We start from the raw sequence: 107,629 nt of genomic DNA, 5'->3' as shown, positions 1-107,629 counted from the left end.
AACGTTGTAATCCACAACGCGCTTGATGCAGACGAGTATCTTCATGGACCTTGGTCTTCTCCCTTCCATCCTGCCCCGCAAGGCGCGCTAGAGGCATAAGCGCAATTTACGTTTACGTCAAAGATCGAACCGTTCCAGGTTCAGGCCCGCGTGCCGCCAGGCACCCACAGCACATCGGCCCTGCCATCGTCGTTGGCGATGCGCGCCGCGACGAAGAGCCAGTCCGACAGGCGGTTGACATATTGCAGCGCGGGCTCCGAAACCGTTTCGCCACCCACTCTCGACAGGCCGACCATCAACCGCTCGGCGCGCCGTGCGACGGTCCGCGCATGGTGCAGATGGGCGGATGCCGGTGTGCCTGCCGGCAGCACGAAGGAGTTCAGCGGCGCAAGCCGCGCATTCATGGCGTCGATCTCCCGCTCCAGCCTTCCGACCTGCCCCTGCGTGATCGCGAGGCGTTCATATGGCAGGGGCTTGCCGGTATCGGGCGTCGCGAGATCGGCACCGAGATCGAACAGATCGTTCTGGACACGCGCCAGCGCCCCGTCCGAGGCCGCCTCCGTATGCAGCCTCGCCACGCCGATGACGGCATTCAGCTCGTCGACGGTGCCATAGGCTTCGATGCGCAGATCGTCTTTCGGGCGGCGTTCGCCGGTGCCCAGCGCGGTCGTGCCCTTGTCTCCCGTGCGGGTGTAGATGCGCGTCAGGCGTACCATCTCTCTCCTGTCCGGTCAGCGTGCGAATACAAGGAAGATGACGATGATCAGAACGGCGATCGCCTGCAACATCACCCGAAGCCGCATCAGTTTCTGCGACCGGTTGCCCGGCCCGCCCACCAGCATGTTGCGCAGGCCCGCCACCAGCACGGCGACGACGGCCAGCATCACGGCCAGGGCAAGATAGGTCAGAAAGGAGGACATGCCGGCATTCCAGTTGCTTTCCCTCGATATAGTCGGAAAGGCCGTCGCTTCAAACCGGCTTGCGGCCGGGGCGCATGGCCGCATGGACGCCGGCTCCGGCGATGACGAGGCCCAGCAGTTGCACCGCCGTCAGGCTTTCGCCGAACAGCAGGAACGCCATCACCGCCGTGACGCCGGGCGTCAGGTACATCAGGGACGCCACCCTGGAGACGGCCCCCTCGCGGATCATGAAGAGCAGCAACAGGATGGCCCCGATGGACAGGACGACCGTCAGCCAGACCAGCGCGAAGACGAGTTCTCCCGTCCAGTCGACGGCCATCGTTTCCGTCGCCAGCGCCATCAGGGCGACCGGCAGCAGGGCTCCCACATATTGCAGCGCCGTGCCGGTGCGCAGGTCGACCCCGCCGACGAAGCGTTTCTGCCAGACCGTCCCGGCCGAGATGGCTATGGCCGCCAGGATGACGGGCAGCAGCGTCTGCCACCGGTAGTCCCCATCGGGCGACAGGTTCGGCACCACGACCAGGCCGACGCCGACAAGGCCGAGCAGCAGGCCCATCCAATGGCGTGGGGTGATGCGCTCGCCAAGGAAGGACGCCGCCATCAGCGCGGTCACGATCGGCTGCAGCCCGACGATCAGCGCCGCGATCCCGGCAGGCAGGCCGTGCCTCACCGCATAGAAGACACCGCCCAGATAAAGGCCGTGGATCAGGCTTCCGGCGATGCAGGCATGGAGCGCAGGCCTGCCGCGCGGCCAGGGTGCGCGCGCCAGCGCGATCCAGGGCAGCAACAGACAAAGCGCCAGGGCGAAGCGCATGGCCAGGAAGGTGAAGGGCTCGGCATGCGGCATGGCATAGCGCGCACCGATGAAGCCGGTGGACCAGATGAGCACGAAGAGAGCGGGAAACAGTGGAACGAGCCGGATCATGGTCGACGCCGGCGGGACCGGCCTGGGGATGGAATTACAGGTTCCAATCCCGTATCAGGCAATGCGGGTGGTTGAAAGCACCGAACGGTTGCCGCCCGATCCGTTTACGCGTTCCAGCCGCCGGTTCCATGGCCCTTATCCTTTCGATCATCGTCCCCGTCTTCGGCCTGATCGCGCTTGGCTACGGCGCCGGCCGCGCCCGCCTTCTGCCGAACTCCGCACCCGAGGCGCTTTCGGCATTCGTCTTCGTCATAGCGATGCCGACGGTGCTGTTTCGAACCCTAGCCACCGCGCGCTTCGACGCCGGCAATCCGCTGGCGTTGTGGATTTCCTATTTCGCGGGTGTCGTCGTGGCCTTCGCTCTAGGCATGCTCGTCGCACGCCGGCTTGGACGCAGCGATCGTCGCGCCGCCGTCATCGCCGGTGTCGGGGCGAGCTTCTCCAACCTCGTCTTCGTCGGCGTTCCCATCGCCACGCTGGCCTTCGGCCAGGCGGGGCTCAGCGTCCTCGCCATGCTGCTGGCCGTCCATCTGCCGCTGATGATGATGGGCTCCACGCTGCTCATCGAGCGCGCCGCGCTTCTGGATGCGCGCGACGGCCAGACCGGGGCCGGACCGCGGCTGCCCGTCGCGGATATCGCGCTGCGGGTCGGGCGCAACCTCATCAGGAGCCCCCTCATTCTCGGCATCTTCGCAGGACTGGCCTTCCGCCTGACCGGCCTGCCGCTGTCCGGCCCGCTCGGCGAGATCGTGACGCTGATGGCGGGCGCGGCCGGGCCCGTGGCGCTGTTCTCGCTCGGCCTAACGATGACGCGGTTTCGGATCCGGGGCGACATGCCGGTGGCGCTGGCAATCTCGGCGCTGGCGCTCGTCGTCCAACCGGTTGCGGTCCTTGCCGTCGGTGCGCTGCTGCTGCCGCGCGAATGGCTGGCGCTGACGGTCGCGATGGCCGCCTGCCCCTCGGGCGTCAACGCCTATCTCTTCGCCACCTACTTCCGCAGCGGCGAAGGCATCGCCGCCACGACGATCATAATGACGACCGCCCTGTCCGCCGTCAGCCTGACGATCTGGTTGCTCGTTCTGGCTTAGAACGTTGCCCGTCCAAAGGGAATCCAGGCCCTAGCCCGACCATCCGGCGGATGTCGGCAGGCGTCATGCCGGCCTGGCGAAACGTCGACAGCGCCACGGATCGAATGCTTTTGGACAGCTTGCGACCGTCGGCATCGAGGATGAGATCGTGATGATGATAGATGGGGGCCGGCAGGCCCAGAAGCGCCTGCAGCACTCTGTGCACCGAAGTGGAGGGCGCCAGATCGCGCCCACGCACCACATGCGTTATCCCCTGCAGCGCATCGTCGACGACAACCGACAGGTGATAACTGGTCGGAACGTCCTTGCGCGCCAGCACCACGTCGCCCCAGAGGGCCGGCTCCGCCACGATTTCGGCTTCGCCGTCTTCTCCGCCGGTTTCCACGAAGGACACGATACCGACGCGCCGGATCGCTTCCGCCATGTCGAGCCGCCAGGCATAGGGCAGCCCATCGGCGATGGCCTTCATTCGCTCGTCCTCGCCCATATGGCGGTCCAGGCGCGGATAGAGCGGCGCTCCGTCCGGATCTCTCGGATAAGGCGAGCCGGTCTCGTCTTCAGAGCGCGCGGCAAAGGCCCGGATATCGCCGCGCGTCATGAAGGCGGGATAGGCGAGGCCGTCATCGGCCAGCGCCGTGAGGGCGGCCGCGTAGTCGGCGAAATGCTCGGATTGCCGGCGGTAGGGCGGCGGCGGCAGCACGCCGAGCCAGGCGAGGTCGTCGACCAGCGCTGCCTCCAGCGCCTGCGTGCACCGGGCCGTATCGATATCCTCCAGCCGCAACAGGAACGTGCCGCCTGCCTGCGCCGCCATGTCGGCGTTGATCAGCGCCGAATAGGCATGGCCGAGGTGCAGCGCGCCGTTCGGGCTGGGAGCGAAGCGAAATATCGGTGCCGCGTTGGACTGGACCATGACTCCTCTTATCTTCACCTGCATGATTCGGAGTCCGGATGATATCAGGACAGGGCTCGACGCCCTTGCCCGCATGGACGGGCGCCTTGCACCCGTGATCGAGCGGGCCGGCGCGCTGCCCCTGCGCGCCGGAGATCCGGGCCTGCCGGGCCTTGCCGCAACCCTGATGGGCCAGCAGGTTTCGCGCGCCAGCGCGATGGCGATCACCGGCCGCCTCGCCGGCATGGTGGATTTGAACGACGCGCCGTCCATCCTGGCGCTGGACGACGCCGTCTTCCGGGCCGCAGGCCTTTCGCGGGCCAAGGAGCGCGCGCTTCTGGCCATCGCCTCCGCCGTCATCACCGGCACGCTCGACTTCGATCGCGTCGCAGCAGCCGACAGCGCCACCGCAATCGCCGAGCTGACGTCCGTTCCCGGCATCGGTCCGTGGACGGCCGAGTGCTATCTGCTCTTCTGCCTGGGCCGCGACGACGTCTTCCCAGCGGGCGACCTCGCCCTCCAGGTGGCGGTGGCGCACGCTTTCGGGATGGAAGAACGCCCGCGCGACAAGCCCTTGCGGGCGATGGCCGAGTTCTGGTCGCCGCACCGCTCTGTGGCTGCGCGCCTGTTCTGGGGATATTACGCGGCCGTTACCCGCAGGGACGCCACCCCGGTTGCACTGCAACAAGCCCGAACCCGCCTGTGAATCCGTCCGCAAGCCTTGCTTGCGCGGCTTCACAAAGCCGACATGATGCGCCACGATAGTGCCACAGCGAATTCTTCGGGCATGAGCATCGTATCATCGCAGGACCGGATTCGATTTTGCGAGATGCTGCTTCGGTAGAGGAGACCATCCTTGACGATCGCGGTGCATCCCGGTCTGACTCCGGCTCTCGTATTGAACGCCGATTTCAGACCGCTCAGTTACTACCCACTCTCGCTCTGGTCCTGGCAGGACACGATCAAGGCGGTCTTCCTGGACCGCGTCAACATCCTGGCCGAATACGATGTCGCAGTGCATTCGCCATCCTTCTCGATGCGCCTGCCGTCCGTCGTCTGCCTCAAGACCTACGTCAAGCCGGCGCGGCACCCTGCCTTCACCCGGTTCAACGTCTTCCTGCGGGATCGTTTCCAGTGCCAGTACTGCGGCTCGCCGCACGACCTGACCTTCGATCATGTCGTTCCGCGCTCGCGCGGGGGGCTGACCACCTGGGACAACGTCGTTGCCGCATGCTCTCCGTGCAACCTGCGCAAGGGCGGCGCCATGCCGCAGGATGCGGGCATGTTCCCGGCGCAGAAGCCCTTCCAGCCGACCGTGCACGAATTGCACAACAACGGACGGATGTTCCCGCCCAACTTCCTGCACGATAGCTGGCTCGACTATCTCTACTGGGATACGGAGCTGGAGCCCGAATAAGCCCTCAGCCGCGTCGCATCGCCGTCCGGAAAGCAGCAAAGGCAAGGGCCGCCGCCGCGAGCACGTTCCATCCGGCCATGGAAAGCCCGAGGACGCGCAAGGCAGCCTCGCTGCAGGAGGGTGGGCGTATTGCATCCATGCTGGACAGGAGATCGCCCGTCAGGTCCACGGCGCCGCCGGCGGCGCAATCCGCCGGCCCCGCCCAGAACCCCCATTCGACCCCGGCATGGTAGGCGCCCAGCACCAGCGTCCAGAGCATCATGAGGCCGATAAGTGCGAAAAGCCCGCGCACCACGGCCTGCGGCAGGCGCACCGACACCGCCGCGATGGCGGCGATGCCGACGCCGATCCCGATATAGTAAGGTGTCCGCTGTTCGAGGCAGAGGGCGCACGGCATGTAGCCACCCACATGCTGGAACAGGAGGGCGCCGCCGACCACGGCCCCCATTGCGAGGGTCAGGCCGACTGCGGCGACGCCCTGCCCGGCTTGCGACTGTGCCATGCTGCACTCCACGATATGCTGCGGAGCGCGATAGCATGGCTGCCGCTTGCCGGCAAAGGGTCAGTTGGCGGTTGCCAGCGCGGCGTCGTAACGTTGCGAGACCACGTCCCAGTTGACCACGTCCCACCAGGCCGACAGGTATTCCGGGCGCCGGTTGTTGTATTTCAGGTAATAGGCGTGCTCCCACACATCGTTGCCGATGATGGGTGTGCCCTTGTCCTCCGCCACGTCCATCAGCGGATTGTCCTGATTGGGCGTCGAGGTGATCTCGAGTTCGTTCTCGTCGTTGACGATCAGCCACACCCAGCCGGAACCGAAGCGTCCGGCCCCCGCTTCGTTGAAGGCGGTCTTGAACGCGTCCATATCGCCATAGACGGCCTCGATCGCCGCCGCGAGTTCCTCGGACGGTTCCCCGGCCGCATCGGGCGCCACCATGCTTTCCCAGAAGAAGGTATGGTTCCAGTGACCGCCGGCATTGTTGCGGACCGCTGCCGGATAGGTGCCGGCATTGGCCACGAAATCCTCCAACGTCACGCCTTGGAGCGCTTCGTCCGCGGCGACGGCCTTGTTGAGATTGTCCACATAGGCGCGGTGATGCTTATCGTGATGAAGCGTCATCGTCTCGGCGTCGATGACCGGGTCCAGGGCGTCGGCGGCGTAGGGCAGTTCGCCGAGCGTGAATGGCCCTTCGGCCGTGGCGGCCTCCTGCGCCAGGGCAGGACCGGCCATCAGGCCGGCGACGATCAGGGTGGGCAGGCCTGCGAGTTTCAGCATGTCGGTATCCCTTTTGCTGCGCGTCTCCGCTTTGGAGCGTGGACCTAGCGCACCGCGCCGATCTGCAACCGGGCATCGCGCCGCAGGGCGAACACACTTGCTTGAATGGCCGAATGCCCACCCGCGACCGGGACCGCTTGGCAAACTCGTGCGTTGCACTTAGAGAGTGCGGCGGAAAGGATGCCACCCATGGTTGAAAATGCCGAAGCTGGTGGCGTGCAGGGCAGGACGGCGTCCTTTGCCGATCGATGTGCCCGCGAACCGATCCATATCCCCGGAAGCATACAGCCGCACGGGTTTCTGCTGGTCGTCGACGGCACGTCGCATGCCATCGTCGCAGCCAGCGCCAATGCCGGCATGCATCTGCAGCGGCCAGACGGGGTCGTCGGCGCGCAGCTTGCTGACATCCTGCCGCAGGCACAACCCGTACTGGACGCCGGCGAGCCTGCGGACGGACCGGCTGGCTTCGGCCGTGTGGAACTCTTCGGGCAGCATTTCGAGATGCTGGCGCATTCGAGCGGCCCGTTCATCATCGTCGAACTGGAGGAAGCGGATGCCGAGGCGGCCGGCTCGCTCGATACGCTGTATCCGCAGATTCGCCGTTTCGTATCGGAAAGCCGCACCCACGCGACGCTGGAGGGATTGAACGCCGCCGCGGCGCGCATCGTCCGCGCCCTCACCGGCTTCGACCGCGTCCTGGTGTATCGCTTCGACGAGCACTGGAACGGCACCGTCATCGCCGAGGACGGCAACGACAGGCTTCCGTCGTATCTGGACCTGCGCTTTCCGGCCGCCGACATCCCGGCACAGGCACGGGAGCTGTATCGCCTGAACCGGTTGCGCATCATCCCGGACGCCGCCTATCGGCCGGTGCCGCTCGTGCCGGCGGAAGCCGGGCCGATAGACCTCAGCTACTCGGCGCTGCGCAGCGTCTCGCCGGTCCATGTCGAATACATGCGCAACATGGGTACGCCCGCATCCATGTCCATCTCGCTCGTCGAGGACAACCGTCTGTGGGGCCTGATCTCGTGCCATAACGCCACGCCGCGGCGGGTGCCCGCCCATGTGCGCACGGCTTGCGACTTTCTCGGGCAGGTCGTCGCGCTGCAGATCGGGGCGCGCCTGCGCAGCGAGGAAACCGCCCAGCGCGTGGCCCGTCACGCCATCGAGGCGCGGCTTCTGTCCGCAATGGCGTTGAGCAGCCACTATTCGGAAGGGTTGTCGGGCAGTCCCGAGGACCTTCTCGCACTGACCGACGCGGCCGGCGCCGCGGTGGTGACGAGCGACCTTCTGGAAACCGTCGGGCAAACCCCCGCCGAGGAGGACATCCGCGATCTCGTCGCCTGGCTGTTCCGCACCCAGTCGCATGACGAGGTGTTCGCGACGGATGCGCTCGCCGAGACCACGCCCCGCGCGCAGGCCTATGCCGGCACCGGCTCCGGCGTGGTGGCCATCTCCATTTCGCAGCTTCATCCGAGCTACGTCCTGTGGTTCCGGCCCGAGCAGATCCATACGGTGCGCTGGGGCGGCGACCCGCGCAAGACCACCGATCCGCGTCAGGAGCGTCTGAATCCGCGCACCTCCTTCGAGATGTGGAAGGAAACGGTGCACCTGCGGTCCGCCCCGTGGACGCCGGCGCAACTGGCCGCCGCCGCCAGCCTGCGCAACGCCATCGTGGGCATCGTGATGCGCAAGGCGGAGGAGATGGCCGGCCTGACGGAAGAGCTGCGCCGCAGCAACCGCGAGTTGGAAGCCTTCTCCTATTCGATCAGCCACGATCTGCGCGCGCCGTTCCGGCATATCGTCGGCTTTGCGGAACTCCTGAAGGAGAGTTCCGCCGTCGGCGAAGACAAGCGCGCCGGCCGTTATGTCGACACCATCATCGACTCGGCCTTGTCGGCCGGACGCCTGGTGGACGATCTCCTGGGTTTCTCGCAGATGGGTCGATCGAAGCTCGTGCCGATCCGCGTGGACATGAACCGGCTGGTCGGCGAGGTGCTGCGCATGCAGAAAAGCGAGACCGGCGGCCGCAGCGTCGAATTTACCGTCGCGGACCTGCCCGCCGTCGACGGCGACCCGACCTTCCTCAGGGCGGTCTGGCAGAACCTCGTCGGCAACGCCGTGAAGTACACACGCGGCACGGACCCCAGCCACGTCACCATCGGCGCGGAAGCCGGCGAGGACGAGGATGTCTTCTTCATCCGGGATGACGGCGTCGGCTTCGACATGGACTATGTCGACAAGCTGTTCGGCGTCTTCCAGCGCCTGCATCGGATCGAAGACTACGAAGGCAGCGGCATCGGCCTCGCCAACGTCCGCCGCATCGTCGACAGGCATGGCGGCCGCACCTGGGCCGAGGGCGCGCCCGGCAAGGGCGCGACATTCTATTTCTCACTTCCCCGCCTGACGGAGGGCGATTGATGCCGGATATCAAACCGATCCTGCTGGTCGAGGACAATCCGAACGATCTGGAACTCACCCTGCACGCTCTGGAACGCAGCCTTCTGGCAAACGAGGTCGTCATCGCGCGCGATGGCGCCGAAGCGGTGGACTGGTTGAAAGCGGATGGCGCGCACCAGGGCCGCGAGACCGGCGATCCGGCGGTGGTGCTGCTGGATCTGAAACTTCCGAAGCTGGACGGGCTCCAGGTCCTGGAACGCATCAAGACCGATGACGACCTGAAGCATATTCCGGTCGTGATGCTGACCGCCTCCAAGGAAGAAAGCGATCTGGTGCGCAGCTACTCGCTCGGCGTCAACGCCTTCGTCGTCAAGCCGGTCGACTTCAAGGAATTCTTCAAGGCGATCCAGGATGTCGGCGTGTTCTGGGCGATCCTGAACGAGCCGCACCCGCCCCGGCGGCGCGAGCGGCCGATGAAGGTCACCGAGGTATGACGCCACCCCTCGGCGCGACACGCATCCTCAATCTGGAGGACAGCGATCTCGATGCGGCGCTGATCGAGGAGCACCTGCGCCTTGCCGGCATCCGCCACGAGACGGAACGCGTCTGGGACAAGCCGGCCTTCCTGGAGGCGCTCGAAGCCGGCGGGTTCGACCTGATCCTCGCCGATTACCGGTTGCCGGCCTTCGATGGCCTGTCGGCCCTGGAGCTGGCGCGTATCCATGCACCGGACATCCCCTTCATCTTCGTGTCCGCGACGCTGGGCGAGGAAGTGGCGATCGAGGCGCTCAAGAAGGGGGCCACGGACTACGTCATCAAGTCCCGGCTGGGCCGGCTCGGCTCCAGCGTGGCGCGGGCCCTCAGGGAAGGCGAGGAGCGTCGCGCCCGCGAATTCGCCGAAGAAGAATCCGTCAATACGCGCAGGCGCCTCAGCGCCGCGCTCAGCGTGGCGGAGATCGGCACCTTCGAATGGACGATCGCCGACGACACGGTGATCCTCGACGAACGCTCGCTCGAAATCCTCGGCCTCGACGGCGCAGCCGTGCGCATGGTGGAGGAGTTCAAGGGCATCATCGCGCCGGACGATCTCGCGCGCGTGCGGGAAGCGGCCTATGCCGCGCGCGGCACGCGCGAGCGCTTCGCGGTGGAGTTCCGGGTGGAGCACAGGCACGGCCTGGTGCGCGACGTGGCGGCGGTCGGCGACTGGTTCGGGACCGAGGGCGACCGGAACGAGCGGGGCATCGGTGTCCTGCAGGACGTGACCGACCAGAAGGCCACGCGCGAGCGGCAGGCCATCGTGGTGCGCGAGTTGCATCACAGGGTCAAGAACAGCCTGTCCACCGTGCAGTCCGTCATCAACTTCACGCTCAAGACCTCTCCGGACATGGCGGCGTTCCGCGACGGAATTTCCGCCCGCATCGCATCCCTTGCCCGAAGCCACGCGCTGCTGACCAACGATCAGTGGCGCGGCATTCTGCTGCGGGAGGTCATATCGTCGGAACTGGCGGCCTATGACGATGGTTCACGGGTGAGGTTATCGGGACCATCGGTGTACCTGCCATCCGAACTGGCTGTCTCCTTTTCCATGGCGATGCATGAATTGACGACGAACGCCGCCAAGCATGGGGCATTGTCCACGCGGGACGGAGCGTTGGCGATCGATTGGTCCATCGACCGGGAGGGCGAGGTGGATATGCTGGAAATCGTCTGGCAGGAGAGCGGTGGCCCGCCCATCCTCGGCGAGCCGACACGCAAGGGCTTCGGCACGACGCTGCTGCAGCGCCTCCTGACGATGCAGATCGGCGGAACCGTCGTGTCGACCCTTCCGCGCGACGGGGCGCGGGTCGTCATCCGGGCGCCGCTGATGGATATCGCCCCCTCGCCGATGGGCGATGCGCGGGCAGGCGTCTGACATGAAGGATCTGTGGGCGGGCAAGCGCGTTCTCGTCGCGGAAGACAATCCGCTGGTGGCGATGGATATCGAGGATACGCTCCTTTCGGTCGGGGCGCAGGTGGTCGGCCCGGTGGCTGCGGCGGCCGATGCCGTCAGCCGTTGCCTGAACGGGCCCGTGGACGCCGCCATCCTGGATTTCAACCTGCACGGAGGACCGGTGACGCCCGTGCTCGAAATCCTGTGGGAGCGCTCGGTCCCCATGGTCATCTGCACCGGGGCGGGCCTGCCCCAGGAGGTCAGTTCACGCTTTCCCGGCCTGTCCGTCTGCCTGAAGCCTGTGGTTCCGGAAACGCTTCTGACGCGGTTGAGCGAAGCGCATGAAGCGGTGCTGGCGGCGCGCTGACATTAGAGCGTTTCCGACTCATATGGAATCACTCTAGATGTCGAGTGTCACGACGATGGGAACGTGGTCCGAAGGCCGGTCCCATCCGCGGGCGGCGCGCAGGATATCGACAGCAAGGAGATGCGGTGCGAGATCGGGCGAGGACCATACATGGTCGAGCCGGCGCCCCCTGTCGGCCGCCGTCCAGTCCTTCGCGCGGTAGCTCCACCAGGTATAGACCTTTTCCGGCAGTGGAACCGCCTGCCGCACGAGATCGCTCCAGCCGCCTTCGGCGATGACGCGCAAGAGGCCATCCGTCTCCACCGGGGTGTGCGACACGACCTTGAGGAGCTGCCTGTGAGACCAGACATCCTCGGCGAAGGGCGCGATGTTGAGGTCGCCGACGAGGATGGACGAGACGCCCGGCTCTCCCGAGGCGCGCATGGATCGCATTTCGTCCACGAAATCCAGCTTGTGCCGGAACTTCGGGTTGATAGCCGGGTCCGGCTCGTCGCCGCCGGCCGGGACATAAAGGTTATGGACCCGTATGGCACGGTCGCCGACCTCGATCCGGGCGGACAGGTGCCTCGCATCGCCGACGGCGCAGTAATCCTGCTTGACGACGTCGTCGAAGGGCATCTTCGAAAGCGTGGCCACCCCGTGATAGCCCTTCTGTCCGTTCAGCGCGATGTGCCGATAGCCCAGTTCCTCGAACCGCTCCCGAGGGAACAGATCGTTCGGGCATTTCGTCTCCTGCAGGCACAGCACGTCGGGGGCCGTCTCGGCGATCAGCCGTTCGACGATCGGCATGCGCAGGCGCACCGAGTTGATATTCCATGTCGCGATCTTGAAGGGCACGGGCGGTAGCACACTTTCCGGGTTCGGGCAGGACAGGCCCCTTATGGACAAGGCGTCCTGTCGCATCAACCCGCTGGAGGCGTGATGTTCGAAGGCTTTGAAACGCGAAAGATCGCCGGGGCGGGCGCCGAGATCCACATGCGCATCGGCGGCGACGGGCCGCCTTTGCTGCTGTTGCACGGCTTTCCGCAGACGGGCGCGATGTGGGCCGGGATCGTGCCGGCCCTGGCGCAGCGCTTTCGGCTCTTCGTTCCCGACATGCGGGGTTACGGCCAATCATCGACCCCGGACAGCAAGGGCGGCTCGGCCTATACCAAGCGCGTCATGGCGCAGGACATGATCGCCGTCATGCAGGCGCTGGGCCACGAGCGCTTCGCCGTCGCCGGCCATGACAGGGGCGCACGCGTGGCGTACCGGATGGCCCTCGACCACCCTGCGGCCATCAGCCGGCTGGCGGTTCTCGATATCCTGCCGACTGCCGAGATGTGGCGGCACATGAACGCCGAAGAGGCGCTCGGCACCTACCATTGGATGTTCCTTGCCCAGCCGAACCCCATGCCGGAGCGGCTGATCGGCAACGACGCCGTCTTCTACCTGGACCACACGATCGCCAGCTGGACGAAGTCGCATGCGCTGGCGCCCTTCTCGTCCGAGGCGCTCGCCGAATACCGGCGCAGCTTCGCGCGGGGCGATTACATCCATGCGGCTTGCGAGGATTACCGCGCCGGCGCCACGGAAGACCGGAGGCTCGACGAGGAAGACATGGCGTCCGGCCGCCGGATCGCCGCCCCGACGCTGGCCTTGTGGGGCGGCCACGGCATCGCGGCGTCGGTGGGGGACGTTCTCGGCGTCTGGCGCGGCTGGTGCGAAAGCGTCGAGGGCGAAGCGCTGGACTGCGGACATTTCGTCGTGGAGGAAGCGCCCGAGCCGGTGACGCGGGCGCTTATCGGGTTCTTCTCGCAGCGCGGCTGATATCAGCCCCGCGTCTGCCCCATGGCGATGGAGTTGTAGGGGATCACGAAGACGGAAGGGTCGATGCGCACGCCTTCCTGAACGTCGTAGATCATCACCGTGGTGTCCTTGCCCTGCGCATCGCGAATCGTCCACTGGCGCAGATCGTTGGTGTTCGGATCGAACATCATGGTGATGCGCGAATTGCCGAAGACGGACTTGTCCCCCATGACGATGGTCGTCAGGTCCGGCCCTTCCTGGACATTCTGGATGTTGGCGGCCGACAGGTCGATGCGCCTGTCGAGCAGCAATTTCATCGGGGTCTTCGACAGCGGATACAGATCCCACGTGTTCATGCGGCGATTGTTGACCGCCACCTGGCTGCCGTCCGCGATGATCCGGAGCGGCTGGCCGCTATAGTCGAAGCGGATCTTGCCCGGACGCTCGATATAGAACTTGCCCTCGGTCTGGTTGCCGGCGGCGTCGAACTGCACGAAGCTGCCGGCCATGGACTGCACGGACGAGAAGTGGTCGGCCACACGCTGCGCCACGGCGCCGGCGGACTGCGCATAGGCAGGCACGGCCATGGGCAGCGCCAGGGCTGCGGCCAGGGCGAGCGCCCGGATGGAAGTACGATTTCGCGGCCTTTTCGACACAAGTCGATTCCACATGGGGCTTACGGTCCTTTTGTCTCTGGCGTCCCTGCCTTGTACGGGCCCCAGGGATAATCCGGGCCTCGGGCAGTTTTGGGGCGCTACTTTCCCCTCTTCATCACAAGATGGGGACGGCGAGCCTCCATGCCAGTGCACCGTCCGGAAATCCCGGATCAGGCATTGTCGGTCGGTACGAGGATCTCGCGTTTTCCGGCATGGTTTGCCGGCCCGACCACGCCCTCCTGTTCCATCCGCTCGATGATCGAGGCTGCCCGGTTGTAGCCGATCTGCAGCCGCCGCTGGACGTAGGAGGTAGAGGCCTTGCCGTCGCGCAGCACGATGGCGACCGCCTGGTCGTAGAGATCGGCCGATTCATCCATGCCGCCGGCCGAGCCCGAGCCGCCGGACCCCATATCCTCCTCGTCCTCCTCCTCGAGGATCGAGTCGAGGTAATCGGGCACGCCCTGCGATTTCAGATGCGAGACTATCGCCTCGACTTCGGAATCGTCGACGAACGGGCCGTGCACGCGCTGGATACGCCCGCCACCTGCCATGAACAGCATGTCGCCCATGCCCAGGAGCTGCTCTGCCCCCTGCTCCTGCAGGATGGTGCGGCTGTCGATCTTGGAGGTCACCTGGAAGGAGATGCGTGTCGGGAAATTGGCCTTGATCGTGCCGGTGATGACATCCACCGACGGGCGCTGCGTGGCCATGATGACGTGGATGCCTGCGGCGCGTGCCATCTGCGCCAGACGCTGGACCGTGCCCTCGATCTCCTTGCCGGCCACCATCATCAGGTCCGCCATCTCGTCGATGATGACGACGATATACGGCAGCGGCTGCAGGTCGAACTCCTCGGACTCGAAGATCGGCTCCCCGGTTTCACGGTCGAATCCGGTCTGTACCGTGCGCGAGATGGTTTCGCCCCTGTCGATCGCCTGCGCCACGCGGGTGTTGAAGCCGTCGATGTTGCGCACCCCGACCTTCGACATCTTGCGGTAGCGGTCTTCCATCTCCCGCACCGTCCATTTCAGCGCCACGACGGCCTTCTTCGGATCGGTCACGACCGGCGACAGGAGGTGCGGGATGCCATCGTAGATCGAAAGCTCCAGCATCTTCGGGTCGATCATGATCATGCGGCACTGCGACGGCGACAGCCGGTACAGAAGCGACAGGATCATCGTGTTGATGGACACGGACTTGCCGGAACCCGTCGTACCGGCAACCAGAAGATGCGGCATCTTGGCAAGGTCGGCGATGACCGGCTCTCCGCCGATGGTCTTGCCCAGCGTCAGCGGCAACTTGCCCTTGTTCTGGCTGAAGCTCTCGGCCGCCAGCATCTCGCGGAGATAGACGGTTTCACGCTTGCGGTTGGGCAGCTCGATGCCGATGGCGTTCTTGCCGGGAATGACGGCGACGCGCGCCGCGATGGCGCTCATGGACCGGGCGATGTCGTCGGCAAGCCCGATGACGCGCGACGATTTGATGCCGGGCGCCGGCTCGAGCTCGTAGAGGGTCACGACCGGGCCGGGACGCACCTCGATGATCTCGCCCTTGACGCCGAAATCGTCCAGGACGCCTTCCAGCAGACGCGCGTTTTCCTGCAGCATCTCCGGCGTCAGGGAATCGTCGCGCGCCAGCGCCCGGGGCGGCGACAGGAGATTGATGGAAGGCAGCTCGAAGAACTCGGGCTGGTACGCATGGGCGGGCTCGCCCTGATAGACGCGTGCCGGCGCCGTGTTGCGCGACGGGGCCGAGGGCGCGGAGGCCGGAACCACCCGAACCGGCTTTTCCAGCGAGGGCATGGGTGCGGCCGAGGGCCGCGATGGCGCGAAGCCCGGCTCCTGGCGCTCGACGCCCGTGTCGTTGCCGGGCGTCCTGTTACGCCCGAGTGTCGGGAAGGCCACCACATTGGCCGGAATGAAGTCGCGCCAGCCGCCGCTCTTCTCGCGCGGGGGGCGCTCGTCGGCGTGCAGGGGCCGGGGTGCGTCGTCCAGATCGAAGGGCGGCGCATCGCCGTAATTGGCCGGTGCGTCGAACATCAGTTCCTCGACCGAAGGCTCGTCGGGCGAAAGGTCTTCGAACTGCTCGAACGCCTCCTGGTCCCGATCGTCGAGGCCGTCCGGCGCCGCGAAGCCGAGCTCGCCCGTTTCCGGATCGAACGGTTCGTCGTCGCGCTCCCATCGCTTCTTGCCGAGGCGCGAAGCGGCATAGGAGCCGTTCCAGTCGCTGCGGCCATGCCGCACCGTGGCGCGGCTGGTATCCACGAAACGGCGCGCGGCGGCGTCCGCGTCGGAGGCCGGCTCGGCAAAGACATCGACGTCATAGGCCTCGTCGAAGGCAGGGGCCTGTGGCGGCTCCGGCCGCTGCGCCGGGCGCGCCTGCGGCTGCTGCGCGGCCGGCTGATAGCCGTAGTCGTCGAAGCCATCCATGTCGACGGCATCGAAGTGCGGCTGCTGCGGCCGCGTGTCCACCACGCGGATTTCGCGCTGCGGGCGGCCGGCGGCGGCGGGGGACGCCGCAACCGGCGCGCCTGCCGCCATGGACGGCTCTTCGCGCCAGGCCGGGCCGGAGCCCGGCTCGCGGCGCTGGACGGGGCGGGTATCCGCATTCGGCCGGCGGATGCCCGACCATGCGGAATAGGCCAGATGGGTGGCCGCACCCGCCAGAAGCTGCCAGCGGCTCTCGCCGGCTTCCTCGTCTTCGATTTCGTCCGCCACTGTCGGCGCGCGCGGAGCGGCAGCCGCCATCGACGCCGCCGGCACCGTGCGCCGCGCGCGGCCGACGAAACCCAGGCCGGTGAGGTACAGCCACGCCGCCGGCACGGCGAGGACGATGCCGAGGATGCTTCCGGCCAGACCCGAGGGATAGGCCCCCGTCACGAGGGCCGGAAACTTCAGGACGATGTCGCCGGCGATGCCGCCGAGGCCGATCGGCAGCGGCCAGCCGGCCGGCGCGCCGATGCAACCCAGCGCCGTCGCGGCAAGCAGGGTGCCGCCGAGGGCAAACCAGCCGCGGCGCCCGGCGCCGTCGATCCGCCGTCCGCCGACCAGCCTGAGCCCCCAGACGAACGGCAGGACGATCGTCAGCACCGAGGCGAGCCCGAAGACCTGCATCGCAAGGTCGGCGATGATGGCGCCGGATGCGCCCGCAAGATTGCCCACCGGGTTGGAATTGGACTGGCTCAGCGACGGATCGCCCACGTTCCAGGTGGCGAGTGCGGCGGCAAGGTAGACCGAAAGGCCGATGAGGGCGACGCCGCCCACGATCGACAATCCGCTCCGCTGCCTGCCCTCGAATTCGTCTTTTGCGTCGATCGTAGCCATGGTCATTCGCGCTTTGTCCTGTTGCCCGCCGACGACCAGCCGGCATGCGTTCAACGAGACCCGAGCCGCTTTTGGGCAGGTTCGGTGTGGTGGGCATGGCCGCGGAACGGCAGCCGGAGGCCCGTCATCCCCGACTTTAGGCAAACGAGGTTAAAGGCCGTTTAACCCTGTTCGTAAAGTCGTGAAGAGTATTTGCCGAACGCCGATCCAGCCCCAGATGATGGACGAGATCATCGCAACCGGGAAGAACGGGCATGGATATCAGGCATGAGGACAGGGGCCGTGGCGGCCTTTTCGTGACGGGAGACGGCGAGGACAGGGCGGAGTTGACCTATTCGCCCGCAGGCATCCAGGACGCCTGGGTGTTCGACCACACCTACGTTCCGGAGAAGCTGCGCGGCCAGGGCATCGCCGGAAAGTTGCTGGATTTCGCCGTGGGCTTCGCCCGGGACAAGGGCATGAAGGTGGTTCCCGCCTGCTCCTACGTGCGCGCCGAGTTCGAGCGGCATCCCGAGCGTTACGCGGACCTGGCCACCGAAGAGAAGAAGCCCTTCGGCCGCGTCTGAACGAGAATAAGGGGCGGGCGCCGGGCGCCCGCCCCTGTTTTCCTTAAGTCTGACCGCGGCGCGATCAGCTATGATAGGCGGATTCGCCGTGCGACGTCAGGTCCAGCCCTTCGCGCTCGGCTTCCAGCGTCGGGCGAAGGCCGATCACCAGGTCCACGATCTTGTACAGGATCGCCGAAACAATACCGCAATAGACGATGGTGATCACCACGGCGACGATCTGCGAATAGACCTGGCCGCCCATGCTGACGCCGTCGGCATAGCCGATGCCGCCCAGCGACGAAGAGACGAAGATGCCGGTGCCGATGGCGCCGACGATGCCGCCGATGCCGTGGATGCCGAACACGTCGAGGCTGTCGTCATAGCCCGCGGCCGGCTTCACGACCGCCACGAAGAAGTAGCAGGCGGCGGAAGCGATGGCGCCCAGCACGATGGCGCCGATCGGGCCGATCAGGCCGGCGGCCGGCGTGACGGCGACGAGGCCGGCGATGATGCCCGAGACAGCGCCCAGCATGGACGCCTTGCCGCGCGCGACCGCCTCGATCAGGATCCACGCCACCGTGGCGCCGGCCGTGGCCGTGAAGGTGTTGATCATGGCAAGGGCCGCGCCGCTTGTGGCCTCCAGGTTGGAGCCGGCGTTGAAGCCGAACCAGCCGACCCACAGGATGGAGGCGCCCACCATGGTGAGCGTCATCGAGTGCGGAGCCATCATGTCCTTGCCGAGGCCGGTGCGCTTGCCCACCAGCAATGCGCCGACGAGGCCGGCGATACCGGCGTTGATGTGCACCACGGTGCCGCCCGCGAAGTCCAGCGCCGCGACGCCCCCGGCATGCAGGCCGTTGAAGATCAGGCCGTTCGCGTCCCACACCATATGGGCGATCGGGAAGTAGACGAGCGTCACCCACAGGATGGTGAACAGCACCACCGCGCCGAACTTGATGCGTTCGGCGAAGGCGCCCACGATCAGCGCCGGCGTGATGCAGGCGAAGGTCATCTGGAAGGCGATGAAGACGTATTCCGGAAGTTCCACGCCATCGGTGAAGGTGGCGACGGTGCTGTCGACGGTCACGCCGGCCAGGAACAGCTTGGCGAGGCCGCCCCAATAGGGGCTGGTCGACCCGCCGAAGGCGAGCGAGTATCCGTAGACGACGTAGATGATCATCACGACGGCGCAGATCGTCACGCACTGCATGAGGACCGACAGCATGTTCTTGGCGCGCACCAGGCCGCCATAGAACAGGCCGAGGCCGGGCAGCACCATGAACAGCACCAGCACGGTCGATATGAGCATCCAGGCGACATCGCCCTTGTCGATGATGGCCGCGGCCGTCTCCACGGGAGCCGGACCGATGCCGGTATCCTGTGCGAGCGCCATGCCGGCGGTGGCGAGGACGCCCCCGAGCCCGCCGGCGACAACTGATTTCAAGTGTTTCATCTGAACTGTCCCCTTACAGCGCGTTGGCGTCAGTCTCGCCCGTGCGGATCCGCAGGGCGCTGTCGATGCCATAGACAAAAATCTTCCCGTCACCGATCTGGCCGGTCTTGGCCGATGCCGCGATGGCATCGACGGCCGATGCCACCGCGTCGGACGGCAGGACCACCTCGATCTTCAGTTTCGGCAGGAAGCTCACGGCATATTCGTTGCCGCGATAGATTTCGGTATGGCCTTTCTGCCGGCCATAGCCCTTCACCTCGGTGACGGTGAGCCCTTCGATGCCGAGGGCGATGAGCGACTCCCGCACCTCGTCGAGCTTGAATGGTTTGATGATCGCCACGACGATCTTCATCTGTCTTGACCTTGAGCGGGGAAACGCGGCTCCCCGAAACGCCGACGCCGCTGCAGCGGACCTTTGGGTTCGTTTCGTGGGTAGGCCGCGCCGTCGAACGGCACGGCCTACCCGGTTTCAGGGTCGGATCGCTGGCGCGCTCCGACGGCTCCGGCCGCGCGTCAGACGCGCGCGGCCGAGAATTCCGGATAGGCCTCCACGCCGACTTCGGCGCGATCCAGGCCAAGGGCTTCTTCCTCTTCGCTGGGGCGCACGCCGATGGTGGCCTTGATGGCGAACCAGACGATGGCGGAGGCGACGGCGGCGAAGATGCCGACGGCCAGGATGCCGATGATCTGCGCCGAGAAGCTCGTGTCCGGATTGGTGAAGGGAACGGCGAGCGTGCCCCAGATACCGGCCACGAGATGCACCGGGACGGCGCCGACGACGTCGTCGATCTTCAGCTTGTCGAGCAGCGGAACGGTGACGACCACCAGCGCCGCGCCGATGCCGCCGATCACGGCCGCCGACAGGAAGGTCGGGGTCAGCGGCTCGGCCGTGATGGCCACCAGCCCGCCAAGAGCGCCGTTGAGCGCCATGGTGACGTCGACCTTCTTGTAGACGAGCTGCATGATGACCATCGACACGATCACGCCGGCCGCGGCCGCCGTATTGGTGTTGACGACCACGCGGCCAACGGAGGCGGCATCCTCGAGCGTGCCCAGCGCGAGCTGCGACGCACCGTTGAAGCCGAACCAGCCGAACCACAGGATGAAGGCGCCCAGCGTCGCCAGCGGGATCGACGATCCCGGCATCGCCACGACGCGGCCGTCGGCGCCGTAACGCCCCTTGCGCGCGCCGATGATGAGGGCGCCGGTCAATGCGGCCCAGCCGCCCACCGAGTGGACGAGGGTCGAGCCCGCGAAGTCCGAGAAGCCGATTTCCGACAGCCAGCCGCCGCCCCACTGCCACGCGCCCGTCACCGGGTAGATCGCGCCGCACAGGATGACGACGAACAGAAGGAAGGGCCAAAGGCGGATGCGCTCCGCTACCGTGCCCGAGACGATCGAGGCGGCGGTGGCGCAGAACATCGACTGGTAGAAGAAGTCCGTGGCCAGCGAATAGTCGCCCGTATCGGCGGACGGCGCGGGGAAGGTCATCGGTGAGATCTGGCCGAACCAGCCGCCATCGACCCCCGAATACATGAGGTTGTAACCGACCAGCCAGTAGACGAGCACCCCGGTGGAGTAGAGCGAGATGTTCTTCAGGCACTGCATCGACACGTTCTTCGACCGGACGAGACCGGCCTCGAGCATGCAGAAGCCGGCCGCCATCCACATGACGAGGATGCCGCCAAGGAAGAACAGAAGCGTGTTGAAGACGTAGAAATAGGGGTCCGCCGCCGCGACCGCGGCGTCGGGGACGGCGTCCTGCGCATGGGCGGCGCCGGAGGACAGGGCGCCGAGAATGGCGGCGGACAGTACTATCCTTGGTATCTGCATCGTTTGGACGTTCCTTGAAGCGTTCCGAAGATCAGGCGCCGTCGGCGCCCGGCGGGCTCTAGAGGGCGTTGGCATCCGTCTCGCCCGTGCGGATGCGCACGGCCTGCTCGATGCCGAAGACGAAGATTTTCCCGTCGCCGATCTGGCCGGTCTTGGCGGCGGCGGCGATGGCGTCGACCGCTGCGGGCACCATGTCGGTTGCCACCGCGATCTCGACCTTCAGTTTCGGCAGGAAGCTCACGGCATACTCGGTGCCGCGATAGATTTCCGTGTGGCCCTTCTGGCGCCCGTAGCCCTTGACCTCGGTAACGGTCAGGCCCTGGATGCCCACCGCGGTCAAAGCCTCCCGGACTTCGTCCAGCTTGAATGGCTTGATGATCGCCATCACGATTTTCATGTTCACCTCGACGTATCTGGCGAAAGCCCCGCAACAAGGCGACGCCCGCGCTTGCGTTCAGTCCCCCGACACTCGCCGGTTCATGACGCAGAAGGTGAAACAAGACTCGTGCCAACTGCCTCAGCCTTGTGCGAAACGGCGATTTTACCGCGATTTCGCCATATTCAGGCCACTGGTCGCCTGATTTGGCGGCAATCCGGTCAACCGCGCCTGCCGCCATGCTGGACAGTCTGTGCATCTATTGTGCAGGTTGCTGCTTTCTTGGCCGGATGAGGCCTTCCTGGGCTACCGACGCCACCAGCACGCCGTCCGGCGTGAACAGCGAGCCGCGCGTCAGGCCGCGACCACCGGAGGATGATGGGGAATCCTGCGTATAGAGCATCCATTCCGACACGCGGACAGGCCGGTGGAACCACATCGCGTGATCGAGGCTGGCAGCCTGTATGCGCCGGTCGAAGACGGACAGCCCGTGGGCGAACAGCGAGGTGTCGAGAAGCGTCATGTCCGACAGGTAGGCGAGGACGGCCGCGTTGAGGGCCGGGTCGTCGCCGATCTCGTCCACCAGCCGCACCCAGATGTTCTGATGCGGCGGGAGCTTGTTTTCGGTCAGATAGTGGTCGAGCGAGACGGGCCGGAATTCCACCGGGCGCGGACGCTGCCAGTAACGCTTTACCGATTCGGGCGCATCGGAAAGGATGAGCCGGTTCAACTCCCGGTAAGGAACGTCTTCCGGCCCCGGCACGGTCGGCATCGATACCTGGTGCGACAGCCCCTCCTCTTCCCGCTGAAAGGACGCGGAAAGGGTAAAGATCGCTTCGCCATGCTGGACGGCGGTCACCACGCGGGTCGAGAAGGAGCCGCCATCGCGCAGGCGCGACACCTCGTAGATGATCGGGCGCTTCGGATCGCCGGGGCGGATGAAGTATCCGTGCAGCGAGTGGACCGGACGCCCGGCATCGACGCTGCGCTGCGCCGCCACCAGCGCCTGCGCCACGACCTGCCCGCCGAATACCCTCTGCCAACCGATGTCGGGACTGCGGCCCCTGAACAGATTTTCCTCGAGCGGCTCGAGGTCGAGCGTCGAAAGCAGGGTCGCAACCGAATCGTGCATCATTCCATCCCGTACCGCGATGCTCTACATGGACTGTCCGGAAGGTAAGGTGAATCGCCCATGCAGGATACGCAAGCTTTCGACATCGTCGTCGCCGGCGGCAATTATGTCGGCCTGACGACAGCGCTCGCCATCCGCACTTATGCGCCGGGCCTGTCCATCCTTCTCGTCGATGCCGCACCGGAGGCCGCCGGACTGGGCAACGGGCGCGCCTCGGCCGTGGCGGCCGCCGCCTCCCGCATGCTCGATCGTCTCGGTGTCTGGCAGGAGATGGCGCCGCAGGCCCAGCCGATCAACGACATGATCGTCACCGATTCCCGTCTGTCCGACCCGGTGAGACCGGTGTTCCTGACATTCGACGGCGCCATCGGCGATGGCGAGCCCTTTGCCCATATGGTGCCCAATCCCGCCATGACGGGGCCGCTGCGCGCCAGGGCGGCGGCGCTGGGCGTGGACCTTCGCTACGGCGTCGGCGTTACCGGCATGGTCGAGGCCGGAGGCGTGCGCCAGGTCGAGCTGTCGGACGGTTCGCTCGTCACGGCAAGGCTCGTCATCGCCGCCGACGGCGTCAATTCGCGCTTGCGCGGCATGGCCGGCATCCGCACGGTATTCCACGATTATCGCCAATCCGGCATCGTGGCGACCATCCGGCACGAGAGGCCCCACAACGGACGCGCGGAAGAACACTTTCTGCCGTCCGGGCCATTTGCCATCCTGCCTCTGCCGGACAACCGGTCGTCCCTGGTCTGGACCGAGCCCACCCGCGAGGCGGAGCGCCTTCTTGCCGCCAACCCGCTCGTCTTCGAAGCGGAGCTGGAGCGCCGCTTCGGCCTGAAGCTGGGCGCCCTCACCGTCGAGGGCAAGCCCCGGGCCTTTCCGCTGGGGCTGCGCCTTGCCCGCGACTACGTCAGGCCGCGATTCGCCCTGGTCGGCGACTCGGCCCATGGCTTGCATCCCATCGCCGGACAGGGCCTCAATTACGGCTACAAGGATGCCGCAGCGCTTGCGGAGACGGTGGTGGACGCCTCGCGCCTCGGCCTCGACATCGGCAGTATCGACGTGCTCGAGCGCTATCAGGTCTGGCGGCGCTTCGACACGCTGCGGATGGGCGTCACTACAGATATCCTCAACCGCCTGTTCTCGAACGACAGTGCGCTGCTGCGCCCGATCCGCGACTTCGGGCTATCGCTGGTCGACCGGGCCCCCGCCCTGAAACGCTACTTCATCGCGCAGGCGGCCGGCATCGGCGAGCCGGGAAGCCCCAGGCTGTTGCGCGGCGAGGCGCTCTGACTGGTCCAACCCGAACCAGATTGCGGCGCAGCGCCGATCGGCGACAAATTCATTCTCCACGGCGGCGGTGATTGGAACACCCATCGGCGAAGCCATGCACCGCATGGCTTAATTAGAACGGAACCAGAAGACGAGGTTCCGCACGATGGCCGACAAGAAGACAGACGGAAAGTTCAACGGCGTGAAGCTGCCGGTCGTCCTGTCTGCCAACGACCTGCTCGACGGCGAAGTCGTCTTCCTGACCGATACGGGATGGACCTTCGATCCGGCAAAGGCGCTGGTGGCCGACGACGCGGACGCCGCCGAGTCCCTGCTGCGACGGGGAGCCGAGGCGGCCAGGGCCAATCTGGTTGTCGATCCCTATCTCGTGGCCGTCGAGCGTGACGCGGACGGGTTTCCGGCCGCCAGCCATTTCCGCGAGGCGATCCGTCAGAAGGGACCGTCCATCCATCCCGAAATCGGCAAGCAGGCCGAGTTTCCTTCAGCGCAGCAGAGGTAGGGCCCATGTACCGCTACGACGAATTCGACGCCGAGTTTGTACGCCAGCGCGTCGCGGAGTTTTCCGAGCAGGTCGGCCGCCGCCTGGACGGGTCGCTGACGGAAGACGAGTTCAAGCCGCTGCGCCTGAAGAACGGACTTTATCTGCAGTTGCATGCCTACATGCTTCGCGTCGCGGTGCCCTACGGCACGCTCAACGGCGCACAGTTGCGGCAGCTTGCCCTCATCGCCGAGCGGTTCGACAAGGGCTATGCGCATTTCACCACGCGGCAGAACCTGCAGTTCAACTGGCCCAAGCTGAAGGATGTGCCCGAAATCCTCGGCCTGCTGGCGGATGTGGAAATGCACTGCATCCAGACCAGCGGCAACTGCATCCGCAACGTCACCTCCGACCAGTTCGCCGGCGTCGCCGCCGACGAGGTCGAGGATCCTCGCGTCACGGCCGAGCTCATCCGCCAGTGGTCGAGCCTGCACCCGGAATTTTCCTGGCTGCCGCGCAAGTTCAAGGTGGCCGTCACCGGGGCGGAGCATGACCGCGCCGCCATCAAGGTGCACGATCTCGGCATCCGCATCCTGCGCCATCCGCAAAGCGGCGAGACGGGCTACGAGATCGTCGTGGGCGGCGGGCTCGGCCGTACGCCGATGATCGGCAAGGTGATCCGCGAATTCCTGCCCAGGGACGAATTGCTCGCCTATCTGGAAGCGGTCATGCGCGTCTACAACGCGGAGGGCCGGCGCGACAACAAGTACAAGGCGCGGGTGAAGATCCTGGTGCACGAGATCGGCACGGACGAGTTCCGCGCCCGCGTCGAGGCCGAGTACGCCGAGCTCGACGGACCGACCGTCAACGCCCCGCGCGAGGAGCTGGAGCGGATCGGCGCCTATTTCGCCCCCCCCGCCTACGAGGCCCTGCCCGAACGCTCCGAGCGGCTTGAGGCGGCGCGCCGCGCAGACGCGGGGCTGGACCTGTTCGTCCGGCAGAACGGCTTTCCCCATCGCCAGCCAGGCTACATTGTGCTGACCGTATCGCTGAAGCCGATCGCCGGCGTGCCGGGCGACATGAGCGATGCGCAGATGCGTGCCTTCGCCGACATCGCCGAGCGCTATTCCTTCGACGAACTGCGCGTCAGCCACGCGCAGAACCTCGTGCTGCCGCATGTGCGGCAGGACGAGGTGCCCGAAGTGTACGCCGCGCTGAAAAAGGCGGGCCTCGCCACGGCCAACGCCGGGCTGGTCACCGACATCATCGCCTGCCCCGGCCTCGATTATTGCGCCCTTGCGACGGCGCGCTCCATTCCCATCGCCCAGGAAATCTCGAAAAGCTTCGCCGCACCCGAGCGCCAGCAGGCCATCGGCCCGCTGCAGATCAAGATTTCCGGCTGCATCAACGCCTGCGGCCACCACCATGTCGGGCATATCGGCATTCTCGGACTGGAGAAGTCGGGCAAGGAAAACTACCAGATCACCCTGGGCGGGGACGCCACCGAGAACGCCGCGCTCGGCGAGCGGCTGGGCCCCGGCATCGACGCGGACCAGGTGCCCGGCGCCATCGAGGCCATCGTGGATGCCTATTTTGACGAGCGTCGCGAGGGCGAGGAGTTCATCGCCACCGTGAAGCGCACGGGGCTGGACCCGTTCAAGCGTCGTTTCCAGGCCTATGTCGCCGGCGGCGCCGGCGTCGGAGAGGCGGCATGAGCGTGCTGATCGATACGAATGGCCGGCGCGACGACCGTTTCACCTCCGTCGACACGGTGGAGGGGCTTTCGCTGGCGGACGGACCGGTGCTCGTGCCCCTGACGGTGATCGATGCAGCGCTGGCCGATGGCCGCAACGCCGACATCGGCCTCCTGGTGGAAAATCACATCGGCATCCAGGCGATCCGGCCCTATCTGGATCGGGTCGCGTTGGTCGCCATCGCCTTTCCGAGCTTTTCGGACGGGCGCGGCCTGTCCATCGCCATGCGCCTGCGCCGGGCCGGCTTCACCGGTACGTTGCGGGCCCGCGGGCCGGTGATCGCCGACCAGTTCCGGGACGTTCTGGCTTGCGGCTTCGACGAGGTGGAACTGCCGGACGAGTTGGCCGCACGCCAGCCGCTGGACCAGTGGCAGGAGGCGCGCGAAGTCGTGACGCTGCATTACCAGCAGAGCTATGGCCACGATACCAGCATCCTGCAAAAGCGGCTTGCCGCAAGGACGCGAGGTTGAGCGATGACCATGACGGCCAACCAGCTCGCGGCGGATCTCGATGCCGGCTTTGCCGGAAAGACGCCGCTTGAGCGCCTTGCGCTTCTGGCCGGGTCGGTCGACGGTCGACGCGTCTTCACCACCAGCCTCGGCATCGAAGACCAGATGCTGACGCATCTGATCTTCGAGAACGCCCTTCCCTTCGAGGTGGTGACGCTGGATACGGGGCGCCTGTTTCCGGAAACCTACGCACTCTGGCAGAAGACCGAAGAGCGTTACGGCCGCCGCATCAAGGCAAAGTATCCGCAGGCCGACGCACTGGAGGCCCTGGTGGACGACCAGGGGATCGACGGGTTCTATTTCGGTACCGACATGCGCAAGGCCTGCTGCGGCGTGCGCAAGGTGGAGCCGCTGGGCCGCGCCCTGAACGGCGCGAATGCCTGGGTCACCGGCCTGAGGCGGGACCAGTCCCCCAATCGGGAGCGGCTGGACTTCGTATCCTTCGACGCAGCGCGCGGCCTCGTGAAGGCAAACCCGCTGTTCGACTGGACGCGCGAGGATATCCGTCTCTTTACCGAACGGCACGATGTTCCCGTCAACGCGCTGCATGCGCAGGGCTTCCTGTCCATCGGCTGCGCGCCCTGCACCCGGGCCTTGCGGCCCGGCGAGCCGGAACGCGCCGGCCGCTGGTGGTGGGAAGACGAGACCCGCAAGGAATGCGGCCTGCATGTCGACGATGCAGGCACCCCGCAGCGGCGGCCGGGCGCCGTCGGCGACGCGGCCTTCGAACGCGCCTGAAAAGGCAAGAGAGACAGATGACGGCACCCCTGACCCATTTGCAGAAGCTGGAAGCGGAATCGATCTTCATCATCCGCGAGACGGTCGCCACGACCGAGAATCCGGTGATGCTGTATTCCATCGGCAAGGATTCGGCGGTGATGCTGCATCTGGCCCTGAAAGCCTTCGCGCCCGGCAAGCTGCCCTTCCCGCTGCTGCATGTCGACACGACCTGGAAGTTCCGGGAGATGATCGAGTTTCGCGACCGGCGTGCGGCGGAACTGGGCGTCGACCTGATCGTGCACATCAACCAGGATGGCGTCGCGGCCGGCGTCAATCCGTTCGACAGCGGCTCGCGCGTGCATACGGACGTGATGAAGACGGAGGGGCTCAAGCAGGCCCTTGCGAAATACCGGTTCGACGCGGCCTTCGGCGGCGCGCGCCGCGACGAGGAAAAGAGCCGCGCCAAGGAGCGCGTCTTCTCGCTCCGGTCGGCCGAGCACCGCTGGGACGCCAAGAACCAGCGCCCGGAGCCCTGGCGGCTCTACAACACGCGCAAGCGGCAGGGCGAGAGCTTCCGCGTCTTCCCCTTGTCCAACTGGACCGAAAGCGACGTGTGGGACTACATCGCGCTCGAGAACATTCCCGTGGTGCCGCTGTACTTCGCGGCGAAGCGGCCCATCGTACGGCGCGACGGGGCGCTCATCATGCGCGACGACGACCGCATGGCGCTGCAGCCCGGCGAAACCGTCGAGGAGCTCTCCGTCCGCTTCCGCACGCTCGGCTGCTACCCGCTGACCGGGGCGGTGGAGTCGGAAGCCGGCTCGCTTGACGCCATCATCGCCGAAATGCGCGGATCCCGCGCATCGGAGCGGCAGGGCCGCATCATCGACCGCGACGGCGGAGCCTCGATGGAGGAAAAGAAACAGGAAGGTTATTTTTGATGAGTGCCGTGCGTAGCCTTCCCGTGGCCGAAGTCGATTTCGAAGAATCCCCGTCTGCCCCGGCGCCCGCGGTCGCGCCGGCCGCCTCGCTGCTGCGGTTCATCACCTGCGGGTCGGTGGACGACGGCAAGTCGACGCTGATCGGCCGCCTGCTCTACGATACCAATTCGGTCTTCGACGACCAGCTTGAGGCGCTGGAGCGCGATTCGCGCAAATTCGGCACGACCGGCGAGACGCTGGACTTCGCCCTTCTGGTGGACGGCCTCACCGCCGAGCGCGAGCAGGGCATCACCATCGACGTGGCCTACCGCTACTTCTCCACGGCCCGGCGCGCCTTCATCATCGCCGATACGCCGGGTCATGAGCAGTACACACGCAACATGGCGACGGGCGCCAGCCAGGCGGACCTCGCAATCATCCTGGTGGATGCGCGCAAGGGGATATTGCCTCAGACGCGCCGGCATTCCTTCATCACCTCGATGGTCGGCATCCGCTCCGTCATCGTTGCCGTCAACAAGATGGATCTGGTCGATTTCGACGAGGCGACCTTCCGCAGGATCGAGGCCGACTATCGCGCCCTGCTGCCGGCCTTCGACTTCGTCGATATCAGCTTCATCCCGCTGTCGGCGAAAAACGGCGACAACCTCATCGCACCATCGGCCAACACACCCTGGTACAAGGGGCCAACCCTTCTCGAACGGCTGGAAACGGTCGAGGCCGAGCGGCTGGCGGAAGGCGAGGCATTTCGCCTGCCGGTGCAATACGTCAATCGCCCCAACCTGGACTTCCGTGGCTTCTGTGGCCAGGTCACGAGCGGCGGCGTGCGGCCCGGCGAGCGTCTCGTGGCCCTGCCCAGCGGCCGCGAGGCGACGGTGGATACCGTCTACGGCGCAAACGGACCGATCGAGCATGCATCCGCCGGCGAGGCCGTGACGCTGACCCTGGATCGCGAGATCGACATATCGCGCGGCGACGTCCTGGTGCGCCCGGGCGATACGATCGCCGCCCGCAATGCGTTCTCGGCGCAGATCCTGTCCTTGACCGACCGGCCCCTGGTGGGCGGCACCCGGCTGGTGGCGCGGCTGGGTACCGCTCAGTCGCCGGCGGCGATCCGCCGCCTGGAAGCGGCGGTCGATATCCATACCTTCCAGGCGCGGCCGGCAAATGCCCTGTCGATGAACGAGATCGGAAAGGTCGTCATCGGGCTCGACAAGGCGCTGGTGGCGACGTTGTACAGCGAAAGCCGCGATCTCGGCTCTTTCATCCTGATCGACCCTTTGACCAACGAGACGGTGGCGCTCGGCATCGTCACCGCCCTGCCGGACGAGCACGCCCCAGCGCCTGCGCCGCAGGCGGCACCGACGAGCTGGTGGAGCGACAGGGTCACGATCTACCGCGCGGTCGCGGCGGCGCTGATCGGCATTCTGGCGCTCGTGCTCGGCCTGCCGCTCTGGGCGGCGATCATCCTCGGTGCGGTCGACTTCGCCATCCGGCCGCTGCTGCGCCAGCTCATGGCGCCGGAAGGCCCGCTGGAGAAGCCGGTGGACCCGTCCGATGTCGGCGATGGCGCTGGAATCTAAGCGATTCCGGCTCAGCGACCTTTCAGCGATCGAGGATACGAGCCTCCGACGGCAGCATGATGGGGATGCCGTCGCGGATGGGATAGGCCAGCCCGGCCTTGCGCGAAACGAGCTCGTTGCGCTCGCCGTCATATGTCAGCTGGCCCTTCGTCAGTGGACAGACGAGAAGCTCCAGAAGCTTGGGATCGGGGCGCATCGACGCCTCGTCGTTCATTGGAGGATGCCTCCGCCATCTTCCCCGCCGCCACGCGCCAGCGCGATTTCGGTGATGGCGATCAGCGTCTCCGCGCGTGTGCGAAGATCGGGCGCTTCCAGAAGAGCCTGCTTCTCGGCCGCCCCGTAGGGCGACATCATGGACAGGGCGTTGACGAGGGTTTCGTTGGATGCCCGGGTGACGCTTTCCCAATCCGCCTCGAGCTGGTTGGCTTCCAGATAATCGCGGAACGATTTCAACAGGCCGTCACGGTTGACCTCGTCGGCCCCCGCACTGAGGTCGAGATCGGCGACGAAAATGGAAACATCGCAGATGCGATACGGCTTGGTCGTCCGCTTCTCGTGCACGATACGGAAACGGCAGATCCCCTGGAGGGTGATGAGATAGCGCCCGTCGCCCGTCTCCGTAAGGGAGGTGAGACGGCCGAGGCATCCGATGGCCGACAGTTCCGAATCGCCGCTGGAACTGCGGCTGCCGTCAAGCCGGGGCTGGATCATGCCGATCACGCGGTCCGTGGCCATCACATCGTCGATCATGGCCAGGTAACGCGGCTCGAAGATGTTCAGCGGCATCTGACCGCCGGGAAGCAGCAGGGCGCCCTCCAGCGGAAACACGGGAACCGTCTCCGGCACCATGTCGCCATTCGTGTAGTTCACGTTACCTGCCTGTCCCAAGCCCTTGCCTTTCGCTTTCCCTGCAGTGAGGCCGCCGGAGCACGGATATGGCGCGGGCGGCCCGCTGCTCAAGAGAACAGGAGCGACGACAGGCGACGGCGCGCATCGCGCGTCGCCGGATCCTTGCCGCCCCATACGTCGAAGAATTCGAGCAGCTTGCGGCGCGCGCCATCGTCGTCGAAGGTGCGGTCGCGCTTGATGATGTCCAGCAGCAGCGACGCCGCCGTCTGGCGGTCGCCTTTGGCATTGGCGATCAGCGCCAGGTCGAAGCGCGCCTGGTGATCGTCGGGATCGGCGTCCAGCCGCGCCTGCAGCGCCGCCGCATCGCCGAGTTCGGCGATCTCGTCGGCCAGTTTCAGCCGCGTCCGCACCGTGGCGAAGGCCGGATCGTCCAGCGCCTCCGGGGGTAGCTGGTCGAGGATGGCGCGGGCGTGCTCGAAATCGTCGGCAGCCAGATAGCATTCGGCCAATCCGGCGGCGGCCTTCAGGTTGTCGGGGTCGTGCTGCAGTACCGCGCCGAACAGCTGGGCTGCGGCCGAAGCGTCGCCGGAGGCGAGAAGCTCGCCGGCCTTGGCGAGCGCATCGGCCACGGGATCCTGCGGCTCGCCGCCGAGCCTGTCGATGAAGGCCTTGATCTCGCCTTCCGGCAGAGCGCCCATGAAACCGTCGACGGGTTGCCCGTTGACGAAGGCGAAAACCGCCGGAATGGACTGGATGCCGAGCTGGCCGGCAATGGACGGATGCTCGTCGATATTCATCTTGACCAGCTTGACCCGGCCGCCGGCGGCGGTGACGGCACGCTCCAGAACCGGCGTCAGCTGCTTGCAGGGCCCGCACCAGGGGGCCCAGAAATCCACCAGGACGGGCTGGTTGCGCGATTCGCGCACGACGTCGGCGGCGAAGGACGCGGTGGTTGTATCCTTGATCAGGTCGCCGCCCGCGGCACCCGCCACGGAGCCGGCGGCCGGCTGTGCGGGCGTTGCCGCCGGCGACGTCGTCTGCGCGCCATAGCCGAAGGACGTCTCGTACGGATTGTTGCTCATGGGTTGGACCCTTCCTCGCTGTCGCCTGCATCGCCCGCGCTGAGATCCACGATCAGGGGATCATGTCCCGTCGCGGCAAAGAAGCGCATCAAATCGCCCCGGGAAATGCTGGTCGTTCCGGTATTCGTCAAGGGATGTGCGTTGATGATTTCATGATCCTGCAGGGCTGCGTCGACCACCAGCCGCACGTCGCCTTCGACGTCGTTCATGACGCCGAAGGCGGTGACGGCGCCGGGATAGACGCCCAGCAGCCGTTCCATCCGCTCCGCGTCGGCGAAGGACAGGCGGCCCTGCCCGCCGATTCGCTGATGCAGGCTCTTCAGCGCGACCTCGGTTTCCTGCAAAGCGACGACCAGGAAGATGCGTCCCTTCTTGTCTTTCAGGAAGAGGTTCTTGGTGTGCGCGCCGGGGATGGACCCGGTGACGCCGCTGCTGGCCTCGACGGTGAAGACCGCCGGATGCCAGGTCGTCCGCGTTTCGATGCCCAGCGAATCGAGGAAACGGAACAAGGGATCGGCGCGGTTCCGCTCGGCCGATTCGTCCGACGGATTCGAGGTTTGCGCGGCGTCCACCTGGGCTTCCTTTCGCGACACGGCCAATGGTCGCCATGACTTAGAACCTTTGCAGCCACTCCGAAAGGGCTGTGGCGGCCGGGGATGCCGAAAGCCTTCCAGCCTTTCGTGCTCCGCCTGTAATTTCCCTGTTGCAATCGCATGAAGCTTCGGCCATATAGCGCCCATCCGAGGCGCCGGCGGCGCCGCACGGAGGAGCGGGCGGGTGTAGCTCAGGGGTAGAGCACAACCTTGCCAAGGTTGGGGTCGAGGGTTCGAATCCCTTCGCCCGCTCCAGTTTCTACTTTTTATATTCCGAATAGACAGGTCATACGATCGTTACGTTCGAGGTCGTCGCAGACTGACGAGCGAGCCGGGCTCCGGTATCGATTCCCTCTTATTGAAATCTATGAGTTTCTTCTTTCGCTCAACATGAGCGAGACCTCGAGTGTGGAAGACCACTGGCAGTTTAGTCTGCATCCCCGGACACGCGGGGAACGTGGTCCCCATTGTAATATGGAATGGGTCGGCCCTGATCCGACCGGCTTCCGCTACGCCGCGCCTTATTCAAAGCTTCCCCGCCCTGCACGATGATTGTGACCAGTTGTGAGACCAGTGCATCCCCGCTCGTGCGGGGAACAGATTGGTTGTGCCGCACCATCCCTCGGTGCGCTCGGTTCATCCCCGCGTATGCGGGGAACAGTGGTTGATGGAGGCGGTCACCACTCGGTCCTCCGGTTCATCCCCGCGTATGCGGGGAACAGTCTTCCTGGAAGTCATTGATTTCAAAAAATATTTACTGCTCTAGCAGACCTACCGATTTTTCCCGGTTGTTCTGAAGTACCAAAATGAGGCAGAAATGTCCTGAACTTCCAGCGCGAAAGCCGGCTAATTTTCACGTCCCGATCGGCAATCGCCCGGGCGTTCGAGCCGGCTATCGCGTGTCGCGCCAGCCGCGCCCCAGCACGAAGCGCGCCATGACGGGCACCAGCACGAGCATCAGCAGGAAGCGGCCAAGCTGGTGCACCGCTACATAGGCGGGGTCCAGATCCATCATGAAGGCCAGCATCACCATGGCCTCGATGCCACCCGGTGCGAAGGCGATGATCGTCTGCCCGAGCGGAATGGACAGGAGCTTCGAGGCCAGCACCGCCGTTGCGCCGGCCACGGCCAGCGCCACGACGAACGCACCAAGCGACGCCTTGAGGTTGCGCGCAACCTCGCGCGGATGAATGCCCTGGAAACGCAGGGCGATGTAGGTGCCGAGGATGATGAAGCCGGCTTCCATCATCCAGCGTGGCGGACGTCCGTGCACGATATCCGCGCCGTGCAGCGCGGCACTAGCGAGAAAGGCCCCTACCAGTGCGCCGGCCGGCAATTTCAGCCGGACCCCGGCGAAGGCGCCGACCATGCCGGCCAGGAACATGAGCGACAGCTCGCCCATCGGCGGCTCTTGCACCTGCGGCACTGCCGGGTGGCCGTGCCCGACCAGCACGACGATGCTGGGCAGGATGGCGATCAGGAGAAAGACGCGCAGGCTCTGCGATTGGGCAACACGGGCGACATCCCCGCGCACGTCATGCATGATCGCGAGGACATAGGAGAGAGCGCCCGGTATGGCCGAGAAATACGCCGATTTCCGCTCCCACTTCATGGCATGGACGAGATAGGCGTAGACAGCCAGCGTCACGGCGACGGTGCCCAGCGCCATCAGAGCCAGGCTCAGAGGCCATGTATAGGCCTTGGACAGCGCATCGGGCGTCACGCCGGCTCCCATGGACACGCCGAGGAAGGTGAACAGCAAGGTAACGGCCGGCGTCGGAATGCGGGCGCCGAGGCCACCGAAAAGGACAACCAGCCCGGCACCCGCCATCGCTCCGGACAGGGAGGCCGCCGGAATGCCGGCCAGATGCGCGACGCCCGCCCCGGACACCGACGCCAAGGCGATCAGGATGGTTGCCTGCCAGCCCTCGCGTGGCATCGTCGCCTTTTCCGATAGGCTCTCCTTGATGGACAATCCTGTCTCGCTTCCGCTGTGCCGCCGCCGCAACCGGCGGGATTGTTGCCTGTGGAACAGGCTATATAACGGTTCCAGAACCACGGGACTTCTCGTCTGGAGAAGACCCCATCGCAAGGAAACAGGCCACGCATGAACCAGGGCTTCGATGCGGTGACGGCACGCCTGGTGCTTGCGCTGGCGCGCGATGGCTCCATCGGGCGCACGGCAGCGCGCGAGAACATCGCGCCCTCCGCCGTCAGCCGACGCATCTCGGAGCTGGAGGCGCGTCTGGGCATCGCCCTGTTCGACCGGCTGCCGCAAGGCATGGTGCCGACCGCAGCGGGCCGCATCTATGCCGCCGGCTGCCGCCGCATCATGCGTCGGATCCTGGATCTCGACGCCGAGATGCAGGCCATATCGCAGGGGCGCTCCGGCCTTTTGCGTATCGCCGCGACCACCTCGGCACTGTCGGGCCGGGCGCCCGAAGTGCTGGCGGAGTTTGCCCGGCTGCATCCGGACATCCGGCTGGAACTGGAAGAGATGCCGGCCGTCACCAACCTGGCCGCGCTGGAAGACGCCCGCGTCGATATCGCCATACTGCCCGACAACCACGACATGTCCGCTTTCGATACGGAGCCGTTCGACGACGACCGCGTCTATGTCATCGCGCCATCGGACCATGCCCTCGCTTCGAGCCTCAAAGCCAGCCGGCCGGTGGCCTTCTCCGACATGCCGCTGGAGGAGATGGTGGGCTTCCATGAAAACGGCGCCCTCGACAGGCTCCTGACGGAGGCCGCGCGCAAACTCGGACGACAGCTCGGTACGCGCATTCGCGCCGAAAGCTTTTCGGCGCTGGTACGGCTGGTCGAGGCGGGTTTCGGAATCGGTTTCGTACGGGCGACGGCCTTGCATCTCCTCGCCGGAACCGATGTCGCTTCCGCACCGCTGTCGGACGCATGGGCCGGGCGCTTCCAGCTTATCGCCTGCCGCCGCACCAGCCAGCCCAACCCGTCGGTCGAGGCATTCCGGGCACTGGCGCGCCATGGCGCACCGGTGCCCGCCAGGCCTTAGAATTCGGCCGTCATCGGGTCCGGCCCGATCCGCCCGCCGCTATCATCGAGGCTCGCGATAAGCGCCATGTCCGCTTCCGTCAGCTCGAAGGAGAAGAGATCGAAATTCTCCCGGATACGGCTTGCCGTCACGGATTTCGGTATGACGACGAAGCCGTTCTGGACATGCCAACGCAGGATCACCTGCGCCGGCGTTCGACCGAGGCGGCTGGCGATTTCCCCGATGGTCTCGTCGTCCAGCATGGCGCCACGTCCGAGCGGGCTCCAGCTTTCAGTCAGGACACCGCGCTCCGCGTCGGCCCTGGCCAGGGGCTTCTGCTGGAAGCGCGGATGGAGCTCGATCTGGTTCAGCACCGGCGCTATGCCGGTTTCGGCGATGATCCTGTCCAGATGCTCCGCCGTGAAGTTGGAGACACCGATGGACTTCACCCTGCCTTCCTCTCGCAGGCGGATCAGGGCGCGCCACGTATCGACATAGAGGTCGCGCTTCGGCGCCGGCCAATGGATGAGGTACAGGTCCACATACTCCAGCCCGAGGCGGGACAGGCTTTCCTCGGCCGCCTTCAACGTGGAGTCGAAACCCTGGGCGTCGTTCCAGACCTTGGTCGTGATGAAGATCTCGTCGCGGGCGATGCCGCTGTCGCGCACGCCATTGCCGACCCCGGCCTCGTTTCCATAGATCGCCGCGGTATCGACATGTCGGTAGCCGGCCTCGATGGCGGTGCGCACGGCCGTGGCCGCCGCGTCGTCCTCGGCCTTGAACACGCCGAGGCCGACCTGCGGAATGCGTCGGCCGTCATTGAGTTCGAGATAGGTCTGGGATGTCATGCGAAGTTCCGTTTCATGTCCCGGCCGGGCGGGATGCCCCGGCTCCTGCCCCATAGTTGGGCGGCATGACGGCGATTCCAACCGCCTTGGAACGCGTCGGCCGCGATACCCGTTTCCCGGCAAGTCGCAACATTCGGGGAAACGCCGTGTCGCCGCGCGCCAATTGGAAGGGATATCTCAAGATCGACGAGGTGACCTGCCCCGTCGCCCTGTACACGGCGGCGTCCACGTCGGACCGCATCGCCTTCCATACGATCAACCGCTCCACGGGCAATCGCGTCCGCCGCATCTTCGTGGACAGCGAGACCGAGAAGCCGGTCGACCGCGACGATCAGGTCAAGGGGTACGAGACGGGGCCCGACGATTACATCGTCCTGACGCCCGAGGAAGTGGCCACCGCCGTGCCCGAAAGCGACAAGACGCTTGCCGTCTCGGCCTTCGTGCCCTGCGGCAGCATAGACGACGTCTACCTGGACAAGCCGTATTACATCGCGCCTTCCGAGCCGCATGCCGCCGAGAGCTTCGTTCTGATCCGCGACGCTCTGACGAAGCGCAAGGTGGCCGCGCTGGCGCAAGCCGTCCTGTTCCGCCGTGTCCGTACCCTTCTCATCCGTCCGCATGGCGACGGCCTGATCGCCTCGACGCTGAATTTCGATTACGAAGTGCGCTCCGCCGACGACGCCTTCGAGAAGATACCGGCCATGAAGATCAAGGGCGAGATGCTGGACCTGGCCCGGCACATCATCGAAACCAAGGCCGGCCGCTTCGAGCCCGATACGTTTGAGGACCGATATGAGGCGGCGCTCACGGAACTGGTCAAGGCCAAGGCGGAAGGACGCAAGCCCAAGGCTGTAAAGCCCAGGAAAAGCGCGAAGGTCGTCGACCTCATGGACGCCTTGCGTCAGAGCGCCGGCGTAAAGGATGCCAAGGCGAAGAAAGCAAAGCCGGCTAATGTCCGCAAGGCGAGTTGAACTCTAGCGTTTTTTGCCCTTGTCATCGAGGCTCTTGCGCAGGGCGTCCATGATGCTGACGACATTGCCGGCGGCCTCCGGCGTGGGGCTTGCCTTGGTTTTTCGCCCGGATGGCTTCGATTTGCGCTTCTTGCGCCGGGATTCGATCAGCTCGAGAAGCTTGTCCTGTACCGGATCCTCCACCATGGCCGGGTCCCAGTCCGTCGTGCGGGCGTCCACGAGCTTCAGCATCATCTTCGACAGGGCGGCGTCCGCCTTCGGCTTCCCGATCCCGTCGAAGTAGTCTTTCTGCTGGCGGACCTCGTCGCCGTATCGCAAGGTCCAAAGCACGATACCCCTGTCGCGTGGCTCCAGAAGGACAGGACGCTCGCGCCGATACATGACCACGCGCGACAGGCCCGCCGTCCCGGTGGACGCCATGGCCTCGCGAATCACGACGAAGGCTTCCTCGCCCACGGGATCGCTGGGCATGACGTAATGCGGCCTGTCGAACCAGACCCACCCGACCGTATCGCGTTTCACGAAGCGCTCGATGTCGATCGTCCGGGTGCTTTCCAGCCCGACGGCGTCGATCTCCTCGTCTTCCAGCACGACGTAATCATCCTCGCCACGCTGCCAGGCGCGGGCCTCATCCTCTTCCCTGACCGCCTTTCCGGTCTCCGCGTCGACATAGCGGCTGACGACGCGGTTTCCGCTCTTTGCGTTGAGGGTGTGGAAGCGCACTTTTTCCTGATCGGTGAGCGCCGGCATCATGGTAACGGGACACGTCACCAGCGACAGCTTCAGATAGCCCTTCCAGAACGTGCGTGGCGCCATGATCGACCTTTCCAGAAAAGCCGGAACGGCCGACGCCGGGCCCGGGTTCCGGGTGGCTTTCATACCTGACCGAGGTACAAGCCGGTTGCTGCGACAACGGCAACGTATCGGGTGGCTTTGGCGACGGTAACCAGCAGAAGAAAGCTCCAGAGCGGTTCGCGCATGATGCCGGCGACGAGCGTCAGCGGATCGCCGATCACCGGCGCCCAGCTTGCCAGAAGCGACCATCGGCCGTAGCGCGCATACCACCCCTTCGCCTGCTCCATGCGCTGCGGCGATGCGGGAAACCAGCGCCGTCCCGCGAAACGGTCCACATGCAGGCCGAGCGCCCAGTTGACGAGCGAGCCCGTGACGTTGCCCACCGTCGCGACGCCGACGAGAAGCCAGACGGGATGCGCGCCCGCCGCAACCAACGCGGCCAGTACTGCCTCCGACTGCGCCGGCAGCAGCGTCGCCGCCACGAAGGCCGCCAGAAACAATCCCGACAATGCGGCCACGAGCCTACTCCATCCGGCAAGCACCGGCCCTCAGATGTCTCACCCTATATACTGCTCTCAGGCGTATTGGCTGCGGATTTCGTCCGCCGTGGCCGGCCTTCTTCCGAGGGCGGCAAGCGCCCGCACGAGGCCGGAGACGAGAGCCGTATTGTCGGGCGCGAGGCCACCGTCCGGCTTGAAGAGATTGTTCTCGAAGCCGACGCGGGCATCGCCCCCCAGAAGGGCCGCGGCCAGCACGCAATCCTGCTCGGCCGGGCCGAAGGCGCACACGGCGAATGTCTCGTCGACGGGCTCCGCAAGAAAGGGCAGGATATCCGGCGGGCTCGAACGCTGGCCGGGCGTGTAGCGTCCGAGTACGAACAGCAGCGTCTGCCGGCGCGCACCGAACGCTCCGCGCCGCCGCAGCGCCCGATAGCGGGCAAGGTCGTCGGCGCAATAGAGGATCACCTGCACCATCGTCTCCCGCGCATCGAGCCGTTCGATGAAGGCCGATGCCGCCGATACGCCGTCCTCGTCCGGCACGATCTCACGCAGGGCAAGCGAAACCGCCTCGGGCTGGGTGGCCTCCACGACATGCATCTGCGCCTGCGGTCCGTACCGCCCCGCCGCCTCCGAGGTCGGTTGGATGACGAGGTCGGGCCCGACCGCCGCGCGGATGGCCACACTGGCCGCCCGGTACGCTTCGGCGTCGAGGAGATGGCCGCCGGCAGCGTCCCGTACATGCAGGTGGAACATGCCGGCGCCCGCCTCATGGCAGGCAATTGCGCAATCGACCAGTTCCGGCAGCGTCAGCGGCACGGCGGGGTGGTCGGCCTTCGTCTTGTAGGAGCCGTTCGGCGCGACGGTGACGGCGACGGGGCGCACCGCCTTCATGCCGCCCCCTCGCGCCGGCGGATGGGAGGCAGGTCCGCTTCTACGATGCCGAGCGCCTCAGACAGCGCCATCCGATAGCGAGCCTTTTCGGCTGCGGCCTCGGCCTCCGGCCAATCGTAGAAGCCTGCCCCGGCCTTCATCCCGAGACGGCCCTCCGCGACGCGATCGCCGAGGGCGCGGGCGGGCTCGTGCGATGCCGACAGCGACGGATACATGGTGGCGGCGGCGGCGTGATGGACGTCGAGCCCGGCATGGTCGCGCTGCAGGGCCGGGCCGGCCGCGACATAGCGGAAGCCGAAGCCGAAACGTACGGCGGCATCGACATCTTCGGGCGTGGCGACGCCCGCGTCGATCAGGGCGAAGGCTTCCCGCGCCAGGGCGTGCTGCATGCGGTTGGCGAGAAAGCCCGGCAGGTCGCGCCGGACATGAACGGGCACGCGGCCGAGATCGCGCATCGTCGCCATCAGCGTGTCCGCGGTTTCCGGCGCGGTTTCTGCGGACGACACCACCTCCACCAGCGGCACGCGATGCGCCGGCATGAAGAAGTGCAGGTTGGCCATGCGATGGCGCGTCGCCAGCCCCGCCCCGATGGACGAGATGGGGAAGCCGGACGAATTGGACGCCAGGATGGCCGCCTCCGGCGCGCGCTCCACCAGGCCGGCGAAAAGCGCGCGTTTCACATCCAGCCGCTCGGGGGCGCAATCCACCACGATGGCGACGGCGGGCCAGTCGACATCGTCGAGGTCCGCCACGGCGCCGATGGCGGCGGCGTCGGCGGCATGACCGGTTTCCGCCAGTTCGGCCTGCCAATAGGTCGGCAGGCTCTGGCGTCGTGCCGCGCCCGGCTCGACCACGGTCACCGGCCAGCCACCGCGTGCGAAGACGATGGCGACATCCGCCCCCATCGTGCCCCCGCCGACGACCACCGCTCTGTGCGCTTGCGTCATTTCGTTCACTCCATGGGGCCGGCGGCCGCGATGACGCCGCGCCATTTTTCGATTTCCGCCTGCATGCGCCCGGTCTGGTCCGCACGCGAGCCCGGCGCCGGCACGACGCCCTGACGGTTCAGCGCAGCCAGTACCTCTTCATCCGCCAGGACCGCGTTGATCGCCGTATTGAGGCGCTCTGCAACGGCGTCGGGCGTATCCTTCGGCAGCAGTACGCCGAACCAGGACAAGACCTCGAATCCCTCGACGCCGCCCGAGGCGATGGTGGGCACCCCTTCCAGGAAGGGGGACGGCTCCAGCGTCGCGACGCCGAGCACCCGAAGACCGCCGCCCGTCACCGATGGCAGGATGGACGGAACGGTGTCGATCATCACGTCGACATGGCCGCCCATCAGGTCGGTGACGGCCGGCGACGAGCCTTGATAAGGCACGTGGACGATGTCGAGGCCGGCCATGTCCTTCAGCATCTCCATGCCCAGATGTTGCGGCGAGCCCGCACCGGACGATGCATAGGTGAGTTCGCCGGGGGCAGCCTTCGCCATCTCGATGAGTTCGGCGACGTTCTCTGCCTCGAAGCCGGGCCGCGTCACCAGCGCCAGCGGCACGAAGCCGGCAAGGCCTGCCGTCTCGAAATCCGTCGTCAGGTCGAAGCCTGGCGGCGGGGTCAGGTTCATGTTGATGGAATGGCTGGTCAGCGCTCCCATCAGGATGGTGTAACCGTCCGGCTGCGCCCGGGACGCCTGCAGGGCGCCGACGCTGCCGCCCGCCCCCGCGACGTTTTCCACGATGACGGACTGGCCGAGCTGGCCGCGCAGCCCCTCGGCGATGACCCGGCCGATGATGTCCGTCGCCCCGCCCGGCGTATAGGGCACGATCATGGTGATCGGCCGCGACGGATAGTCCTGTGCGACGGCCGGCCCGGCCACCATGGCGAAAGCAAGCGCCGCGGCCCCGATCAGGTTCTTCATGCGGTATCCTCCCGATTGTCGTTGCATGCCCTGCGGCAAACGGCCTTCTTCAGCGGGCCTTGGGATGCTGCAGGAAGTCGAAGTCGCAGCCCGATGGGGCCTGCGTGACGTGCCTGTCGTAAAGGGCGGCGTAGCCGCGCTGGGCCGGCGGCAGCGGTGGCGGCAAGTCCGCCCTGCGGCGCACCAGCTCCGCCTCGTCCACCAAAAGCTCTATGCGGTTGCCGGAGGCAGACAGGCGGATCCGGTCGCCGTCCCGCACCAGCGCCAGCGGCCCGCCCGACGCGGCATCGGGCGAAACGTGCAGCACGATCGCCCCGAAGGCGGTTCCGCTCATGCGGGCATCGGATATGCGGATCATGTCCTTCACGCCTGCCGCCGCCAGCTTGCGCGGAATGGGCAGGTAGCCCGCTTCCGGCATCGCCGCGGGGCTGGTCGGTCCGGCATTCCGCAGCACGAGGGCGTCATCGGCGCGCACGTCCAGCGACGGATCGTCCACCCGTGCCGCCAAATCCTCCAGCGAGGAGAAGACCACCGCCCGGGCCTCCTTCTCCAGAAGCTCCGGTGTCGCGGCCGCGCGCTTTAGGATTGCACCGTCCGGCGCGAGATTGCCGAAAAGGGCAATCAACCCGCCCTTCGGTTCGATCGGCTCGTCGAAGCGGCGGATGACCGAATGGTCGATCGTGCCGGGGTCGAAGCCGTCGAGCCTGTCGCCCAACCTATCGCCCGTCACGGTACGGCAGTCGAGGTCCAGAAGGTGGCGCAGCTCCCACATCAGGGCGGGCATGCCGCCCGCCGCGTGCAGATCCTCCATATAGTTGGAACCGACCGGCTTGAGGTTGACCAGGACGGGTGTCGTCTCGGCCAGTTCGTTGAGCCGCCGCAAGGACAGGCGAATGCCCGCGCGACCGGCGATGGCCGCCAGATGCACGAGCGCGTTCGTCGAGCCCGAAAGCGCCAGCAGGATCCGCATCGCGTTGTCGAGCGAGCGCTCGGTGACGAGTTCGGTCGGCCGGACCGCCTTCGGATCCGTCGCGAGCCAGGCCGCGATGCGGCCGGTGTCCTCGGCGATGCGCAGCCGGTCGGCGTGGACGGCGGGGGCCGTGGCGGAGCCGGCAAGCCCGAAGCCGAGCACTTCCGCAAGGCAGGCCATGGTGCTGGCCGTACCCATGACCGCGCAGGTGCCGGCCGTGGTGGCAAGGTTGGACTCCACCCTGCCGATCTCGTCGCCATCCACCTCGCCCGCCCGGAAGCGCGCCCAGTAGCGGCGGCAATCGGTGCAGGCGCCGAGCCGCTCGCCCTTGTAGCGGCCCGTCATCATGGGCCCCGTCACCAGCATCACGGCGGGCCGGTCGGTGGACAGGGCGCCCATGATCTGGGCCGGCACGGTCTTGTCGCACCCGCCGATCAGCACGACGCTGTCCATCGGCTGGGCGCGGACCATCTCCTCCACATCCATCGACATCAGGTTGCGAAATTTCAGGCTGGTGGGCGTCAGATAGGGCTCGCCCAGCGAGATGGTGGGAAACTCCACCGGCAGCGCGCCGGCCATCATCGCGCCTCGGCGGACCGCCTCCACCAGTTCCGGCATGGTGCGGTGGCAGTTGTTGAAGCCACTCGGCGTCGAGTTGATCCCGACCACGGGCCTGTCCAGCGCTTCGCGCGAATAGCCCATCGACAGCGCGAAGGAACGCCGGAGATAGCGCGCAAAATCCCTGTCGCCGTAGTTCGTCAACCCGCGCGCCATGCCGCGCGCGGTCTCCTCGCCGTCGCTCATACCGGTCCTCCCTCTAGAAGGACAAGGTTACGACGAGGCGGTTTCATATGTTAAATTCATGATTTGCATAAATTGAAACGGATTTGGCATGAATCTTTCCCCCCGCCAGCTTCGAATCCTCGTATCCCTGTCGGAGACGCTCAGCTTCAGCCGCACGGCCGACCGGTTCCACATGACGCAGCCGGCCCTCAGCCGCATCGTGCGCAGCATGGAGGAAGCGCTGGGCACGCGCCTGTTCTACCGCACGACGCGCAGCGTACGCATCACCCCCGACGCAAGCGCCCTCGTGCGCATCGCCCAGCGGATGCTGGACGATTACGACAACGGGCTGAATGCGATGGGCGGCGTCATCGAGCGGCGCGGCCGGAGGCTTTCGGTGGCGGCGCTGCCTTCCCTCGCGGCCATGCTGATGCCGCAAGTGGCGCTGGCGGTGCGCGACGCCGTTCCGGATGCCCAGATAGAGGTTCGTGACGCATTGTCCGACGCCACGCTGGACCTCTTGCGCGCGCGTGCCGTGGACTTCGCGCTGACGTCGGCGGACCCTTCGGAAAGCGATATCCGCTACGAGGAATTCCTGCGCGACCGGTATGTGCTTCTGGGTCGCCGCGACGATCCGCGCCTTGCCGGCCGGACACCGCCGGACCTTGCCTCCGCCATCGACCTCGGCCTCATCTCCATGCCGCGCGGCACGGCAGCGCGCCTCTATGCCGACAGCGCCTACCTGCAACTCGACATGCAGTTTCGCCCGGTCATGGAATTCGAGCACCTGGCGACGATCGGCAAGTTCGTGGCCGCAGGCTTCGGAGTGGCGCTGCTGCCCTGTCTTGCTGCGATGATGATCCGCGAGAAAGACCTTGCCATCCACGATCTACGGGGAGCGCCGGAACGGTCCCTCGGCATCGTCTCGTTGCGCGGCGATCCACCCGGCAGCCTGGCCGAACTTGCCATGCAGGCCATTCGCGAATGCGTGCAGGCGCTGGCCGAACTGGAGCCAGATCGCCTCAAGGCTTGACGCCCGGACTGGAGGCGGATAACATCCACAATAATAAACGCGTTCAAAATAATGAACGCAAGGGAGGATACCAAGCGTGAGCGGGCGGGGAGCCGAACGGATACTCGATCTGGTCGAGTGGATGGCCGGGCAGGCGGCGCCCTTCGGGCTTGCCGATGCCGCGCAGGCGATGGCGACCCCGAAGAGCTCGATGCTGCTGCTGTTGCGGACGCTGGTGGACCGCGGCTATGCCGAGCGGCTGCCCGATGGCCGATACGCACTGGCCCGCCTGCCGGGCGAGATGGATTCGACGGGCCGCGCCTGGGGCACCCTGCTGCGCGTGGCGGAGCCGCATCTGAAGGCTGCCGTCGCCTCCGTCCGCGAAACGGGTTTCGTCGCCGTGGTCGACAACGGGCGCATCCGTTACCTGAACAAGGTGCTGCCGGATCGCGAAATCCGCTACGACCGCGACATCGGCCAGACCCGCGACATTTCGGACGTCGCCAGCGGCATCGTCATCCTTGCGCATAGTACGCAGGAGCAGCTCGCCGCCCTTCTCGCCGGCTCTACCGGCGATCGGACCGCATTGGAGGCCGCCATGGAGCGCGCCAGGCGCGACGGCGTCTATTCGAACCGGCAAGGGCTCGTCGATGGCGCAGCGGGTGTCGCCGCTCCGATCCTGAATGCCGACGGCCAACCGGTAGCGGCCGTCAACCTTGCGGGGCCGCGCGACAGGGTCGTCGCCCAGCTGGACGCGTTGAAGACTACGGCAGTTCAGACGGTTGCACGCATCAGGGAGGAATTGCTGCGACGCAACCGGACTTGAGGATAACGGGAGGAAGAAGAAATGCGTTTTGCGATCATATGCAGCAGCATTGCAGTTGCGGCCTGCTTCTGGGCGACGGGCGGCATGGCTCAGGAGCGTCCGGATTACTACCCCGATGCGTATGACCAGCTGGTCGAGGCGTCCCGGCAGGAATCCGGCCTCGTCATCTACTCCAACATGGCGGACAACAACTGGGCACCCCTCATCGAAGGGTTCCGGCAGTCCTATCCCTGGATAAACGTCGAGACACTGGACCTCGGTTCCGGAACGGTCCATTCGCGCTGGGAAGCGGAGGCCGGCAGCGGATCGCGCACGGCCGATCTTCTCGTTTCGGGCGCAAACGACCGCTGGGCAAGCTACGGGCAATCCGAACGCATGATGCCCTATGACAGTCCCGAATTCTCGAAGCTGCCGGACTTTGCAAACCCCTATCCCGGTATCGCCGTGCTTTCGGCGGATCCCCTCGTCCTGACCTACAATACGGCACTGTTGGCGGAAGACCAGAGGCCGACCGGCTTCACCTCGCTGACGCAGATGGCGGCGGCCGATCCGGGCGCGTTCGACGGCCGTATCACGATGTACGACGCCGCCCGCAACCCCTTTCCGCTCGCAGCTTGGTCCACCTATCTCGGGGTCAAGGGTGAAGAGGGTTGGCGGCAACTGCGTTCGATAGGCCCGATGACGCGCGTCGAGCTGTCCGGCGGAGCGATGAACGAAAAGATCGCCACGGGCGAGTACGTCGTCGGCGTCGGGGTGTCCGGCATCACGATCTTTCCCCGTCTCGACCAGCCGGGCGGCGAGATTTTGGGCTTCGCCTTCCCGGACGACGGCACCATCATGATGCTGCGCGGTCTCGGCATTCCCAAGGAGGCGGCCAATCCGAATTCGGCCAAGCTGTTCTTCGATTACGCGTTGAGCCAGGAAGGGCAGACGCTGCTTGGCAAAGGCGGCCTCGTGCCCTATCGCGACGACGTCGACGAGGCTGAGGTGCGCTACACCTACCAGGGCATCGCCGAGGAAATCGGGGCCGACAACATGATCGAGGCCGGCTTCGACCAGCGGCTGATCACCGAGGGGCCTGCCTTCATCGAGAAATGGAACGCCGCCCTGCAGGGCCGCTGACGCAACCGACGGACGCCGCCGGCCGGCGGCGTCCACGGCAGCCAAGGTCTTCTCCGCAGCGACGCGGGAAGCACCACAACCCGGTGGAAACAATGTCCGATACCGTGCCAGCGCGGGCGCCCGGCCCCGCGATAGATCGATCGCGTCTCATCTTCTGGGGTGTGTCGCTGCTGACGGCGCTCCTCGTCATAGGGCCGATCGCGCCGATCGCCGTGCAGGCGTTCTTCGCCGAGCCTCTGTATGCCGACACCAACACGTTCACGCTGACGAACTTCGTCCGCCTCATGGCGGAGGCCGGCATTGGACGCATCTTCGCCAATACCCTCTATTTCGCGCTGCTCACCATGGGCGTCGCACAGCTGTTCGGGGCCATCGCCGCCGTCGTGGTGGGGCGCACCAACCTTCCCGGCCGCATCTGGATGGGCGAGCTGATGGTCTGGCCGCTCTTCGTCAGCAACCTCGTCATCGCCTTCGGCTGGTTCACGATGTACGGGCCTTCCGGCTACTTCTCGCTGGCCATGCGCAGCTGGTTCGGCGGCGTGCCCTGGAACCTCTACTCTCTGACCGGCATGGGCATCGTCGCCGGCCTCAGCCAGGCGCCGTTGACCTATCTCATGTGCATCGGCGCCGTCACCAAGGCCGATCCGCAGCTGGAATCGGCGGCGCGCTCGGCCGGCGCCGGTCCGTTCCGTGCCCTCTGGTCCGTGACCGTGCCGATGATGCGGCCGGCCATCATCTACTCCGCCGTGCTCAACTTCGTCATCGGCATCGAGATGCTGGCCATTCCGCTGCTCTTCGGCGGCCCCAGCGGCATCATGACCATCACGACCTTCCTGTACGACAAGGGCATAAACGCCGCCGTGCAACCCGATTACGGCATCGTCGGCGCCGCCGCGCTGATCCTCCTGGCGGTCGTCGCCTTCCTGGTCTGGCTGCAGGGCCGCCTGATGAAGGATTCCGGCCGCTTCGTCACGGTGCGGGGCAAGGCCAGCCGGCCGCAGATCCTGGATCTCGGGCCCTGGCGCTGGTTCGCCTTCGCCCTCGTCTTCGCCTATGTCTTCCTCACCATCATCGCGGTCTTCGGCGGCATCTTCATGCGCGCCAGCGTCAGTTTCCTGACGCCGCTGATCCCCTTCTGGAAGCTTCTGACGACGGCAAATTTCGAGATGATCCTGTCATCGAGCAGCTATGTCCGCTCGATCGTCAATACGGTGCTCGTCTCGTTCTTCGGGGCCATCATCGGCACCTTCTTCATCGCCGTCGTAACGCTGATCGCCCGGCGCTCGGAATTCCGATACGCCCGCCCCCTCGAATATCTGGCGCTGTTTCCGCGCGCGCTGCCGGGCATCATCGCGGGCCTCGGCTTCTTCTACGCGCTCGTCTGGATCCCCGGCCTGGACGTCATCCGGGGCACGATCTACGTCCTGATGATCGTCTTCATCCTGCGCTACATCCCGGTGGGCTTCGGAGCCATCGCACCGGCCCTTTCGCAGATCGGCGACGAGCTGGACAGGGGCGCGCGCATCTCCGGCGCGGACTGGTGGACCACCGTCACCCGGATCATCCTGCCGATCCTCAAGCCTGCGCTTTTCTCGTGCTTCGCGCTGCTCTTCATCCACTTCTTCAAGGAATACGTCACGGCGGTCTTCCTGTACCAGCCCGGCTCCGAAATCATCGGCACGACGATGCTTCAACTCGTGGCACAGGGCGACAACGGCCCAGTCTCGGCCCTTGCCACCATCCAAGTCATCATCACAGCGGTATTCGTGATCCTCGCGCGCCGCCTTCTGGGAGCCCGGATCTATGGCTGACCTCGTCCTCGATAAACTCACCATCCGCTACGGCGCCGTCACCGCGGTCCGCGATGTGTCGATCGTCGTTCCGAAGGGCGAGTTCCTCACTCTTCTCGGACCGTCCGGCTGCGGCAAGTCCACCACCCTGTTTTCCATCGCCGGGCTCAACAAGGCCACGTCCGGCACCATCCGCATCGGCGACCGAGTCCTCTTCGACGGAGAAGGCGGCGTAGACGTTCCGCCGGAACGGCGCAATATCGGCCTCGTCTTCCAGAGCTACGCGCTCTGGCCCCACAAGACCGTTGCCGAAAATCTCGCCTTTCCGTTGCAGTTGCGGCGCATCGGCCGGGCCGAGCGCGACGAGAAGATCGCGGAGGCGCTGGGCCTCGTGGAGATGATGCCCTACGCCGAACGCTATCCATTCGAATTGTCGGGAGGCCAGCAGCAGCGCGTGGCCCTGGCGCGCGCCCTCGTCTACCGCCCCGGCCTGCTGCTTCTGGACGAGCCTCTTTCGAACCTCGACGCAAAGCTGCGCGAGCGGGCCCGCGTCTGGCTGCGGGAACTGCAGGAGCGGCTGGGCGTCACCACGATCTACGTCACGCACGATCAGGCCGAGGCGCTGGCCGTGTCCGACAGGATCGCGGTCATGAGCATGGGCCGCATGCGGCAACTGGGCACGCCGACTGAAATCTACGAGACGCCCGCCGACGCCTTTGTGGCCGACTTCATCGGATCTTCCAACTTTCTGTCTGGCCGAATGCTGGGCCAGGATGGCGCGGGGGCGACGGTCGCCCTGGCCGACGGGACGCAGATCCGCGCTTGCGCGGGCGAGGCCGGCGGCGACGGAACGCTCGTCGTCGCCATTCGGCCGGAGAAGATCGAGATCGTCCAGGGCCCGGCCGAAAACGGCTTTGCCGCGGAAGTGCGGTCCGGCACCTATCTCGGCTCCGTCTACCAGTACGAGCTTGCCGGCGCGGGCGAAACCTTCCGCATCCAGACCACGCAGCCGGTGCACCAGGACCGCGTCTTCGTACGCATACCGCAACAGGCGACCGCGATCTTCGCCGCAGGGCCGGAGGCCGCCTGACATGGACACCGCACAGTCGACGATCCGCTTCGATGCGGGCCGGACGGGCCCGTTGCAGGGAATCCGCGTCGTAGATCTTTCCCGCCTCGTGGCCGGAAACATGCTGTCGCTGCAATTGGCCGATTTCGGCGCCGACGTCATCAAGGTGGAGGCGCCCGCAGGCGATCCCCTGCGCGACTGGCGCGATGACGGCCAGTCGCTGCACTGGAAGACCTACGGGCGCAACAAGCGCTCGGTGATGCTGAACCTGCGCGAGCCCGCACAGAAGGACGCGCTGCTGGCGTTGCTGCGGACGGCGGATGTCTTCATCGAGAACTTCCGGCCGGGCACGCTGGAAAGGATGGGCCTTGCGCCGGAGCTTCTTCTGGAAGCGAACCCCGACCTTGTCATCGTACGGATTTCGGGCTTCGGGCAGACGGGCCCCTACGCCGGCCTCCCCGGCTTCGGCACGCTGGTCGAAGCCATGAGCGGCTTTGCCGCCCGCACCGGCTTTCCGGACCGGGAGCCTGTCCTTCCTCCGCTGGCGCTCGCCGACATGATCGCCGGCATACAGGGCGCCCAGGCCGTGTCCATGGCGCTTTTGGCGCGCCAGCGCGGCCTGTCGCGCGGCCAGGTCATCGACCTGTCGCTGCTGGAGCCGATCTTTTCGGTGCTGGGTCCGGAGGCGTCGATCCATGCCCTGACGGGCAAGGTCAAGCAGCGTGTCGGCAGCGCGTCCAATACGAGCGCCCCGCGGAACGTCTATCTGTGCGGCGACGGCAAGTATGTCGCCCTGTCCGGCTCCACGCAGGTGGTCGCGATGCGCATATTCGGCATCATCGGGCGGGACGACATGAAGACCGATCCGCGCTTTGCCACCAACGAGGCCCGTGTGAAGCATCGCCCGCTGATCGACGCGGCGCTGGGAGAATGGTTCGCCACCCGCGACCGCGCGACCGCATTGCGCATCATGCGCGAGGCCGGCGCAACCGTCGGGCCCGTCTACGACATCGCCGACATCGCGCAGGATCCCCATTTCCGCGAGCGGGGCATCATCGTCGATGTGGAAGACGCCGACAATGGCAGCCTTCCCATGCACAACATCGTGCCGCGCATGTCGGGTACGCCCGGCGTCTGGAGACGCCCGGCCCCCGGCCTCGGCCAGCACACGGCCGAGATCCTCGCCGAACTCGGGTTCGAGGCGCCCGCCGATCTCACCGAAGCGCCCGGCGATAAGGAGGATCAGGCATGATCCGCTCGCTTCTCTACGTGCCGGCTTCCAGCGAGCGCTTCATCGGGGGTGCGCACAAGCGCGGCGCCGACGCGATCATCCTGGATCTGGAGGATGCGGTCGCGCCAAATGCCAAGGCCGACGCCAGGGACGCGCTGGTCCGGTCCGTACCGGAAGTGGCCCGTGGCGGCGCCAAGGTCTTCGTGCGCATCAACTCCGAGCCCGAACTCATCTCGCTCGATGCCGCCGCCGCCTGTCGGGCCGGGGCCGACGGCCTCGTCGTCCCCAAGACGAAAAGCCCGGAAACCCTTGCCGCCTTGGAAGGACTTCTGGCTCCCATCGAGGAGGAGCTGGCGCGGCAGCCGATGCCCTTCATTCCCCTGCTGGAGGATCCGGGAGCGATCTTCGACGCGCGGCCGATCGCACGCGGGCCCCGCGTGCTCGCCCTTGCAGGCGGCGGCGAGGACCTTGCCACCGCAATGGACGCGGAGGCGGCGCCCGACGTGCTGCGCCTTCCGAAACTGCTCATCCATATGGCGGCGAAGGCCGAGCGGGTTTTGTCCTTCGGCCTCCTGCGCAGCGTCGCCGATTATGCGGACGCAGCGGCCATGCGCGCGGCGGCAGAAGAAGCGCGGCGCTTCGGCTTCGATGGCGCGAGCTGCATCCACCCTGCCATCGTCCCCATCCTCAACGCGGCCTTCGCACCATCGCAGGCCGATATCGACTGGGCCAGCCGCGTGGTGGCGGCCAGCGATGCGGCGGCGGACGAAGGCGTCGGCGCCTTCACGCTGGATGGCCGCTTCATAGACGCGCCTGTCGTCGGCCGCGCCCGCTCCGTGCTGGCACGCGCCGGGCGGCAGGATATATCGGCCGGGACACACCCTTCGGGCCCGTCCCTCAGCATTCAGCGAGAGCAATCATGAATCTTTCAGCAGAAGCCGCCGGCGTCTTTCCGATCGCCGCGACACCCTTCGACGAAGCAGGCCGGCTCGATGAAGCCTCGCTGGACCGGCTCACCGATTTCTACGTCGAATCCGGGGCGACCGGGCTCACCATCCTCGGGATCATGGGCGAGGCCCAGAAGCTCGACGCGGAGGAAGCGCGGCTCGTCGTCCGCCGCATGGTCGCGCGCGCGCCGGTGCCCGTCGTCGTCGGCGTTTCCGCCCCCGGCTTTGCCGCGATGAAGGCACTGGCAAGGGATTCGATGGACCTCGGCGCCGCCGGCGTGATGATCGCGCCGACACCCAACCTGCGCACCGACGACCAGATCGTCTCCTATTTCACCGATGCGGTAGACGCCATCGGCGGCGACATCCCCTTCGTGCTGCAGGATTATCCGCTGACGCTGTCCGTCGTCATGACGCCCGGCGTCATCCGCCGCATCGTGGATGCCTTGCCCTCCTGCGTGATGCTGAAGCACGAGGACTGGCCCGGGCTGGAGAAGATCTCCACCTTGCGGCGCTGGCAGGCCGAGGGCAGCCTGCGCCCGCTGTCCATCCTGTGCGGAAATGGCGGTCTGTTCCTGGATTTCGAAGGAGAGCGCGGCGCCGATGGCGCGATGACGGGCTACGCCTTTCCTGACATGCTGGCCGAGCTGGCAGCCCTGCAAAAGGCAGGCCGACGCGACGATGCGCACGACCTGTTCGACGCGCACCTGCCGCTTATCCGCTACGAGCAGCAGCAGGGCGTCGGGCTTGCGGTCCGCAAATACATCTTGAAAAAGCGGGGCGCCATCGCCTGCGACCGGCAGCGCAAGCCGGGCGGAAGCCTGTCCGACACCGCCAGACAAGAGGTGGATTACCTGCTCGCCCGCCTCGCCCGTACCGACTCGCGCGCGGCACTATAGAGCGCCCAAGTCTCGACACCTTGCAACGCTATCGGTCGCTCTGTCTTCATACATCGAGGTTCAGCGACCGTTGGTTGCCTTGCGTGTTCTGTTGATCGCCATCGTTACGGCGATGTCCCTTCTCGGCCCGGTCGCCGCGGCCGAGCGGGCGGCCGAACGCGCCGGTTGCCATCAGCAGCGTGTCGTCGTCGACGCGGCATCCGAGCTCGGCGACACATGGTCGGACGAGGCGCGGCTGTTCTATTGCCAGGTCGCTTCCAGCATCCTGCCCGTCCACATCCTGCCGCAGCGCGACAGCGGCAGCGAACAGGCGTTCCTGCGCTTCACCGAAATTGCCGTTTCCCGGCACGTGCCGCCGGGCGACAAGCCACCGCGACGCTCGCTTCCATAGGCCACCCTTTCCGGAACGGACCGTCGAAGCCCGTGGCGCCTTGAGCGCCGCGACTTTACGAGACGAAGCGAGACAATCATGACTGATAGAACAACCGAAGCCCGGACCGGACCCGGCAGGCTGACGCGACGCGGCCTCCTGGCCGGCGGCAGTGCCTTCCTGCTTGGCGGCTGCGTCACGGCCACCCCCGTACCACCCGTACCGCCGGCGCCACCGGCCCCGCCCCCACCACCGGCAGTGCCCCTGATGTACCAGGCCATGCCGAACGAGCGTTTCCCCATCGAAGCCGTCGACGTGGCTCGCGTGCCGCAACATCTGTGGCGGCAGGAAGTCGCCTTTCCCCATGCGGAAAGGCCGGGCACCGTCGTAGTGGATACGCAGGCCAAGTATCTCTACCATGTCGGACAGAACGGCATGGCGACGCGATACGGAATCGGCGTCGGCCGCGACGGCTTTGCCTGGGACGGCCGGGCCGTCATCGCCTATAAGCGGGAATGGCCGCGCTGGACGCCGCCGGATTCCATGGTGGCGCGCCAACCCGAACTGGAGCCCTACAGCATCGCCAATGGCGGAATGGACCCCGGCCCGCGAAACCCGCTGGGCGCACGGGCCCTGTACATCCACCAGAACGGCGCGGACACGCTGTATCGCCTGCACGGAACGTTCCAGCCGTGGTCCATCGGCAAGGCGGTCTCATCCGGCTGTATCCGTCTTCTGAACCAGGATGTCATCCATCTGTACGACACGGTCCGGGACGGAAGCCCTATCGTCGTCTATCAGGGAGGCCTGCCCGGCGCGCCCATGGCTCAAGGATGGGAGCCGGCGTCCGGAAGCGCCTGATGGTAAGGCGACGTCGGCGGCCGGCAGCGCCGGAGTGCGCGTAAGAAACCGCGAGGCCGGCCCCGATGTACCATCGCGGCCGGCCGTCCGGAAAGGTTGAGGCTCAGGAAAGGGCCTGCGGGGAAGCGGCCGAGATCACCGACTGCCAGCTGAGCTGGGAGGCCAGGTGAAGGATGACCAGATGCAACCAGCCCTTCGCGTGGAATTCGAGGACGACGTCCTGCGGAAGCGCCCGCAACGCGGCCTCGTCGATCACGCGGAAACTGCTGATCTGGGCGACGATATCGTCGTCGTCGCGTCGGATCTGGGCATTGCGCTCGACCAGCAGCTTGTGTTCCAGCAGCGCGGCGCCGAAGCTTTTGATCTGCCTGTGCTCCGCCGCGTAGTTCTCGCACAGGTCGATGGCGCGCTGGCTGACGTCCGTCGGGTTGCCGGCATCGTCGAACAGGGGAAGCGCATCGACATCGGAGCCCGCCGCGGTGATGCTGTCGCTCTCTTCGTCGAAGCCGAGCATGATCCGCTCCTCGCTCGACATGGTGATGCCGATGAAGGGATAGCGGCGGATGTAGGCGGGCACGTAGAAGCCTTGCTTCCAGCGGCCATCCGCCTGGACGAAGAGGTTCTTGCCGGCTTCGATGCCGGTGACGATGACGGGCATCGCCGCATCGTCATTGGTGAACACGATCGGATATTGGCGGCCGGCCGCGGCGAATTCGCTGGCGACGATGGGGATCGCAGTCGCGCTGGCGGCAAAGGAGGCGGTGGCATCGCGCCGCAGGCCGAAGCCGGCATGCGCATCCGAACGCAGAAGCGTCGGCTTGCGATAGAAGAGCGGCAGCATCGCGTCGACGGATGGCGCTTCGCTGGATTCTACAGACGTATTCATGGCAACTCCGCAATTATAGATTCAATCACTGATCGAAACATCTACTAAAAATTGTAGTTCAGGTTCTCCCTGAACCGAATTCTCGGCGATGTCCGAACTGTATTTTCCTTTATATGACATTTCAAGATGCAGCTTGTCGTTGAGCGTCGATCTCGTTCCACCATGCGCGCGCGAATCACGCATAGGTTTAAACCGATGCTATTTTACACGTTATCATATGCATTAATAGTTTTATGAGACCAATTTTCGGGGGCCGTTTCTTCCTCTGCGTGTCGTCGTGTTCTACGCAGCGATCATGGGATGCGCGCCCGTTCCCTTATCGGCGACACAGATTTCCGGTGCTCGAATCTGGTGATTGTCCGGTGCGTTCCGTAACGTCGCGGCGATCAAGACGGGGAAGCCGCGCCATGAGTTGGAACCCTTCATTCGAACCGGGCTGCCCCGACGCGATCGACGCCGACGCGATCGAGACCCTGATCGTACCGCGCTCGCGGGACCTCGGTGGCTTCGAAGTGAGGCGCGCATTGCCTGCGCCGAAACGACAGATGGTCGGACCGTTCATCTTCTTCGATCAGGCCGGACCGGCCGAGCTTTTGACCGGGCAAGGTGTCGACGTCCGCCCGCACCCGCACAGCGGGCTGGGAACCGTTACATATCTGTTCCGGGGTGAGTTTCATCACCGTGACAGCACCGGCGCAAACCAGATCATCCGCCCCGGAGAACTGAACTGGATGATCGCCGGACGCGGCGTCACCCATTCGGAACGCACGACGACGGCCGCGCGAAGCGGTCCGAGCAGCCTGTTCGGCATCCAGACCTGGCTGGCCCTGCCGGAAAGCCACGAGGAAATGCAGCCGGCCTTCGAGCATCATGGCCGCGATGCCCTGCCCGTCATTGGTGACGAGGGGGTTTCCGTTCGCTTGATCCTGGGCTCGGCCTATGGCGAGCATGCGCCCGCGAGCATGCTCTCGGAAGCCTTCTACGCAGATGTGCAACTGGACGCGGGGCATCGGCTTCCACTGCCCGACGACCACGAAGATCGGGGCATATACATCGTCGAAGGATCGATCTCGATTGCCGGGCAGGAATATCGGGCGCCGCAGATGATGATCTTCCGTCCCGGCGACAGGATCACGGTTGCGGCGGGCGATCGCGGTGCCAGGCTGATGATCCTCGGTGGGGCGACGTTGCCGGGACCGCGTTATATCTGGTGGAATTTCGTGGCGTCTTCGCGGGAGCGTATCGAAGAGGCAAAGGCCGATTGGCGTGCGGAGAACTGGGGCATCGGGCGCTTCGACCTTCCGCCGGATGACCGCCTCGAACATATCCTGCTGCCGGAGCGATGATAAGCAGCCGGCCTGCAGGACGATGCGGTATCGCCCCGGGCGTCAGTTGCCGTCCGGGCGCCCGACTGATCGAGATGCCCGGAGGCCGCGACGCGCTGCAGAAGCTTGCTCGCCGAAGCCGGACCGGCGCTCGGTGCGCCAGTACGATTGCTGACATGATACGGGCCGCGTCCAGCTCGACCCCCGGCTCGCGAGCCGACATGGCAGGTGACTGGTCGGATCAGCAGAATGATGCGATCGTCGCGGATTATTTCGCGATGCTTGGCGACGACATCGCCGGGCGACCCTACAGCAAAGCCGAGCATAACCGTTTGCTGCAAGGTGTGATCGATCGGCCCCGCGGCTCGATCGAATATAAGCATCAGAACATCAGCGCCGTTCTCCAGGGTCTCGGTGAGGACTGGATCCGAGGCTACAAGCCGGCGTTCAATTTCCAGGCCTCGCTCGTCGATGCGGTAGTGCGTTGGCTCCAGCGTCATCCGGATTGGCTCGCATCGGCCGTGCCAGTGCCGGTGGGGCCATCGCTTTCGGCGCTTCGTGAAGAGGCGATGCTATGGATCGGCCTGCCACCGACGCTCCGGAATGCACCGCCGCCCGACGAGCTCGAGCAGATGACCACCATCGCTCGGAAGTACGATGTGGCCGAGCGCGATGCGCGCAATCGCGCGTTGGGTCGCGCCGGCGAAGAGCGCGTCCTCGCTCATGAGCGTGCCAGCCTTATTGCCGCCGGTCGGACCGATCTTGCCGAACGCATCCGCTGGGTGTCGGATATCGATGGCGACGGCGCCGGCTATGACATCCTGAGCTTCGACATCGATGGCAGCGATCGGCTGATCGAGGTGAAGACGACCAATGGCTGGGAGCGCACGCCGTTAGTAGCCAGTGGTGAGCCGCCTGCCTGTACCCCCTATTCCCACTCGATTATTAACCGAGCATCTAAGCTATTGTAATATAAAGCAAACAAAATTTTGTGGAACATAAAATACCGTCACAGAAATCGCCAAAAAAACTGGATTTTGAAATCGTTGGGTTTTTTGCCTTTCGGGCTAACTCGAACTTTTCGCCATCTATCGCCAGACGCGGTTCCTGAGATGGTGAACGGCTCTTACCGGCAAAAGTGTCAGCAACATCTATATCGTAGCTCAGCGAGTCTCAAAAGACGATGCGTTGCTAACGATTGATAAGGGAAGGTTGTCACTGCGCCTGCTCCCTACGCCTCTGTCAAGCGCAGTTCGAATCCCTCCTGCCCCGCCACTTCACCGCCGATTGTGCGATATTGCCGCCTATAACCGCCAATCACCGCACAATATTTTCGGTTATTGCGCCACCCGTTCCGCCTATAGCCCTCCACAGCACTATAAAATGAAGGTTCTCACCTACCCGACCAGATAGCATAGGTTACCCCGAAAATAGCCGCCGATTGTACGCCGGAAATTGCGCCTAGCGCCTGACGTCTCCACCACGAGCGATGACAGTTTGGCGCTAGCGGCGGACATTAAGAGATTGACGAAGGGGGGAATGGACAGTTGGCGCAGGTGGCCTTGTAGTGCATTTGGCGAAGTCGGCTGCCAAGGCCGAAAGCGCAAGTCTTAACGGGCTCCCCACCCCCGCCGATGATCAGGGTAAGGTCCGGGCAACATCGTCGAGACACCACGCCCGTAACCATGTGCGGTGTTGCAGATTTTCTTGTTGTCTGCAACAAGGAACCATGTCGCTACAAACGATTCAATTCACCCAGGAGCAAGCGCGCGATCTCGCTGGCGTGTCGCCGGGTGAGGTGCGTGCATGGCGCAAGGCAGTGAGCTACCTCGCAGCCAAGCCGGGCAAAGCGGCTCGTTTTACCTTCGCAGACATTCTCGGACTGGCGATCACGCGGCGGATCACGGGCGACTTCCACGTTCGCATCAGTGATATCGGTGACAGTATGGACGCGCTTTTTCGCGCCCTGTCAGAGACTCGTCCCTCTGATCTTGAGGGCTCGATCGCTTTGATTGACGCCCAGACGGCGCGATTGGTGGCCGGCTCGGACCTTGGCGCCAAGCCGCTTAAAGATCCGACTTTCGTCGTCCCCTGCGACCAGCTCATCCACGATTTGAGCCAGAGAGTGATGCCGCTTGCGCCCGCCTCGGTGCAAGCTGCTCTGCCCTTCGCGCCCGAGATGGTGAAGGCGGGCCGATGACTAACGCGGCGCTTCGTGAAATCCTGTCAGCGACCGGCTACATGGCGGACGGCGAAGCTGCGCCGGGCGTGCTGCTGGGCGAGGAAGCTCGCTTGGGCCGGCGAGGCCGATCCTTCACGCCCGACGCGCTGTGGCGCGGCCAGTCCTCTCTGACGGTCTATTTCAAGTTCACTTCGAGCCCGCCGGCCGACGCGGATTTGGCCGCTTGGCGTCAGGAGATCTGGAATGAGGGTTTCGCGCCCCTACTCTGGATCGTGTCGCCGGATCGCATCGATCTCTATAACGGCTTCGGTCGCCCCCGGCCGGAAGCTGATCCGGCACAGAACCGTCTCGCAACTTTCCTTACGATCGCATCCGGACTGGAGGAACTCGACGCGCTTGCTGGCCGCTTCGCCATGGAGACCGGCCAGTTCTGGGCCAGAACCAAGCAGGTGGATCGCAAGACCGCAGTCGATCAACAACTGTTGTCGGACCTTGCCGTGCTCGAAAGGGACCTAGTCTCGGCGAACCTCGTCCGGGACGAGGCCCAGGCGCTGATCGGCCGAGCGATCTTCACTCAGTATCTGCTTGATCGCGACATCATCACCGCAGAACGGATGAACAGTCTTTGCGGAACGGCACGTCTGTCAGCTGCGCTGCGCGACCGGCAGGCAACCAGCCAGCTGTTCCAGTGGCTTTCCAAGACCTTCAACGGTGACATGTTCCCGCCGTCCTCGGCGGCCCCGCCCGCGCCAGAGCATCTTTCTAGGGTCGCGAACTTTCTGGACGCCGTTGATCCGCTCAGCGGGCAGACCACCTTCTTTCCGTATCAATTCGACGTGATTCCGGTAGAGCTGATCAGCTCGATCTACGAGCAGTTCGCACACTCCGGCGCCGCGCCCATCGCGGGACGTGCCCGGTCCACGGAGGCCACCCGCGCAGGCGTTTACTATACCCGCCTGCCTGTGGTCGCCTTGATCCTTGACGAGGTCATGGACGGCCTCGACGGCGAACAGACCGTGCTCGACCTGACGTGCGGATCGGGCGTCTTCCTTGTCGAGGCGTTTCGGCGATTGGTCCACCTGCAGGGCTTGAAAACGCCGCTGACGAGGAAGGGCATCCGCAAGGCGCTTTATACCCAGGTCTACGGCGTCGACATCAGCGAAGCCGCGATCCGGGTCGCGGCGTTCAGCCTCTATCTGGCGGCCCTTGAACTCGACCCCGATCCCCAGCCTCCGGAAGGCCTGACGTTCGAGCCTCTGATCGGCCGAACGCTATTCGTTGGCGACGCTCGAACCATCGAGCAGACAGACGCCGGGACCGAACATCTCATCGAAGATAACGCCCTAAAATCGTTCGACATCATCGTCGGCAACCCGCCCTGGAGCTTCAAGGGTAAAGCCGGCACGGCCGATCGCCGCAAGGGCGGACAGACCCTTCCCGCCCAGCCACGGGGCGTGGGCCTAGACTTCCTGATGCGGGCTGTCGAATTCGCGAACCTGCAAACGCGGTTTGGCATGGTCTTGAGCGCCACCCCATTCTTCAGCGCCAGTAAAACAGGCGCATCAGCGGCACGCCACGTGGTCCGAGCTTTGGGCCCGGTGACGCTCGTCAATCTCTCGAACCTGCGATCCTGGCTGTTCGAGGGCGCAGCGATGCCGGCCATGGTCCTGTTCGCTCGGCATCGGCCCCAGCCAACCGAGACCTTGACCATCGTCCAGGTCCCGTGGTCGCCTGCTGGGCCGCGCTCCCACACCTTCGAAATCGCACCCAGCGATATCGTCCGTCTTTCGCTGAGCGACTGGGAGGCACGGCCGACCCGCCTCAAGACGGCGGCTTTCGGCCGGCGCCGGGACCTGCGCCTCGTTGACGATCTCACCGACAGGCATCAGCCGCTTGGCGAGCGGCTTCGTGATCTAGAAACTGTGCTGGGCGATGGCCTCATTCTTGGCAAAGCCGAGAACCGGAACCGCGACGCGGCTTACCTGACCGCGCTCGACTATCTGCAGAAGGATGACCTGCAACCCTTTGCCGTGCCCGACGACCTGCCCTCGTTCGGACTAACGGCCGCGCAGTGGCCGCGTGACCGGGCGCTCTACAAAGCGCCCCTGCTGCTGGTGAAGGAATTTCTGCCCGGGGAACCGAGGCCGTTGACCGCAGTCTCCGATCGCGACCTCGTCTTCGCCGAAGCCTTCTTTGGCGCACCGTTCCCCGCGTCCCATCGCGAAGCAGCCCATATCCTCGCCGGAGTCTTGGGCTCAGCCTTGGCGGCTTGGTTCTTCCTCATGACCGCCGGAGAGTTCGGCCTCTACAAACGGCGTCTCTTCCGACAGGACGTGGCGCTGCTGCCCACGCCGGATCTCAACCTGATCGCTGGCTCAGATGCCGGTCGAAAGATCTATGCGCTTGAGCAGCAATTCCGAACTCGGGCTCCGAACGCAGAAGATTGGATCGCGCTCGACGAGGCTGTCTTCGACCTCTACGACCTCGACGCCGACGATCGGATAGTGGTGCGAGACGGGCTCCTCAAAGCCGGATGGCAATGGAACGCGGGGCTTTCCGACTCCATGACTCCGGCTGATCCGCGCGAGGGTGTCGCGGCCTATGCACAGACCTTCTCGGCCGTGCTGGATCGATGGCTTTCGGCGCGTCGCCAACGAAGCGTGCGAGCGGAAGTGTTCGACCTGCGTGGCACGGATGCGATGCGGATTGTCCGGTTCGTCCTAGAGGACGGCGCCAAGGCCCCGGAGGTCGAAATCGTCTCGCCCGACGGAAGTCTCGCGGCGGTCTTCGGACGGCTCGAGGACCGAATGAAGGTGCCTCTCGCCAGCGCACTCACCGGTCAGCGCGAACTGCGGGTCCATGGCCGCAACGAGGTAGTGATCATCAAGCCTGCGGCTCGTCGCCACTGGCTGGAGAGCGTGGCGCTTGAGGACGCAGACGCGGTGATCGCCGAGAGTTTTGCGGGCCGCCGACATTGAGGATCCCCCACGAGTCCCAAGGCGCGGTCGGGCGCGAATATATCGCCCTAGCCGATGAGGTGGTCGCCGCGATCCTGGTGACGGTGCGGGAGGGCTGGGCCTTGGCGGCCATAGATGGGGAGACGGCCTTAGAGGGCGAGGTCGTCATGACCGAGCGGCTGCGAGACGGCATGCGCCAGGCTCTGACGTCCGGAACGCTGGCGTGGGGCAAGTCCTTCATCGTGGCGCTCGGCATGGAGTCGCGCTCTACCCCCGATGTTGTGACACCCGACGGTCGAACAGACATTCCCTTGTATGTCGTAGAAGTTTTCCTGCGCCACGCTGAGCACGATCCTCACGCGATCATCGAGTGCAAGCGCTTGGATGGAAGCGACACCTACCTCTGCCGCGAGTATGTGGTCGAAGGCGTCGATCGGTTCCGTTCGGGCAAATACGCCGAAAACCATGCCTCCGGCTTCATGGCGGGGTATCTGCTCGGCGGCGATGCGCAGTCGGCAGCGGCGGGCGTAAACGCGTATTTGGGGCGCGTGAAGCGGGCCGACGAACAGATCGTGCTTTCTCCAGTCGTCGAACATCCGGCATTCTGGCGATCCGAACATGCCAGAACGGTTGAGCGACCAGCCATCGCGATCCACCACGCATTGCTCGGGCTGACCGCCGAATCCTAAGTCGTAGTCTTGGCTGTCGCCAATCGATCGCGATTCTGTCAGAAGTTTTGTCCCGAGCGTGATTTATACTGATCCATGAAGTATAGGTGACGAGATCATGGAAGGGGGGCGGCGGCTGATCAAGGGAAACTTGACGCGATGAGCCGCCGATAAGGGGAGGTGGAAACATGTTTATTGAGCGGCTCAGTCTGACGAATTTTCGTTGCTTCGGACCAGTTGCGGCAAGCGTCGATCTAACCTCCGGCCTCACCACCTTTGTCGGCGTCAACGGCGCGGGCAAGACCGCCCTGATGCAGGCCCTGCAGCGCCTCTTCGGCGTGACGGGCGATCAGCGACGACTGCGGCGTCAGGATTTTCACGTCCCTTCCACCGAGCTTGTTGCGCCACTCCAGCGAAACTTCGTCCTAGAGGCAATCATTGCCTTTCCAGAACTAGACGCCGACGGCGCCGCTGGCGCGGCAATTCCGGAATTCTTCCATCAGATGGCCGCTGAAGAGGCGGGCAAGCTGAAATGCCGCCTGCGTCTCGAAGCGACCTGGACCGATGACGGTTCGCTCGATGGTGCGATTGAACAGAAATACTGGGCGGTCCGGACTTTCGGGGCGTTCACCGACGCTGATTGCACCGAGTTGAAGGCCGCCGACCGGGCGCGGATCCAATTGATCTACGTGCCGGCGACGCGGGACGGTGCCTCCCAGGTGACGGCCTTTCTGCGCGGCAGGCTGTGGCGCGCCATCAACTGGTCGCAGGGAGTCCGCGACACGTTCACAAACGCCGGCGCCGCCTTGAACGGCGCTTTCGCCGGGGAGCCGGCCGTCGATGTTATTGCCGCAGCGGTGACGCGGCGGTGGCAGGAAGTTTACACAGCCGGGACCGACACGACGCCGGTCTTCCGCCCGCTCGATCTGCGTTTTGAGCATTTCATCCGGAAGGTAGAGGTGGTCTTCCGCCCCGACGAGGTCGGCCGGGAGCGAGCCCTCGATGACCTGAGCGACGGCCAGAGGTCGCTCTTCCATTTGGCGATGACCGCGGCGACACTGGACGTTGAAGCCGGGATCGTCGCCGATCCTGCTGGGGCCGGTTTCCAGGCTGGCGGCGTACCGTTACCGGCGCTCACGCTCATCGCGATCGAAGAGCCCGAGAACAATCTCGCTCCCTTCTATCTCTCCCGCATCGTCCGGCAGATACAGGACCTGACGAAGTCGCCGCAGGCGCAGGCCGTTGTCTCCAGCCATTCCCCAAGCATCCTCGCCCGGGTGGATCCGACGCAGGTCCGGCACTTCCGGCTCGATCCGCACGATCGAACGGCCCGCATCCGCCCGATCAACCTCCAAGTCGGCGAGGAAGAGGCATCGAAATTCATTCGCGAGGCCGTGCGGACCTATCCGGAACTCTATTTCGCGCGCTTCGTCGTGCTGGGAGAAGGTGCGTCCGAGGAGGTCGTTCTTCCCCGTCTCGCCGAGGCGATGGGGCTCGACATCGATCGATCCTTTGTCGCGGTCGTTCCGCTGGGCGGTCGGCATGTGAACCACCTCTGGCGACTGCTGACCGATCTCGACATCCCCTACGCCACCTTGCTGGATCTCGACTGGGGCCGTTCTGGGGGTGGGTGGGGACGTATCAAAACGGCCTGCACGCAACTGCTTGCAAACAACGTCACGCCACAGGCCATCTTCGGACAGCATCTTAACCCCCAAGGACCAGCCGCCAATCTGGCGGCTTTCGATGCTCTGCCGATCGAGGACACTGCGAATATCACAAACTGGATGAATTGGCTGCGCCAGTTCAATGTCTTCTTCTGCACGCCCCTCGACCTCGACTACTCGATGCTGAAGGCTCTCCCGCTCGCCTATCAGATCGTCGAACCCGGCCGTCAGGGGCCCTCGCCTGCAGGGGAGCCGCGCACGGCGGTTCTCGGCGACGATGGTCTGCCTCACCTGTACGCTGCCGACCAGGACGGTTTGATGCGCTGGTATCGGTATCTATTCCTGGGGCGCGGCAAGCCCAGCACCCACGTTCGGGTGTTGAGTGCACAAGACCCGGCTGCCCTCGCAGCCGCCGCTCCCGAAGAACTGCGCGCACTCCTGACCTCAATTGTCGCTCGTCTCACCCCGCCGCCTCCCGCGGGTGCCTGACCATGCGCCTTATTCGGCCAGAGGACTGGCGCCCGAGCGGCATTAACGATCTCGAACCGGCGGCGTGGAATGCCCTGCGCCACGCCGGCTCGGCGTGTGTGGTCGCAGGCCCCGGCGCCGGCAAGACCGAGTTTCTCGCCCAACGCGCCGACTATTTGCTTGAGACGGGCCTCTGCCGAGCGCCGCACCGCGTGCTGGCGATTTCGTTCAAAACAGATGCAGCCAACAATCTCGCGTCGCGCGTCCGCCAGCGGTGCCCGCCAGAGTTCGCCAACCGGTTCGTGTCGGTCACCTTCGACGCCTTCACCAAGAGCCTGGTCGATCGCTTTCTCAACGCCATCCCCGCCGACTGGCGCCCGACCCGGCCCTACGAAATCTCCTTCCCAAAGCGCAAGGCGATAGAAGGCTTCCTCACGCTCGCCCGGCTCAGTGCGCCGCCAGAATGGCAGGCGGAAATCGCCGGCTACAGCGCGAGCGACTTTGAACCCAAGATCGTCGGCAGCTATCGCCTGCCCATGGGACCTATCGCGCCCCAGAACGCCGCCGAGTTCGCCATCGCCCGCTGGTGGGCAACGCAACTACGGCCAGGCCAGCCCTCTTCACTTACCTTCGTCGGCATCAACCGGCTCGCGGAGCTGCTGCTCCGGGCCAATCCCCACATCCGTCGGGCGCTTGTCGCCACCTATCCCTTCGTTTTCGTCGATGAATTCCAGGACACAACCTACGCGCAATACGACTTCCTGCTGTCGGCCTTCTTTGGCGGACAGACCGTCATCACCGGCGTCGGTGACGACAAGCAGCGGATCATGGTCTTCGCTGGCGCGCGCCAGGACGCCTTTCAGCGACTGCAGGCCGATTTCGGGGGAGCCCGCTTCCCCCTCCTCTTTAACTTCCGTTCCTCGCCCGACTTGGTCGCTATCCAGCACGTCGTCGCGCGCGCTCTGGATCCGAACACCGTCCCAACGGTCGCTCAGACAGCGCGCCAAGTCGATGGCGACGTGGCTCAGGTCTGGTCCAGCCAGACCAAGGCGGCGGAAGCCACCCACCTGGCGCAATGGATCGCCAACGACATGGCCACCCGCGCCCGAGCGCCGCGCGACTACGCGCTCCTCGTGAAACAGAAGTCCGACGATTATGAGCACGAACTCGCTGGAGCCTTCGCCGCTCACGGTCTGCGGATCCGTAACGAGAGCCATGCCCTTGGCAAAACCTCGCTTCAGGATTTGCTTTCCGATGACTTAAGCCGGCTCGCGATCGCGATCTTCCGCCTGGGCGCGACACGCCGCGCGCCGGCCGCATGGCAGCTGGTCTCGTCTTCTGTCCTGACGCTGCGCGCTACCGGGCAAGACGATGATGCGCGCGCGGCCAAGGTCGAGGCGGAACTCAGCGCATTTCTCACTGCTTTGCGCACCGACATGGCGGCCACTGCCCCGTCGCGGCAAAGCGCTGTCGATTTCGTCAGACGGGTTTTCGAATATCTGGATCTCGGGGCGATCGCCCGAACCTATGCCGAATATGGCGTTGGCGACCTGCTTCAGATCATTCTTGAAGCTTTTTGCATCCACTTCTTCGCTTCGGCCGATGGCGCCCCGAACTGGACGGCCTGCCTAGATGCGTTCGAGGGGGTCAATCAGATTCCGATGATGACCGTCCATAAGAGCAAGGGGCTCGAATACGACACCATCATCTTCGTTGGCCTCGACGACCGGGCTTGGTGGGCCCACACCCCCGGCGACCCCGAAGGCGTCGCAGCGTTTTTCGTCGCCCTCTCGCGGGCGAAACAACGCGCCATCTTCGCCTTCTGCCAACAACGCGGAGAGCGAAACAATGTGGCTGAGCTCTATCAGCTTCTGACTGATGCAGGCGTGCCGGAAATCGAGATATGACCAGATTGAGGCTCGTCTTAATGCGGTAAGGGACGCGATGAGGAGCGAACTGCGAACAAGCGAAAGTCTCATGGGCAGCGTCAGCTAGCTATGCCGTTCCATTGCACCTATTTTGGAGGGGTATAGAGGGCTATGGAGTAGATATAGTTCTCATCGCTATCCCGCATGGCCCGCCAAACACCGCCGATTACCGCACAAATATTCCAACTATATCTTTTATTATCAGATAGATAGCTCCTTTCTGAGCAGTTGCGCTTCGGGTCGAGGTTCTCGCACGCCCTACCAGGCAGCACAGCGTTTCGTTGCAATCCCCTAGCGGCCGGTCAGAGCGTTATGGTCCAGAGCGAGAGCATCCCTTTCTTGCCCTGCCATTCACCGCCGACCCGGGTGAAGCCCGAGCGCTCGAGATTGTTGCGCATGGTATTGCTGTCGGTGGTAGCGAAGGTGGGCTCGGTGATCTTCTCGGTAATCGCGGTGACGAGAACGCCGGAGAGTTGCTTGCCCTGCATGTCGGTGGCGATCACGACATAGCCGAGTTCGGGGGCAGCCTCGAAGCCGGCAATCGATACGCCAGCCTTGGTGAAACTGTCGCGGCGATAGGTTGCGGCAGGCTGCTTCCATGCCGCCGCGGCGACGATCCGATCGGAGCCCGCCTCGCGCAACAGCGCAACGCAGCGGGTCCGCTTGAGCCGCGCGAGGAGATCGTCGACGGTGCCGACGACGGCCTTCCCGCTGACGACAAGCTGCGCGACGGCACGCTGTTCGTCCGTGGCGAGATCGTTGAAGCTACCGGACCAAGGATAGATGTCGTCAGCCATGCATGTCGCTCGATTCTACGATTTGGGTTTGGCATCCGGGGCCGGCTTTTTCTTGAGTGGCGCGTAATAGATCGCATCGAGCATGGCGACGCGCGCGTCCCACAGCTCCGTATCGGGTCCCACCGGGCGCGGCGCATTGTACCAGGGCGCCTGTCGGGTAGGCTTGATGACCCAATCCCAATAAGTGTCGAGGGTTAGCATGTTCAGGCGAAAGTCGAGCGCTTTCGAAAGGCCGGGCTTGTTGCCGCCGTCGACGCAGACGAAGAAGTCCGGGCGTTTCATCGCAAGCAGGCGGGTCGCGGTTGCGATGGGGTTGCCGGCCTTCGACTTGGGGAGAGCCCGTTTGAAGGTCGCGGCATATTGATCGAACTGGGCGCGGGTGACATCGCCGCGCTTGGGGATCAGATCCAGGGCTTGTGCGATCGCTGAATCCTGAAGCCCGATAGCCTTAGCGAAGGCGGTGGCCCGGTTCATCGAACCGAACCAGCCCCATTCGAGTCCGCCCAGGTTCGCGGCTGTGGCTTCGACAGCGCCAAGGAGCCCGGCAACGCCCTTCCATTCCGCGAGCGAGAGATCGGCGAAGGAGCCTTTCCTCGCGAACATCTTCTGGATTTCACGGACCAGATCGATGCGCTTGTCGAAGCCATGATGTTTATCGCGCCGGGCGCGCCTGACGAACTCCTCCCAGGACATGGTCGCAAGGCGCGAGTTGAGGCGGGGCCATTGATCCTCGTCATCGGGCAGCACCGGATTACTCGGTCTCTGCGCCTTATCCGCAGCCTTGGCTTGCCGGCGGTAGCTCGCGGCCAGTTTCTTCGTGATGGGACGTTGAAGCCACTCGTAGCTCGCAAGATGCTTCCTGACCTGCTTGAAAAATGGCTCGTCCGCCGCGCCTTTCACAAAGACGCTGGCCTCAAGATTCTCGCCTAGTCCGCCGTTGGTGAAGTTGGCGCTGCCGACGATCGCCTCGGCCTCGGCGCCCGACTGAAAATAGAAGATCTTGGGGTGGAAGCAGCCGGGCCGGTTCTTCGCGACGAAGGCATTGGGCACGCCGACGAGTTCGTCGATGAGGTCGGGATCGGTCGCCGAGAAATCGAGGCCGAATAGAACAGTGTCGAATTTGGCTTTATTGGCGATCAGGGTCTTGGCAACGCCGGTCAGTTCACCCCAGGCAACGGCGATGGAGATGCTGTCGTGGTTTTCGATGAGCGTCTTCAGACGACGTGAGATCGCCTTAGCTTCAAGTAGTGCAATCTCCATGCCCCGCCCTGTCGTCTCTCCGTCTGATTTGGTCCATACTTAGCTATGTACCTGTGAATGGCCGGCCGAGTCCCGGCCCCATCATCCGCAATCTGTCAGTTTCGACCATTGCAGTACCAATAGCCGACCATCGGGGCCGGGAATCAAAAACCGTTCGCTGAGCGGCCGAGAATGGTCGGATGAAGCCATTAGTTGCCCCCGAAAGCGACACCTCGCGTTTCACAGTCAAAGGCGAAGGTGTACATTCAGCTCGCCGTCACGTGTCGCGGCCAGGTCTTGAACGTGTAGCCGATCTTCATCACACTGCCCACTCTAGGCTGCGTGGACAAAATCCGAACGTTCAGAAGCGACCCTTGTGAGACGCCAAGGGTGGTCGATGAGTTGCCGGAAGCTGCCGTTCTGCCATACGTTCCGCCGCAGCAAATGAACTCAGCGACGCGGCCATGAAAGTCTCGGAACTGCCGACCCACGGACCGAATGTCCCTGCCGAAGCTTCAAGCGCATTGCCGCTTCTGAAGCATCGACTTGGAAAATCTCTTTCGGCGGTCTATCTGCACGGCTCTGCCGTGGCCGCGGGGCTGCGCAAGAGGAGCGACGTCGATCTTATCGCTGTCGTGGACGACGCACTGCCCGCATCCATACGTGCGGACCTCTCGTCCGATCTCCTCACCGTTTCAGGGCACTATCCCTTCGACAGTCTGGGTCGTCGGCCGCTCGAGGTCATCATCTTTCGACGAGCCGATCTCGAATGCCTGCCGTATCCGGCGCGAGCGGAGTTCGTCTACGGCGAATGGTTGCGGACCGCTCTCGAAAGTGGCGCAATTCCGGAAGCGGAGGCGAGCCCGGAGTTCACTCTGCTTCTCGCTCAGGCGAGAGAAGAAGCGGTGCCCCTGGTCGGTCCGGACATTAGCGATTTGGTTTCGGGCATACCTTCCGCCGTCATACGCAGTGCGATCGGCGATCTCCTGCCAGAACTGATCCGGGCCGTCGACGGGGACGAGCGTAACGTCCTGCTGACGCTGGCGCGCATGTGGAGTACGGCCACGACAGGTCAGTTTGTGTCCAAGGATAGCGCTGCGGAGTGGGCAGCGGCGAAGTTGTCCGATCGGGCCGCGGAAATCCTCACCCTCGCGCGAGATGCGTATCTTGGACGCGCCGGCGACGAGTTGCATTGTCGGCGAACGGAGGTGTCGCAGGCGATCGACGAAATGCGCGACAGCATCGTGTCCGCGCTGCGATCATTCGAGTGATGTCGGCTGTTCCTTTGATGCGTCTGAAAGCTGCCCGCCCCCCTTTCCACCCAATCAATCGTTTCGATGAGCGCTGAATATGTCCATGCGAGCCAGGCGGGGTGGACGAATTGGTTGACGCTGGACCGAGCGGTTGATTCAACGCTTCCTTTTGGAGGCGTGATTGAGCCGGGGCGATCTGAGCGAGGTGGAGTGGCGGGTCTTGAAGGATCTGCTGCCGATCGAGCCATCGATGCGTGGTCGAGGGCGGCGTCCAACCGAGAATCGAGCGGTTCTGAACGGCATCCTGTGGCGGCTGCGTTGCGGTGCTCCTTGGCGCGACGTGCCGGAGAAGTACGGCAAGTGGAACACGATCTACCGGCGGTTCCGGCGGTGGAGTGAGGCCGGCACGTGGGAGATCGTGTCGGTCACCCTGGCCGAGATGATGGCGGACACCGGCCACTACAGCATCGACAGCACCACCATCCGCGCCCACGTATCGGCAGCGGGGGTAAAAGGGGGACTCATCGACAAGCTCTTGGCCGCTCGCGGGGCGGGTTCGGCTGTAAGGTTCACTGTATCGCCGATGCCGGCGGGCGACCGCTCGCCTTCCACGTGACCGGTGGGCAGGCCGCCGACTGCAAGGCGTACGACACGCTGATCGCGCTCCCCGAGATCGAGCCTGCCGCACTGCTGGCCGACAAGGGATACGACGCCGATGCCATGCTCGGCTGACCGCAGCACAGTTCGCTTATCAGACCGGCTCGGGCCTGATTGGCGCGGGTCTGGTCGGCCTGTTCTCGGCAGGCATTGCCTTCGGCGTTCTGGCCGGGCTGTTCGAGACGATCCGCTCGCCGGTCATCCGCCTGATCGTGGCGCTGATCTTCGCCGCGCCCGCCGCCGTGGCGGGCTATGCGCTGGTCTACGGCGTCACGCGCGAGGCCGTGCCTTCCGAAATCTGGCGGCAAATCTTCTGCATCGTCGGCGGCGGGTTCGTCGGCATCGCCGCCATGATGCGGCTCGCCGCTGGTGTCGGCCAGCCCGCAGGGCGGGCCTGAGCGGCTGATACACCGACCGTCAGTGCATTGCGCCGTCGATCACACATCGCAGCTTGTCGGGATTGCGCGTCACATAGATGCCGACGATCCTGCCATCCTCGACATGGAGCGCAGTCGTCTGCACGATGTTGCTATCCTCTATCGTGACGAAACCGGGCAATCCGTCGATCAATGCGTAACGGATCAGGCGCGACGGGCAGTCGGCGAACATCGCGGCCATCTGGCGATGGCGGGCCATGACCGCATCCACTCCCCGCAAGGGTTCGAGCGTTGCCGGAACCTTGCCGCCCCCATCGGCATAGGCGACCACATCCTCCGCCAGCATCGCCCGCAACGCCGCCATGTCCCCTGTCCGCGAAGCGGTGAAGAAGGCGCTGGCGAACCGCATTCCCTCCTCCTTCCCGAGAACGAAACGCGGGCGGGCGTCATGGATATGGGCGCGGGCGCGACTGGCGAGCTTGCGGCAGGTGACGGTCTCGCGTCCGATCGCCTCGGCCACGGCCTCGAAATCCATGCCGAACACGTCATGCAGGAGGAACGCGGCGCGCTCCAGCGGCGATAGCCGTTCCAGCGCCAGCATCAGCGGCAAGGTGACGTCATCGGCCGCATCGTCATCCCCCGGATCGAAGATCGGCTCTGGAAGCCACGGACCGATATAGGTCTCACGGTTGCGGCGGGCGGATTTCAACTCGTTGAGGCACAGCCGTGTCACGATGGTCCGCAGATACGCGGCCGGCTCGCGCACCGACGCCCGGTCGATGGCGAGCCAGCGTGTCCAGGCATCCTGAACCACGTCCTCGGCGTCCGCGACCGATCCCAGCATCCGGTAGGCGAGCCGCACGAGGCGCGGCCGCAGATCGGAGAAGACAGGTTCGGATACAATGTCGCTCACCACATCACCACGTCGCGGAATGAACCGCATCGACCCTGTAAAGTGCGGGCGACACGGACAGCGCGAGGGCGGCGAAACGCTTAAGTTGTTCTTGCGTTTCCGGGGCCTTCATGAAGGACTCAAAATCCGCCTTCGACGCCCATTGGGCATAGTTGACCACGCGCTTGCCGTCGAAGCTGCTATGGACGCTGACGGATATGAAACCCGGCTGCTTGCGGATCGTGGCTTGCGTGACCTCGGACAGCAGGCGCACCAGATCAGCCTGCTTGCCCGGCTCGACCTCATAGACATTGACAAGCGTGACGCCGGGCACGCTCGCGTCGATTGTTGCGATTTCGGTTTGGGCCATCGTCATCTCCTTTGAATTGCGGTGACGAAGGACATGACAAGGCAGCGGGACGGAACGTGACATGCGGCGGTAATTTTCAGCCAAAACCCGCAATCACGGTTTCGATGGGCAGAAACAGCGTCCGGCTGTCCTCGGGATATTCGATGAACTCAGCACAGCGCAGATAGAAGCGCTTCGCCGCATCGTCCTTGGCCTGCACCAGAACCGCCCCGATACCGATACTTTGCGACGCCAGCGCGATCCGGCGCAGCGCGTCCGACAGCAGGTCCGCGCCGAGGCCTTTGCCGGCATGGTCACGGCTGACCGCCAGCCGCCCTATGACCGAAACCGGGATCGTGTCGGGCGCATTGCGCCGCACCTTGCCGGGAGCCGCACCGCGTTCGACCGACCCGGCCGCAATGCAGAAATAGCCGACAACCCGATTTCCCGTGCAGACGACATAGGTGCGCGAGAACCGGCTTTCGTTCTTCAAGGCTCGATGGCGCAGCCAGTCGTTCAGCACCGGCTCGCCGCAGTCGAACGCGGAAAGATCATGATCGGCGGTCAGGGGAACGGGGGCCGACAGTCGCAATTCGGGCTGGTCCGGCGTATCGTCTATTTCTGCCATGCCGGGGTCCGGCGCAGCAGGGCCTTAAGCTTCGGTCCCGGCGCGGGCGGATTGTCGAGCGCGTGCATGAAGGCGTCATAGCGCTCGGGATCGAGCGTGAACAGGCGCTGGTCGAGCAGCACGTCAACCGCCTGTCGCCGGGCGCTTTCCACCATGAACTCGGTGCGTGTCTTGCCAAGGACCGCCGCTGCGTCGTCGATGAGTTGGCGGGTGCCGGTCTCGATCCGCAGGTTGATGCTGCCCTTGGCGTCGGACGCAGAGACACGCGCCGCGACAACAGCGGAACGGGCGGGTTCGGAAGGAGCTACACGAGTTTTTGCCATGGCCGGAATATGGGCCGTTGTATACACAGTGTCAATACGGAGATCGTTAAGGGAGGTTTGGGCATTGCCCTTCGGGCCGGGCTTTCGGCTGCGCCGGAACCACCCCTACGGCGCGTTTCCGCCGTTCGGCTTCAATCCCATAACGCAAGGGCGGCAGCGACCATTTCGCGAGACAAGCCCCATCGGTGCGCGGGGCACACGGGGCGTCGGCCACAGTCGCCATAGCGGGATCATGTGGTGGCATCGCCATCCCCGGCGCGACACATCCTGGCAATGGGGCGCTGGGAGAAGCCGGGGCGTCCGCGTGAGAGGTCCCACGCACTCTATCATCACGCAGGCGGCCTCGGCCACGCCGGTCGCGATTGGCCCCGCGAAGAAGAGCGACGCGGAGCCGCGGCGCTTTTGTCCGCCGGGCAACCACTCATGTCCTGCCAGCTCAGGGGTCTTTGTTCAACCGGCACGGTCCGCCATCGCCAGCACTGGTGCGGAAGCCGGGTGCGCCACCGTGTTCCTGACGATTTCCATGCTGGCCGCCCCATCTGCGTCCTCGGATGGATGAGTCTGACCGAAGACCGGCAATGTCGAAACATCGCCTCGCTCGTCTTCCCGCAACGTCCGTCGCCAGCTTTTTTCCGCCGCCTTCGGCTTTGCAGCGCGAAACAAAAAAGCCGTCGCCGGCCGCCTTCCACTTGTGTTCCAGCCCCAAGGGGTGCGGGGCCGATCGTCCCCGGTCGAACGACCGCCATCGAGGACGCGATGGGCGCGGCCCGATAAGAAAAAGGAACACGACAATGGCGACCATCGGCACCTTCACCAAGAACGAGAACGGCGCGGGCTTCACCGGCGCGGTCAAGACTCTGACCCTCAACGTCAAGGCCAAGTTCATCGCCACCGAGGGCGACAGCGAGCGCGGCCCCGACTTCCGCATCTTCGCCGGAGCCACCGAGTTCGGCGCGGCCTGGAGGAAGACCGCCCGCGAGACGCAGCGCGAATACCTCTCCGTCAAGCTGGACGATCCGAGCTTCCCGGCTCCCATCTACGCCAGCCTGGTCGCGGCCGAAGACGGCGAAAGCCACAATCTCATCTGGTCCCGCCGCAACGGCGATTGACGGCCGGAACCCCCGAAGCCCCGCTCACCCGAGCGGGGCTTGTCAGCTCAGCAATCACACGGGCCTTCGCAAAATCGGTCTCGACGTGCCGTTGCTTTCCGAATTATCTATAAAACATGAGCACGGCCAAATCAGACACTATCGCGGCGCAGATCAGCAAAACGCTCGCCAGTCGCATTATTGCCGGCGAGATCGAGTCCGGCGCGAAACTGCGGCAGGACCACATCGCCGAAGAGTTCGGAGCGAGCCACGTTCCGGTGCGCGAAGCGTTTCGCCGGCTGGAATCGCAAGGGCTAGTCGTCAGTGAACCGCGCCGAGGCGTGCGTGTTGCAGGATTCAGTCTCGACGAGGTGCGCGAAGTGGCGGAGATGCGCGCCGCACTCGAAGCCCTGGCGCTGCGCAATGCCGTTCCACATCTGACGCGAGCCATTCTTGATCAGGCAGAGGAAGCGAACAGAGCGGGAGATTGTGCGCGTGACGTTCAGGCGTGGGAAGAGGCCAATCGCACCTTCCACCGCATCATCCTGACTCCTTGCGGAATGCCCCGGCTTCTCAAGGCCATCGACGATCTGCATACGGCCAGCGCCCGTTTCCTGTTCTCCGGCTGGCGTGCCGAATGGGAGGCCCCGACCGACCGGGACCACCGTGCGATCCTCGACGCTTTGAGGGCCGGACAGGCCGAAATGGCGGCTTCCGTGCTCGCGCGGCACGTCCAAACGATCGGGCAGAGAAAGCCAAAATAGGCGAACGCGGTTCGTTCTGCTCCCGACCAGAAATGGTGTCGAGCGCATGGCTATTGCCATGATCATACTTCTGTGGATTCCTTTAGCGATAGATTCTTTAGATTATCTATAATTCGACGCTGAAGGAGAGACAGTATGAGCAATGCCGCCACGAGACCTATCGAAACCCGATTTGCGCTGCCGGCGCGAACAGCGTTGACCATCATTGCAGGCACGGCGCTGATGACCTTGGCGGCCAAGGTGCAGATTCCCTTCTGGCCGGTGCCGATGACCCTGCACACGATGGCCGTCATGGCCTTCGCCGTGGCGTTCGGGCCGCGCATCGCCGTCTCGATCTTCATTGCCTATCTGGCGGCCGGCGCTGTCGGCCTTCCGGTGTTCTCCGGTTCCCCTGAACGCGGCGTCGGCCTTGCCTACATGGTCGGCCCGACCGGCGGCTATCTCTTGGGCTACCTTGTCGCGTCATGGCTGGTCGGAGCGCTGGCGGTCGGCAAGGGCACGCTCGGACGTGTCGGCGCAATGCTTGCCGGAATGGTGCCGATCTATGCCATCGGCATGGCGTGGCTTGCCGTCTATGTTCCAGTGGGTCAGCTTCTCGCTGTCGGCGTCCTGCCCTTCCTCCTGGGCGATCTGGTCAAGATCGGTGTCGTGGCCGCTGGCAGCATGGCGCTGCCGGCGTCCTTTGCCCGCTTTCGGGGCAAAGCCGAATGAGTGCGGCCGATGGGGAAATCCGGCACGACTGGACAATCGACCAGATCGTCGCCCTCCATGAGCTTCCGTTGCTTGAGCTGGTCGGTCGTGCCAACGCCGTCCATCGCCAGCGCCACGACCCGAACAAGGTCCAGAAGGCAAGCCTTCTGTCGATCAAGACAGGCGGATGCCCTGAGAACTGCGCCTACTGCCCGCAGTCTGCCCATCACCGTGAGGTCGATCTGACCCGTGACCGGCTGATGGACTCGGCAAAGGTGATCGCAATGGCGGCGACCGCCAAGGCGGCGGGAGCCGAACGTTTCTGCATGGGCGCGGCGTGGCGGCAGGTTCGCGACGGCCGGGAGTTCGATGCCGTGATCGCGATGGTCGAGGGCGTCCGCGCCCTCGACATGGAAGCCTGCGTCACGCTCGGTATGCTGAAACCGCATCAGGCCGAACGGCTCGCAGCCGCCGGCCTCACGGCCTACAACCACAACCTCGATACCAGCCCCGAGTTCTACGGCCGGATCATCACCACCCGCACCTATGAGGACCGGCTGGACACGCTCGCCACAGTGCGCTCCTTCGGCATAGACCTGTGCTGCGGCGGCATCATCGGCATGGGTGAATCGATACGCGACAGAGCCTCCATGCTGCACGTTCTGGCGGGAATGGACCCCCATCCCGAAAGCGTGCCGATCAACGCACTCGTCCCTGTCGAAGGCACGCCACTGGCCAACCGGCCGCGCGTCGATACGCTGGAACTGGTGCGGATGGTGGCGACCACCCGCCTCGTCATGCCGGCCTCGACCGTGCGGCTTTCCGCCGGACGCTCCTCCCTCAACCGCGAGGCGCAGATCCTTTGTCTCGTGGCGGGCGCGAACTCGGTCTTCTACGGTGACACGCTGCTCACCACGCCGAATGCCGGGATCGGCCAGGATGCCGAACTGTTTGCTGCGATCGGGGAGCCGGAGCGCGCCAGCATGTCCGCGTCTGCCGCTTGACCCGTATCCGCTCCAGCGGATCGACGCGCCCCTAAGACGCCGGCAGCATCGTCACCCTGACGCTAGCATCAGGGTGACTCGCCCGCAGTTGGGGCGCTTGCGCATGTACTCGCCCAGAATTTGCAACGAAGTCGTACGGCGATCAGGATGCCTGAACTTCCAGCTTTCCCGTCTCCTTTATCCTGATCCCATCTATCTCCCCGGCCTTCGCTCCGCTGTGGCCGGGCGGAGTGCTTAGGGCCAGCCCTCGGCGCACTTCGAGAGGCTTCCGCCCAGCTTCCTCCGCGCGTTCCGCGCTCCGTGCAGCCGGTTCCCCGCGAAGCCTCCCTCCGTTTGCACACCCGGCCTCGGCGACGGCCAGGGTTGCAGCGCAGCGCTGCGCTCCAACCCAAGCCAATAGGAGACAGGACTATGACCTATCATCACCTTGCCACCCGGTTCGGCCGCAATGCTCACCAGATCAGCGGGCGCGAGGCCCTCGACAACGAGGCGCTTTACCGGCACGTCCCGTCGATCTTTGCCGGAGAGGCCCACGACAGCCGGTCCGAGCGTTACGTCTACGTTCCCACCATCGACATCGTGGAAGGGCTGCGCCGGGAAGGATGGTTCCCGTTCTTCGCCGTCCAGTCGGTTCCGCGTGACGGCAGCCGCCACGGCCACGCCAAGCACATGCTGCGCCTGCGCCGGGATGACGGCATCGGCAAGCAGGAGGCGGCGGAAGTTATCATCGTCAATTCGCATGACGGAACCAGCAGCTACCAGATGTTCGCCGGGATGCTGCGTTTCGTCTGCACCAACAGCCTTGTGGCGGGAGAGCGGTTCGAGGACGTTCGCGTTCCCCACAAGGGCAATATCCAGCATGACATTATCGAAGGCGTCTATACCGTCGCCGAGGACTTCCCCCGGCTGATCGACGCCAGCGAGACCATGAAGGAAATCCAGCTTGGTGAAGATGAGCGCCGCTTGCTGGCAGAGGCAAGCCTTATCGCCCGCTATGGCGAGGAAGAAAGCCCCGTCCGTCCAGACCAGATCATTCAGCCGCGCCGCCGCGAGGATGCCGGGCAAAGCCTCTGGATGACCTACAACACCATTCAGGAGAACATGATACGCGGCGGTCTGCACGGACAGCGGCGCAACGCCGAAGGCCGCATCCGGCGCAGCCAGACCCGCCCTATCAACGGCATCGACCAGAACGTGACCCTCAATCGCGCCCTCTGGACGTTGGCCGAGGGAATGCAGCGCCTCAAGGCGAAATGACCGCCAATGCCATAGAGCCGGTTCCCCGGCTCTATGGCATTTCAGGTTCTCAGGTTGCCAAAAATTTTCGCCGATCCGGCGGTGCGGATCGGCGGTGCGGTCATGCCCGCAACACGGCCGACGCTCGCCGGGCTATGCCCAGCTCGCAGAATCACGGAAACATCATTAAGATTTGAGTAACTATAATTGTGCTGGCATTGCGAACAACGAGTCGCATCATCCTGCCTGTTTCCAGTCGCGACAGTTGCTGACACTCTCTATCCGGGCGTTCCTCTTGCTGCCCGGCAAAGAGAGGTGACGCCATGCTCAGCATCGACTGGCGCGCGCCGGCAGCATACAGACACGCCAACAAGATCGTGGCGGCCGGCCTTGCCTGGGAATACCTCCGTCGCCACGGCGGATACCGTGATGACTTCCAGTCGATCACCCGGATCGCACGACCGGATGCCGAGCAGCTGGACTCATTCGTACAGCGCTGGGGTTTGCGATTTCCCGCACGATCCCGATGCGCCTTCTGACAGCCAGCCTCTGTTCTGGTCGCCACGGCTCCAGCCGCAGGCCGTCATCCTGTCACCCGTAGAGAACGAGACCGACGAGACCGAACCCGTCATCTCGCTCGCCCGCCTTGACGGTCTCGACCTGCGCCATGCCGCCGATGGCTGGCACGGCATCTGGCAGGCCAATGGCGTCGCGCATCAATTCTGGCTGCCGAACGCCACACCGGACACGACAACCCTCTATGTCGCCAGAGTGCCCCTCGATGCGTTCATAGACTTGCGCTCGCACGCCGCCCGCCGCTTCTTGCGGTCGGTCGAAGGGCGCTCGCCGGGACCGCCCTTCGGGAAGCTGCCCGGCCAGCTCCGGCAATGGCACATCCTGTCCCTGCGCGCGCTCGACGCCAAACTGCGCGGCGAAAGCTACCGGACAATAGCCGAAGTGCTGCTAGGCTTTCGCGGCACCAAAGAGGACTTCGAGAGCGATCCGCGCAAGAACAAGGCTCGCCGCCTCGTCGCCCACGGCCTTCAGATGATGCACGGCGGCTATCGCCTGCTGCTGCATTATCCGATCAAACGCGGCAAGTCTTGACCGGCTTCTCGCTCATCGTTCGTTCGCTGCCGCCTCTTCCAGAATCAGCTTGTAGCCCGCGCGGGAAAACCATTCAGCACGCGCGAGGTGACTTTCCCAACACCGCCGCGTCCGGGCTTCATCGCCAACCGGATCACGGTGCAGAACGATGTGCGCGACTTCCTTCCAGTCCGCGCCATCCGCCTTGGCGTCCAGAAGGCGCAGATAGGTCACATGGTGCTGTTCATCATAGGGCGTGATGGCGTTTCCCGTGGGCGCGAGATCGTCCACGTCGGGATCGAGATCGATGGGCTTTCGCATCGTCATTCCCCTTCTTCCCGGAAGGGCCTGGCTTGCGGTGCGCCCCCGCAAATGGCCCCTCTGACCTGGTGATCGGGGGGTTAGTAACCGTGACTAGACGGCCCCATGACCTTTAGGCGAGAAGCCCTGGACATGCGCCATGGGCCCCCCGACCATAAGGTTCGAGGTGTGTGGTGCCGTCTCGGTGACACCAACCGCTAGTCAGGGGTTACTAAGCCCCGAAGCAGCGCGTCTGCTCTGCCTGCATTCTTAGCCGAAGCACGCGGCAATGTCGTTGCCTATTCGGCGCGGCAAGCAATGAGTCGCTGAAATCCCTTCGTTTTTTGCCCTTCCGGGGGGTGCCGCCAGCGCATAGGCGCAAATACGGCACGCTACAGGCCGCCGGTCGCTCGCCATCGTTCGCCACAGCCCGCTGTCGCTCCCGACAGCAGCCTGTCTGACGAACCGGAGGTAATCCCCATGGCGAGACGCAACGCGGACCTGCCACCACGCCTATTGCGCACCAAGGAGGCCGCGCGCTTTCTCGGCATTTCCCTGCGCACCCTTGAGAAACATCGGACCTACGGGACCGGCCCCATCTATCGCAAGATCGGCGGCCGCGTCCTCTACGCCGTCCGCGATCTGGAATCGTGGTCCGCTGTCGGAGCCCGTAAATCCACGAGCGACAAGAACGCCGGCACGGTCTTTCCCGCGCGTCCGCTGACGCTCGATGAGCGGGACGAGCTGTAAGATGCTGCGCGACGACGATCATATCCGCGCGCAGTCCGAAGCGGTCAGCGAACGCAGCCACCTCGACCCCTTCGTGGTCGCGACGGGCGATGCGCCGCCGCGCGACCAGCGCGATCTGATGGAGCGGCCGTTCTTCTCGCTGGGCAAGCGGCCGCGCCTGAAACCCATCCTCTACAGGACCGCCGACGTAGAGGTGCACGTCTTGGCCATGCCCGAGCACGGCATGGCGACCATATGGGACGCGGACGTGCTGATTTGGGCCGCGAGCCAGATCGTCGCGGCCGAGAACAGCGGCTTCGCCACGTCGCGCTTCTTCCGCTTTATGCCCTATCAACTCCTGCGCGCTGTCGGCCGATCCACCGGCAACCGGGATTACCTGTTGCTCAAGGCTGCGCTTGCGCGCCTGCAATCGACCGTCATCGCCACCACGATCCGCAACGGCAAGCATTGGCGACGGCGGCAGTTCTCATGGATCAACGAATGGGAAGAGATGACCACGCGCGCCGGGCGTGTCGAGGGCATGGAATTCGTCCTGCCCGAATGGGTCTATCACAGCGTCATAGACCGCTCGCTGGTGCTGACCATCGACCCGGCCTATTTCCGGCTGACCGGCGGCATAGAGCGCTGGCTCTATCGCGTCGCCCGCAAGCACGCCGGCCACCAGCCGGGCGGCTGGGCGTTCGAGATTTCTCATCTCCATCAGAAATCCGGCAGCCTCGCCCGGCCTTCCGACTTCGCGCTCGACCTGCGGCGGATCGTGGCCCGCCAGTCGCTGCCCGGATACCTGCTCCAAACCGAATGGGAAGATGGGCGCGAACTACTGCGCTTCCTCCCCGAAAATCTATCCACAGTGCCTGTGGATAACCATGTGAATCCCATCGGGACATTAGGCGCGCACAGTATCGGGACATTAGGCGCAAATCGCGCGCCGGACTCTATAGAAGAACCTAACAAAGAATCTAACTCTTCTTCTTTGACGCGCGCGCACGCGATCCGTGGTGCCGGTGCCACCCGGCGAGGTGCGCCATGACCGGGCACCCTCAGCGCTGGATGCACGGCCGTCCGCTGACCAACGAGCCGCCCGCCTTCACCACGCTGGTCGAACTGACGTTCCAGAAGCAGAAGATCGAGCACTGGATCAGGTTCGGCCGCAAGAGCTATGAACAGATCCTCGACCGCCGCCGCTCCATCGTCGGCTTCGCGCCGGAGAGCGTCTTCGCCTTCGTCCGCTGGGCGAAAGGCGAGCACGGCACGATCATCTCGCGCATCGACATCGTGCGCGCGGTTCGTCGCGACGAGCCGTTCCAGACGCTGCCCTTCGTGCGCCCCGGCGGCGAAATCCTGTTGCGCCTCGACGGCTGGCCGAAGGTGCAGCGGGCGCTCGCCGTCATCGACGCCGTGGAAGCGCTCGGCCTCGACCCGGCCGACGCCGCGCCGGACTATTGGCGGCATGTCCATAACCGGCTGACCGCCGGATTGGAGCCGCACGCCTACACGCCCGAGCGTCATGCGGCCTGGCTGCATCGCCGGAGGATCGAGCCATGACGCGGTTCGGCTACGTCATGGTGACGTATTTCGCGGCGATGGGCGTCGCCATCGCCGCGTTCATCCCGACGCCCACGAAACTCATCTGGAACGCCACGGCGAGCGCGCCGGTGGGCTTCTACACCGTCGCGCCTGCCGACCGGATCAAGGTACCCGAACTGGTCGCGATCATGCCGCCCGAACCGCTCGCGGCCTTCATGGCCGAGCGCGGCTATGTCGGGCGCGACGTGCCGCTCCTGAAGCGCGTCCTCGGCCTGCCCGGACAGCGGGTTTGCCGCACCGGCCGCACGATCGCGGTCGATGGCGTGGAGATGGGCGAGGCGCTGGAGCACGACAGTCTCGGCCGCGATCTGCCTGTCTGGCAGGGCTGCCGCGTCATCGGCGACCGCGAACTCTTCCTCATGAATTGGGACGTTCGAGACAGCCTGGACGGCCGTTACTTCGGACCCATCCCCGCAGATTCCATGATCGGTCGGGCGCTGCCGCTCTGGACCGATTCCGAGGGCGACGGCCGCTACGAGTGGCGCGCGCCGACGCACTGATTTCGCTTTTCCATCAGCGGGAGCGGTGCTCGCCGATGGCCTTTTCAAACGCCACCGCCAAGGAGACTGACATGCCCCAGATCGGCGAATTCGCGCGCGACGAGACCGGCTTCATCGGACACTTCGGGACGCTCCTCCTGCATCAGGACATCATCATCGTCGCGACGGAACCGTCCGATGCGGAGAACGCACCAGACTATCGCGTTCACCTCTTCGACGGCATGAGCAACGAAACCGGCCCGGAGATCGGCGCGGCGTGGAAACGCACCGGCGAAAAGGCCGGCGAGTATCTCTCCGTGCTGATCGACGACCCTTGCTGGCCGCAGCCGATCCGCGCCAACCTGTTCCGCGACGACGACGCGGGCACGTCATGGTCGCTGCACTGGAACCGTCCGAAACCGCGCGACGAGCGGGCGTGAGTGCAATGCGATCCAGCGCCATGCCCACGCTCAGAAACCTCATCCCGTTGTTCGCGAACAAGCCGGCTCATCCCGTCGTCCCGCTCGGGCGCAGGACGGCCGGCGCGCGCAGCGAAGGTCAGGGGCGGCCATCGGCCGGCGCTCGCGCCTTGCCCTTGACCGCAGCGAGCACGCCGGCAGGCTGGCGGCGTGACGGAGACAAGGCGGCATGGCGTTGGGTCGTTCTCGCAGTGATCGGCGCGCTCTGGCTTGGCGGCGGATCGGGACAAGCGGTCGCACAATCGACGCCCGTTGTTCGTCCCGCCGCCGTCGATCTTCACGCCGATCATATTGCCGAAGCGTCACAGCGCTTCGGTCTTCCCGAGCACTGGATTGCCGCCGTGCTGCGCGCCGAAAGCGCGGGCGACGTGCGCGCCATATCGTCGGCGGGCGCGATGGGGTTGATGCAGGTGATGCCGGACACATGGGCGGGCCTTCGCGTCCGCCATGGTCTCGGCGNCGGTCTTCCCGAGCACTGGATTGCCGCCGTGCTGCGCGCCGAAAGCGCGGGCGACGTGCGCGCCATATCGTCGGCGGGCGCGATGGGGTTGATGCAGGTGATGCCGGACACATGGGCGGGCCTTCGCGTCCGCCATGGTCTCGGCGGCGATCCCTACGACCCGCGCGACAACATCCTCGCAGGCACGGCCTATCTGCGTGCGATGTGGGACCGCTACGGCAATGTCGCGGCGATGCTGGCCGCCTACAATGCCGGTCCCGGCCGCTATGACGAATACCTTTCGGCCGGCCGCACATTGCCTGCCGAGACCCGTGCCTATGTCGCCGCGCTCGCGCCCGTTCTCGTCGGCGCGGCTGCGCCCGATATGCCTTTGCCCGCACCACCGCCGCCGCCGGATTGGCGCGAGGCACCGTTGTTCGCCATGCGCTCGGCCGACGCTCCGGCTGCCGTTGCGTTGCCACCCGAGGCGCAGAGTGGCGGCATGTTCGTGGCCCGCGCGCGCGACGGGAGAACCCCATGAAGACGGCGTTCCCGCGCTTCGCGGCGCGCATTCCGGTGTCCAGTCAGGCAAGGTTTCGCCTGGCTGAAATCCCGGCAGGAAGGGCGGAAAGGGCAGGAAAAGCGGAGGGCAAGATAAAGCAAACCGGCACCATGTCGGGCCGGTTTGGAAAATTGTCGTTGTCTGCACACTGGTTAGCTGGGCCGCGACCGGCACCATGGTTTTCGCCCCGTAGTGCCGGGGTTTCGCGCAAAGCCTTGGCTTTGCTGGGTTTCGACCGGCACTACGGCTCGAAATGGGGTGTTTTCCCGCGATTTTCGTGGGGAGCGCGCCCATGAGCAGCGACGACGAAAACCACTTCCGGCCTAGGCCCGGCCGCATCCGATCCGACGCGCCGCGCGCGGGAAAGACCAAGAGCTTTCTCACGCAAGCCAAGAAGCTCGCCCGACAGCACAGCAACCACCCGTCCAAATCGTCGTCGGCCCGGTCCTCGACGCGGCTGGGGTCCAACTCCGTCACCAAGGGCGGTAGCAGCGCGCGCGCCGCGAAGGGACCGGGTGTCCGGCGCGGGCGTGGCGCGGCCTTCGTTCGTGCCCGCACCTTGTCTGGCGGCTGGCGTCACAGCGCGCCGGGAATGCGCCGCGTCGTCGTCAAGACGCGCTATGTCAAAGACACCGGCCGGAACGGCAGATCGGCCGCCCATCTTCGATATATCCAGCGTGACGGCACGTCGCGAGATGGCGAGCGTGGCCAGCTCTATTCGGCGACCGAGGACCGCACAGATGGCGACGCCTTCGTTGAGCGCGGCAAGGAAGATCGGCATCAGTTCCGGTTCATCGTCTCGCCGGAGGATGGCGCGGACCTCACAGACCTCACGGCGCATACCCGCGACCTGATGAGCCAGATCGAAGCCGACCTTGGCACGAAGCTCGATTGGGTCGCGGTCAACCACCACAACACCGGCCATCCCCATGTGCATGTCATCGTCCGGGGCAAGGACGAGTTGGGCGAGAACCTTGTCATCAACGGCGACTATCTCGCCAACGGCATCCGCGAGCGGGCGTGCGAGCTGACCACGCTGGAGCTTGGTCCCGTTACCGAGATCGAGCAGAGCCGCAAGCTGTCGGCCGAGATCGACCAGGACCGTTTCACCCGTATCGACCGGGCGATGACCGAGGAAGCCGACGACCGATTCCTCGACCTGCGCCATGAGCCGGATGAACCACGCCGCCAGCTCAATCGCACGCTGCGCCTGCGCCGTCTCGCCAAGCTGGACAAGATGGGGCTGGCGACCGAGCACGCGCCGGGCGTTTGGGAGTTGAGTGAGCGGATGGAGCCGACCTTGCGCGACCTGGGCGAGCGCGGCGACATCATCCGCACCATGCACAAGGCGCTGAAGGCCGATGGCCTGGAGCGCGATCCGCTCACCTTCCAAATCCACGATGGGCCGCCCGAGACGCCTATCGTCGGCCGCGTCGTCGATAAGTATCTGTCCGACGAGATGGGCGAGAACCTGGCCGTCGTGGTGGACGCGATCGACGGCCGGACGCACCATGTCGCCGGCATCGACCCGGCCCGCGTCGAGGATGCGCGCATCGGCAGCGTGATCGAGATCGGCCCGGCCTATACAACGCAACGACCCTCCGACCGCACCATTGCCGCCGTCGCCGAGGATGGCGTCTATCGGCCGAGCCGCCATCTGGAACAAGCGAAGTTCGAGGGACGCATTCCGGGCGGCGACTATGAAGGCTATGTCGATGCCCATGTGCGCCGGCTGGAGGCATTGCGCCGCGCCGGGATAGCGGAGCGGATCGACGCCGACCAATGGCGTATCCCCGACGACTTCGAGAGCCGCGCCGCCGACTACGATGCCGGCCGCAACCGGCAGGCCAGCGTTCGCGTCCTGTCGGTGCTCGACCTTGAAAAGCAGATCGGCGCGGACGGTGCGACCTGGCTCGACCGGCGGCTGGTTTCGCCAGAGGCATCGGATCTTGTTCCATCCGGTTTCGGCCAGCATGTGCGCGAGGCCCTGGACCAACGGCGCGAGCATCATGTCGAGCACGGCGATGCCTCGCGCCGGCAGGATGGCCGAATCTTCTACCGGCGCAATCTTCTCGCCACTCTACGCGAGCGCGAGGTTGCCAGCGTCGGCGCGGAGATCGCCGCGAGCAAGGCGCTGCCGTTCCGGGCTGCCACGGACGGCGAAACCGTCAGTGGCAAGTTCACCGGCACCGTGCAGCTAACCAGCGGCAAGTTCGCCATCGTCGAGAAGGCGCACGAGTTCACCCTTGTCCCTTGGCGGCCGGTCATCGACCGGCAGCTCGGCCGCGAGGTTGCGGGCGTCGTGCAAGGCGGATCGGTGTCGTGGCAGGTGGGGCGGCAGCGAGGATTGAGCCTTTAGCTATCCGGGCGAAGCCGGGATGAAGTTCTCCCCCATGAAATCCACGAAGGCGCGGAGCTTGGGGGAGAGATGCCGGCTGGAGGGCCAGAGGATGCGGAACGTGACGGAGTGCCTGATCTTGTCATCAAGCACGCTGACCAGCGATCCCTTGCCGAGTTGGTCGCGAATAGCAAAGTCCGGCAGGCAGACGAGACCGAGCCCCTGTTCGGACAGATAGATCAGCGGCTCGATGGCGCTGGCGACGGCGGCCGTGGGAATGTCGGCGGATGCGGGGCTGCCTTTGCCGTGTAGTGGCCAGTCCTCGATCTTGCCGGTGCTCGGATAGAGGTGGCGCAGGCCGCGATGGGCCGACAGATCGGCCGGCGTCTCCGGTATGCCATGCTCGGCGAAATAGGCCGGCGAGCCGACCAGCTTGTAGCGGAACGTGCCGAGCGTGCGCGTCATCAGCCGGGAGTCGCTGACCTCGCCCGTTCGCACCACGGCATCGAAGCCTTCCTCGATCACATCCACCAGCCGGTCGCTGAAATCCAGATCGAGTTCGATTTCGGGCCACGCCCGCATGAAGGCGGCGAGCGTCGGCATCATCAGCATACCGACCAGCGGCAGGCTCACCCGCAGCTTGCCACGCGGTGCGCCACGGGTCTGCGACAGCTCCAGCTCGGCCGCCTCGATCTCGCAGAAGATGCGCCGGCAGCGTTCGAGGAACAGTGCGCCCTCCGGCGTGAGCGTGACGGTGCGTGTCGAGCGGTGGAAGAGACGCACGCCGAGTCGTTCTTCCAGCCGCGCCACCGCCTTGCTGATCGCCGATGACGACACGCCGAGCTTCTGCCCAGCGGCGGTGAAGCTGCGCGTCTCCGCTGCGTGGACGAAGGCGTTGAGCGATCCGAGGCTGTCCATCGGCACAATTCCATTGCTGACAGTTTCGTCAGGAGTATTTGGAACTGTAGCCCGGTTCTCCATAAACGGAAACAGCTCTAGCTTTCGGACAATGCCGTCATCGGCGGATTGCGCCGGCCTTTCCAGATCGCCTCATCCGCCAGCGGCTTTTCAGACAAGGCTCAGGCGGACCAATGACTACGACGACGACGACCGAAACCACTTCCACTGAACAGGGCGAGCGGCTTCCTCTAGCTGCGCTGCTGGCGCTCGCGATGGCGGCGTTCATCACCATCCTGACCGAAGCCCTGCCGGCGGGGCTCCTGCCGCAGATGGCCGAAAGCCTCACGGTTTCCGAGGCGCTGGTCGGCCAGCTCGTCACCATCTACGCGGTCGGCTCGCTCGTCGCGGCTATTCCGCTGACGACCGCGACGCAGGGGTGGCGGCGGCGACCGCTGCTGCTGATCGCCATCGGCGGCTTCGCCATCGTCAACACGGTGACGGCGATTTCCGATAACTACATTGTCACGCTAGTCGCGCGCTTCTTCGCGGGCGTATTCGCGGGGCTGCTTTGGGCGCTCGTCGCCGGCTATGCCGCGCGGATGGTGCCCGAGCACTTGAAGGGCCGCGCCATCACCATCGCCATGGTCGGAACGCCTCTGGCACTTTCGCTCGGCATTCCGGCCGGCACCTTCCTCGGCGCGACCTTCGGCTGGCGCGTCACCTTCGGCCTCATGAGCGTGCTGACCGTGCTGCTCATCTTTTGGGTGCTGGCCACGGTGCCGGACTTCCCCGGTCAGGCACGTGGAAAGGGTTTTGCGCTTCGCGCGGTCTTCACCCTGCCAGGCATCCGGCCGGTGCTGTTCGTCACGCTCGCCTATGTGCTCGCCCACAACATTCTCTACACCTACATCGCGCCTTTCCTCGTTCCGGCCGGCATTGCCGAGCGGATCGACGGGGTGCTGCTGGTCTTCGGTATCGCGGCGCTTCTCGCCATCTGGATCGTCGGCGTGCTGATCGACCGATGGCTCCGGGAACTGGTGCTGGCGAGCACGGCGCTGTTCGGCTTCTCCGCGCTGGCGCTCGGCATCGCCGGCACGGTGCCCGTCGTCGTCTATGCGTCCGTTGCCATATGGGGGCTCGCCTTCGGCGGTGCGGCCACGCTGTTCCAGACCGCCTCTGCCAAGACAGCGGGCGAAGCCACCGATGTAGCGCAATCCATGATCGTCACCGTCTGGAACATCGCCATCGCGGGCGGCGGAATCGTCGGTGGCGTACTGCTCGAAACATTCGGCGTCGCCGCCTTCCCGTGGAGCGTGCTGGTGCTGCTGATCGCCGCGCTTGCCGTGGCTTGGGCGGCTCACTCGCATGGCTTCGTCAGGAGTCGCCATGCAAAGACGCCTTGAAATAAACGATCATGCGCAGATGCCGATGCTCATCCACGATCAGCGTCTCGTGGGCAAAGTCCCGGCGCGAGCCGTCCGGGCTGAGGACCGCTCCGATGCCTCTGGCATAGCTGTCCATATCCGGTTGCTCGAACCCGCGCCGAAAAACGGGAGACAGTTTCTTCAACTCGTCGATCAGCGCGAGCATGGCCGGATCGTCCGGTGCCGTGGCAAGGTCCGCGCGGAACTGCGCAAGCAGTTTCAGGGCATCGTCCTGCCATGCCGGCAGGCGATGGCGCATGTCAGGATCGGCGAACACCATCCGCATGACATTGCGATCCGCCTGCTCGCGTCCGGAAAAGCCGAACAGATCGTCGGCCGTCGCATTCCACGCGATCACGTCCCAGCGCAGGTTGAGCACATAGGCGGGACGAGCAGTGAGATCGTCCAGCATCTGCTGGATCAGGGGGCTCACGGACGGCCACTGATAGGCTTCCGGCGGCGGCGGACGGCGGTGGGTCAGCAGAAAAAGGCGACTGCACTCCGCATCGTCCAGCCGGAGCGCCTTCGCCACCTTGAGCAGAAAGCTCTCCGAGACCTGAACGTCGCGACCCTGCTCGAACCACGTATACCAGGTGAGGCCGACGCCGGCGAGCTGGGCCACTTCCTCACGACGCAAGCCCGGCGTGCGACGGCCGCCGGTCGTCGGCAACCCGACATCGGCCGGCGTGAGCTTCGCTCTATGCCGGATCAGGAAGTCGGAAAGATCGCTTCGCGTGCGTGCGAGGGTTCGGGCGGGCAAGGTATTACTCTTTGTAACAGGATAATTACTAACATTGTAACGGTTAGCATTCTGCCTCGATTATCCGCCTTCGACAAGGAGGCAGTCATGACGTCCCGAGAAATGGAACTCTCCGAACCCCACGCGATAGCCGAGGCCGGATCGCAATCGCCGGCCAAAGCAGGTTTGCGCGAATGGCTCGGACTGGCGCTGCTATCCCTTCCAACGATCCTGTTGGGGATGGATTTGACGCTGTTACACCTGACCTTGCCGGCGCTCGCGCTCGATTTGCAGCCAACCAGTACGCAGGCGCTCTGGATCATGGATGCCTATGGCTTCCTGATCGCGGGTTTTCTCATCACGATGGGCACGCTGGGCGACCGCATCGGCCGTCGGAAGTTGTTGCTTGTTGGCGCGGTCGCTTTTGCCTCTGCCTCGGTGGTCGTAGCCTTTTCAACCAGTGCGAACATGCTGATCGCGGCGCGGGCCGCTCTTGGCGTAGCAGGTGCCACGTTGATGCCCTCGACGTTGGCACTTATCAGCAATTTGTTTGCCGTTCCGCGTCAGCGCGCACTTGCCATAGGCCTTTACGTCGCGATGTGGGGGATTGGTTATGCATTAGGGCCAGTCGTGGGTGGCCTGATGATAGAGTGGTTTTGGTGGGGGGCCGGGTTCCTTATCGCGGTGCCCGTCGTAATCGTGCTGCTGATACTCGCCCCGTTTCTGTTGCCCGAATACCGCGCGCCAAACAGCGGAAGGCTGGACCTGTTCAGCGTCGCGCTCTCGCTCGCCTCCATGCTGCCCTTCGTCTATGGCATCAAGCAGATCGCCGGATCAGGCGTCGCTCTCGATGCCGTTATCGCCATCTTGGCTGGAATGCTCTTTGGCTGGATGTTTGTCAGGCGGCAACGTCGGTTGGTCGATCCTCTTCTCGATTTGAGCTTGTTTGCTGATCGGGCCTTCTCGGTAGCGCTGATCGTGCTGCTGTTTGGCTTGGTGGCGGTAGGCGGCACGATGTTGTTGGTCACACAGTATCTACAGTTGGTGGCAGGTTACACGCCTTTGGTCGCAGGCCTGTGGATGGGCTTGGCGGCGCTGGCGATGATTGTCGGCGGCACCGGTGCGTCTTTCGTTGCTCGCGTGATACGGCCCGGCTTTGTGGTTGCCGGTTCGCTGGCGCTGTCGGTAGTGGGCTACCTGATGCTGACGCAATTGGGTTATGGCACCGCCGGCGTGACGTTGGCGGTCGCTGCTCTGGCACTAGCCTTCTTAGGCAATGGCACTATCGCCGCCGTGGGAACCGACTTGGTGATCGCGGCCGCTCCAGCAGAGAAGGCAGGCTCTGCCTCTGCGATGACGGAGGTGATGCAGGACCTAGGGGTTTCTCTGGGCATTGTTCTGTTAGGGAGCATCGCCAGTGCGATCTATCACCGCGCGATAGCGGATAATTTGCCAGATGATCTTGAGACCACTGTGCGGCAAGCCGTCAGCGACAGCTTGTGGGCAGCATCGTCCATTACATCGGAGTTGCCGGCGGGCTTGATTGAACAAGCGCAGGCGGCATTCATCACAGGACTTCAAGGTGCAGCCGTCTTCAGCGCGCTCAGCGTGGCGATCCTCGCCCTTATGGCGGCGATAACGCTGCGGCACGTTGGACGAACCGGGCGGTCGTCCGACTGAATAGCTCATGGGCGGCGGGATCATGCGCACCAAATATGCCGGGACTACTCTGCAATCGTCAGGCGCGATGGCGTTCAAATTCGGTAATGGCGTGCTCGGCCATCGCTTGCTGCCCGGTCATATCATGACCGGAGGTGGCTAAGCACTATGCGGCGGCGGTTACGAAAGACAGCCGATACGGACGTATCCTCCCCGCTGGTTCGCGGCCGCTTCCCCATGGCGGCGCTGATCCAGACGCTTGCCGTCGCCGAATACAGGAACATTCGCCATGCCGCGACCGCGCTCGGTCTCAATCAGGCAGGCGTCAGCGCTCGGGTTAGGACACTGGAGCAAGACCTTGGCGTCCGCCTGTTCGAGCGTCATGCGCGCGGCGTCACGCTGACCGAGGCCGGAGAGCATTTCGTGGATGGTATTGCCGCCGGGCTCGACCAGATCGACCATACCTTGAGGACCATCGGGGCGATGGCGCGTGGGGAGAGTGGCCGGCTGCGCATCGGCGTCCATGCACTGATCCCCGGCAGCGTCCTAGCCGATCTTGTCGATCGTTATCGGAAACAGCATCCAAGTATCCACGTAGTGATTGCCGAAGGCACGGCGCGCGAGAGCGTCACGCAACTTCGCGCTGGCGAACTCGATCTAACCTTTGTGGCGGGCTCGCCGGAACGGGACTGTCAGGAATTCCGTGTGTGGGCGGGCGGATGAACATTATGCGGCCATTGCCCGTGTGAAGCGCTCGCCGAAGATGACGGCGAACTGGGCTTTGGCCATGCACCACTCACGAGGCGCCATTTTCCACTCTTTCTCAGTCCGGTTCAAGACCAGGAACAGGAGCTTCATCGCCGCCTCGTCGGTCGGGAAGTGGCCCCTGGCGCGCACGGCGCGGCGCAGCTTGGAGTTCAGCGCCTCGATCGCATTTGTCGTGTAGAGGATTTTGCGGATGTCGGCAGGGAAAGCATAGAACGGGACGACTTCGCTCCAGGCGCGCCGCCAGCTCTGGCCGATGGCCGCGTATTTGCGGCCCCATTCTCCCTCCTCGAACGCCGTCAGCGCGACCTCGGCCGCCGAGGCGTCGATGGCCCGGTAAATATCCTTCAGCGCGGCGGCGACGGGCTTTCTGTCCTTGTAGGACGTGAAGTCGAGGCTGTGGCGCAGGAGATGGACGATGCAGGTCTGGACCGTCGCTTCAGGGAACACGGCATGGATCGCCTCGGGAAAGCCCTTCAGGCCATCGACGACGGCCAAGAGGACGTCCTCGACGCCGCGGTTCTTCATCTCGGTCATGACCCGGAGCCAGAACTTGGCGCCCTCGTTCTGCTCGAGCCAGAGGCCGAGAATCTCTTTGGTGCCGTCGGCCCTCACGCCGAGCGCGACGTGGACGGCCTTGTTGCGCACGAAGCCCTCGTCCCGGATCTTCACCCGCAGGGCATCGAAGAACACGATGGGGTAGATCGCCTCCAGCGGACGAGCCTGCCAGGTTGCGATCTCCTCGAGAACCGCGTCCGTGACGGCGCTGACCAGATCCGGCGAAACGTCGATGCCGTAGAGCTCGCGCAGATGCCCGGCGATCTCACGAGTGCTCATGCCACGGGCGTACATGGAGATAATTTTGTCGTCGAAGCCCGGAAACCGGCGCTGATACTTGGCGATGAGCTGCGGGTCGAAGCTCGATTGCCGATCGCGAGGCACGTCCAGCTCGATCCGTCCCGTGTCAGTCGTCACCGTCTTGCGGCCATAGCCGTTGCGGGCGTTCCCGGCGCCGTCATCGCCGCCGAGATGATGGTCCATCTCCGCGTTCAGCGCTCGCTCGGCCAGCGCCTTCTTCAAGCCCTCGATCAATCCGTTTGGATCAAAGGCCGTCTTCGGATCGGCGCCAGCCAGAAGCTGATCAAGCAGCGCATCGGGTATCGTCGGTTCTTTGCGTCGAGCCATGGGAGATCTCCTTCCTTCCCACTATGCCTGCCCACACACGGAATTCCTGACAGTCCCGCCGGAACTGCCCGATTGCCACTCGCGACGGATATGGGGCGAACAGCTTCTGGCCGTTCTTCCGGTCAGCCATCCACTCGCAGGCCGCTCGAACGTCATCTGGGCCGATCTGGCAGGCGAGACCTTCCTTGTCCGTCATGGCGGCACCGGCCCGCAGGTTTACGACCATGTCACGCTGCGTCTCGCCGGACGCTTGCCGCCGCCCGCCATCCAGCGCTTTGGGGTGGAGAGAATCACGCTGCTGTCGATGGTCGCCCAAAACTATGGCGTCACCATCGCCGGCGAGGCGACGGCGAAGCGCAGCGTGCCTTGCAGCAGATGCCAGAGCACCACGCCCTTCCACTTGCCGCCGATCAGCGCAAGCGTTGCTTCCACCGGACAGCCCGGACTGCAATCGAAACGCTCATGACGCGGTCGGGCATCGGACAGTATCCTTTTCGATACTATGTGCAATTTATGTGCATTCTTGCGAAGAATACGCCGGAGCGTCACCTGTAGCCAGACACGAAGTTCTAACTCGAACCGGAGACTCCAATGCGCGCCATCGGCTACAAGACCCCGCTTCCCATCGCAGACGACAATTCGCTGGTCGATATAGACTTGCCGCGCCCCACGCCCTCCGGTCGCGACCTGCTCGTGGAGATCAAGGCCATCTCGGTCAATCCCGTCGATACCAAGGTCCGCGCCAGCGCACACCCGGACGGGGATGACTGGAAAGTGCTGGGCTGGGATGCCGCCGGCGTCGTGGTCGAGACCGGCCCGGAGGTGAGTTTGTTCAAGCCCGGCGACGAGGTGTTCTACGCCGGTGCGCTCACGCTGCCTGGCACCAATGCCGAGTTTCATCTGGCGGATGAACGCATCGTTGGCCGCAAGCCGAAGACGCTCGGGTGGGCGGAATCGGCCGCGCTGCCGCTGACCGCGATCACGGCATGGGAGACCCTGTTCGACCGACTGGACGTGAAAGGCCGCACCGTTCCCGGTGCCGCGCCGGCCATCCTCATCATTGGTGGTGCCGGCGGCGTCGGCTCAATCGCCATCCAGCTTGCCCGCAAGCTGACCGACCTGACCGTCATCGCCACGGCGTCACGGCCCGAGACGAAAGCATGGGCGACCGATCTTGGCGCGCATCATGTCGTGGATCATTCCAAGCCTCTGGCCCAAGAAATTGCCACCCTCGGCATCGGTGCGCCCGCCTTCGTGTTTTCGACCACCAACACCGAGCAGCATCTTGCCGAAATCGTGGAGTTGATCGCGCCGCAGGGCCGTTTCGCGCTGATCGACGATCCGGCCGCCCTCGACATCAATCCCTTCAAGGGCAAGAGCGTGTCGGCGCATTGGGAGTTCATGTTCACGCGCTCGATGTTCGGCACCGCCGACATCGCGGAACAGGGTGCGCTTCTCAACGGGGTATCGCGTCTGGTCGATGACGGTACGATCCGCACGACGCTCGCCGAAAACTTCGGGCCGATCAACGCGACGAATCTCAAGCGCGCCCACGCCCTGATCGAAAGCGGCAAGGTCAGGGGCAAGATTGCGCTGGAAGGATTCGACGCCTGATCAGCGCTTAGCCTGAATAGGCCGATCGTTCAGCACGTCCATCGCGGTCTCGACGATACTGCGAAGATCGTCGCGTGTTGCTCCGTCCTGCGCCTGTAGCGAAAGCCCCTGCATGACGGTGGCGAAATAGCTCGCGAGGCGTCCAGCGTCGGTCCCGGCGAGCAAGTCGCCTTCGGCCACGCCGCGCTCCAGCCGTTCGCGGATGAGCAGGAGGGTTGTGCGGCGCAGGTCGCGCATGTGGTTGCGCAAGCCGGCGTTCTGGCTCTGGCAATTAACCAGCCCGAGGCTGACCATGCAGCCACCAGAAGACGGACTGGCGAGCGCGATCTCCGCGCTCGCCAAGAGCATGGCCTCGATGGCATCCCGCGCGTTCGCCCTCTCGGCGAGCGCCCTCATGCTGCCTGCGCCGACCGTGGAGAGATAGAGATCGACCGCCTCGCGGAAGATTGCCTCCTTGGAGTTGAAGGCGGCGTAGAAGCTCGGCGGATTGATGCCGATGGCCGCCATCAGCTCGGAAAGCTGCGTCCCCTCATAGCCCTTCGCCCAAAACACCTCCATGGCGCTCGTAAGCGCGGCGTCCCTATCGAAGCTGCGGGGGCGACCACGAGCCATGCGGATTCCTTTCTGTATTTTGTACTACATAATTCTTGACATGCCACGTTGCGGCGGCTCTTTATGTAATCCAATTTACAGATAAGGAGCAAGCTATGTCCGCACCTGCCGATCCGCGCATCGAGACCGTCCGAGACTACTTCCGCAAGGTGGACGCCAAAGACCCGAGCCTGATCGACCTCTTCACCGACGATGTGGAGTTCTTCTTCCCCAAGTTCGGCACGGCGCGCGGCAAGGCCGCGGTCGCGAGGTTCGGCGAGCGGATCGCGCAGGAGGCGGCGCGGCTGACCCACGACATCGACGGCTTCGTCTTCACGGTGGAAGAAAACCGCGTTGTCGTGGAGGGCCGGGAGTGGGGCGTGACGGCGGACGGGCGGGAATGGCCGGACGGCGAAGTTTCGCAGGGCCGCTTCGCCAATGTCTTCGAGTTCGACGGGCCGCTGATCAGCCGCACCTATATCTATGTTGATCCCGACGTCACCAGCGACGACGCCCGCCGCATCGCGCTTTACCGGGAGGGAAAAACCGTCCAGACGCCGCAAAGGGTAGCCGAACTGTATCTCGAACGGGTCGCCGCGTTCCTGGCCGCGCCCGAGGCACCCGGCACGCTTGACGCGATCCTCGACCTTTTCGCCGACGACGTGGATTGGGACATTCCCGGCGATCTCGAAACTGTTTCGTGGATCGGCCCGCGCCGGGACCGCGAAGGCGTCGCCGCCTTCTTTCGTGAACTGGCTGAACGGATTGAGCCGCGCGGCGCGAAGGTCCGGCGCATCCTTGCCGACGAGCAGACGGCCGTGGTGCTGGGCGATCTGGAGTCACTGGTCCGCGCTACCGGCAAGCTGATCCAATCCCCCTTCGCCTACGACCTCACGGTGCAGGACGACAAGATCGTCCGCTACCGCATGCTGGAGGACAGCCACGCCGTCGCCCGCGCGGCGGCCTGATCCCTCACGACACCCTGCCATTCTCGGCAAGGAAGTCGAGCAGCGCCCGGACGCGGGAGGGCAGCGGGCCGCCCTGGCCGACATAGACGGCGTGGAAGGCTTCTGTTTCACCCGTGTCGAGATCGCCGAGCACGGGCACCAGCCGTCCGGCGGCAATGTCCTCGCGCACGGTGAAGGCGGCGAGCCGGGCAAGGCCCACACCTGAAAGCGCGAGGTGGCGCAAGCCCTCGCCATCGCTCGCCTGCACGCGGCCCGTCGCCGGCACCACGATGGTTTCCCCGTTCTCCCGAAGCGGCCAGCCATCGACGGTGCGCGCATAGCCGAAGCCGAGGCGATTGTGCCGTTCGAGGTCGGCGATGGTGCGCGGCTCGCCGCAGCGTTCCAGATAGGACGGAGCCGCGACAATCATCAGCGGCGTTTCCCCGAGCTTGCGGGCGACGAGGCTGGAGCTTTTCAGCGGCCCGGCACGGATTGCGACATCGGTGCGCTCGGCCAGAAGATCGACCACCGCGTCGGTCTGCACGATGTCGAGCATTACGCCCGGATGCAGCGCCAGGAATTCCGGCAGGATGGGCGCAAGGACATGATTGGCGTACGAGGCGCTGGTGTTGACGCGCACGCGCCCGACCGCCTGCTCTCCCGCGCTTGCGGAGCGCTCGGCATCCTCCAGATCGGCGAGGATGCGCGTCGCACGTTCGTAGAAAGCGCAACCCTCGGGGGTGAGCTGGAGCTGCCGCGTCGAACGGTTGAGCAGCCTTGCACCAAGCCGCGCTTCCAGCCGCGCGATGAGCTTGCTGACCGCCGAAGGCGTCATGCGGGAAGCGCGCGCGGCAGGCGAGAAGCCGCCAAGCTCGACCACACGCACGAACACCTCCATCTCCCCGGACCGGTTGACCTCAATGCGCGCCATGATGAGTTCATCTCACATGTGATGTTCCATGGCGCATTCTATTTCATCACGCAGTCACCGTCTATCTTTGGGCAATCGCTTCGAAAAGATCGAGACAACATCATGCCGCTGGCGCTCTATGCCCTGACGGCCGGAGCCTTCGGCATCGGCGTCACCGAATTCGTCATCATGGGCCTCTTGCTGGAGGTCAGCCGTGAACTCAACGTCACCATCGCCGCTGCCGGGCTCCTGATCTCCGGCTATGCGCTGGGCGTCACCATCGGCGCGCCGGTCCTGACCGCGTTCTCCGCCCGCTGGCCGCGCAAGCATGTGCTGGTCGGACTGATGGTGATCTTCGTCATCGGCAACGCCGCCTGCGCGCTCGCGCCGACCTATGGCTGGCTGATGGCCGCGCGCGTGCTGACCGCGCTGACCCACGGCACGTTCTTCGGCGTCGGGGCGGTGGTCGCGACCGGTCTTGTCCCGGACGACAGGCGCGCCTCGGCCATCGCCATCATGTTCACCGGCCTGACGGTCGCGACCGTGCTCGGCGTGCCCTTCGGCACCTGGCTCGGCCAGCACTATGGCTGGCGTTCAACGTTCTGGGCGGTGACGCTGGTGGGGCTGGTCGCGCTGGCGGTGCTCGCCGCGCTGGTGCCGCAGGACCGATTGCGGCCGGAAGCGTCTGACTGGCGGGCCGACCTGCGCGCCATCGCCCGCCGTCCCGTTCTGCTCGGCCTGCTGACCACCGTGCTCGGCTATGCCGGCGTCTTCGCCGTCTTCACCTACATCGCGCCGCTGCTGACAGAGATCAGCGGCTTCGACGACAGCGCCGTCTCGCCGATCCTGCTGGTGTTCGGCGGTGGATTGGTCGCGGGCAATCTGTTGGGCGGCAGGCTCGCCGACTGCAACCTCGTCCGCGCCATCCTCGGCGCGCTGGCCGTGCTCGCCGTGACGCTCGGGGGGATGACCTTCGCGCTGAACAGCCAGATTGCCGCCGTTATCTTCACCGCGCTGCTTGGCGCTGCCGGCTTCGCCACCGTCGCGCCCTTGCAGATGTGGGTGCTCTCCAAAGCCGAAGGCGCGGGCCAGAGCCTCGCATCGAGCTTCAACATCGGAGCCTTCAACCTCGGCAACGCCATCGGCGCATGGGCCGGCGGTGTGGTCATCGAGCAAGGACCGGGGCTCGCGCTTGTGCCGATGACGGCCGCGCTGTTTCCACTGCTCGCCATCGCCACCGCGCTGATCGCCGTTAAGGCGAGCCGGCGAAGGGGTTCTGCAACTCAAATCACAGGATGAAACCATAATGCCCTATGAAGCCCCGATACAGGCTGGCCGGAGACGGCCAATCCGGCCAGCCGTTCTTGCCGCCGCCTTCGCGCTCGGTGCTGCCCTTACCGGCCTGTCCACGGCACAAGCCCAGGACCAGAGCTGGGTCGGCACATGGACGGCGAGCCCGCAACCAATCTGGGGTTCGGATTTCCCTTTCCCGACCAAGATCCCGGCTTCTGTTGAGGATCAGACCTTCCGGCAGGTGGCGAAGATCAGCCTCGGCGGCTCGCGGGTGCGCGTGGTCTTTTCCAACGCGTATGGCGATCGGCCTCTAAGGATCGGCGGTGCGAGCGTCGGGCTGGCCGGCGAAAACGGTGCGGCGGAGCCCGGCACGATCCGCAAACTCACCTTCGGCGGAGAGGACGGGATCGTCATCCCGCCCGGTGCCCCGGCTGTCAGCGATCCGCTCGACCTGACGGTCGAGGCGCAGGCGAGCCTCGCCATCTCGATCTACCTGTCTGACGAAACCCCGCTGACCACCTTCCATTGGGATGGCCGCCAGACGGCGTGGTTCGGCGGTGGTGATCTGACGCAGGCCGAGGACTTCGCCGCGACGGCGACGACGGATGCCCGCGTGATCCTCAGCGACGTGCTGGTCGATACCCCCAACGAGGGCGCTGTCGTCGTGATCGGGGATTCGATCACCGATGGGAATGGAGCCACAGTCGATGCCGATACCCGCTGGCCCGACTTCCTTGCCCAGCGGCTCATTCCCCACCGGATCGCCGTGCTGAACGCCGGTATCTCCGGCGGTAGGCTCCTTCAGGACAAGATGGGCGTGAACGTCGCCGCGCGTCTCGAGCGCGAAGTTTTCTCGCAGCCGGGCGTAAGGGCGGTCATCCTCCTGATCGGCATCAACGACATTTCCTGGCCGGGCACGGATTTCGCGCCCGATCAGGCGCGGCCGAGCGCCGAAGAGCTGATCGCCGGCTATCGGCAGGTCATCGAGTTGGCGCGTGCGAACGTCATCCGGATCGTCGGGGCCACCTTGCCGCCGTTCGAGGGCGCGTTGAGCGGAACGCCGCTCGACAACTACTACCATCCTGACAAGGACGCGCTGCGTCACGAGATCAACCGCTGGATCAGGGAAAGCGGTGCGTTCGACGCCATCGTCGATTTCGACGCAGTGCTGCGTGACCCGGACAACTCCGCGCGGATCAGTCCGGCATTCGACTCCGGCGACCACCTTCATCCCGGCGATGAGGGCAATCGGGCCATGGCCGACACCATCGACCTCGACGCACTGCTCGGCCGCTGACCCATCCTCCCTGTAACGAAAGGACGATCCCATGGATTATCGCAATCTCGGCAAATCCGGCCTCAAGGTGCCGGTCCTGAGCTTCGGCGCAGGCACCTTCGGCGGCTCCGGCCCGCTCTTCGGCAATTGGGGCAATTCCGACGCCACGGAAGCCCGACGCCTCGTGGACATCTGCCTGGAGGCCGGAGTCAACCTGTTCGACACGGCAGACGTCTATTCCGACGGCGCGTCGGAGAAAGTGTTGGGCGAGGTGATCAAAGGGCGACGCGACGCGGTGCTGATCTCGACCAAGACCAGCCTGCCGATGGGCGACGGTCCCAATGATGCCGGTTCTTCGCGCTTCCGGCTGATCCGCAGCGTCGAAGATGCCCTGCGTCGTCTCCAGACCGACCATATCGACCTGCTCCAGCTTCACGCCTTCGATGCCGCCACGCCGGTCGAGGAAGTGCTTTCGACGCTCGACATGCTCGTTCGCGCCGGAAAGGTCCGCTATGTCGGCGTGTCCAACTTCTCCGGCTGGCAGATCATGAAGTCGCTGGCGGTCGCCGACCGCTACGGTTGGCCCCGCTATGTCGCCAATCAGGTCTATTACTCGCTGGTCGGGCGCGACTACGAATGGGATTTGATGCCGCTGGGCAAGGATCAGGGCCTCGGCGCGATGGTCTGGAGTCCGCTTGGCTGGGGGCGGCTGACCGGAAAAATACGGCGCGGCACGCCGCTGCCCGAGGGCAGCCGCCTGCATGAGACCGCGAGCTTCGGCCCGCCGGTGGACGACGAATATCTCTATCGCGTTGTCGATGCGCTGGACTCGGTGGCAGAGGAAACCGGCAAGACGGTGCCGCAGATTGCGCTCAACTGGCTGCTGCAACGTCCGACAGTTTCCTCGGTCATCGTCGGCGCGCGTAACGAGGAACAGCTTTGCCAGAACCTCGGCGCGGTCGGCTGGAGCCTGTCAGCCGAACAGGTCGCAAAGCTGGACGAGGCCAGCGCCGTCACCGCACCCTATCCTCATTCGCCCTACCGGCGACAGGAGGGCTTCGCCCGGCTCAATCCCCCGATGGCGGGATAGCGCCATGGACCGCGGGCTAATCTGGCGGCACCCGCAGCATCTCTACCAGCGCGCGCAGTGCCGCCGGGGCTTGGCGGCGGCCGGGATAATAGAGGAAGAACCCCGAATAAGGCGGGCACCAATCCTCCAGCACTCGGACCAGGCGGCCCGAGGCGAGGTCTTCGCCGATGTGTTGCTCCGTGGAATAGGCCAGTCCGACGCCATCGAGCGCCGCCGCTACCATCAGGTCGGGATCGTCGAGGACCAGCGGGCCGTTCACCGCCACGGTCAACGCCCGCCCGTCTTTTTCGAACTCCCACCTATGGAGTGCGCCGCTTCCGATCTGACGCCAGCCGATGCAGCGATGCCGGTGCAGGTCGCGTGGCGTCTCCGGCGGCGGAAAGCGGGCGAAGTAGTCGGGCGAGGCAACGACGGCAGTGTTGAGGTCCGGCGTCACCCGCACCGCGATCATATCCCGTTCGATGCTTTCGCCAAGGCGGATGCCGGCATCGAAACCCTGCCTGATAATATCGACGAAGCCGTTCTCGGCGGCGATTTCCAGCGTCACATCGGGGTAGCGCTCGGTAAAAGCGCGGAACTTCGGTGCCAGCACCCGCGCCGCCATCGTGCGCGGCACGCTGATCCTGATCGTGCCGGCGGGATGATCGCGGAAGTCGTTGATGGTCTCGACCGCCGTTTCGATGCTGGTGAAGGCTGGGCCGATCTGGCGCAACAGCGCATGGCCGGCTTCGGTCAGCGCGACCGTGCGCGTGGTGCGGCTGACCAGCCGCACGCCGAGCTTGCCTTCAAGCGAGCGCAACGAATGAGAGAGCGTGGACGGCGTGAGGTTCAGTCGCGCGGCGGCGCGGCGGAAGCCGCCTTCCTCCGCGATGGCCACGAAGGCCGCCAATTCTCCGAGATCGCCCGTTCGCATGATTGATGAATTTTACCCAACAACTCATGTGATACAAGGCGGATTATTCCGAACAATGCGACCGTGTATCGTGGTGATCCAACTCCAATTCCCATGAGGATCACCCATGCCTGACACCGCTTCCACGTCTTCCACCCGCCGTCTTGAAGATCGTGTCGCCATCGTCACCGGCGGCGGCACCGGCATCGGCCGCGCCGCTGCACTTGCTTTTGCGCGGGATGGCGCGACGGTCGTGCTGGCCGGACGCCGCCCCGCCGAAATTGAAACGGTCGCAGCCGAGATTGCAGCCTCGGGCGGGGACGCGCTCGCCGTGCCCACGGACGTATCGAAGGAAGACGACATTCGCCGCCTGATCGACACGGCGATCGATCGCTTCGGCAGGCTCGACGCCGCGTTCAACAATGCCGGCATTCTCGGAAACTTCGCGCAGATCACCGAGCAAACCAGCGCTGATTTCGACACGGTGATCGCCACCAACCTTCGCGGCGTCTGGCTGTCGATCAAATACGAAATCCAAGCCTTTCTCGCGCAGGGCACGGGCGGCTCCATCGTCAACACGTCTTCATGGCTGACGAAGGGCGCGCTGGCAGGATCGTCCAGCTACTCCGCCAGCAAGGGTGCGCTCGACGCGCTGATCCGCGCGGTGGCTATCGAGTATGGGCCGAAGGGCATCCGCATCAACAACATCAATCCCGGCATCATCGACACGCCGATGGCGCGCAGCGGCTGGACCGACGATTCCGCCTTCGTGCCCTTCATCGAGCATACCCCGGCCAAGCGTGCCGGCCAGCCCGGCGACGCTGGCGATGTCGCGGTCTGGCTTGCGACCGACGAAGCCCGTTTCGTCACCGGCCAGAGCATTCTCGTGGACGGTGGCTACACCATCGGCGGGTTGCGCTGAAAGGAAGACTGACCATGGACTACGTTCGTCTCGGCAACAGCGGCCTGAAAGTCTCGCGGCTTTGCCTCGGCTGCATGACCTACGGCGATCCGGCATGGCGGCCTTGGGTGCTCAAGGAAGACGAGGCCCGGCCGTTCATCCGCGATGCGTTGGAAGCTGGCATCAACTTCCTCGACACCGCCAACGTCTATTCCTCCGGCGAGAGCGAGCGGATCATCGGCCGCGCAGTCAGGGACTTCGGGCGGCGCGACGACGTGGTGATCGCCACCAAGGCGTTCTTCCCCATGAGCGACAAGCCGAACGACCGTGGCCTGTCCCGCAAGCATATCTTCGCCAGCGTCGATGCCTCGCTGGAGCGGCTGGGCACGGACTATATCGACCTTTTCGTCATCCACCGCTTCGACCCGGAAACGCCCATCGAGGAAACGGCCGAAGCGCTCGACGCCGTGGTGCGGGCCGGCAAGGTTCGCTACCTCGGCGCGTCCTCCATGCACGCCTGGCAATTCATGGAGCTTCTGGCCTTCCAGCGCTACAACCGGCTGGCGCGCTTCATCTCCATGCAGAGCCAATACAACCTCGTCACGCGCGAGGACGAAGAAGAAATGATCCCGCTCTGCCGCGAGGAAGGGATCGGACTGACGCCCTGGTCGCCGCTCGGACGGGGGCTCCTTGCGGGCGCGCGCAAGGCCGGCACGCTGCGCGCCGGCACCGACGAGCAGGTCAGACAATGGTATGATGGCCGCGCGGAAGTGGGCGAAACCGTTGCGACCATCGAAAGCGTTGCATCGGAACGCGGCGTTCCCCTGGCGCAGGTGGCGCTCGCATGGGTGCTGGCCAAGCCGGGCGTCACCTCGCCCATCGTCGGCCTGTCCAAGCCGCATCACCTGACCGATGCGTTGGGAGCGCTGCCGCTTGACCTGTCAAACGATGAGCTTGCCGCGCTCGAAGCGCCGATGAAGACGCATCTACGAGGGTCGCGATGGTGAACCTCGCTGCTGGAGCGTCAGTCTCCACGCTTCCCAAGCAGGAAATCCCGCACATGGACAACGCGCGGATGACGCAACGCGGGCTTGTTCCAGGTGAGATAGAGGGTGTTTTCCGGTATCGCGCCGGGCGTCGGCAGCACGGTGAGTTGGCCGGCCTTGACTGCATCCGCGCAGAGATAGTCAGGCAGAACCGTCCAGCCTGCACCGGCCTTCGCCATCTCCAGAAGGAGGCGCAGGTCCGGCGCGGTCGCCACGGCTTGCATCGCAGGGGTCTTGTTGAACACGCGCTGGAAGAACTCGCGCACCAGCGGCAGGGTCTCGCCATAGGCGATGCACGGCAGGTCGCACAGGAACTCGGCCGTCACGCTTCTGGCCTTCGCCCGCTCCGCAATGCCGGGTGCGGCGACCGGCAGCAATCGTTCCCGGCCCAGTTCGGCGAAGCCATGCGCCTTGCCTTCGGGCGGCGAAGCCGTAACGGCGAGATCGGCATGGCCTTCGTCGAGCGCGGCATAGATTCGCGCGCGGTCGCCCGTCTGGATGCGCAGCCGCAAGCCTTCGCCAGTCAGCGGTGCGAGCCTCGGCGCAACGCGCAACGACAGATATTCAGCCGGGCCGACGATATGCACGGTACCGTTCAGTTGCGACGAACGCGCCTGCGCCGCGCCCATCGTCGCCTCGATCCCGTCGAGATGGTCAGCGACCGAGCGGGCGAGATCGTCAGCCGCTGGCGTTGGCGCGACGCCGCGCGCCTGCCGGATGAACAGCGGCTTGCCCAGCATGGTTTCCAGCGCAGCGATATGCGCCGACGCGGCGGGCTGGGTGATGCCGAGCCGCTGCGCCGCCCGTGTCAGCGAGCCGGCGCGATAAGTATCGAGGAACGTCCGCAGATAGATGAGGTGGTTCATACCGGATCAGCCATAGGATTATCTATGGCTGATAGCAGAATGAGCGATTTCTGTCATGGCTCTGGATCGGTCAAACTCACGCGACCCAATCAAGGAGCCTTCCCATGACCGAACTTCTTTCACAGATCAAAATCCTGTTCATCCTCACATCCGCCAGCACCATGGGCGTCAGCGACAAGCCGACCGGCCTTTGGTTCGAGGAACTGGCGACGCCCTATTATGCGTTTATCGACACTGGCGCGTCGGTGACGCTTGCCTCGATCAAGGGCGGCTCGGCACCCATCGACCCGCGCTCGTTGAAACCGAGAGGCGAGAATGAGGCAAGCGTTGACCGCTTCCTCGGCGACGAGGCCGCATCGAAGGCGCTGCACGAGACTCTTTCGCTTTCGGCCATCGACATTTCCGAATATGACGCGGTGTTCCTGCCCGGCGGCCACGGAACTATGTGGGATTTGCCCGAGAGCGCCGAACTGGCGACGCTGCTCGGCAAGGCATGGTCGGAGGGCAAGGTCATTGCCGCCGTCTGCCATGGCCCGGCCGGGCTTGTGAACGTCAAGGACGAAACCGGCTCGCCGCTGGTAAGCGGCCGTCGCGTCACTGCCTTCTCCGACAACGAGGAACGTGCGGCCGGACTGGACGAGGCGGTGCCCTTCTTGCTGGAAACCAGCCTGCGCGAGCTGGGCGGCCGCTACGAGAGCGTCGCCGATTTCCAGCCCCATGCCGTCGCGGATGGCCGGTTAGTGACGGGGCAGAACCCGGCGTCCTCCGCCCTCACGGCGAAGCTGACCCTGGAGGTGCTTGGGCGCTAATGATCGGCCTTGCTCCCCGTCCGCAAGCGTTCGATGCCGGGGATGGCCAGCACTTCCCCGGCCAGGAACTCGATGAGCAGCCTGACGCGCGCGATGCCAGCGCGTTCCGGCACGATGAGCATGTTGAGGGGCACGGATGGCGGAGCATGGTCCGGCAGGATCGGTTCGAGCCGGCCATCTGCAAGCAGGTCGTCAACCAGCCAGACGTGCGCCGGGCCGATGCCGCGACCGGCAAGATAGGCTTCGCGGGCGGCAAGCCCATGATCGACCCGCAAGCGTCCGGCGAACGGCACGAGATGGGTTTCGCCGTCCGGCCCTTCCAGCGTGAGCGCATCGCTTCCGGCGATGTTGGACATTTGGACGCCATTGAGCGCCGAAAGCTCGCCCGGCGTCGTGGGCCGTCCGTGCCGCATCAGGTAATCGGGCGAGCCGACGAGGATGCGCCGACTATCCCCAAGCGCCCGCAACTTCATCGAACTGTCGGCGAGCGGGCCGAGGCGGATGGCTATGTCCACGCCTTCGCGCACGAGGTCGATGCGCTCGTCGGTCAGGTTGAGATCGACGGTGATTGCGGGATAGCGGTCCTGAAAGGCGAAGATCAGCCGGCTGATATGCCGGACGCCGAGCGCCGCCGTGCAGGAGATGCGAACCGTGCCCACCGATACTCCGCGTGCGCTCCGCGCTTCGTCACTGGCCTGTTCCACCAGACGCAGAATCTGGACGGCGTTGGCATAGTAGTGGCTGCCTTCCTCGGTCAGCATGACGCGTCGCGTCGTTCGGGTGAGCAGCACCACGCCCAGGGCATCCTCCAATTCGCGAAGATGCCGCGTGACGCTCGACTGGCCGATATTCATCTCGCGCGCGACGGCCGAGAGGTTCCCCCGTTCCGCGACGCGGACGAAGGTGCGCATGCGTTCGAGCGTGACATTCGATTGATCCATTTTACGGCATTTTCCTATCCATATCCGATCTATACTGGATCAATGCCTAGACGCCTAGCTTGGGAGAAATTTGACTCCAACAAGCAGGTGCTCGCCATGAACATATCGATCGTCTTTGCTCATCCCGACCCCCAATCCCTCAATGCGGCCCTCCGCGATGCTGCCGTCGAGGAACTGAAGGCACAGGGCCACGCGGTGCAGGTCTCGGACCTCTACGCCATGAACTGGAAGTCGGAGGTGGATCGTACCGACTTTCCTAACCTCGACGCTGGCGAACGCCTGAAGATCGCTCCGGCATCCGGTGCTGCTTTCGCGGCCGATGCGCTGACCGAAGATGTGAAGGCCGAGCAGGAAAAGCTCCTCTGGGCCGACGTGCTGATCCTTCAGTTTCCGCTCTGGTGGTATACGATGCCGGCGATCCTCAAAGGGTGGGTCGATCGCGTCTATGCCTACGGCTTCGCCTATGGCGTCGGCGAGCACAGCGACCAGCGCTGGGGTAACCGCTACGGGGAAGGCACGCTCGCCGGCAAGCGCGCCATGCTGATCGTGACGACCGGCGGCTGGGCGGAGCACTATTCGCCACGCGGCATCAACGGCCCGATCGACGATCTTCTGTTCCCGATCAATCACGGCATCCTGCATTATCCCGGCTACGACGTGCTGCCGCCCTTCGTGACCTACAGGGTGGACCGTCTCGACAAGTCCGGTTTCGATCAGGCGGCCCGACCGTTTACGCGAGCGGATGCGGACGCTCGAAAGCACCCCGCCCATTCCGTTCCGCCGTCAGAATGGCGGCGACTATCTGATCCCAAGTTGCGAGCTTAGGCCCGGACTGGAACCGGCCGGCGACTCCGGCTTCTCGCTGCATCTCAAAAAAGTGGAGTAGCGATGCAGCGGAGTGTGCGCGTTACGCTGAACCGACCTGACTCTGAGCTTGCAGAGAGTTCATCTGTATCGTCCCGGCGAGGTTCCCATGATGCGGCGGAAGGTCGTGCTGAAGGCAGCTTCGGACTCATAGCCCACCGACGAGGCAATAGCGGGAAGCCGCTCGTCGGTTCTCCGCAATCGATCTGCCGCCAACCGCATGCGCCAGTTGATAAGATAATCGAGCGGCGTCCGCCCGACCACGTTGCGGAAGCGCTCAGCAAAACTGGTTCTCGACATTCCAGCGAGGCTGGCGAGTTCGGCCACAGTCCACTTTCGGCCCGGCTCGGCGTGCATCGCTCCAATAGCTCGCGAAAGGCGCGTGTCCGACAATGCGCCCAGCCAGCCCGGCGCTTTCGTCGCTTCGGACGCCAGCCACAGTCGAAGCACCTGCAACAACATGATCTGCGAAAGATGCTCCGCCATCAGCGCGCCGCCCGGTGGCTGCGCCTTGAGTTCGTCGGCGAGCTGTTCCAGCGCCCAGCGCAGCACGGCCGCCTGGGCGGAAGCATCGTGAACATGAAGGACGGCCGGGAGGGCGTCGAACAACAGCGCAGCGTGATCGCCCTCGAAGGAGAATCGGCCACCGATCAGGAAGAAGTCGCCGCCGCCGTTGCAGGTCGCGATCCCGTCCACAGCCCGGTCATAGATCGTCGGGGATTCTATCGCCGGCAGCGCGAGATCGGTCGCGAACTTGAAGGGACGCCCGCGCGTCAGGAGGAAGCAGTCGCCGGCCTCGATCCTCTGCGCTTCGGATTCTCCCTCGACCTGCACCCAGCAGGACCCGCGCATGACCGCGTTGAACTTGATCCCTTCATGCGGTGGGAAACGGATCGCCCAATCGCCACCCGCATCAAGACCGGCGCTGATCGCGCTTTTCGGCCGCAGCAGGGAAAGGACATCGGACAAGGGGTCCAAGGCAACAACTCCGAACGATCAAGAAGGAAGTTTGTACCTTACAGCATGGATCGTTCGGCTTCCAGCGCCGATCCTCTCCTGAGCATCCATGATGACAGGAGATTCATATGACCGATCACCAGAAACCGCTCGGCTCTAGCTTCGGAGCGAGGACAACCGCCAACGAAGCGCTCGCCGGCATCGACCTGTCCGGCAAGAACGCCATCGTCACGGGCGGCCATTCCGGCCTGGGAATCGAAACGACGAAGGCGCTGACCGGAGCGGGCGCGAGGGTGATCGTCGCATCGCGCGACCCCGCCTCGGCGGAGAAGGCGACCGCCGAGATTAGCGGCGTGAGCGTCGAGCAACTGGACCTATCGGACCTGAACAGCGTGCGGTCCTTTGCCGATCGCATCCTTGCCGCAGGCATCCACATCGACATGTTCATCAACAATGCCGGCATCATGGCCTGCCCGGAGATGCGCGTGGGGCCGGGCTGGGAGGCGCAGTTTGCCATCAATCATCTCGGGCATTTCGCGCTGGTAAACCGGCTCTGGCCTGCGCTCGAAGGTGGTGCGCGCGTCGTTTCCGTCTCGTCGGCCGGTCATCACAATTCGCCGATCCGTTGGGACGATATGCAGTTCGAGCAGGGCTATGACAAATGGCTGGCTTACGGCCAGGCGAAGACGGCCAACGCACTCTTCGCTGTCCATCTCGACAGGTTGGGCCGCCAATCCGGCATCCGCGCCTTCTCGTTGCATCCGGGCAAAATCTTCACGCCGCTGCAACGGCACCTATCGGAAGCCGAGATGATCGCGGCCGGCTGGCTCGACGCGGACGGTTCTCCGGCCGATCCGACCTTCAAGACGCCGGAACAGGGCGCGGCAACAGCGGTGTGGGCAGCGATCTCGCCTCAGCTCAACGGGCTCGGCGGCCTCTATTGCGAAGACTGCGACGTTGCCATACGCGCCGAAGCGATCGACGTGCCGTTCACCGGCGTCCGCGCCTATGCAACCGATCCCGACGAAGCCGAACGGCTCTGGAGGCGTTCGGCCGAGTTCATCGCCGCGTTTGACGCTGCTGCCGAGGCTACCGCCGAATGATGGAGGGCGGATAGCGATGCGGCGGCGCTGGCATTCGGCACCGATGGTCGATCGCCGATGGGGCGTGCCGACGCGGCTGGGCTCGCGCATTCCCCTCGTGTCGCTGATCCAGACCCTCGCCGTTGCCGAATACCTCAACTTCCGCCATGCCGCCAATGCCCTCGGCGTCAGCCCGTCGAGCATCAGCGCCCGCGTCAAGGCGCTGGAGCAGGAGCTTGGCGTGCTCCTCTTCGAGCGTCACGCGCGCGGCGTCCGGCTGACCGATGCCGGGCGCAGCTTCATCGAGCGGGTGGCCGCCGGCGTCGATCAGCTCGACCATGCGGTCAAGGCGGCCGGCAGGGCCGCATCCGGCGAATGCGGCCGCCTGCGCATCGGCGTGCCGTCCATGATCCCCGGCAGCTTCCTCGCCACGCTGGTCGGGCAATACCGCAAGGATCGTCCCGGCGTCGAGGTCGAGGTGACGGAGGGCACGGCCCGCGATGCCCTCATACAGCTTCGCGCCGACCGGCTCGACATTGCATTCGTGGCCGGAACG

109 protein-coding genes, 1 tRNA gene and 2 pseudogenes are annotated in these 107,629 nt (G+C 65.0%); 69 read left to right on the top strand and 43 right to left on the bottom strand.

Going from position 1 to position 107,629, the window contains the following annotated elements; all coding sequences use genetic code 11:
• Positions 1-140 precede the first annotated feature (140 nt).
• From NDN16_RS18260 to NDN16_RS18250, 3 genes are read right to left on the bottom strand one after another with little or no spacing between them, the layout of a single operon-like run.
• Positions 141-716 (bottom strand): cob(I)yrinic acid a,c-diamide adenosyltransferase, encoded by a 576-nt coding sequence (locus NDN16_RS18260; protein ID WP_251114882.1) that lies wholly within the window; start codon positions 714-716, stop codon positions 141-143.
• Positions 717-731: 15 nt separating this feature from the next.
• On the bottom strand, positions 732-920 hold the full coding sequence (locus tag NDN16_RS18255) for a twin transmembrane helix small protein (RefSeq protein ID WP_039196037.1): 189 nt from the start codon (positions 918-920) through the stop codon (positions 732-734).
• 49 nt (positions 921-969) lie between these two features.
• Positions 970-1,845, bottom strand: a complete 876-nt coding sequence (locus NDN16_RS18250; protein WP_251114881.1) for a DMT family transporter — start codon at positions 1,843-1,845, stop codon at positions 970-972.
• 128 nt (positions 1,846-1,973) lie between these two features.
• On the opposite strand from NDN16_RS18250, the gene NDN16_RS18245 reads away from it, so the two are divergent.
• Positions 1,974-2,933, top strand: coding sequence for an AEC family transporter (locus NDN16_RS18245; RefSeq protein ID WP_251114880.1), 960 nt, complete (start codon positions 1,974-1,976; stop codon positions 2,931-2,933).
• Here the strand turns inward: NDN16_RS18245 and gluQRS are convergent.
• Complete coding sequence (gene gluQRS / locus NDN16_RS18240; protein WP_251114879.1) at positions 2,899-3,843, bottom strand: tRNA glutamyl-Q(34) synthetase GluQRS; 945 nt, start codon at positions 3,841-3,843, stop codon at positions 2,899-2,901. The two genes, NDN16_RS18245 and gluQRS, sit on opposite strands and share 35 nt — an antisense overlap.
• Here gluQRS and NDN16_RS18235 point away from each other — a divergent pair.
• Positions 3,842-4,528, top strand: a complete 687-nt coding sequence (locus tag NDN16_RS18235; protein WP_251114878.1) for a DNA-3-methyladenine glycosylase family protein — start codon at positions 3,842-3,844, stop codon at positions 4,526-4,528. The genes gluQRS and NDN16_RS18235 overlap by 2 nt on opposite strands.
• A gap of 150 nt (positions 4,529-4,678) precedes the next feature.
• A complete protein-coding gene (locus tag NDN16_RS18230; RefSeq protein WP_251114877.1) occupies positions 4,679-5,239 on the top strand; it encodes an HNH endonuclease in 561 nt (186 codons plus the stop codon).
• A 4-nt stretch (positions 5,240-5,243) separates the two neighbouring features.
• On the opposite strand, the gene NDN16_RS18225 is transcribed toward NDN16_RS18230, so the two are convergent.
• Both NDN16_RS18225 and NDN16_RS18220 read right to left on the bottom strand, forming a co-directional pair.
• Positions 5,244-5,741, bottom strand: coding sequence for a disulfide bond formation protein B (locus tag NDN16_RS18225; protein ID WP_251114876.1), 498 nt, complete (start codon positions 5,739-5,741; stop codon positions 5,244-5,246).
• 60 nt (positions 5,742-5,801) lie between these two features.
• On the bottom strand, positions 5,802-6,515 hold the full coding sequence (locus tag NDN16_RS18220) for a superoxide dismutase (RefSeq protein WP_285292816.1): 714 nt from the start codon (positions 6,513-6,515) through the stop codon (positions 5,802-5,804).
• Positions 6,516-6,704: 189 nt separating this feature from the next.
• On the opposite strand from NDN16_RS18220, the gene NDN16_RS18215 reads away from it, so the two are divergent.
• Genes NDN16_RS18215 through NDN16_RS18200 form a run of 4 tightly spaced genes read left to right on the top strand, consistent with a single transcriptional unit; the run spans position 6,705 to position 11,212 of the window.
• The gene (locus tag NDN16_RS18215; protein WP_251114875.1) at positions 6,705-8,936 is read left to right on the top strand and encodes an ATP-binding protein; all 2,232 of its coding nucleotides are present in this window, start codon (positions 6,705-6,707) and stop codon (positions 8,934-8,936) included.
• Entirely contained in the window at positions 8,936-9,409 is a 474-nt protein-coding gene (locus NDN16_RS18210; protein WP_251114874.1) for a response regulator, read from the top strand. Before NDN16_RS18215 ends, NDN16_RS18210 begins: the two co-directional genes overlap by 1 nt.
• Positions 9,406-10,827 carry a sensor histidine kinase gene (locus NDN16_RS18205; RefSeq protein WP_251114873.1) on the top strand — a complete coding sequence of 474 codons (1,422 nt, stop codon included), beginning with the start codon at positions 9,406-9,408 and terminating at the stop codon, positions 10,825-10,827. The genes NDN16_RS18210 and NDN16_RS18205 overlap by 4 nt, the downstream gene beginning before the upstream one ends.
• 1 nt (position 10,828) lies before the next feature.
• Positions 10,829-11,212, top strand: a complete 384-nt coding sequence (locus tag NDN16_RS18200) for a hypothetical protein (protein WP_251114872.1) — start codon at positions 10,829-10,831, stop codon at positions 11,210-11,212.
• 33 nt (positions 11,213-11,245) lie between these two features.
• Here the strand turns inward: NDN16_RS18200 and NDN16_RS18195 are convergent, their stop codons facing one another.
• Complete coding sequence (locus NDN16_RS18195) at positions 11,246-12,049, bottom strand: exodeoxyribonuclease III (protein ID WP_251114871.1); 804 nt, start codon at positions 12,047-12,049, stop codon at positions 11,246-11,248.
• A gap of 84 nt (positions 12,050-12,133) precedes the next feature.
• On the opposite strand from NDN16_RS18195, the gene NDN16_RS18190 reads away from it, so the two are divergent.
• Positions 12,134-13,021 carry an alpha/beta fold hydrolase gene (locus NDN16_RS18190; protein WP_251114870.1) on the top strand — a complete coding sequence of 296 codons (888 nt, stop codon included), beginning with the start codon at positions 12,134-12,136 and terminating at the stop codon, positions 13,019-13,021.
• 2 nt (positions 13,022-13,023) lie between these two features.
• On the opposite strand, the gene NDN16_RS18185 is transcribed toward NDN16_RS18190, so the two are convergent.
• Positions 13,024-13,656, bottom strand: coding sequence for an outer-membrane lipoprotein carrier protein LolA (locus NDN16_RS18185; protein ID WP_251114869.1), 633 nt, complete (start codon positions 13,654-13,656; stop codon positions 13,024-13,026).
• A 170-nt stretch (positions 13,657-13,826) separates the two neighbouring features.
• On the bottom strand, positions 13,827-16,985 hold the full coding sequence (locus NDN16_RS18180) for a DNA translocase FtsK (protein WP_251114868.1): 3,159 nt from the start codon (positions 16,983-16,985) through the stop codon (positions 13,827-13,829).
• A gap of 248 nt (positions 16,986-17,233) precedes the next feature.
• Between NDN16_RS18180 and NDN16_RS18175 the strand changes: the two genes are divergently transcribed.
• Complete coding sequence (locus NDN16_RS18175) at positions 17,234-17,545, top strand: GNAT family N-acetyltransferase (protein ID WP_251114867.1); 312 nt, start codon at positions 17,234-17,236, stop codon at positions 17,543-17,545.
• A gap of 64 nt (positions 17,546-17,609) precedes the next feature.
• Here the strand turns inward: NDN16_RS18175 and NDN16_RS18170 are convergent, their stop codons facing one another.
• The 5 genes from NDN16_RS18170 to tesB all read right to left on the bottom strand — a co-directional run bounded on the left by NDN16_RS18170 (position 17,610) and on the right by tesB (position 22,321).
• Positions 17,610-18,980 (bottom strand): ammonium transporter, encoded by a 1,371-nt coding sequence (locus NDN16_RS18170; protein ID WP_435301126.1) that lies wholly within the window; start codon positions 18,978-18,980, stop codon positions 17,610-17,612.
• Between the two features lie 13 nt (positions 18,981-18,993).
• Entirely contained in the window at positions 18,994-19,332 is a 339-nt protein-coding gene (locus NDN16_RS18165) for a P-II family nitrogen regulator (RefSeq protein ID WP_251114866.1), read from the bottom strand.
• A gap of 161 nt (positions 19,333-19,493) precedes the next feature.
• Positions 19,494-20,813, bottom strand: a complete 1,320-nt coding sequence (locus NDN16_RS18160; RefSeq protein WP_251114865.1) for an ammonium transporter — start codon at positions 20,811-20,813, stop codon at positions 19,494-19,496.
• A gap of 58 nt (positions 20,814-20,871) precedes the next feature.
• Positions 20,872-21,210: a P-II family nitrogen regulator gene (locus NDN16_RS18155; RefSeq protein ID WP_039196009.1), complete on the bottom strand. Its 339-nt coding sequence runs from the start codon at positions 21,208-21,210 to the stop codon at positions 20,872-20,874.
• A gap of 238 nt (positions 21,211-21,448) precedes the next feature.
• The gene (tesB, locus tag NDN16_RS18150) at positions 21,449-22,321 is read right to left on the bottom strand and encodes an acyl-CoA thioesterase II (protein WP_251114864.1); all 873 of its coding nucleotides are present in this window, start codon (positions 22,319-22,321) and stop codon (positions 21,449-21,451) included.
• A 60-nt stretch (positions 22,322-22,381) separates the two neighbouring features.
• On the opposite strand from tesB, the gene NDN16_RS18145 reads away from it, so the two are divergent.
• From NDN16_RS18145 to cysN, 7 genes are all read left to right on the top strand, one after another.
• On the top strand, positions 22,382-23,611 hold the full coding sequence (locus tag NDN16_RS18145; protein WP_251114863.1) for a ubiquinone biosynthesis hydroxylase: 1,230 nt from the start codon (positions 22,382-22,384) through the stop codon (positions 23,609-23,611).
• Positions 23,612-23,756: 145 nt separating this feature from the next.
• Positions 23,757-24,110 carry a DUF2849 domain-containing protein gene (locus tag NDN16_RS18140; RefSeq protein ID WP_251114862.1) on the top strand — a complete coding sequence of 118 codons (354 nt, stop codon included), beginning with the start codon at positions 23,757-23,759 and terminating at the stop codon, positions 24,108-24,110.
• A gap of 5 nt (positions 24,111-24,115) precedes the next feature.
• Positions 24,116-25,804, top strand: a complete 1,689-nt coding sequence (locus tag NDN16_RS18135; RefSeq protein WP_251114861.1) for a nitrite/sulfite reductase — start codon at positions 24,116-24,118, stop codon at positions 25,802-25,804.
• The gene (locus NDN16_RS18130; RefSeq protein WP_251114860.1) at positions 25,801-26,313 is read left to right on the top strand and encodes a DUF934 domain-containing protein; all 513 of its coding nucleotides are present in this window, start codon (positions 25,801-25,803) and stop codon (positions 26,311-26,313) included. Before NDN16_RS18135 ends, NDN16_RS18130 begins: the two co-directional genes overlap by 4 nt.
• A 3-nt stretch (positions 26,314-26,316) precedes the next feature.
• Entirely contained in the window at positions 26,317-27,090 is a 774-nt protein-coding gene (locus tag NDN16_RS18125) for a phosphoadenylyl-sulfate reductase (RefSeq protein WP_435301125.1), read from the top strand.
• Between the two features lie 17 nt (positions 27,091-27,107).
• Positions 27,108-28,013: a sulfate adenylyltransferase subunit CysD gene (gene cysD / locus NDN16_RS18120; protein WP_251114859.1), complete on the top strand. Its 906-nt coding sequence runs from the start codon at positions 27,108-27,110 to the stop codon at positions 28,011-28,013.
• Positions 28,013-29,593, top strand: coding sequence for a sulfate adenylyltransferase subunit CysN (gene cysN, locus NDN16_RS18115; protein ID WP_251114858.1), 1,581 nt, complete (start codon positions 28,013-28,015; stop codon positions 29,591-29,593). Before cysD ends, cysN begins: the two co-directional genes overlap by 1 nt.
• Before the next feature lie 22 nt (positions 29,594-29,615).
• Here the strand turns inward: cysN and NDN16_RS18110 are convergent, their stop codons facing one another.
• The 4 genes from NDN16_RS18110 to NDN16_RS18095 form a co-directional block, all read right to left on the bottom strand.
• Positions 29,616-29,807 (bottom strand): Trm112 family protein, encoded by a 192-nt coding sequence (locus NDN16_RS18110; protein WP_251114857.1) that lies wholly within the window; start codon positions 29,805-29,807, stop codon positions 29,616-29,618.
• A complete protein-coding gene (locus NDN16_RS18105) occupies positions 29,804-30,442 on the bottom strand; it encodes an LON peptidase substrate-binding domain-containing protein (protein ID WP_251114891.1) in 639 nt (212 codons plus the stop codon). The genes NDN16_RS18110 and NDN16_RS18105 overlap by 4 nt, the downstream gene beginning before the upstream one ends.
• A gap of 107 nt (positions 30,443-30,549) precedes the next feature.
• Positions 30,550-31,524: a thioredoxin gene (trxA, locus tag NDN16_RS18100; protein ID WP_251114856.1), complete on the bottom strand. Its 975-nt coding sequence runs from the start codon at positions 31,522-31,524 to the stop codon at positions 30,550-30,552.
• The gene (locus tag NDN16_RS18095; protein WP_251114855.1) at positions 31,521-32,096 is read right to left on the bottom strand and encodes a prolyl-tRNA synthetase associated domain-containing protein; all 576 of its coding nucleotides are present in this window, start codon (positions 32,094-32,096) and stop codon (positions 31,521-31,523) included. The genes trxA and NDN16_RS18095 overlap by 4 nt, the downstream gene beginning before the upstream one ends.
• A 201-nt stretch (positions 32,097-32,297) precedes the next feature.
• Between NDN16_RS18095 and NDN16_RS18090 the strand changes: the two genes are divergently transcribed.
• Positions 32,298-32,372, top strand: a tRNA-Gly gene (locus tag NDN16_RS18090).
• Positions 32,373-33,009: 637 nt separating this feature from the next.
• Here the strand turns inward: NDN16_RS18090 and NDN16_RS18085 are convergent.
• Positions 33,010-34,056, bottom strand: coding sequence for an AbrB family transcriptional regulator (locus tag NDN16_RS18085; protein ID WP_251114854.1), 1,047 nt, complete (start codon positions 34,054-34,056; stop codon positions 33,010-33,012).
• Positions 34,057-34,224: 168 nt separating this feature from the next.
• Here NDN16_RS18085 and NDN16_RS18080 point away from each other — a divergent pair, with 168 nt between their 5' ends.
• Positions 34,225-35,145, top strand: coding sequence for a LysR family transcriptional regulator (locus NDN16_RS18080; protein WP_251114853.1), 921 nt, complete (start codon positions 34,225-34,227; stop codon positions 35,143-35,145).
• Here NDN16_RS18080 and NDN16_RS18075 read toward each other — a convergent pair.
• Positions 35,142-35,972, bottom strand: coding sequence for an aldo/keto reductase (locus NDN16_RS18075; RefSeq protein ID WP_251114852.1), 831 nt, complete (start codon positions 35,970-35,972; stop codon positions 35,142-35,144). The genes NDN16_RS18080 and NDN16_RS18075 overlap by 4 nt on opposite strands.
• Before the next feature lie 146 nt (positions 35,973-36,118).
• On the opposite strand from NDN16_RS18075, the gene NDN16_RS18070 reads away from it, so the two are divergent.
• A complete protein-coding gene (locus tag NDN16_RS18070; protein ID WP_251114851.1) occupies positions 36,119-36,943 on the top strand; it encodes a Ku protein in 825 nt (274 codons plus the stop codon).
• Between the two features lie 3 nt (positions 36,944-36,946).
• Here NDN16_RS18070 and NDN16_RS18065 read toward each other — a convergent pair whose 3' ends face one another.
• The 6 genes from NDN16_RS18065 to NDN16_RS18040 are packed head-to-tail and all read right to left on the bottom strand — an operon-like array spanning position 36,947 to position 42,818.
• Positions 36,947-37,759, bottom strand: coding sequence for a Ku protein (locus NDN16_RS18065; protein ID WP_251114850.1), 813 nt, complete (start codon positions 37,757-37,759; stop codon positions 36,947-36,949).
• A 59-nt stretch (positions 37,760-37,818) separates the two neighbouring features.
• The gene (locus NDN16_RS18060) at positions 37,819-38,256 is read right to left on the bottom strand and encodes a YqaA family protein (RefSeq protein ID WP_251114849.1); all 438 of its coding nucleotides are present in this window, start codon (positions 38,254-38,256) and stop codon (positions 37,819-37,821) included.
• Between the two features lie 57 nt (positions 38,257-38,313).
• Entirely contained in the window at positions 38,314-39,129 is an 816-nt protein-coding gene (locus NDN16_RS18055) for a 3-keto-5-aminohexanoate cleavage protein (protein ID WP_251114848.1), read from the bottom strand.
• Positions 39,126-40,076: a 3-hydroxyacyl-CoA dehydrogenase family protein gene (locus NDN16_RS18050; RefSeq protein WP_251114847.1), complete on the bottom strand. Its 951-nt coding sequence runs from the start codon at positions 40,074-40,076 to the stop codon at positions 39,126-39,128. Before NDN16_RS18050 ends, NDN16_RS18055 begins: the two co-directional genes overlap by 4 nt.
• 5 nt (positions 40,077-40,081) lie before the next feature.
• The gene (locus tag NDN16_RS18045) at positions 40,082-41,044 is read right to left on the bottom strand and encodes a Bug family tripartite tricarboxylate transporter substrate binding protein (protein ID WP_251114846.1); all 963 of its coding nucleotides are present in this window, start codon (positions 41,042-41,044) and stop codon (positions 40,082-40,084) included.
• 49 nt (positions 41,045-41,093) lie between these two features.
• Positions 41,094-42,818 (bottom strand): dihydroxy-acid dehydratase, encoded by a 1,725-nt coding sequence (locus tag NDN16_RS18040; RefSeq protein WP_251114845.1) that lies wholly within the window; start codon positions 42,816-42,818, stop codon positions 41,094-41,096.
• A gap of 88 nt (positions 42,819-42,906) precedes the next feature.
• Between NDN16_RS18040 and NDN16_RS18035 the strand changes: the two genes are divergently transcribed.
• The 10 genes from NDN16_RS18035 (at position 42,907) to NDN16_RS17990 (ending at position 52,924) form a co-directional block, all read left to right on the top strand.
• Entirely contained in the window at positions 42,907-43,830 is a 924-nt protein-coding gene (locus tag NDN16_RS18035; protein WP_251114844.1) for a LysR family transcriptional regulator, read from the top strand.
• 76 nt (positions 43,831-43,906) lie between these two features.
• The gene (locus NDN16_RS18030) at positions 43,907-44,635 is read left to right on the top strand and encodes an IclR family transcriptional regulator (RefSeq protein WP_251114843.1); all 729 of its coding nucleotides are present in this window, start codon (positions 43,907-43,909) and stop codon (positions 44,633-44,635) included.
• 21 nt (positions 44,636-44,656) lie between these two features.
• Positions 44,657-45,757: an ABC transporter substrate-binding protein gene (locus NDN16_RS18025; RefSeq protein WP_251114842.1), complete on the top strand. Its 1,101-nt coding sequence runs from the start codon at positions 44,657-44,659 to the stop codon at positions 45,755-45,757.
• 92 nt (positions 45,758-45,849) lie between these two features.
• Positions 45,850-47,568, top strand: a complete 1,719-nt coding sequence (locus NDN16_RS18020) for an ABC transporter permease (RefSeq protein ID WP_251114841.1) — start codon at positions 45,850-45,852, stop codon at positions 47,566-47,568.
• A complete protein-coding gene (locus NDN16_RS18015; protein ID WP_251114840.1) occupies positions 47,561-48,637 on the top strand; it encodes an ABC transporter ATP-binding protein in 1,077 nt (358 codons plus the stop codon). The genes NDN16_RS18020 and NDN16_RS18015 overlap by 8 nt, the downstream gene beginning before the upstream one ends.
• A 1-nt stretch (position 48,638) precedes the next feature.
• Entirely contained in the window at positions 48,639-49,868 is a 1,230-nt protein-coding gene (locus NDN16_RS18010) for a CaiB/BaiF CoA transferase family protein (protein WP_251114839.1), read from the top strand.
• Complete coding sequence (locus NDN16_RS18005; RefSeq protein ID WP_251114838.1) at positions 49,865-50,770, top strand: HpcH/HpaI aldolase/citrate lyase family protein; 906 nt, start codon at positions 49,865-49,867, stop codon at positions 50,768-50,770. The genes NDN16_RS18010 and NDN16_RS18005 overlap by 4 nt, the downstream gene beginning before the upstream one ends.
• Complete coding sequence (locus NDN16_RS18000; RefSeq protein WP_251114837.1) at positions 50,767-51,693, top strand: dihydrodipicolinate synthase family protein; 927 nt, start codon at positions 50,767-50,769, stop codon at positions 51,691-51,693. Before NDN16_RS18005 ends, NDN16_RS18000 begins: the two co-directional genes overlap by 4 nt.
• 70 nt (positions 51,694-51,763) lie before the next feature.
• Complete coding sequence (locus tag NDN16_RS17995; protein ID WP_285292811.1) at positions 51,764-52,084, top strand: hypothetical protein; 321 nt, start codon at positions 51,764-51,766, stop codon at positions 52,082-52,084.
• Positions 52,085-52,162: 78 nt separating this feature from the next.
• Entirely contained in the window at positions 52,163-52,924 is a 762-nt protein-coding gene (locus NDN16_RS17990) for a L,D-transpeptidase (RefSeq protein ID WP_251114835.1), read from the top strand.
• 103 nt (positions 52,925-53,027) lie between these two features.
• Here the strand turns inward: NDN16_RS17990 and NDN16_RS17985 are convergent, their stop codons facing one another.
• The gene (locus tag NDN16_RS17985) at positions 53,028-53,810 is read right to left on the bottom strand and encodes a SapC family protein (RefSeq protein ID WP_251114834.1); all 783 of its coding nucleotides are present in this window, start codon (positions 53,808-53,810) and stop codon (positions 53,028-53,030) included.
• A 407-nt stretch (positions 53,811-54,217) separates the two neighbouring features.
• Between NDN16_RS17985 and NDN16_RS17980 the strand changes: the two genes are divergently transcribed.
• The 7 genes from NDN16_RS17980 to NDN16_RS17950 all read left to right on the top strand — a co-directional run bounded on the left by NDN16_RS17980 (position 54,218) and on the right by NDN16_RS17950 (position 64,984).
• Positions 54,218-55,156, top strand: coding sequence for a pirin family protein (locus NDN16_RS17980; protein WP_251114833.1), 939 nt, complete (start codon positions 54,218-54,220; stop codon positions 55,154-55,156).
• 200 nt (positions 55,157-55,356) lie between these two features.
• On the top strand, positions 55,357-56,106 hold the full coding sequence (locus NDN16_RS17975; protein WP_251114832.1) for a DUF3883 domain-containing protein: 750 nt from the start codon (positions 55,357-55,359) through the stop codon (positions 56,104-56,106).
• A gap of 758 nt (positions 56,107-56,864) precedes the next feature.
• Positions 56,865-57,335, top strand: a complete 471-nt coding sequence (locus tag NDN16_RS17970) for a hypothetical protein (protein WP_251114831.1) — start codon at positions 56,865-56,867, stop codon at positions 57,333-57,335.
• A complete protein-coding gene (locus NDN16_RS17965) occupies positions 57,332-60,295 on the top strand; it encodes an HsdM family class I SAM-dependent methyltransferase (RefSeq protein ID WP_251114830.1) in 2,964 nt (987 codons plus the stop codon). Before NDN16_RS17970 ends, NDN16_RS17965 begins: the two co-directional genes overlap by 4 nt.
• Positions 60,292-60,963: a hypothetical protein gene (locus NDN16_RS17960; protein ID WP_251114829.1), complete on the top strand. Its 672-nt coding sequence runs from the start codon at positions 60,292-60,294 to the stop codon at positions 60,961-60,963. The genes NDN16_RS17965 and NDN16_RS17960 overlap by 4 nt, the downstream gene beginning before the upstream one ends.
• Positions 60,964-61,130: 167 nt before the next feature.
• Positions 61,131-63,098 carry an ATP-dependent nuclease gene (locus NDN16_RS17955; RefSeq protein WP_251114828.1) on the top strand — a complete coding sequence of 656 codons (1,968 nt, stop codon included), beginning with the start codon at positions 61,131-61,133 and terminating at the stop codon, positions 63,096-63,098.
• Positions 63,099-63,100: 2 nt separating this feature from the next.
• Positions 63,101-64,984, top strand: coding sequence for a UvrD-helicase domain-containing protein (locus NDN16_RS17950; RefSeq protein WP_251114827.1), 1,884 nt, complete (start codon positions 63,101-63,103; stop codon positions 64,982-64,984).
• Positions 64,985-65,307: 323 nt separating this feature from the next.
• Here the strand turns inward: NDN16_RS17950 and NDN16_RS17945 are convergent, their stop codons facing one another.
• Positions 65,308-65,802 carry a hypothetical protein gene (locus tag NDN16_RS17945; protein ID WP_251114826.1) on the bottom strand — a complete coding sequence of 165 codons (495 nt, stop codon included), beginning with the start codon at positions 65,800-65,802 and terminating at the stop codon, positions 65,308-65,310.
• A 15-nt stretch (positions 65,803-65,817) separates the two neighbouring features.
• Positions 65,818-67,062 carry a phospholipase D-like domain-containing protein gene (locus NDN16_RS17940; protein ID WP_251114825.1) on the bottom strand — a complete coding sequence of 415 codons (1,245 nt, stop codon included), beginning with the start codon at positions 67,060-67,062 and terminating at the stop codon, positions 65,818-65,820.
• A 443-nt stretch (positions 67,063-67,505) separates the two neighbouring features.
• Here NDN16_RS17940 and NDN16_RS17935 point away from each other — a divergent pair, with 443 nt between their 5' ends.
• The 3 genes and pseudogenes from NDN16_RS17935 to NDN16_RS17920 all read left to right on the top strand — a co-directional run bounded on the left by NDN16_RS17935 (position 67,506) and on the right by NDN16_RS17920 (position 69,349).
• Positions 67,506-68,312 (top strand): aminoglycoside adenylyltransferase domain-containing protein, encoded by an 807-nt coding sequence (locus NDN16_RS17935; protein WP_251114824.1) that lies wholly within the window; start codon positions 67,506-67,508, stop codon positions 68,310-68,312.
• A 163-nt stretch (positions 68,313-68,475) separates the two neighbouring features.
• Positions 68,476-69,017 (top strand): annotated as a pseudogene (locus NDN16_RS17930) (IS5 family transposase); the annotation flags it as partial.
• 146 nt (positions 69,018-69,163) lie between these two features.
• Entirely contained in the window at positions 69,164-69,349 is a 186-nt protein-coding gene (locus NDN16_RS17920; RefSeq protein ID WP_251114822.1) for a hypothetical protein, read from the top strand.
• Between the two features lie 19 nt (positions 69,350-69,368).
• Here NDN16_RS17920 and NDN16_RS17915 read toward each other — a convergent pair whose 3' ends face one another.
• The 4 genes from NDN16_RS17915 to NDN16_RS17900 form a co-directional block, all read right to left on the bottom strand.
• A complete protein-coding gene (locus tag NDN16_RS17915; RefSeq protein ID WP_435301124.1) occupies positions 69,369-70,271 on the bottom strand; it encodes a sigma-70 family RNA polymerase sigma factor in 903 nt (300 codons plus the stop codon).
• A complete protein-coding gene (locus NDN16_RS17910) occupies positions 70,246-70,590 on the bottom strand; it encodes an antibiotic biosynthesis monooxygenase family protein (RefSeq protein WP_251114820.1) in 345 nt (114 codons plus the stop codon). Before NDN16_RS17910 ends, NDN16_RS17915 begins: the two co-directional genes overlap by 26 nt.
• A 76-nt stretch (positions 70,591-70,666) precedes the next feature.
• Positions 70,667-71,197, bottom strand: coding sequence for a GNAT family N-acetyltransferase (locus tag NDN16_RS17905; RefSeq protein ID WP_251114819.1), 531 nt, complete (start codon positions 71,195-71,197; stop codon positions 70,667-70,669).
• Positions 71,185-71,520 carry a DUF1778 domain-containing protein gene (locus NDN16_RS17900; protein WP_251114818.1) on the bottom strand — a complete coding sequence of 112 codons (336 nt, stop codon included), beginning with the start codon at positions 71,518-71,520 and terminating at the stop codon, positions 71,185-71,187. The genes NDN16_RS17905 and NDN16_RS17900 overlap by 13 nt, the downstream gene beginning before the upstream one ends.
• A gap of 791 nt (positions 71,521-72,311) precedes the next feature.
• Between NDN16_RS17900 and NDN16_RS17895 the strand changes: the two genes are divergently transcribed.
• The 7 genes from NDN16_RS17895 to NDN16_RS17865 all read left to right on the top strand — a co-directional run bounded on the left by NDN16_RS17895 (position 72,312) and on the right by NDN16_RS17865 (position 77,409).
• Positions 72,312-72,629 carry a DUF736 domain-containing protein gene (locus NDN16_RS17895; RefSeq protein ID WP_251114817.1) on the top strand — a complete coding sequence of 106 codons (318 nt, stop codon included), beginning with the start codon at positions 72,312-72,314 and terminating at the stop codon, positions 72,627-72,629.
• 116 nt (positions 72,630-72,745) lie between these two features.
• Positions 72,746-73,372, top strand: a complete 627-nt coding sequence (locus NDN16_RS17890; protein WP_251114816.1) for a GntR family transcriptional regulator — start codon at positions 72,746-72,748, stop codon at positions 73,370-73,372.
• A 135-nt stretch (positions 73,373-73,507) separates the two neighbouring features.
• The gene (locus NDN16_RS17885) at positions 73,508-74,083 is read left to right on the top strand and encodes a biotin transporter BioY (protein ID WP_251114815.1); all 576 of its coding nucleotides are present in this window, start codon (positions 73,508-73,510) and stop codon (positions 74,081-74,083) included.
• Positions 74,080-75,066 carry a biotin synthase BioB gene (bioB, locus tag NDN16_RS17880; RefSeq protein ID WP_251114814.1) on the top strand — a complete coding sequence of 329 codons (987 nt, stop codon included), beginning with the start codon at positions 74,080-74,082 and terminating at the stop codon, positions 75,064-75,066. The genes NDN16_RS17885 and bioB overlap by 4 nt, the downstream gene beginning before the upstream one ends.
• 411 nt (positions 75,067-75,477) lie before the next feature.
• The gene (locus tag NDN16_RS17875) at positions 75,478-76,323 is read left to right on the top strand and encodes a DUF932 domain-containing protein (protein ID WP_251114813.1); all 846 of its coding nucleotides are present in this window, start codon (positions 75,478-75,480) and stop codon (positions 76,321-76,323) included.
• 302 nt (positions 76,324-76,625) lie between these two features.
• Positions 76,626-76,841 carry a transcriptional regulator domain-containing protein gene (locus NDN16_RS17870; protein WP_251114812.1) on the top strand — a complete coding sequence of 72 codons (216 nt, stop codon included), beginning with the start codon at positions 76,626-76,628 and terminating at the stop codon, positions 76,839-76,841.
• Positions 76,768-77,409: a DUF2285 domain-containing protein gene (locus tag NDN16_RS17865; RefSeq protein ID WP_353050231.1), complete on the top strand. Its 642-nt coding sequence runs from the start codon at positions 76,768-76,770 to the stop codon at positions 77,407-77,409. Before NDN16_RS17870 ends, NDN16_RS17865 begins: the two co-directional genes overlap by 74 nt.
• Before the next feature lie 12 nt (positions 77,410-77,421).
• On the opposite strand, the gene NDN16_RS17860 is transcribed toward NDN16_RS17865, so the two are convergent.
• The gene (locus tag NDN16_RS17860; protein WP_251114888.1) at positions 77,422-77,709 is read right to left on the bottom strand and encodes a DNA -binding domain-containing protein; all 288 of its coding nucleotides are present in this window, start codon (positions 77,707-77,709) and stop codon (positions 77,422-77,424) included.
• Positions 77,710-78,168: 459 nt separating this feature from the next.
• Here NDN16_RS17860 and NDN16_RS17855 point away from each other — a divergent pair, with 459 nt between their 5' ends.
• The 8 genes from NDN16_RS17855 (at position 78,169) to NDN16_RS21145 (ending at position 84,343) form a co-directional block, all read left to right on the top strand.
• On the top strand, positions 78,169-78,438 hold the full coding sequence (locus NDN16_RS17855) for a helix-turn-helix transcriptional regulator (protein ID WP_251114811.1): 270 nt from the start codon (positions 78,169-78,171) through the stop codon (positions 78,436-78,438).
• Between the two features lies 1 nt (position 78,439).
• Positions 78,440-79,468 (top strand): replication initiator protein A, encoded by a 1,029-nt coding sequence (locus tag NDN16_RS17850; protein ID WP_251114810.1) that lies wholly within the window; start codon positions 78,440-78,442, stop codon positions 79,466-79,468.
• A complete protein-coding gene (locus NDN16_RS17845) occupies positions 79,465-79,983 on the top strand; it encodes a DUF2840 domain-containing protein (protein ID WP_251114809.1) in 519 nt (172 codons plus the stop codon). Before NDN16_RS17850 ends, NDN16_RS17845 begins: the two co-directional genes overlap by 4 nt.
• Positions 79,980-80,525 (top strand): S26 family signal peptidase, encoded by a 546-nt coding sequence (locus tag NDN16_RS17840; protein WP_251114808.1) that lies wholly within the window; start codon positions 79,980-79,982, stop codon positions 80,523-80,525. The genes NDN16_RS17845 and NDN16_RS17840 overlap by 4 nt, the downstream gene beginning before the upstream one ends.
• Before the next feature lie 71 nt (positions 80,526-80,596).
• Positions 80,597-80,944 carry a DUF736 domain-containing protein gene (locus NDN16_RS17835; RefSeq protein WP_251114887.1) on the top strand — a complete coding sequence of 116 codons (348 nt, stop codon included), beginning with the start codon at positions 80,597-80,599 and terminating at the stop codon, positions 80,942-80,944.
• Between the two features lie 329 nt (positions 80,945-81,273).
• Positions 81,274-81,963, top strand: coding sequence for a transglycosylase SLT domain-containing protein (locus NDN16_RS17830; RefSeq protein WP_435301127.1), 690 nt, complete (start codon positions 81,274-81,276; stop codon positions 81,961-81,963).
• Positions 81,960-82,280, top strand: a complete 321-nt coding sequence (locus NDN16_RS17825; protein ID WP_251114807.1) for a hypothetical protein — start codon at positions 81,960-81,962, stop codon at positions 82,278-82,280. Before NDN16_RS17830 ends, NDN16_RS17825 begins: the two co-directional genes overlap by 4 nt.
• Positions 82,238-84,343: a relaxase/mobilization nuclease domain-containing protein gene (locus NDN16_RS21145; protein ID WP_353050230.1), complete on the top strand. Its 2,106-nt coding sequence runs from the start codon at positions 82,238-82,240 to the stop codon at positions 84,341-84,343. Before NDN16_RS17825 ends, NDN16_RS21145 begins: the two co-directional genes overlap by 43 nt.
• On the opposite strand, the gene NDN16_RS17815 is transcribed toward NDN16_RS21145, so the two are convergent.
• Positions 84,344-85,240 (bottom strand): LysR family transcriptional regulator, encoded by an 897-nt coding sequence (locus NDN16_RS17815; RefSeq protein WP_251114806.1) that lies wholly within the window; start codon positions 85,238-85,240, stop codon positions 84,344-84,346.
• 173 nt (positions 85,241-85,413) lie between these two features.
• Between NDN16_RS17815 and NDN16_RS17810 the strand changes: the two genes are divergently transcribed.
• Entirely contained in the window at positions 85,414-86,625 is a 1,212-nt protein-coding gene (locus NDN16_RS17810; RefSeq protein WP_251114805.1) for an MFS transporter, read from the top strand.
• Here the strand turns inward: NDN16_RS17810 and NDN16_RS17805 are convergent.
• Complete coding sequence (locus NDN16_RS17805) at positions 86,597-87,406, bottom strand: helix-turn-helix transcriptional regulator (protein ID WP_251114804.1); 810 nt, start codon at positions 87,404-87,406, stop codon at positions 86,597-86,599. The genes NDN16_RS17810 and NDN16_RS17805 overlap by 29 nt on opposite strands.
• Before the next feature lie 87 nt (positions 87,407-87,493).
• Here NDN16_RS17805 and NDN16_RS17800 point away from each other — a divergent pair, with 87 nt between their 5' ends.
• On the top strand, positions 87,494-89,065 hold the full coding sequence (locus NDN16_RS17800) for an MFS transporter (protein ID WP_251114803.1): 1,572 nt from the start codon (positions 87,494-87,496) through the stop codon (positions 89,063-89,065).
• Between the two features lie 216 nt (positions 89,066-89,281).
• Entirely contained in the window at positions 89,282-89,767 is a 486-nt protein-coding gene (locus tag NDN16_RS17795) for a LysR family transcriptional regulator (RefSeq protein WP_251114802.1), read from the top strand.
• Positions 89,768-89,770: 3 nt separating this feature from the next.
• On the opposite strand, the gene NDN16_RS17790 is transcribed toward NDN16_RS17795, so the two are convergent.
• Positions 89,771-90,994 carry an IS256 family transposase gene (locus NDN16_RS17790; RefSeq protein WP_251114801.1) on the bottom strand — a complete coding sequence of 408 codons (1,224 nt, stop codon included), beginning with the start codon at positions 90,992-90,994 and terminating at the stop codon, positions 89,771-89,773.
• Between NDN16_RS17790 and NDN16_RS17785 the strand changes: the two genes are divergently transcribed.
• Entirely contained in the window at positions 90,993-91,460 is a 468-nt protein-coding gene (locus NDN16_RS17785) for a LysR substrate-binding domain-containing protein (protein WP_435301123.1), read from the top strand. The genes NDN16_RS17790 and NDN16_RS17785 overlap by 2 nt on opposite strands.
• 125 nt (positions 91,461-91,585) lie before the next feature.
• Positions 91,586-92,608 (top strand): zinc-binding alcohol dehydrogenase family protein, encoded by a 1,023-nt coding sequence (locus NDN16_RS17775; protein WP_251114800.1) that lies wholly within the window; start codon positions 91,586-91,588, stop codon positions 92,606-92,608.
• Here NDN16_RS17775 and NDN16_RS17770 read toward each other — a convergent pair whose 3' ends face one another.
• Positions 92,609-93,220: a TetR/AcrR family transcriptional regulator gene (locus NDN16_RS17770; protein ID WP_251114799.1), complete on the bottom strand. Its 612-nt coding sequence runs from the start codon at positions 93,218-93,220 to the stop codon at positions 92,609-92,611.
• Between the two features lie 95 nt (positions 93,221-93,315).
• Between NDN16_RS17770 and NDN16_RS17765 the strand changes: the two genes are divergently transcribed.
• The gene (locus tag NDN16_RS17765; RefSeq protein ID WP_251114798.1) at positions 93,316-94,167 is read left to right on the top strand and encodes a nuclear transport factor 2 family protein; all 852 of its coding nucleotides are present in this window, start codon (positions 93,316-93,318) and stop codon (positions 94,165-94,167) included.
• 4 nt (positions 94,168-94,171) lie between these two features.
• Here the strand turns inward: NDN16_RS17765 and NDN16_RS17760 are convergent, their stop codons facing one another.
• Positions 94,172-95,077, bottom strand: a complete 906-nt coding sequence (locus NDN16_RS17760; RefSeq protein WP_251114797.1) for a LysR family transcriptional regulator — start codon at positions 95,075-95,077, stop codon at positions 94,172-94,174.
• Between the two features lie 102 nt (positions 95,078-95,179).
• Here NDN16_RS17760 and NDN16_RS17755 point away from each other — a divergent pair, with 102 nt between their 5' ends.
• Genes NDN16_RS17755 through NDN16_RS17745 form a run of 3 tightly spaced genes read left to right on the top strand, consistent with a single transcriptional unit; the run spans position 95,180 to position 98,715 of the window.
• Entirely contained in the window at positions 95,180-96,355 is a 1,176-nt protein-coding gene (locus NDN16_RS17755; protein ID WP_251114796.1) for an MFS transporter, read from the top strand.
• Positions 96,356-96,362: 7 nt separating this feature from the next.
• Complete coding sequence (locus NDN16_RS17750; protein ID WP_251114795.1) at positions 96,363-97,646, top strand: SGNH/GDSL hydrolase family protein; 1,284 nt, start codon at positions 96,363-96,365, stop codon at positions 97,644-97,646.
• Positions 97,647-97,677: 31 nt separating this feature from the next.
• Positions 97,678-98,715: an aldo/keto reductase gene (locus tag NDN16_RS17745; protein ID WP_251114794.1), complete on the top strand. Its 1,038-nt coding sequence runs from the start codon at positions 97,678-97,680 to the stop codon at positions 98,713-98,715.
• A gap of 16 nt (positions 98,716-98,731) precedes the next feature.
• On the opposite strand, the gene NDN16_RS17740 is transcribed toward NDN16_RS17745, so the two are convergent.
• On the bottom strand, positions 98,732-99,628 hold the full coding sequence (locus NDN16_RS17740) for a LysR family transcriptional regulator (RefSeq protein WP_251114793.1): 897 nt from the start codon (positions 99,626-99,628) through the stop codon (positions 98,732-98,734).
• Between the two features lie 106 nt (positions 99,629-99,734).
• Between NDN16_RS17740 and NDN16_RS17735 the strand changes: the two genes are divergently transcribed.
• Positions 99,735-100,529, top strand: a complete 795-nt coding sequence (locus NDN16_RS17735) for an SDR family NAD(P)-dependent oxidoreductase (RefSeq protein WP_251114792.1) — start codon at positions 99,735-99,737, stop codon at positions 100,527-100,529.
• 14 nt (positions 100,530-100,543) lie between these two features.
• Positions 100,544-101,515, top strand: coding sequence for an aldo/keto reductase (locus tag NDN16_RS17730; RefSeq protein ID WP_251114791.1), 972 nt, complete (start codon positions 100,544-100,546; stop codon positions 101,513-101,515).
• A gap of 17 nt (positions 101,516-101,532) precedes the next feature.
• Here the strand turns inward: NDN16_RS17730 and NDN16_RS17725 are convergent, their stop codons facing one another.
• On the bottom strand, positions 101,533-102,420 hold the full coding sequence (locus NDN16_RS17725) for a LysR family transcriptional regulator (RefSeq protein WP_251114790.1): 888 nt from the start codon (positions 102,418-102,420) through the stop codon (positions 101,533-101,535).
• A gap of 104 nt (positions 102,421-102,524) precedes the next feature.
• Here NDN16_RS17725 and NDN16_RS17720 point away from each other — a divergent pair, with 104 nt between their 5' ends.
• Positions 102,525-103,229, top strand: a complete 705-nt coding sequence (locus NDN16_RS17720) for a type 1 glutamine amidotransferase domain-containing protein (protein WP_251114789.1) — start codon at positions 102,525-102,527, stop codon at positions 103,227-103,229.
• Here NDN16_RS17720 and NDN16_RS17715 read toward each other — a convergent pair.
• Positions 103,226-104,170 (bottom strand): LysR family transcriptional regulator, encoded by a 945-nt coding sequence (locus NDN16_RS17715; RefSeq protein ID WP_251114788.1) that lies wholly within the window; start codon positions 104,168-104,170, stop codon positions 103,226-103,228. The genes NDN16_RS17720 and NDN16_RS17715 overlap by 4 nt on opposite strands.
• 96 nt (positions 104,171-104,266) lie before the next feature.
• Between NDN16_RS17715 and NDN16_RS17710 the strand changes: the two are divergent.
• A pseudogene (locus NDN16_RS17710) lies at positions 104,267-105,056 on the top strand (NAD(P)H-dependent oxidoreductase).
• A 59-nt stretch (positions 105,057-105,115) separates the two neighbouring features.
• On the opposite strand, the gene NDN16_RS17705 reads toward NDN16_RS17710, so the two are convergent.
• Positions 105,116-106,003, bottom strand: coding sequence for an AraC family transcriptional regulator (locus tag NDN16_RS17705; protein ID WP_251114884.1), 888 nt, complete (start codon positions 106,001-106,003; stop codon positions 105,116-105,118).
• Between the two features lie 116 nt (positions 106,004-106,119).
• On the opposite strand from NDN16_RS17705, the gene NDN16_RS17700 reads away from it, so the two are divergent.
• Both NDN16_RS17700 and NDN16_RS17695 read left to right on the top strand, forming a co-directional pair.
• On the top strand, positions 106,120-107,094 hold the full coding sequence (locus NDN16_RS17700) for an SDR family NAD(P)-dependent oxidoreductase (RefSeq protein ID WP_251114787.1): 975 nt from the start codon (positions 106,120-106,122) through the stop codon (positions 107,092-107,094).
• Positions 107,095-107,110: 16 nt separating this feature from the next.
• Positions 107,111-107,629, top strand: a 519-nt coding sequence (locus NDN16_RS17695) for a LysR family transcriptional regulator (RefSeq protein ID WP_435301122.1), incomplete at its 3' end; no start/stop codon positions are given.

It is taken from the genome of Aureimonas altamirensis, assembly GCF_023702225.1.
Taxonomy (GTDB): Bacteria; Pseudomonadota; Alphaproteobacteria; order Rhizobiales; family Rhizobiaceae; genus Aureimonas; species Aureimonas altamirensis_B.
This window is presented reverse-complemented; position numbering and strand designations above follow the sequence as displayed.

Bases quoted from the DNA above. Each gene is read 5' to 3' on its own strand.
- NDN16_RS18260 (WP_251114882.1), bottom strand. From the start codon at position 716: ATGGTACGCCTGACGCGCATCTACACCCGCACGGGAGACAAGGGCACG.
- NDN16_RS18255 (WP_039196037.1), bottom strand. From the start codon at position 920: ATGTCCTCCTTTCTGACCTATCTTGCCCTGGCCGTGATGCTGGCCGTC.
- NDN16_RS18250 (WP_251114881.1), bottom strand. From the start codon at position 1,845: ATGATCCGGCTCGTTCCACTGTTTCCCGCTCTCTTCGTGCTCATCTGG.
- NDN16_RS18245 (WP_251114880.1), top strand. From the start codon at position 1,974: ATGGCCCTTATCCTTTCGATCATCGTCCCCGTCTTCGGCCTGATCGCG.
- NDN16_RS18235 (WP_251114878.1), top strand. From the start codon at position 3,842: ATGACTCCTCTTATCTTCACCTGCATGATTCGGAGTCCGGATGATATC.
- gluQRS (WP_251114879.1), bottom strand. From the start codon at position 3,843: ATGGTCCAGTCCAACGCGGCACCGATATTTCGCTTCGCTCCCAGCCCG.
- NDN16_RS18225 (WP_251114876.1), bottom strand. From the start codon at position 5,741: ATGGCACAGTCGCAAGCCGGGCAGGGCGTCGCCGCAGTCGGCCTGACC.
- NDN16_RS18220 (WP_285292816.1), bottom strand. From the start codon at position 6,515: ATGCTGAAACTCGCAGGCCTGCCCACCCTGATCGTCGCCGGCCTGATG.
- NDN16_RS18215 (WP_251114875.1), top strand. From the start codon at position 6,705: ATGGTTGAAAATGCCGAAGCTGGTGGCGTGCAGGGCAGGACGGCGTCC.
- NDN16_RS18210 (WP_251114874.1), top strand. From the start codon at position 8,936: ATGCCGGATATCAAACCGATCCTGCTGGTCGAGGACAATCCGAACGAT.
- NDN16_RS18205 (WP_251114873.1), top strand. From the start codon at position 9,406: ATGACGCCACCCCTCGGCGCGACACGCATCCTCAATCTGGAGGACAGC.
- NDN16_RS18200 (WP_251114872.1), top strand. From the start codon at position 10,829: ATGAAGGATCTGTGGGCGGGCAAGCGCGTTCTCGTCGCGGAAGACAAT.
- NDN16_RS18190 (WP_251114870.1), top strand. From the start codon at position 12,134: ATGTTCGAAGGCTTTGAAACGCGAAAGATCGCCGGGGCGGGCGCCGAG.
- NDN16_RS18180 (WP_251114868.1), bottom strand. From the start codon at position 16,985: ATGACCATGGCTACGATCGACGCAAAAGACGAATTCGAGGGCAGGCAG.
- NDN16_RS18175 (WP_251114867.1), top strand. From the start codon at position 17,234: ATGGATATCAGGCATGAGGACAGGGGCCGTGGCGGCCTTTTCGTGACG.
- NDN16_RS18170 (WP_435301126.1), bottom strand. From the start codon at position 18,980: ATGAAACACTTGAAATCAGTTGTCGCCGGCGGGCTCGGGGGCGTCCTC.
- NDN16_RS18165 (WP_251114866.1), bottom strand. From the start codon at position 19,332: ATGAAGATCGTCGTGGCGATCATCAAACCATTCAAGCTCGACGAGGTG.
- NDN16_RS18160 (WP_251114865.1), bottom strand. From the start codon at position 20,813: ATGCAGATACCAAGGATAGTACTGTCCGCCGCCATTCTCGGCGCCCTG.
- NDN16_RS18155 (WP_039196009.1), bottom strand. From the start codon at position 21,210: ATGAAAATCGTGATGGCGATCATCAAGCCATTCAAGCTGGACGAAGTC.
- tesB (WP_251114864.1), bottom strand. From the start codon at position 22,321: ATGCACGATTCGGTTGCGACCCTGCTTTCGACGCTCGACCTCGAGCCG.
- NDN16_RS18145 (WP_251114863.1), top strand. From the start codon at position 22,382: ATGCAGGATACGCAAGCTTTCGACATCGTCGTCGCCGGCGGCAATTAT.
- NDN16_RS18140 (WP_251114862.1), top strand. From the start codon at position 23,757: ATGGCCGACAAGAAGACAGACGGAAAGTTCAACGGCGTGAAGCTGCCG.
- NDN16_RS18135 (WP_251114861.1), top strand. From the start codon at position 24,116: ATGTACCGCTACGACGAATTCGACGCCGAGTTTGTACGCCAGCGCGTC.
- NDN16_RS18130 (WP_251114860.1), top strand. From the start codon at position 25,801: ATGAGCGTGCTGATCGATACGAATGGCCGGCGCGACGACCGTTTCACC.
- NDN16_RS18125 (WP_435301125.1), top strand. From the start codon at position 26,317: ATGACCATGACGGCCAACCAGCTCGCGGCGGATCTCGATGCCGGCTTT.
- cysD (WP_251114859.1), top strand. From the start codon at position 27,108: ATGACGGCACCCCTGACCCATTTGCAGAAGCTGGAAGCGGAATCGATC.
- cysN (WP_251114858.1), top strand. From the start codon at position 28,013: ATGAGTGCCGTGCGTAGCCTTCCCGTGGCCGAAGTCGATTTCGAAGAA.
- NDN16_RS18110 (WP_251114857.1), bottom strand. From the start codon at position 29,807: ATGAACGACGAGGCGTCGATGCGCCCCGATCCCAAGCTTCTGGAGCTT.
- NDN16_RS18105 (WP_251114891.1), bottom strand. From the start codon at position 30,442: ATGGTGCCGGAGACGGTTCCCGTGTTTCCGCTGGAGGGCGCCCTGCTG.
- trxA (WP_251114856.1), bottom strand. From the start codon at position 31,524: ATGAGCAACAATCCGTACGAGACGTCCTTCGGCTATGGCGCGCAGACG.
- NDN16_RS18085 (WP_251114854.1), bottom strand. From the start codon at position 34,056: ATGCCACGCGAGGGCTGGCAGGCAACCATCCTGATCGCCTTGGCGTCG.
- NDN16_RS18080 (WP_251114853.1), top strand. From the start codon at position 34,225: ATGAACCAGGGCTTCGATGCGGTGACGGCACGCCTGGTGCTTGCGCTG.
- NDN16_RS18075 (WP_251114852.1), bottom strand. From the start codon at position 35,972: ATGACATCCCAGACCTATCTCGAACTCAATGACGGCCGACGCATTCCG.
- NDN16_RS18065 (WP_251114850.1), bottom strand. From the start codon at position 37,759: ATGGCGCCACGCACGTTCTGGAAGGGCTATCTGAAGCTGTCGCTGGTG.
- NDN16_RS18055 (WP_251114848.1), bottom strand. From the start codon at position 39,129: ATGAAGGCGGTGCGCCCCGTCGCCGTCACCGTCGCGCCGAACGGCTCC.
- NDN16_RS18050 (WP_251114847.1), bottom strand. From the start codon at position 40,076: ATGACGCAAGCGCACAGAGCGGTGGTCGTCGGCGGGGGCACGATGGGG.
- NDN16_RS18045 (WP_251114846.1), bottom strand. From the start codon at position 41,044: ATGAAGAACCTGATCGGGGCCGCGGCGCTTGCTTTCGCCATGGTGGCC.
- NDN16_RS18040 (WP_251114845.1), bottom strand. From the start codon at position 42,818: ATGAGCGACGGCGAGGAGACCGCGCGCGGCATGGCGCGCGGGTTGACG.
- NDN16_RS18035 (WP_251114844.1), top strand. From the start codon at position 42,907: ATGAATCTTTCCCCCCGCCAGCTTCGAATCCTCGTATCCCTGTCGGAG.
- NDN16_RS18025 (WP_251114842.1), top strand. From the start codon at position 44,657: ATGCGTTTTGCGATCATATGCAGCAGCATTGCAGTTGCGGCCTGCTTC.
- NDN16_RS18020 (WP_251114841.1), top strand. From the start codon at position 45,850: ATGTCCGATACCGTGCCAGCGCGGGCGCCCGGCCCCGCGATAGATCGA.
- NDN16_RS18015 (WP_251114840.1), top strand. From the start codon at position 47,561: ATGGCTGACCTCGTCCTCGATAAACTCACCATCCGCTACGGCGCCGTC.
- NDN16_RS18010 (WP_251114839.1), top strand. From the start codon at position 48,639: ATGGACACCGCACAGTCGACGATCCGCTTCGATGCGGGCCGGACGGGC.
- NDN16_RS18005 (WP_251114838.1), top strand. From the start codon at position 49,865: ATGATCCGCTCGCTTCTCTACGTGCCGGCTTCCAGCGAGCGCTTCATC.
- NDN16_RS18000 (WP_251114837.1), top strand. From the start codon at position 50,767: ATGAATCTTTCAGCAGAAGCCGCCGGCGTCTTTCCGATCGCCGCGACA.
- NDN16_RS17990 (WP_251114835.1), top strand. From the start codon at position 52,163: ATGACTGATAGAACAACCGAAGCCCGGACCGGACCCGGCAGGCTGACG.
- NDN16_RS17985 (WP_251114834.1), bottom strand. From the start codon at position 53,810: ATGAATACGTCTGTAGAATCCAGCGAAGCGCCATCCGTCGACGCGATG.
- NDN16_RS17980 (WP_251114833.1), top strand. From the start codon at position 54,218: ATGAGTTGGAACCCTTCATTCGAACCGGGCTGCCCCGACGCGATCGAC.
- NDN16_RS17975 (WP_251114832.1), top strand. From the start codon at position 55,357: ATGGCAGGTGACTGGTCGGATCAGCAGAATGATGCGATCGTCGCGGAT.
- NDN16_RS17970 (WP_251114831.1), top strand. From the start codon at position 56,865: ATGTCGCTACAAACGATTCAATTCACCCAGGAGCAAGCGCGCGATCTC.
- NDN16_RS17965 (WP_251114830.1), top strand. From the start codon at position 57,332: ATGACTAACGCGGCGCTTCGTGAAATCCTGTCAGCGACCGGCTACATG.
- NDN16_RS17955 (WP_251114828.1), top strand. From the start codon at position 61,131: ATGTTTATTGAGCGGCTCAGTCTGACGAATTTTCGTTGCTTCGGACCA.
- NDN16_RS17950 (WP_251114827.1), top strand. From the start codon at position 63,101: ATGCGCCTTATTCGGCCAGAGGACTGGCGCCCGAGCGGCATTAACGAT.
- NDN16_RS17945 (WP_251114826.1), bottom strand. From the start codon at position 65,802: ATGGCTGACGACATCTATCCTTGGTCCGGTAGCTTCAACGATCTCGCC.
- NDN16_RS17940 (WP_251114825.1), bottom strand. From the start codon at position 67,062: ATGGAGATTGCACTACTTGAAGCTAAGGCGATCTCACGTCGTCTGAAG.
- NDN16_RS17935 (WP_251114824.1), top strand. From the start codon at position 67,506: ATGAAAGTCTCGGAACTGCCGACCCACGGACCGAATGTCCCTGCCGAA.
- NDN16_RS17915 (WP_435301124.1), bottom strand. From the start codon at position 70,271: ATGCGGTTCATTCCGCGACGTGGTGATGTGGTGAGCGACATTGTATCC.
- NDN16_RS17910 (WP_251114820.1), bottom strand. From the start codon at position 70,590: ATGGCCCAAACCGAAATCGCAACAATCGACGCGAGCGTGCCCGGCGTC.
- NDN16_RS17905 (WP_251114819.1), bottom strand. From the start codon at position 71,197: ATGGCAGAAATAGACGATACGCCGGACCAGCCCGAATTGCGACTGTCG.
- NDN16_RS17900 (WP_251114818.1), bottom strand. From the start codon at position 71,520: ATGGCAAAAACTCGTGTAGCTCCTTCCGAACCCGCCCGTTCCGCTGTT.
- NDN16_RS17895 (WP_251114817.1), top strand. From the start codon at position 72,312: ATGGCGACCATCGGCACCTTCACCAAGAACGAGAACGGCGCGGGCTTC.
- NDN16_RS17890 (WP_251114816.1), top strand. From the start codon at position 72,746: ATGAGCACGGCCAAATCAGACACTATCGCGGCGCAGATCAGCAAAACG.
- NDN16_RS17885 (WP_251114815.1), top strand. From the start codon at position 73,508: ATGAGCAATGCCGCCACGAGACCTATCGAAACCCGATTTGCGCTGCCG.
- bioB (WP_251114814.1), top strand. From the start codon at position 74,080: ATGAGTGCGGCCGATGGGGAAATCCGGCACGACTGGACAATCGACCAG.
- NDN16_RS17875 (WP_251114813.1), top strand. From the start codon at position 75,478: ATGACCTATCATCACCTTGCCACCCGGTTCGGCCGCAATGCTCACCAG.
- NDN16_RS17870 (WP_251114812.1), top strand. From the start codon at position 76,626: ATGCTCAGCATCGACTGGCGCGCGCCGGCAGCATACAGACACGCCAAC.
- NDN16_RS17865 (WP_353050231.1), top strand. From the start codon at position 76,768: ATGCCGAGCAGCTGGACTCATTCGTACAGCGCTGGGGTTTGCGATTTC.
- NDN16_RS17860 (WP_251114888.1), bottom strand. From the start codon at position 77,709: ATGCGAAAGCCCATCGATCTCGATCCCGACGTGGACGATCTCGCGCCC.
- NDN16_RS17855 (WP_251114811.1), top strand. From the start codon at position 78,169: ATGGCGAGACGCAACGCGGACCTGCCACCACGCCTATTGCGCACCAAG.
- NDN16_RS17850 (WP_251114810.1), top strand. From the start codon at position 78,440: ATGCTGCGCGACGACGATCATATCCGCGCGCAGTCCGAAGCGGTCAGC.
- NDN16_RS17845 (WP_251114809.1), top strand. From the start codon at position 79,465: ATGACCGGGCACCCTCAGCGCTGGATGCACGGCCGTCCGCTGACCAAC.
- NDN16_RS17840 (WP_251114808.1), top strand. From the start codon at position 79,980: ATGACGCGGTTCGGCTACGTCATGGTGACGTATTTCGCGGCGATGGGC.
- NDN16_RS17835 (WP_251114887.1), top strand. From the start codon at position 80,597: ATGCCCCAGATCGGCGAATTCGCGCGCGACGAGACCGGCTTCATCGGA.
- NDN16_RS17825 (WP_251114807.1), top strand. From the start codon at position 81,960: ATGAAGACGGCGTTCCCGCGCTTCGCGGCGCGCATTCCGGTGTCCAGT.
- NDN16_RS21145 (WP_353050230.1), top strand. From the start codon at position 82,238: ATGGGGTGTTTTCCCGCGATTTTCGTGGGGAGCGCGCCCATGAGCAGC.
- NDN16_RS17815 (WP_251114806.1), bottom strand. From the start codon at position 85,240: ATGGACAGCCTCGGATCGCTCAACGCCTTCGTCCACGCAGCGGAGACG.
- NDN16_RS17810 (WP_251114805.1), top strand. From the start codon at position 85,414: ATGACTACGACGACGACGACCGAAACCACTTCCACTGAACAGGGCGAG.
- NDN16_RS17800 (WP_251114803.1), top strand. From the start codon at position 87,494: ATGACGTCCCGAGAAATGGAACTCTCCGAACCCCACGCGATAGCCGAG.
- NDN16_RS17795 (WP_251114802.1), top strand. From the start codon at position 89,282: ATGGCGGCGCTGATCCAGACGCTTGCCGTCGCCGAATACAGGAACATT.
- NDN16_RS17785 (WP_435301123.1), top strand. From the start codon at position 90,993: ATGGGAGATCTCCTTCCTTCCCACTATGCCTGCCCACACACGGAATTC.
- NDN16_RS17790 (WP_251114801.1), bottom strand. From the start codon at position 90,994: ATGGCTCGACGCAAAGAACCGACGATACCCGATGCGCTGCTTGATCAG.
- NDN16_RS17775 (WP_251114800.1), top strand. From the start codon at position 91,586: ATGCGCGCCATCGGCTACAAGACCCCGCTTCCCATCGCAGACGACAAT.
- NDN16_RS17770 (WP_251114799.1), bottom strand. From the start codon at position 93,220: ATGGCTCGTGGTCGCCCCCGCAGCTTCGATAGGGACGCCGCGCTTACG.
- NDN16_RS17765 (WP_251114798.1), top strand. From the start codon at position 93,316: ATGTCCGCACCTGCCGATCCGCGCATCGAGACCGTCCGAGACTACTTC.
- NDN16_RS17760 (WP_251114797.1), bottom strand. From the start codon at position 95,077: ATGGCGCGCATTGAGGTCAACCGGTCCGGGGAGATGGAGGTGTTCGTG.
- NDN16_RS17755 (WP_251114796.1), top strand. From the start codon at position 95,180: ATGCCGCTGGCGCTCTATGCCCTGACGGCCGGAGCCTTCGGCATCGGC.
- NDN16_RS17750 (WP_251114795.1), top strand. From the start codon at position 96,363: ATGCCCTATGAAGCCCCGATACAGGCTGGCCGGAGACGGCCAATCCGG.
- NDN16_RS17745 (WP_251114794.1), top strand. From the start codon at position 97,678: ATGGATTATCGCAATCTCGGCAAATCCGGCCTCAAGGTGCCGGTCCTG.
- NDN16_RS17740 (WP_251114793.1), bottom strand. From the start codon at position 99,628: ATGCGAACGGGCGATCTCGGAGAATTGGCGGCCTTCGTGGCCATCGCG.
- NDN16_RS17735 (WP_251114792.1), top strand. From the start codon at position 99,735: ATGCCTGACACCGCTTCCACGTCTTCCACCCGCCGTCTTGAAGATCGT.
- NDN16_RS17730 (WP_251114791.1), top strand. From the start codon at position 100,544: ATGGACTACGTTCGTCTCGGCAACAGCGGCCTGAAAGTCTCGCGGCTT.
- NDN16_RS17725 (WP_251114790.1), bottom strand. From the start codon at position 102,420: ATGAACCACCTCATCTATCTGCGGACGTTCCTCGATACTTATCGCGCC.
- NDN16_RS17720 (WP_251114789.1), top strand. From the start codon at position 102,525: ATGACCGAACTTCTTTCACAGATCAAAATCCTGTTCATCCTCACATCC.
- NDN16_RS17715 (WP_251114788.1), bottom strand. From the start codon at position 104,170: ATGGATCAATCGAATGTCACGCTCGAACGCATGCGCACCTTCGTCCGC.
- NDN16_RS17700 (WP_251114787.1), top strand. From the start codon at position 106,120: ATGACCGATCACCAGAAACCGCTCGGCTCTAGCTTCGGAGCGAGGACA.